Origin of the sequence: Pseudaestuariivita rosea (assembly GCF_017592335.1) — a bacterium.
Classification (GTDB): domain Bacteria; phylum Pseudomonadota; class Alphaproteobacteria; order Rhodobacterales; family Rhodobacteraceae; genus Parasulfitobacter; species Parasulfitobacter rosea.
This window is the reverse complement of the sequence record NZ_JACNMP010000001.1, coordinates 114,340-229,682: the sequence shown is the minus strand read 5'-3', so window position 1 is coordinate 229,682 and position 115,343 is coordinate 114,340. Positions and strand designations below refer to the sequence as shown.

Genomic DNA, 115,343 nt, shown 5'->3' with positions numbered 1-115,343 from the left:
ACCGAACTTGCTGCGAAAAGCCGGATGCGTAGGGCGTTGATCAAGCCATTGTTGACACTGGCGTATCGTCGTGCCGATGCTATCGGATGTGTGGCCCAGGATGTGGCGGACGATCTGATCGATCTGTTTGGGGTGACCCCCGAAAAAGTTGGCGTCACGCTGAACCCCGTTCCGGTGGTCAGGTCCACCGCGCGACCCGACGATATGCCGAATGATGGTGCGCCTGTCCTGTTGGCAATTGGTCGGCTGGTATCGCAAAAAGACTACCCGACTGTCCTACGCGCCGTTGGAAAACTGCAAAATGTTCGAAAAAGCCACCTGGTCGTTCTGGGCGATGGTGAGGATAGACCGATTTTATCCCGTCTGGTCAGCGATCTTGGCCTACAGGATCGTGTGCACTTTCTAGGGTATCGCAATAACCCGACCGATTACATGGCGCATTGTGATGGCTTCCTGCTGCTGTCGAAATTCGAAGGTTTTCCCAACGTCCTGGCCGAGGCATTGGCCGCTGGCGCTAGCATCGTCGCCACCGATGCGCCCGGCGGGGCAGCAGACATATTGGACGATGGAAAATACGGTAAATTGGTCCCGGTCGGTGATGTCGAAGCCGCTGCATATGCAATGCAACAGATGTTGGCTAACCCCTTCGACCGCGACAGACAGATGGCCCGAGCACAGGCGTTTCAGATCGATCGGATTGCGGCCCGCTATGACAGGCTTTTTGATCAGGTCTGTCGGCTATGCGACCTTGACGCGGAAATGGCGGCATGACGGGGCGATTGACGCTGACCCACTGCGCGCCACGGTGGCATCATTACGCTTTTGTATTGCTGGGGATTGCGCTTTATTCACGTGCGCTTGATCGGGTTTTGTCAGGTAACCCATCGCATTACGGTATTGTTCAGTCATCTTTAGCCGTTCAGATTGTGGCAGCGGGGCTATTGGCTATCTCGGGGTTGATCCTGGTATGGCGACCGTCCGTGGGCCGACTGGATATCGGCCGAATTTCCGTTGCTGCCTTGACGATCTGGATCTTTCTGTCGGCGCTATGGAGCGCCGATGCGCCGCACAGCCTGCAAAAAGCGCTTAGCCATCTGGGCGTCGTCCTGTTCGCCTTTGCATCTCTGAAAATTCTTGGGCCGAATGCTGTTTTTCAGCTGCTGGTTCGGGCGACTGCGGCATTTGTCTGCATTCAGTTCGCGATTGCAATTCTGGCACCGGCTTATGCGTTTCACAATGCATGGGACCTGGGTGTGGGTGAACATGCCGGGCGGTTTCGCGGGTCATTTTTCCACAAGAACGAAACCGGGCGCATGTTGGGGCTGGCGCTGCTGATACTTATGGCAGGCCGCACGGTTTTTAATCGCAAAACGGTCTGGTGGGGACTGATTGCGATGGTGTGCGGGCTTTTGATCGCGTCGGCATCGGCCAAGTTGTTTTTGTCACTTCCAGCAGCGCTGATAGTCTTCCTGTTTCTAAAATGGCAGGCGCATCTGGCGATCAAGACGGCGTGTCTTGTCTATCTGATCACACTTGTCGCGATGGCCTATCATCTGATCGACGGGCATGCTGTTCTGGAAAGCCTGATTGGGCTGACGGGCCGCGATTTATCCTTGTCAGGTCGGGACGCGATCTGGTCCGTTGGGTGGCCTCAGATCGTGCAAAACCCCATGATTGGCGCGGGCTATGACATGGGCTGGTCACAGCCGCTGAGAGACGCGCTTTTGATGATCAAAGGGCCAAGCGGCGTCGTTAATCATGCTCACAACGGGTATTTTCAGACGATGTTAGATTTGGGCGCGATCGGTGTGGCTCTGGCCCTTCTGCCCCTGATGCTGCTGATCAGCCGCACCCTGCGCGCCCGGATGAAATCTGGTCCGCAAATCCTGGTCGGGCTGATCGTGCCCTATATCTTGCTGCTGAATATCACGGGCAGTTATCTGACGCTGAACGGCGACATTTTCATGTGCCTGACGATCTGGCTGCTAAGGTTTTCGGAACGGCCCCAGCCAAGACCTGATCATAGCACGCAGCCGTCTGTTCAGCGATTTGATCCCAGTCATAGGGTTGCAGATGTGCCGCCCAATCTGGTTTTTCTGCCGGTTCGCTAAGGGTGTTGTCAATGGCATGTTCCAGCGCGTTCAGATCGCTGGTTTTGAAATAGCAGCGGGCGGGCAGGCCCAGCTCAAGATTGCCGGGTATATCACTTGCGACGATCGGCAGCTGGTATTGCATGGCCTCAAGCAAAGCGATGGGCAGGCCTTCGTGGCTGGAGGGCAGGCAAAACAGCGCAGCATGGCTAAAAAGCTGGCGCAACGGCGCGCCGCGGACAAAACCGGTTAGAATGACATTATCTTCTTGCAGAGCCAGGTCATGCAGCTTTTGCGCATAAGAGCTGTCGTGATCAGCGCCCCCTGCGATCACCAGTTTTTTGCCAGCCGCCCTGATCTGCCGGGTGGCTTGTATCAGATCAATATGCCGCTTTTCCGGAACGAGGCGCCCGACGCTGAGAATATATTCGTTTGGCTCTAGACCCCATTGGTTCAGATGATCTGTTTCGTCCGAAGGCCCGGTGGGTGCGACACCATTGGGAATGAATTGGAACGGCTTGCTGTAAGCTTTGTTCATGTCGTAAGTAAGAGCACGGGAAATGGCGATCCTATGGTTGGCCCATCGCGCGGCCAGGGCCTCACCCGTGCGCAAAACAAACCTTGCGAAACCGCCCCATTTTTCGCGGTCATAGTCCTTGCCATGGTGCGTGACAACAACGCGCAGGCCCAACAGACGGGCCAGTGGCGTGACGATACCGGGACCGATGGCGTGGATATGCAGAATATCCGGACGCTTGATGGCTGCGTAAAACACGCCAAACAGCGAGTGCACGATCGTTTCGAACCGCGCGCTTTTTGGGCACCATATGGCAACCGTCGGTATCTGATCTTGCGCGCGGTGATAGGGTGTTCGGGCGATGATCATCACATCATGGCCCAGCTTTTGCAAGCGTGGGGCCAGGGCAGCGACGTGGGTTTCGATACCACCTTGAACGCCGCCCACATCCCGTAGCCCCAGCATCATGATCCGTGTCATGGGATATCCAGTTCTGGTTTGAAGTCCATATCGACAACGGCCTGAACGCGGTCACGATAATTGCCGGATGAGGGCATGTCTTGGTCCGACACCCAGGTCTGTGCGATCCGGTTTATGAAATCGTCATAAGATCCCAGATAGCGGGCCGGCACACCCGCTACGACACAACCATCGGGGATTGACTTTGTAACCACACTGCCCGCCCCGACAATCACACGATGGCCAATGCGGACGCCGGGCATCAGGATTGATCCGCTGCCAATAAAGACGTCATTGCCGATACTGATAGGCCGATAGGAATACTTGCGCCCCCTGTCATCACGCGCCAGCCATCCGGCGCCGTCGTGGTTAATGAATTTGACATCACCCGACACAGTGACGTTGTCGCCGATGGTGATCAGAAACGGCTCTGACCCGAAATCCTTGGTCAGGATGCGGCAATTCTGGCCGACCGTGACACCGCTTTTGCGCGCCAGAGATTGACCCGAAAACATCAGCCGCATCACCTTCCAAAGGATACGACGAATTGGGGTGTGAAAACGTATCATGGCGCAGCGCCCGACGCGCGGTAAGCGGGCCAGACCATCACGGCGCAGTACAAAAACGACAAGGTCAGGGATGTGATTGCAAAGGCCTGGATGGCGATCACGGTATCTTGGGTCAGGGCGTATGCAGCCGCAATGGCAATCGCCCGCATGACCAACTGCGCCGCATTAATGATCAGCGCTGCACGCCTTTGGCGCAGTGCTGTCGCAGCGGCGTTCAAAGGCGTCGTTGCAATCAGTCCGACCATCATAATCGCAACTGACGTGACAAAAGGCTGGGATGCGGCCCAGGCGGATCCCAATGCGATCTCAATGATGTAATGTGCGCCCAGGGCAAGGCCAAACGCCGACGCAAACCCAACCAGCACGGCCCAAACGGTCGCCCATCGTAGAAAGTCATCCGCCCCGTCAAGTTTGATCTTCTCAACCACCAAACGGGCAAAGATCGGTCTAAAACTGGCGGCGACAACCAGATAAGGCGTTAAAAGCAGGTTGAAGCCCAGCCAATAGTAACCGACTTGGTCCATTTCATCCAAGGCGGTCAGGAAGTAAACTGGCACCTGAAACCCCAAAATTGTCATGATCGCAGACGGGCCGCCCAGTGTCAGCTCTCTCCAAACTGGTTTTACTATGCGCGCCGTCAACTTTGTTTTCATGGCGTATCGGAAGCCCTGAAGGCACTCTTGCCACGCCGACACCCCGCCGATCGTTGGTCCGGCCATGCGCGTCAGGATAAGTGCGTTGGCGGTGGGTGAAACCCAGGCGGCCAGAACCTGAAACAGGGCGGTGGATGCCGCTGATAAACCAATGGGTCGCGACGCATGCTGACGTTGTCCAATCGAAGTCATCTGAGCGGGCAGGATATATTGAATGACCGAGTTGGCTATTACGGCAAATGGCAATGCAAGCCAGATCAGGGCGGCACCCATCGCCACCGCCAGGCCGCTGAATACTATCAACAGACTGAAAACTATCAGGTTCAGCTTGTACGACAGCCCTATGAACCGTTTAGTGCCGTGTTTTGTCTTGCAGGCCAGCGCAATCACATCACAGCGGCCCGCACTCAGCTGAGCCAGAATAGCAACAATTGCCGTAAACAGCCCCAATAGGCCAAAGGCCGACGGATCAAAAAACGCCGCACAGTATAAGGTAGACAAAAACAGAATGCCTTGCCCAAAGGCGCGCCCCGTGATGACGATCGCCAAGTCGGTCCAAAGCGATGATTTCAGGGCTGTGTCCAATGTCGATCCTTATTGCAGCAATGGTTAATGCGCTAAGTTCTTAACGTTTATTTTTGGTTAACCGGGGCCAACTCTGAACTGTCGGTGCAAGCCGCTTCATACCTGCGTACGGTGCTGGAAGACTGCGTTAAGGATTTGTTCTTAGATTTTCCCGTGATTTCGCAACGCAAGGATCAAGGGCCAAACCCATGTCGAACCCATTCAAAAACCGCACGCTTCCGCTGAACGGACCGGCCGCTGACATTGCGCCGGTGACACCGAACGACACACAAGACCTGCCAGACGTCGCCTTAGCGCTTTATGCCGAAACCGGCGGCATCATTCGTTTCGTCAGCATCAAGGGCGCCGAACGCACGGTCGAAGTCGCAGATCGCGCCATTCTGCCCGTCGGCGTCACGCGCGTTTTGCAAACAGGAACAACGGCCACCGGGCTACACGCCTTCGTACTTTAAAAGACAGACAAACGGCCGTCTGAAACCCCGCCATTTTGGCGGGGTTTTTGTTTTCAGAATCTCAAGAACACAAACCTGCATCCGATTTCGCAAAATATTGTGCAATTGCGTGACATTGGCCCCTAAACCTCGTATAAAATCGACAAAATACGAAGGAAAAACTGAATGGCCGATAACGAGCAAAATTCTGAAGAGTATGGCGCCGATTCAATCAAGGTTCTCAAAGGTTTAGAAGCGGTTCGCAAGCGCCCCGGAATGTACATCGGTGACACCGACGACGGCAGCGGTCTGCACCATATGGTATATGAGGTCGTCGATAATGGCATTGACGAGGCTTTGGCCGGTCACGCAGACGCCGTTAACGTTAAAATTCACGCCGATTCCAGTGTGTCCGTCAGCGACAATGGCCGTGGTATTCCTGTTGGGATGCACGAAGAAGAAGGTGTGTCAGCGGCTGAGGTGATCATGACCCAACTGCACGCTGGCGGTAAGTTTGACAGCAATTCGTATAAGGTGTCAGGCGGCCTGCACGGTGTGGGTGTGTCTGTTGTTAACGCCCTGTCCGTCTGGCTGGAATTGCGCATATGGCGCGACGGGAAAGAACACTACGCCAAGTTTGAACACGGCGAAACCACCGAACATCTGCGTGTCGTCGGTGATGCGGATGGGCGCAAGGGCACGGAAGTCCGTTTCTTGGCCTCGACCGGGACGTTTTCAAACCTCGAATACAGCTTCGAAACGCTGGAAAAACGGCTGAGGGAACTGGCCTTCTTGAATTCGGGCGTCCGCATTATTCTGGAAGACGAACGGCCCGCCGAGCCCCTTAAAACCGAGCTTTACTATGAAGGCGGCGTTAAGGAATTTGTCAAATACCTTGACCGTTCCAAAACACCGATGATCCCAGAGCCGATCTTTGTCAAAGGTGAAAAGGACGACATCGGCGTTGAGGTCGCGATGTGGTGGAACGACAGCTATAACGAAATGGTGCTGCCCTTTACCAACAATATCCCTCAGCGCGATGGTGGCACGCATATGGCAGGCTTTCGCGGCGCGCTGACGCGGACCATTAACAACTATGCGCAATCCAGCGGGATCGCGAAGAAGGAAAAGGTCAGCTTTACCGGTGATGACGCCCGCGAAGGGCTGACCTGTGTGCTGTCGGTCAAGGTGCCTGACCCGAAATTTTCCAGCCAGACCAAGGACAAATTGGTCAGTTCCGAGGTGCGCCCGGCTGTTGAAAGCCTGATGAACGAAAAGCTGGCCGAATGGTTTGAGGAAAACCCAAATGAGGCGCGGCTGATCGTCAGCAAGATTATTGAGGCTGCCTTGGCCCGCGAAGCCGCCCGGAAGGCACGTGAGCTTACGCGGCGCAAAACCGCGCTGGACGTGAATTATCTGGCGGGCAAGCTGAAGGATTGTTCTGAAAAAGACCCCTCCAAGACTGAACTGTTTCTGGTTGAGGGCGACAGTGCTGGCGGTTCAGCTCAAACCGGGCGTGACCGGCGCACACAAGCGGTTCTGCCACTGCGGGGTAAAATTCTGAACGTCGAACGGGCGCGGTTTGACAGGATGCTGGGCAGTCAGGAAATCGGCAATCTGGTGATGGCCCTTGGTACCGGCATCGGGCGCGACGAATTTGATATCAGCAAGTTGCGCTACCACAAGATCGTCATCATGACCGATGCGGATGTGGACGGCGCGCATATTCGGACGCTGTTGTTGACCTTCTTCTTCCGCCAGATGCCTGAATTGATCGAAGGCGGGTATCTGTATATCGCGCAACCACCACTGTTCAAAGTCAGTCGCGGCAAATCTGAAGTGTACCTGAAAGATCAGGGCGCCCTTGATGACTATCTGATCGAACAGGGGGCCGAAGGCGCCATCCTGCATCTGGGATCGGGCGAAGAAATCGTCGGTCAGGATCTGCTGCGTGTGCTTGAGGAAGCCCGACAAACCAGACGTGTTCTGGACGCTTTTCCAACCCATTATCCAAGCCATATTCTGGAACAGGCGGCGATTGCCGGGGCATTCATGGAAGGCCAGGTCGACGCTGATTTGCAAGGTGTGGCCGACGCTGTGGCGGAACGGTTGGATCTGATTGCCGCGGAATATGAACGCGGTTGGCAAGGGCGCCCAACGCAGGACAAAGGTCTGCGCTTTACCCGTGTGCTGCGCGGTGTGGAAGAGGTGCGGACGCTGGACGGTGCCGTCCTAAGATCGGGTGAGGCCCGACGCCTTGGCGCGATCACAAAATCCCTGCAAGAGGTCTATCGCCAGCCCGCAAAATTGATCCGTAAGGACCGAATGACCAATATCTATGGTCCACTGGACCTTTTGGCGGCGATTCTGTCCGAAGGCGAAAAGGGACTAAGCCTGCAGCGGTATAAGGGACTTGGCGAAATGAATCCCGATCAGTTGTGGGAAACAACCCTTGATCCCGAGGCACGCACGCTGCTGCAGGTCCAGGTCGATGATGTGGCCGAGGCTGACGATCTGTTCACCAAGCTGATGGGCGATGTCGTTGAACCGCGCCGGGATTTCATCCAGACCAACGCGCTGAATGTCGAAAACCTCGACTTTTAGCGCCTATCGAACCTGGTTGAGGTAGTCCAGCAACTGCCTGGCCGTTTCTCGATTAAGTGTTTCGTTGTGCCCCGCATCGGGCACTTCGATCAGTTGCTTTTCGTCCGTCCCAGCGGCGGCATAAACGGCGCGGCCCATTTCGATCGGGATCAACGTGTCGTCTGTGCCATGCACAACAAGCAACGGAACGTCGATTTGCGGAATGGTTTCAAGTGTTTGCCACTGGTTTACCATGACCGGGGTCAACGGGCTTAGCCACGGGTAAAGCGACGCAGTCACATCGGGGATGGAAGTATAGGGCGCCTCAAGCACCATGGCATCGGGTTGTTTCAACCCAGTGTCCCTTAGGGCATTGGCCAGTTGCACCGAAACGCCGGTGCCCATGCTTTCACCGTATAGAACGATGGGATTATCGTTAGACATATCCACCAATTCCGGCAATGCACGATAGAACGTCATGGCATCTGCTTCGATCATATCCTGACGCGGCCGTCCGCCACTGCCCGATGACCCGCGATAGCCCAATGCGGCCAGACCGAAGCCGTTGTCGATGAAATACCTGAACACGTTAATCCGGTTGGCCAGATTGGCCGCATTGCCATGAAAATAGACGATGACCGGGCGACCCGGCGCGGGATCTGCGGCCCAGACAACCAATCGCGTTCCGCCCGCAGCGGTCAGATCATGTGCGGCCAGTCCCGGCACATCGAACTGTTTTGGATCAACCTCGGTCGGGTCAAGGGGGTAAAGCATCATGCGTTCGATCGGCCGTAATGAAAACGCAAGCGCGCCCAGAAAGATCGACCAGATCGCAAGACGGCGGATCACGATTTCACCTGATAAGGTACCAGATTGCGAATATCGGGATTAACCGTCAATCTGCGTTCAAGTGGCGGGACGGACCGCTGATGGCAATTGCTACGTTCGCAGATGCGGCAGGAAATCCCAATTGGTTCAAAGGCTTGCGGGTTCTTGATATCCAGATCATCGGCATAAACCAACTCGCTGGCATGCTTGACCTCACACCCCAGCCCAATGGCATAGCGGCGGACGGGTGCATGGAAGGCCCCACCTGATTTCGACACATCCCGCGCCAGACAGAAGTATCGCACACCATCGGGCGTCTGGGCCAATTGTCGCAAAAAACGACCCGGTGTTTCAAAAGCGCGATGCACATTCCACAAGGGACACGCCCCGCCAAACCGGGCAAACTGAAGCCGCGTTGCCGAATGGCGTTTCGTGATCGTACCCGCCTGATCGACCCGGACGAAGAAAAACGGAATGCCCTTGGCCCCCTGTCGTTGCAGGGTCGATAACCGGTGCGCCACTTGTTCGATTGATGCACCAAAATGATCGGCCAGCCGTTCCAGATCGTGCCGGTCCGCCTTGGCCTGCCGCAAAAAATGGCCGTATGGCATCAGCGCCGCACCGGCGAAGTAATTTGCCAGCCCGATTTTGGCGATACCGCGGGCCTCGGGGGATTGAAAGCGGGCCAGGTCCAAAGTGGCCTCCAGCAGATCATCCTGGGTGATCAGCGCAAACTGTAACAGCAACTGAAAGGTCTGCGTCGACGGCGCGATACGTGTGGACAACTTTAAAACCCTGGCCGCGCTATCGTAGTACCGCAGCACCTCAAGATCATCGTATCTGACTGTTATCCCAAGGTTTTCCAGCCTGCTGATTGTATGCTGAACGATGCTGCCACCTGCATCAGACGCAAAGCGTTCGGCGGCCCGATCAACCGCATCGATATAATTGTCGCAATAGTGAAAGAAATCACGCACCTCTTCCCATGGGGATTGCTGCGCGCTGTCCTCATTGCGCCCAAGGGCTTCGTTCAGCGACGCAAACCTTTCCTGTGTGACTTTGTAGGCGCGATGCAACTCTAGAAACGCACGGACAAAATTCGGCGCGTTGGCCGCGGTTAGTTGCAGGTCCGCCAGTGGCGGCGCGACATCCCCGAAAACCGGGTCGGCCAGGACCTCTTGCAGGTCCATGACGATCCGGCCCGTGTCGCCCGCCGACAGTTCGCGGACATTAAACCCAAACTCGGCCGCCAGCGCCAGAACGACGCCTGTCGACACCGGCCGATTGTTATTTTCCATCTGGTTGAGGTAGGGAAGAGACACCCGCAGCTTTTCAGCAAAGACCTTTTGCGTCAGACCAAGACGCGCCCTGATCTCGCGCAGTTTGACGCCCGCGTATAGTTTCTGTGTGCTCATGCGACTTTGCAATTTACCTTTTTGCAACCTTAGACTTTGCAAACCCAGTCTGCAAAGGGGTCAGACGGCGCCGACACGTTTTTCGCGCTGGATGGTGTAGACGATTGCCGCGACGGAAAATACCGATGTGATCAGCATGATCCAGACCAACGTCGATGATCCGACGCTTACCGCAGACGCCGCGCTGGCCACAGCCGACAGAATGGCGCCACCGCCGATCATGATCGCGCCGCCCAATCCAGATGCCGTACCCGCCAGATGGGGCCGAACGCTTAGCATCCCGGCGCTGGCATTCGGCAGGACCATTCCGTTGCCCAGACCGACAAAACACATGAAGCCAAAGAAGACCGCTGCCGAGTCAAAGGGTGTGTAGGACAGGATCAAACAGGTCAAAAGCCCCGCGCAGGTGACGACAGTGCCCCACAGGATCATGCGGTTCACCCCCACCCGAACGGAAAACCGGCCCGAGATATAGTTGCCCACCAGATAGCCCACGGCAGGTGCACCCATGTAAAACCCAAGCGCGGTCGATCCCAGCCCATAGATATTCGCGCCAACGCCCGGCGCGCCGCCCAGAAAGGCAAAAAATGACCCCGACGCAAAAGCGGCCGCCATGCAATACCCCCAAAACCGTCGGGCGGTCAGCAGTTCAGGGTATTGGGCAAACTGATTGGCCAGACTGGTCTGATGGCCCTGGTGTGTCTCGCCAAGGTCCCGATAAACAAGCCAGAACAGTGCCAGAGCCAGCACCACAAGCATCCAGAAATTCGACTGCCAGCCCATCAGATCATTCAGATATCCACCAATGGCCGGACCGATCATAGGTACCAAGGCCATACCCATGGTCACATATCCGATCATCGAAGCGGCCTGATCCTGCGGATACATATCGCGCACGATGGCGCGGCTAAGGACCAGACCCAACGCGATAATGGCCTGTGCCATCCGTGCGATCAGGAAAAGTTCAGGCGTCGGCGCAACCGCGCAGGCCAGCGATGCCAGGGTAAAGGCTGCAATGCCCCACAGGATCACGGGCCGTCTGCCAAAATAATCCGAAAGCGGCCCGATGAAGATCTGCAAAATGGCGTTCACACCAAGGTAAAGCGCGACCGACAACTGCATGACCCATTCTTCGGTCTGATAGTGTTCGGTCATATTGGGCAAAGCGGGAAGAAAGACGCTCATCGACAGGGCCGACAGCCCGGCCAGCAGGATCAGCGTTGCGATATGGGGCGGGGTGGCGCGGTCCAAAAAGCGCGCCTTTGGGGTCAACGACATTGGTTTGCCTTAGGCCGATCCGCTCGCCTTGTCCATTGGTTCGTTGTAATCTGACTTTGGGAAGGAAGTTTGCAACTTTGCAATTTGCAAAATTATACTTTGCAAGACTTTGCAAATTTTCCACTTTCCTCTTTTCATTTGCGGTAGCCCCCGTAGGCTGCGCAACAAAATGACCCAGGGAGGTTCTGAAATGAAAGATATCCTTCAAGAGCTGGAAGAGCGTCGCGAAAATGCGCGCCTTGGCGGTGGACAACGACGCATCGATGCCCATCACGGCAAAGGTAAGCTGACGGCCCGCGAAAGGATCGAGCTGCTGCTTGACGAAGGATCTTTCGAAGAATTCGATATGTTCGTGGCCCACCGCTGCAATGATTTCGGGATGGATGCCGAACGTCCTGCGGGCGACGGTGTTGTGACCGGTTGGGGCACGATCAATGGCCGTATCGTTTATGTTTTCAGCCAGGATTTCACCGTTTTTGGTGGATCACTGTCTGAGACGCATTCGCAAAAAATCTGCAAGATTATGGATATGGCGCTGCAGAATGGCGCGCCGGTGATCGGCCTGAACGACTCAGGGGGTGCGCGCATTCAGGAAGGCGTGATGTCGCTGGCCGGTTATGCCGACGTGTTCCAGCGCAACGTGATCGCCAGCGGCGTCGTCCCGCAGATCAGTGTGATCATGGGCCCCTGTGCCGGCGGTGCCGTGTATTCCCCCGCGATGACCGACTTTATCTTTATGGTCAAGGACACCAGTTATATGTTCGTGACCGGCCCGGATGTTGTAAAGACGGTGACGAATGAGGTCGTGACCGCCGAAGAACTTGGCGGGGCCAGCACGCATACCAAAAAATCATCTGTTGCCGATAAGGCCTTTGAAAACGATGTCGAGGCGATGGCCGAAGTGCGCCGTCTTGTCGACTTTCTGCCCTTGAACAATCGCGAAAAGCCACCCGTCCGTCCGTTTTTTGATGATCCGGCTCGAATTGACGACAGCCTTGATACACTGGTGCCAGAAAACCCGAACACGCCCTACGACATGAAAGAGCTGATCATAAAGCTGGCGGATGAAGGCGATTTTTACGAAATTCAGGAAGAGTTTGCGAAAAACATCATCACCGGCTTCATCCGGCTGGAAGGGTCAACAGTTGGGGTTGTCGCGAACCAGCCCGTGGTTCTGGCGGGCTGTCTGGATATCGACAGCAGTCGCAAGGCCGGGCGCTTTGTCCGGTTCTGCGATGCGTTTGAAATTCCGATCCTGACTCTGGTTGATGTCCCCGGCTTCCTGCCCGGCACGTCACAGGAATATAACGGCGTGATCAAACATGGTGCCAAACTGCTGTTCGCCTATAGCGAAGCGACGGTGCCGAAGGTCACCGTGATCACACGCAAGGCCTATGGCGGCGCTTATGTCGTCATGGCCTCAAAACACCTGCGCGGTGATTTCAATTACGCCTGGCCCACGGCCGAGATTGCTGTAATGGGTGCCAAGGGCGCGACTGAGATTCTGTATCGGTCAGAACTGGATGACCCCGAAAAAATCGCAGCCCGCGCAGCCGAATACGAAGAACGCTTTGCCAATCCCTTTGTTGCGGCAGAAAAGGGTTTTGTGGACGAGGTCATCATGCCCCATTCCACCCGCAGACGCGTCTGTCGGGCCTTTGCGTCACTGCGCAACAAAAAGTTGCAGAATCCCTGGAAGAAACACGACAATATTCCGCTATAAAACGGTATGGCGTTGCACAAAAAAATATCCGCGGTGTTGATTGTCGGCCTGTGCGCGGGGTGGCATGGTCAGGCCTTGGCTGAAATCAGCCTGCCATCCGGGCAATTGGTTGTTTTACAGGAAATGCGGCTGGACGACGCTGGGGAATCCCAAGGCACGACAGCACGCTTTCGCTATATCGCCCCCGATATCGACCGTGATGCGGGGCGCCTACGCTACATCGACGTTCAGCCGGATTTTGAGGTGCTTTGCAGCCAACATGCTCTGATTACGTTACAAAATCGGGGAATCACTGCATCACAGATCGTTGTCAGCCTGTCTGATCGCCCCACAGAGTTTGGCGAAGCGGCACCAGAGGCGACTCAGTACTTCGAAGCCTTCCGAATTGAAAATGAAACCTGCATTTTGGAGGCCTTCTGATGGTCGCAATAGCCCATTTTTATAAGGCTTCCGGCAAAATGGTGCCGGTCATTGATGCTTTCGCGCCACATCCCGCCAACATATCTTGTGGAACATATCTTTTTCTGCGCAGTTTTAATAGGTTAGAAGCGGCCCGTCCAAAAACGGACCGTATTGCTAGAACCGGGCGTGGGGGGATTTCCGCTAGCGCCTTACGGACAGACAGTAGGAGAAGTAGATGTCGAAGAGCATCAAAGCATTTGCAATTGTTAGCCTTGTTCTTGTGGTTGCAGCTTGTGGCAACCGTAACAACCAAGAAGAAGAACCAGTTATGGTCGAGCCAGTCACAGAAGAACAGCCAATGGGCAAATTCTAAGTGGTATTTTGCGGCGCGGGCCTTCTGGCCCGCCCGCGGATTTTTGGCACCCCAACGCGGTGTAACTCCCCTTTTACTTGATAATTTATCTTCTGCCACACGCAGGCCGCCGTCATGATAAAACATCGCGGCTTTCCCGGGCGATTGCCCGGTACTGACTATCAATTCACCATACGTCGCCCAAGCAAAAAGGGCGCAACCCCCTTAACAACACGCGAACGCTATGCCGATCGCAGACCTGCTGACCGCCGCGCTGACGAAGGTTTCATGATGGCCCTTTGGCACTGTTTTGGCGAAGAACCGTTTGAGCGCGGAAACCTGGATGCCGGCCGTCTGTCCTGGCTTTTCGGACGCGAGGTTATTGCTGCAGAGGATGATTTTGATCCTGCTTCATATGATGCGATGCTGCGTGTCAACGTACCTGTTGCACGGGCGTCATTCCCTGATGTTTTCGAAGGGAACTAAGCATGATGTCGCCTTACATGCCGGAAACTCAGCAAAAACCGGCCCAAAATCGACTAAATTGGCGCCTTTTCTATGCAAAACACACTGAAAAGAGCAAACTTATCAGCATAGTAGAGTGCCTTTCACGGTGCTTTACTTTGGTTTGGCAAAACCATACCCTTCCCCAAACTATTGGTCTGGCCCACAGTCGGGTCAGATCACTTTTTGTGGAAGACAACAAAAAATCACCGCGCCCAAAGCGTGGAGCAGGAGTTAGAAGAAGATGGGTAAAATTTGTAAATTGGCCGTTTGCATTGCAGCGTTTGGGGTGCTGGCCGCATGCGACAACGACATCGAACGTGGCGCCGTCGGCGCTGCATCGGGTGCCGTTATCGCTGGTGCATTGGACAGCAGCATTCTGGCCGGGGCCGTCATTGGCGGTGCCGCAGGTGTGTTCTGTGACGACGCCGGCGTTCGCGTCTGCCAATAAAACGATAAACTCTGGCGCCACGCGCGCCCGCACAACAAAAACAATCAAAGCCATCGGCCAAGGGCGCGCCGGTGGCTTTTTCTATGTGACAAAGGCCCAAGGGGATACGGCATGTTCAAGAAAATACTGATTGCCAACCGTGGTGAAATCGCCTGTCGCGTGATCAAAACGGCGCGCAAGATGGGCATTCAGACCGTGGCGATTTATTCCGACGCCGACAAAAACGCCCTGCATGTGAAAATGGCGGACGAGGCCGTGCACATCGGCCCACCCCAGGCCAATCAGTCCTATATCGTGATCGACAAGGTGATGGATGCCATTCGCCAGACCAAGGCCGAGGCTGTTCACCCCGGCTATGGGTTTTTATCTGAAAATAAGCTCTTTGCCGAAGCCTTGGCCAAGGAAGGCGTTGCCTTTATCGGACCCCCCGCCGGTGCCATTGAAAGCATGGGCGACAAAATCACCTCAAAGAAAATCGCGCAAGAGGCTGGCGTTAGCATTGTGCCCGGCAATATGGGGCTGATCAAAGATGCCGATGAAGCGGTCAAAATCTCAGGGGAAATCGGCTATCCAGTGATGATCAAGGCCAGCGCTGGTGGCGGCGGCAAGGGCATGCGGATCGCCTGGAACGATGATGAAGCACGCGAAGGCTTTCAGTCGTCAAAAAACGAGGCCGCCAACAGTTTCGGCGATGACCGAATCTTTATCGAAAAATTCGTAACCCAGCCCCGTCACATCGAAATTCAGGTGCTGGCCGACGCCCATGGCAACTGCATCTATCTGGGTGAACGTGAATGTTCGATCCAGCGTCGGAACCAGAAAGTGATTGAAGAGGCCCCGAGCCCTTTCCTGGATGAGGCCACGCGCAAGGCCATGGGCGAACAAAGCTGCGCACTGGCCAAGGCTGTGGGATACACCAGCGCGGGCACCGTTGAGTTCATCGTCGATGGCGACCGCAATTTCTATTTTCTTGAAATGAATACGCGGTTGCAGGTGGAACATCCTGTGACCGAGTTGATCACCGGCGTTGATCTGGTTGAACAGATGATCCGCGTGGCCAATGGTGAAAAGCTGTCGATGACACAGGACGACGTGAAGCTAAACGGTTGGGCGATGGAAAGCCGTCTTTACGCCGAAGACCCCTATCGCAACTTCCTGCCGTCGATCGGGCGCCTGACCCGTTATCGCCCGCCTGCGGAAATCGTCGATGACACCCACGTTGTCCGCAACGATACGGGCGTCTTCGAAGGGGGTGAAATCAGTATGTACTACGACCCGATGATCGCCAAACTGTGCACCTGGGGGCCGGATCGGGCGCAGGCCATTGACCACATGCGCAACGCTTTGGACGCGTTTGAACTAGAGGGGATTGGTCACAACCTGCCATTCCTCAGCGCGGTGATGGACCATCCGAAATTCACATCGGGCAACATCACCACAGCGTTTATCGAAGAAGAATATCCCGATGGGTTTCAGGGCGTGACCTTGCCTGATGCTGATCTGAAACGGCTGGCGGCGGCTGCGGCGGCGATGTACCGGGTTGCTGAAATACGTCGCACGCGCGTTTCGGGCCGCATGGACAATCATGAACGCAAGGTGGGTGATAACTGGGTCGTGCTAATCGATGGTCACGAAATGCCCGTGACCATCGCGGCCGATCATGACGGGGCAACGGTTCATTTTGACGACAGTAGCACCCATCGCGTTGTCAGCGGCTGGACGCCGGGGGACAGCCTGGCGCTGTTGCAGATCGACAAGACACCTATGATCGTGAAGGTTGGCAAGGTCTCGGGCGGGTTCAGGTTGCGGTTCCGCGGCGCCGATCTGGCGATCAAGGTCTATAGCCCGCGTCAGGCGGAACTGGCCCGTCTGATGCCGGAAAAGGTGGCGCCCGATACCTCAAAAATGCTGCTGTGTCCGATGCCGGGTCTGATCGTCAGCCTTGCTGTTGACGTTGGGGATGAAGTGCAGGAAGGCCAGGCGCTTTGTACGATTGAAGCGATGAAAATGGAAAATATCCTGCGGGCTGAACGCAAAACGGTTGTATCGAAAATCAACGCAGCCGCCGGGGATAACCTGGCCGTCGACGACGTGATTATGGAGTTCGAATAACCCGCCATGTGCGCCGCTCAAACCGCGACATATCCGCTTGATACCACCGGTTTGAAACTTGGGGCTGGTCAAGTGTTCCTATTTTGTTCTAAATTGGAGCCATCCAGTCAAAATGAGTCGCGCCATGGTACAGACCGTCAACGTTCTGTTTTTCGATATGAATTCGTATTTCGCATCGGTTTTTCAGGCCGAAGAACGCGATCTGGTGGGCAAACCATTGGGCGTCGTAACCACGATTTCGCCACGTGCGACCTGTATTGCGGCCAGTGTCGAGGCCAAGAAATACGGTGTGCGCATGGGTACCCGCATGGCCGAAGCGCAGAAAATGTGCCCGGGCATTCAGTTTCGCGCGGCCAAACACGATATGTTTGTCGACTATCACCATCGCATCCGCGCTGCGGTCGAAACGGTTATTCCGATCGACAAGGTGCATTCGGTGGACGAATGTTCCTGCAAACTGCTTGGGCGGGAACGCGACCTGAATGCGGCTTTGCAGATTGGTGCGGATGTGCAGCGCGTGATCAAGAAACAAGTCAGCACCGCCTTGCGCTGTTCAGTCGGGGTGGCTCCGAACAAACTGCTGGCCAAGCTAGCGGCCGAGATGAAAAAGCCCGAAGGGCTCAATTGGCTGACACCCGATGTGCTACCGGACAAGATCGCAGGTCTGCAGCTGGACGATATTCCGGGGATTTCCCGCGGTATTCTGGGGCGGCTGACACGGGCGGGTATCCACGATGTGCCCAGCCTTTATGCCATGTCACCCAAGGCCGCGCGGCACCTGTGGCGCAGCGTCGAGGGCGAACGCTTTCTGCGCCAGTTGCACGGCGAAACAGTGATTTATCCCGACACGAAACGCAGTTCGCTTGGGCATGGTCAAATCCTGACGCCGAAAAACAGAACGCCCGAGGGCGCGCGACTGGTCGCGCGTCGTCTGTTGGTCAAGGCAGCGTCCCGCCTGCGACGCGAGGGGTTCTTTGCCCGCACGATGTACGTCAGTTTCAAGAACGCCGACAAACAGCGGGCCGGGGCCGAAGGTTCATTTCCAGCAACACAAGATACATTCGCGCTGCTGCAAACATTCGACCGCTATTGGGGCAAACTGAATGTCACCCGTCCGCTGTCAGTATCGATGATGTTGGGCGGGCTGCATCCGATATCGGGCCACATCGGCGATCTGTTCGAAGACCGCCCGGCGGGCGAACCGACAGACCGCGAAAGGCTATGCAGCGCCATCGATGCGCTGAATATTCGTTTCGGGCAGGACACGATACGATTTGGCGAGTTGCCACCGCACCGTGTCCCCTATACCGGTGCAAAAATCGCGTTCGGGCGCATCCCCGATCCGGTAGAATTCAGCGAATAGGGAAGGAACAGAAATGATCTGGCTGGACCCTTATGTAGATCCGCGCGTACAGCAGGCCTTTGTGGCCGGGGCCTTTGTGGCCATTGGCTGGATCGTAAACGGGCGTCAAAACCGTCGCGCCCGCGTGCGCCAGCGGGAAGAACGGCTGCGCGACGTGCACCGCGCCCTTTATGCTGAAATTGCGTCCTATCTTGAAAATTTGCAAAGCGAAGAGGCCTTGCTGGACTATCGCGATCAGATGCTGGAACATATGCAGGAAAACCCCGATTTCATTCCGCTGATCCCAACCGAGCATAACGATACGATTTTTCGCACGATCCTGCCGGAAATTCATATTTTGCCACGCACAAGCATTGATCCGGTTGTGGCATACTACAACCAGCTGTTCGCGATTGAGTCGTTTATTCAGGATATGCGCGGTGAAGGATTTCAGGATCTTGAGCCGGAACGGCGCGCTGCCATGTATTCAGACTATATCGCCATGAAAACACAGGCCCTGGCCGATGGTCGCTATGCGCTGAAGATGATCGATGCCTTCGCGAAGGGCGGAAGAGAAGCGGCGCGCGTCGAACAACAACGCGTCGCGAATGAAATAAAGGCGCTGAAACTACAAGAAAAAGGGTCTGAAACTAATATCCAGGGCGGGGACCCGTCCGGCCAGTCACAGGAATAGGTGTGTTTCTTGTATTCGGCATTGAAATATCCCTCGTATACGGAAAATTTCCGGAATGATCCGTTAATTTTCATATTAGGCGAAAGCTGCCACTATTTCAAGGCGTCACGCCACTATTCACTTCTGTTTCTATCACGAATCTCTTGCCGACGCAGCGGCATTTTATCGATCGTGCGTGATATTTCACGAACATCCCACGGCGAAGGTTTACGCAGTTTTACCCCACCGTCCTTGCCAATCAAAACCAGCATGAAACCGCGGGGCCGCAATTTCTGGCGTATCGCCGAATTTGCCGCGGGATTGCTATCGACCAAAACGACAACATCGCGCACGGCAAGTTCATCGGCCCGCGCGGCCAAAAGATCGACCTGTTCCTGCAGGCGCGGATCATTGGGGCTGTCAGCAAAAACCACGACCGGGCGCGCAATCCATTTGAAATCATCAAGGTTGATCTCAACCGCATCCAGTTGGAGCGTTGGCTCGGACTGCCATTGTTCGACGGGTGGCAATACCAATGCTGTTTCAACCATCGTGTCACCAAAAGTCGGCATGGCAAGACCTGCCATACAGATCAGGGATAAAATTCTTTTCATCATGCCTCCTGCTTATGCAGATATAGGCGCATTTGTCGGGAATTCGAATAGGGGAAATGCTGGTGATGTCAGACAGTTGATCACATCTGGCAACGTAACCGGCAGTTTCGCGGGACAATCTGGTGATAAAGTGAAAAATCACCGCGCCAGCCAAGGGAAAGGACAGCACCATGACCGATAAAACCGAGGAATGGAAAAAACTGGCTGAACAAGAGCTGCGCGGTCGCCCGCTGGATGATCTGACCTGGGAAACGCTTGAAGGGATCAAGGTCAAACCGCTTTACACCGAAGACGATATCGCGGGCCTTGATCATCTGGGCACCATTCCCGGGGCCGCGCCGTTCACACGCGGGGTCAAGGCCACGATGTACGCCGGTCGCCCCTGGACCATCCGACAGTATGCGGGCTTTTCCACCGCAGAAGAGTCAAATGCCTTTTATCGCAAGGCGTTAGCCGCCGGGCAACAAGGTGTCTCGGTCGCCTTTGATCTGGCCACGCACCGCGGTTATGACAGCGATCATCCAAGGGTTGAGGGCGACGTGGGCAAGGCCGGTGTCGCCATCGACAGTGTCGAGGATATGAAAATTCTCTTCGACGGCATCCCGCTGGACAAGGTCAGCGTGTCGATGACCATGAACGGCGCCGTCATCCCGGTTCTGGCCAATTTCATCGTCACCGGCGAAGAACAGGGCCATGATCGCAGTGTACTGTCGGGCACGATCCAGAACGATATCCTCAAGGAATTCATGGTCCGCAACACCTATGTTTATCCGCCTGAACCGTCGATGCGGATTATTGCGGATATCATCGAATACACCTCGAGCGAGATGCCGAAATTCAATTCGATCAGCATTTCAGGTTATCATATGCAGGAAGCTGGCGCGAACCTGGTGCAGGAACTAGCCTATACCTTGGCCGACGGGCGTGAATATGTCCGCGCTGCGCTGGCACGCGGGATGGACGTGGATAAATTCGCTGGCCGTCTGTCGTTTTTCTTCGCCATCGGCATGAATTTCTTTATGGAGGCCGCCAAACTGCGCGCCGCCCGTCTGTTGTGGCACCGCATCATGAGCGAATTTGAACCCAAGAACCCACGGTCCATGATGCTGCGGACCCACTGCCAGACCTCGGGCGTCAGTCTTCAGGAACAGGACCCCTATAACAACGTCGTCCGCACCGCGTATGAGGCGATGTCGGCCGTGCTGGGCGGCACACAGTCACTGCACACTAATGCACTGGACGAAGCGATCGCGCTGCCCACCGAATTCAGCGCGCGCATTGCCCGCAACACCCAACTGATCCTGCAAGAGGAAACCGGGATTACCAATGTCGTCGATCCGTTGGCGGGGTCTTATTACGTCGAAAGCCTGACTGCGCAATTGGCCGATGAGGCTTGGAAGCTGATCGAAGAGGTCGAGGAAATGGGCGGCATGACCAAGGCTGTGAACTCTGGCATGCCGAAACTGCGGATTGAAGAAACCGCCGCGCGTCGTCAGGCCCTGATCGACCGCGGCGAAGACGTGATTGTCGGCGTGAACAAGTATCGTCTTGAAAAAGAAGATGAAATTGACATCCTTGATATTGATAACGCCGCCGTCCGTGACAGCCAGATTGCGCGGCTTGAAACCATACGCAGCACACGAGATCAGGCGAAATGCGATGCGGCGCTGGTGGAATTGGAACATCGCGCGTCCAAGGGCGGCAATCTGCTGGACGCGGCAGTTGAGGCCGCGCGCGCCCGCGCATCCGTAGGAGAGATTAGCATGGCTATGGAAAAAGCATTCGGTCGTCATCGGGCTGAGGTGAAAACGCTGGCCGGTGTTTATGGTGCAGCATATGAAGGCGACGAAGGTTTCGCCGCCATCCAGAAATCCGTCGAAGATTTCGCCGAGGATGAGGGTCGTCGCCCCCGTATGCTGGTCGTGAAGATGGGCCAGGACGGCCATGATCGCGGGGCGAAAGTGATCGCGACGGCCTTTGCAGATATAGGGTTTGACGTTGATGTGGGGCCGCTTTTCCAGACGCCGGACGAGGCGGCGCAGGATGCTGTTGATAATGATGTTCATGTGATCGGGATCAGTAGTCAGGCGGCGGGGCACAAGACGCTGGCGCCGAAGCTGGTTGAGGCGCTAAAGGCGCAGGGGGCGGGCGATATCATCGTGATCTGCGGCGGAGTCATCCCGCAGCAGGACTATGATTTCCTTTATAATTCAGGGGTTAAGGCCATTTTCGGCCCCGGAACGAACATCCCCGAAGCCGCACAGGATATCCTGCGACTGATCCGCGAAGCCAGACAGGACGCGGCTTAGATTATCGGTTTTCGGGTATTCGAACGGCGCCATAGCGGCAGATTTTGACGCAAGGTCACAAATCTTAATGCTGCGTACGGTGGCAAATTCACGTGTGCAAATTGCACATTTACCGTAAAGCTGCACAATTCAGATGTGCAATTTGCACATTTTTCGTAGGATTTGCCGCGATTTCATGATTCGCAGAGGTTTTGTATGAAATCACCCTGTGGATAAAGTTCATGTCAACGCGCGCGGAGGCGATAGAGTTCGGTAACACTCTGCCCTAGTTAACCATTTCCCGAGGCCATTAACGTCTCATAAATCGCACCGTACGGTACCAAACTTTGCAACTTTACAAAAATCGAATCGAAAACTTTGCAAAGTTTGCAGCGTTAAGGTTTGGGTAAGGAAAGTCTGGACTGGTTTGGCTACTGAACCTATGGTCGTGCTAACTGGTAGGCAGCAAAATGCTGAATGTTGACTGCTCTTCTTATGGATGAAGGAAGCTCGGCTCTTCCCGCTTGAGGCGAGACACGCGCTCGATCGTTGCAGGATCAATCTCACGCATCGTCAGCTGAGCGTTCACTCTACGTGCAGCAGGACCCGCGCGAAACCACTTCGAAGCTGATACTAAATTGAAGCGAGGGCGGCGCTGTCCATTTCTCGGTCTGGAGGCCTCCATCAACACCTCGATCATTTCGTCAATGCGATAAAGGCCACCTGCGACAGGGAGAGGCATCTTTCGCTGCTGAAGCGCCTGACGCTTCACCTCGAGCTTCTCAGCAACATCCGCCAGACTCACTAAGTCAGGACGGACCTCGCGCAAGACAGTGCCCGCTGGCAGCACCTTGATCAGTACACGCGCCGCTTCAAGGATAGCACTCTCTGCATCATCTCCTTCAGCTTCCAACTCTACACCCAGCAAACCGGCGCGACCGGTACCAACGAGTGCATTCTCGAAACCAGCCTCGAAAATAGCGTCGGACAGCGCAAATGCATCATGCTCACCTTCGGGGAGCGCGAAAACTAGTTCGAATTCGAATTCTTCAGCCATCTGCTTTTCCTTCATCTTTATTCTCAAGCTTCACACAGGCTAGAGCCTTCTGTCGAATTTTTTTGGCGAACTGCTGCGGATTTTTAGGTGTCGACCAGACAGACATCTGGCAAAATTCACCGCAGCGGCACTCCTTATCGTTAGCAGGGCAACGTAGAATTCCCCATGCGTGACTCCTGCCTTCGATCAAATCCCATCCAAGTTCTTCGAGCTCTTGGATGACAGCCTCAATTTCCTTGGACGTGTGCTTCTTTCTTGGCACCAAACATACTCCACTTTTTTAAATTGTCAATCGACAATATAAATACTCAGTAAAACACCGCTGCTATTACAGACTGGTACCAACGTATCCTAACGCAATGGCGTCACAGAAAGCGCGAAAACGCTCCGTGGTCTAGGACAGGAATAAAGGATAGATATCCTAGATATCAACGTTAACTTTGATACTGCTCTGCCTCTTCATAGCCTCGTATTACTAGTCGTAGACCTGCCGACAAATGTGGCGCGGCTAACTGCCACTCAGTCCGCAGTCAGACTTCAGAAAAGGCTTATGGCGGTTAGAAACAGCTGTGTTTTTATGAACGCTTTACGTCCTTATCTAAGCATCGCCCTAAAGTTCTGCGATAAACTGCGACGTTGCAGAGGATTGCGCCGCCCTGGGGGGCGGATTGGCGCGGCCCGGTGGTGCACACCGGGCGGAGTGATTGGGCGGACGTTTGTCGCCCGCCCGCAGAGGGTCTCAAAAAGAGCGGCCGACCTTACTCCGCGGCGTCTTCGCCCAGAAAACCACCCGATTGGCGTTGCCAGAGGCTGGCGTAGATGCCGGTTTGGGCCAGCAATTCATCGTGCGTGCCGTCTTCGACAACGCGGCCCTGGTCCAGGACGACGATCCGGTCCATTTGCGCAATCGTGGACAGGCGGTGGGCGATGGCGATGACGGTTTTGCCCTGCATCACGCCATACAGCGCGCTTTGGATGGCGGCTTCGACCTCGCTATCGAGGGCCGATGTCGCCTCGTCCAGTACCAGGATCGGCGCGTCTTTCAGGATCATCCGCGCAATCGCGATCCGCTGGCGTTGGCCGCCCGACAGTTGCACACCCCGTTCGCCCACATAGGCGTTATAGCCCGTCCGGCCCTTGGGATCGCGCAGGCCCAGGATAAACTCATGCGCCTCGGCCTGTTTGGCGGCGTCGATCATTTCAGCCTCAGTCGCGCCTTCACGACCGTAAAGGATGTTGGCGCGGATCGAGCGGTGCAGCAGAGAGCTGTCTTGTGTGACCACTCCGACGTTGCTGCGCAGGCTATCCTGGGTGATGGTCGAGACATCCTGGCCATCGATCAGGATGCGGCCCTGTTCGACATCGCGGTAGCGCAGCATCAGATTGACCAGCGACGATTTACCAGCGCCCGAGCGACCCACCAGACCCACTTTTTGCCCGGCGGGGATGGTCAGGCTGACGTTGTCCAGACCGCCTTTGCCCTTGCCGTAGTGGTGGCTGACGCCATCGAACCGGATTTCGCCGGTTTTGCGGATCAGATCGGGTGCCTGCGGGGCATCGACCACGGAATGGGGCACGGAAATGCTGCGCAGGCCTTCGCGGATCACACCAAAGTGTTCGAACAGGCGGATGGCCACCCACATGATCCAACCGCTCATCCCGTTCAGGCGGATGGTCAGGGCCAGGGCTGCGGTGACTTCGCCCACGTTGATGCGGCCTTCGGACCACAGATAGATGGCCAGGCCGCCCATGCCGACGATCAGGAAACCGTTCAGCAGGTTCAGGACCAGGTGCAGTTCCGTGGCCAGCCGCAGGAACCGGTAAAGCCGCAGCCTGAACCGGCGGAAGGCGGACAGGACATAGCGTTCTTCGGCCGTGCCGCCGGCGAACAGCTTGACAGATTCGATGTTGGTATAGGCATCGACGACGCGGCCGGTGACCAGCGACCGGCCATCGGACCATTTTTCCGACGCGTGGGCGACGCGCACCACCAGAAACCGTGTGTAGGCGATGTAAAGCGTCAGCCAGATGATCAGTACGACGGCCAGCCATGGGTTGATCTGGCTGATCACCAGGGTCGCGGTGATGACGTAGACGAAGGAAAACCATACAGCTTCCAGGAAGATATAAGCCGAATCTTCGGTCGCGGGGCCCATTTGCATGACGCGATTGGCCAGACGTCCGGCGAAATCATTCTGGAAGAAGCCCATGGACTGACCCAGCAGGTGGCGGTGCGACCGCCATTGTGTTTGCACGTGCAGGGTGCCCACCAGTGTTTGTTCCAGAAACAGGTGGTTGAGGAAGATCATCGCGGGCCGCAGCAGCAGAATGATCAGCGCGGCGATCAGCATTTGTCCGCCGTGGGCATCCCAGAAGGCACCGGGGCCGGATTGGGTCATCAGATTGATGATATGGCCCGAGTAAAAGATCAGCAGGCTTTCCCCGATGGCCACGATCAGGCTGGTCAGCGCCATGATCGGCAGCCAACCCTTCAGTGGTTTGAGTTGGGACCAGATATAAGGCAGCACCTTGTTCGGCGGCGTCTGCGCGGCATAGGGCTGAAACGGGTCAACGAGGTTCTCGAAGAAGCGGAACATTGGGGAATATCCTTGGAAGAAGGGTCGTCATTTTGCATTGGATGGGGGGGGCGGGCAAAAGCCAGCCCAGACAGGACCGGCGTTATCGCTGATCTGGGGTCCTGTCGTGCATCATGCAAAATCCTCCTGCTTGGATAATTTGTCCTTACCCGATGATTTCCCCGGCGTCACCCCCCACCGGTCATTTTTTGCCGACGCCGCTAGATAAACCCAGGGTTTAGTTTTCCTGACCGTGTTAACCTATCGTGATGTGTTGGCGTCACACACGCCTTGGTTGTGTGCGTAAATATGTCTTTTTTCACGTTTTTTGCTTTACCATTCCGCAACTCTGCGCAAAAGTCAGGGTGATTGTGGTGATTTGAGAATGGAGCCAGTCATCACCAAGGCCTTGAAACATATCTGGAACGAAGCCGAACCGGCCATGAAGATGTTTCTTTTTGGCCCCTTCACTGTGCTTGATGCGAACGGTGATGATATCACGCCCAAGTCCAAAAAGTCGCGGGCGATTCTGGCGATGTTGGCAGTTGCCCCGCGCGGGTCACGGACACGGGTCTGGCTGCGTCACAAGCTGTGGAGCGATAGCGGCGAAGATCAGGCCTCGGCCAGTTTGCGCCAGGCTTTATTGGATATTCGGCGCGCTTTTGGCGATATCGCCGATGATGTTGTACAGGCCGACAAGAACACCGTTTCGCTGAACATGGATGCCATCGACGTTGATGCGCTGGCACTGCTGGATCCCAACCGTCAGGCGGATGAGGACGGCCAGACCAGCTTTAGTCCGACCGAGCATTTTCTGGAGGGGCTTGAGGTCAAGGACCCCGAATTTGACGACTGGCTGATCAGCGAACGTCAGATCTGGCAGCGCCGGGTCGAGGATGCTGATTTCCAGCACTCACTGGACCCGAAATCGGAACGCACCGGTGCTTTGCCCATTCAACCGGTAGGGCAGAATGAGCCGCGCCCGTCGATGTCGGCCCAACGCGACTGGCTGATCGCGCTTTTGCCGCCGCAGGTTTTCGGCGAAGGGCTGGCGGTGGAACAGGTTCAGGCCGATCTGCACCGGATGCTGTCGAAGTCTTTGATGGAGGTCGGAGATCTGAAAATCGTCGATCTGGCGACGGCCTCGGCCCCGACGACGCGTGCGCCATGGATACAATCTGTGCCGACAACGGCCGGACTAGCGCTGCAGATGCGGTTTTATGCGGGGCCTTCGACGTTCCGCGCGGCGCTGATGTTTCAGGACCCCCATGACGGCAGTTTGATCTGGTCGTCTGAACGCAGCATCTATCGTCAGGATGCCCGGCGCGCGGGGTCGGGCTTTGCACACGATCTGATTTCGCGCGGCGTGGATGAGGTGATCCAGCATTTCCTGCATCGCGATGGCGCGGAAATGGCCGAAGAAGACGCCCGTCTGGCCGCGGCGATTGCCTATATGTTCCGCCTGTCGCGCGAAGATCTGGATCGGTCAGAACGTATCCTGCAGTGGCACCTGAAATTCAACAACTCGGCCCAGGCCCATGCCTGGATGGCATTTCTGATGACCTTCCGTGTGGGTCAGCGGTTCAGCTTCGAAGATGCCGAAGTGATTGAAAAGGCGCAGACACATGCCCGCAACGCGTTGGAACTGGACCGGAACAACGCCCTGGTCAGCACCCTTGTGGCGCATGTGCATTCCTATCTGTTTGGTGAATATGACTTTGCCGCGGGGCTTTTTGAAAGCGCGCTGAAACATAACCCGACGATCGCCCTGGCCTGGGATTTGTATGCGATGCTGCACGCCTATGCGGGCCAGCCGAAACGCGCGTCACTGATGGCGCAATGGGCGTGCCATCTGGGCGGGCAAAGTTCACTGAGCTATTACTACCAGACCACCCGCGCCATCACGGCTAATTTCGCAGGCGAACATCAAACCGCGATTGAGGCGGGCGAAATGGCCCTGTCGGAACGCCCCTATTTCAATTCCTTGCTGCGCGTTCTGGTGTCCAGCAATGCCCATCTGGGTCACATGGATCGCGCGAAGATGTATCTGGACAAGCTGTTGTCGGTCGAACCCACATTTTCGATCCATGCCCTGCGCGAAGCCGGGTATCCCGGACTGGAAACCAACGGCGGGCGGCACTTTGTACAGGGCCTGCTGAAAGCCGGTGTTGCCGAAAGATAACCCAACAATTGCAGACTGAAGGTGGTTTCGACGCGATTTGATCGTGGATCGCGCGACATCTGCGCACAAGTTGGTCGGATTGGGCTGGAATTTAGGCGCGGGATGTTGTTAACAGCAAACGGCCAGCGGCGCAGCAAGCCATACTTCGTCTGCGTTCGGTGCTGTGAACAAGGACGGTATGACGACAATGGCTGAGTTTCTGACCACGAACGCCGGGATTGCCCTGATGATATTCCTGCAATGCCTGCTGGTGATGGGCTTTGTGATGGTATCACTGCTGTTTCTGGTCTACGGCGACCGTAAAATATGGGCCGCTGTGCAGATGCGGCGGGGCCCCAATGTGGTGGGGGCCTTTGGTCTGTTGCAGACTGTGGCCGATGCGCTGAAATACGTGGTCAAGGAAATCGTGGTGCCCGCCGGGGCGGATCGGACGGTGTTCATGCTGGCCCCGATGGTCAGCTTTGTGCTGGCCATGGTCGCCTGGGCGGTGATTCCCTTTAACGATGGATGGGTGCTGGCCGATATCAATGTAGCCATTCTGTATGTCTTCGCGATTTCGTCGCTTGAGGTGTATGGCGTGATCATGGGCGGTTGGGCATCGAATTCGAAATATCCCTTCCTGGGGTCGCTGCGGTCGGCCGCGCAGATGATCAGTTATGAGGTGTCGATCGGTCTGATTATTGTTGGCGTGATCATCTCTACTGGACCCACCGGACTGAACTTTAGCGGCATTGTCGCTGCGCAAGACACCCCATATGGCTTATTAGGCTGGTACTGGCTGCCGCATCTGCCGATGGTGTTTTTGTTCTTTATCTCGGCTTTGGCCGAAACGAACCGTCCGCCTTTTGACCTGCCCGAGGCGGAATCCGAGCTGGTCGCAGGGTATCAGGTTGAATATTCATCAACGCCGTTTTTGCTATTCATGGCAGGCGAATATATCGCCATTTTCCTGATGTGCGCCTTGATGAGCCTGATGTTCTTTGGCGGCTGGCTGTCGCCCGTGCCATTCCTGCCCGATGGGCCGGTCTGGATGATTGCGAAGATGGCGTTTTTCTTCTTCCTGTTTGCGATGGTCAAGGCCATCACGCCCCGCTACCGCTATGACCAGCTGATGCGCCTGGGCTGGAAAGTCTTCCTGCCGTTTTCGCTGGCCTGGGTTGTCTTCGTCGCCTTCGCTGCCCAGTTCGGCTGGTTCTGGGGCGCTTATGTGCGCTCGGGTGTTGGGGGATGACGCCGCTTCGACCATATGCACTTGCAATGGGCTTTGCGTTCCTTTTCGGCTTGCATACTTCTTTTGCAAACGCCGACGACAGACAGATATTGCTTTCAAATTACGTGAGCTGCGCACAAGCTGATGACTGGGGCTGTGCCTTTGATAACCTTGCATCTGCTTTTGATCATGAAGAAACGGATTATCCCGAAGCTTGTCGGGGTGATCATCATCATGGGTGTTCCTATGAGATGATCGCAGCCTACGAAGCTGCCATCCGTGCCGCTACAGAAGAAACAGCTGAAAACCAAAAACAAATCACAGAACGTGGCATAGATATTCTTGGCGCTCTAAGCAACAACTTCAAACATACTGGCGGCGGAGAGCTTGGCTTGTCGGTCATTCGCTTTGAAGCGTGCAGAAGTTTAGATGACACTGCGTGCGCCTATGAAAGCGCAGAAATGATAAGCAAGTTTTTGGATTTTGACAAAAACTTCACCATAGATGAGGCGGAAAACGATTTGAGGGACTTTGGATTTTCATCTGATCTCGCGATGATTACGTCACAAGCGAAGTTTCTTTATTCGGAGAGTGCGAAATGACCCAGATCGACTATACCCGAGCGGCCAAGTACTTCCTTTTGGCCGATTTTTTCAAAGGCTTCAAACTGGGGATGAAGTATTTCTTTGCCCCCAAGGCCACCGTGAACTACCCTCACGAAAAAGGCCCGCTTAGCCCGCGGTTTCGTGGCGAACATGCGCTGCGGCGGTATCCCAATGGCGAAGAACGCTGCATCGCTTGTAAACTATGCGAAGCTGTCTGCCCCGCCCAGGCCATCACCATTGATGCCGAAGCCCGCGAAGACGGCAGCCGCCGCACCACGCGTTATGACATTGACATGACCAAATGCATCTACTGCGGCTTCTGTCAGGAAGCCTGCCCGGTGGACGCGATTGTCGAAGGGCCGAATTTCGAATTTTCGACCGAAACGCGGGAAGAGCTGTATTACGACAAAGCCAAACTGCTGGAAAACGGCGAACGCTGGGAAGCCGAAATTGCCCGCAACCTGGAAATCGACGCACCGTACCGCTGATGGGCACTTGGGGAATACATAGCTTTGACAATTCTGACGCGATCCGTTTTCTGGCGCAGTTGGATGCGATGAAGTACGACCCCCCGATCTTCAATTGTGAACGTGTCGAGAATGCCGTGGGGGCTGTGCTTGATGCAGATCCGTCCGAGCTTGATTTGAAGGATGCAGCAATTGCCGTTGCAGCCGCAGAGGTCATGGCTGCGGCCTTTGGGCATCCGCGCGCGGGCTGTGAAACCGATCCCTATGAGGTGAGCACCTGTCTTAAATTTCGTCATAACTGCATCAGCGAGGCGCTAACGGTGTTGCGACATGTTCGGCAGGAAGCGTCGCAACAGGCCGCCCTTTGGGACGGCACTGATCAGGCGCACGAATGGCAGGAAAATCTTACCGATCTTGAGCGCCGGCTGATCGCAGGTGCAGCTGATTTTCGTCTGGTCATCGAGGTGAAACACGCTGATCACGATCAGGCACCCAAACCGGCTTTCAAAAAAGTTGATATCGATAAGCTTCGCGGCGAAAAGCAAATAACACTGCAAGATATAAAGACAAAAGGATTTGATCGGATGGGCACCTGGGGCATACATAGCTTTGACAATGACGACGCGGCTGATCTGCTGGCGGCGCTGGAAGAGGCTGATCATCCCTCTGACCGGGTGGAAGCTATCCGAGAGGCCTTTAGTGCGACTTTCGAAGTAGAATACATTGATGCGTATATTGGCGCCACAGCCGTTGCTGGGGCCGAAGTGATTGCCGCTGCTTTGGGACAACCGCGCACGGGCGATCAGGCGGATCCTTTTGGACTTGAAGCCTCGGTCAAGTTTTATGACGATAGTCTTGGTATGGCGTTGGCTGTGCTTGGTCAGGTCCGTACGGACGCATCTGAGCTGGTCGAGTTGTGGGATGACAGCGACGAGGCAGACGACTGGCGCGCCAGCCTTGCGGACCTTGAAGCGCGGCTGCGTCAGGCCGCGAAGGCCCATGATCTGAACCCCGATTTTACGCCGCCACGCCCGGGTGATTTGCCGGATCTTGCGGAAAGATTGGAAAACAAGCAGATCAGTGTTGATATTCTGGAGGAATATAAGGCCGAGCTGGAAAAGTTGGCCGACCAGAAAAAGGGCGACCCATCGGTCGAGGTGCTGCGTCAGTTGGGCCGCAAGATCTTTCGGATGCATAACGATATCACCAATCTGCATTATGCGATCACCCAAAGCATCGATGAGCTTGCTATGCGGATCGACAGGCTTGAGGGAAAAGGCAAATGACCAGCGACGCCTATCAGCGCGGCAAGGCCAAGGCCGAAGCGACAAACCCCGGCATCGAAGAGGCCCTGCGCGACCGTTATGATGCTCTGCTGCCCGGCTTTTCCAAGACAATGATGGAAGTGCCGTTTGGCCACTATTACACCCGCGGCGTTCTGGATGACAAAACGCGCTATCTGGCCACAGTGGCGGGATTGGCGGCGCTGGGCGGGCAGACGGTGCCTCAGCTGAAAATCCACGTGCTGAACGCCTTGCGATCCGGTGCCACAAAGTACGAAGTGGCCGAGGTCATCAACCAGATGGCCCTTTACGGCGGCTTTCCCGCGATGATCAACGCCCTGAACGCCGCGATTGAGGTGTTCGAGGCAGAAGAGAGTGCCAATGGTTGATGCAGTCGCAAAATATCCGTTTGATCCCGACCTCAAAGAGCCTTTGCTTGAGGAAATCGACGATATGGGCACGGACTTTGCCATAGGCACGCTGGATGCCGTTTTGATGGAGGCCGCTGGTGGGATCGTTGCCGAAGGTGTCACGAAAGAAATGTACGAAGGGCAGGTCATTTCAGCCATGATAGCCGCCGATATGATAGCCGTCAGTCTGGGTGAAGCCGCCACGGTGCTGGATGAAGATTTTCAGAAGGCGACCGCGCCCCATGCCGAGGATTTGCGCGAAACCGAAGGTGCGGCTGATCTGGCGGATCGTGCCCTGGCTATCGTGTCTGATGAAAACAGCGAAACTTACGCGGACTGTTCTGCCGAACTGTCTTCACGCGATGAATTTCTAAAACTGGTTGGTCAATTGCGCGGCAAACTGACAGACGCCAAGACGCGCTATGCCGGCACCTGGGAAGATGCGCCTGCGGGGGCCCTTTTCGAAATCACGATGTATCCTGAGGATGGCGATACCAAATGACTGACCCGAAAAACCCCTTTGAAGTGATGATGGCGCAAAGTCAGGAATGGGCGCGGGCGCTGAACCCGGCGCTGGAATCCTTTACGCCCAAGGGGTTTGAGGCACTTTGGCCAACCATGCCGAAAGAGCTGATGGAAACCTTCATGGGCAAGACTTTCAACCCCGATGGGCTTGACGCCAAGACCCGTTTGCTGTTGACGCTTGGCGCGCTGACCATTCTGGGGGCACAGGCCGAAGCGCAGGTGCGGCTGACGGTGCGTCACGCGGTTGAGGCCGGCGCGACGAAACAGGAAATCGCCGAGACCATCGCGCAGATGGGTGTATTCGGTGGGGTGCCAGCGATGACCAAGGCCATGGAACTGGCCAATGAGGTTCTGGACGAGAAAGAGGATAAAGACGCATGACCGTAGCCGCGATCGCCTTTTATGCCTTTGCCATCAGCACCATCGCCGGTGGGCTGTTCACCGTCCTTAGCCGGAACCCGGTGCATTCGGTCCTGTGGCTGATTTTGGCGTTTTTGTCCTCGGCCGGGTTGTTCGTGCTGTTGGGCGCGGAATTCGTGGCGATGTTGCTGATCATCGTTTATGTGGGCGCGGTTGCGGTGCTGTTTCTGTTCGTCGTGATGATGCTGGATGTGGATTTCGCCGAGTTGAAGGCCGAGATTGCAAGGTACACGCCGCTGGCTCTGCTGATCGCGGTCGTTCTTCTGATGCAACTGGCGCTGGCCTTTGGCGCGTGGGAGTTTTCCAGCGGGTTCGAAGAACGCCTGGCCGCGAACACACCCGAAGATATCCACAACACCGCCGCTTTGGGCCTGCTGATCTATGATGACTATATCATGCTGTTCCAACTGGCCGGTCTGATCCTGCTGGTCGCCATGATCGGCGCCATCGTTCTGACCCTGCGTCACCGCAGCGACATCAAACGCCAGGACGTTCTGGCCCAGATGTACCGCGACCCGGCAAAGGCGATGGAGTTGAAAGACGTCAAACCGGGGCAGGGGCTGTAACCGGAGTGCGCCGTATCTGCTTCATATCCCTTCTCGCGGTGTTGGCACCGCTGAGCGCGCTGGCATGCTCCCCGGGCTATGTAGAAAATCCGGGCCCGATTGAGCACGGCGATCTGTGCAGCTATGTCGAGCCACAGCATATAGGCGAGAATTTTGGCGAACCTGCGCTGGACCTTGGCGAGGGTCGGGTTGCTCAGATCATCGGGTACGGCAATGGCTGCGATCTCGACAGTTCGATCATCTTGACACAGTGCACATCCAGTCAACAGGTGCAGATCGGTCCCGATTTGACGCAGGCAGTACCCAACGGGGGTGGCTTTTTGTATGATATCAAATCCGCGATTGCGCCCAATGGGGCGTTGGAATTGCGCGACCCGCTCCCCGAGCTTGCGGCGAGCGCTGCCCGCAGAGGGCACGACATCACTTGGCTAGAACCGCTTTCCAACCCTTACAAGGCGCGCAGCACGGGACCAGCCGATCTCAGCTGTGCGTGCAGAACGTTCTATCCCGATACTCCAGGGGCGCAGAAACGATGAAACTGCTTTTGGCTTTTGTATGTGCCGTTTATTTCTTTGCTGCAAACAGCACATTTGCATGTACTTTTCCTGAACAGCCAGAAGACTATGTTTTGCCTCCAATCTCTATCAAAAACGATTGCAGCTTTTACCGTGAAGAATTGTATTGGCCAGCCAATGGCCAGGCAGCTCAAGATCTTGGCGATAGCCGTGTTTCACAGATTATTGAGATCAGTTTTGGAACAGCTGTGATCGTTTCAGATTGCAGTAGAGTCGAGACGATAACGATCTTTGGAAAAGAGATTGGTGAAGAAACTTCATGCGGCCAGCCTTATGAAATTGAATCTCATATAAAACCTGAGGGTCGGTTTGATCTGACAAAAGGCGACGATCTGGTGCGCTTGGCGACCGTAGCAAAACGCCAGCGTTTTCAAGTGACTATCGGGGCAGCTCGTTTGAATATATCAGAACCAGTAAATCGGCAAATAGATGCATTTTGCGGGTGCAAAGTTTTCTATCCAGCCTCAGCAGGAGCGATGGAATGATCGGACTTGAACACTATCTGACCGTCGCGGCGACGTTGTTTGTGATTGGCATCTTTGGCCTGTTTCTGAACCGCAAGAATGTCATCATCCTTTTGATGTCAATCGAACTGATGCTGCTGGCGGTCAATATCAATCTTGTGGCCTTTTCCAGCTTTCTGGGCGATTTGACGGGTCAGGTCTTTACCCTGTTCGTGCTGACCGTGGCCGCGGCCGAGGCGGCGATTGGTTTGGCCATTCTGGTCTGTTTCTTCCGCACCCGCGGTACGATCGCGGTCGAAGATGTCAACGTAATGAAGGGGTAAGCGGCCATGGCAACGATCATCCTTTTTGCCCCGCTGATTGGCGCGCTGATCTGTGGTTTCGGCTGGCGGATCATTGGCGAGACCGCCGCACAATGGACAGCGACGATACTGCTGTTTCTGGCGGCGGTCCTAAGCTGGATCGTCTTTTTCATCTTTGATCCGACGGCCCATGAAAACGGCTATTATACCGTGCAACTGCTGACCTGGATCGAAAGCGGCACGCTGACATCTGACTGGGCCATTCGCATTGATCGGCTGACAGCGATCATGCTGGTCGTGATCAACAGTGTTTCGGCCTTGGTGCATCTTTATTCGCTGGGCTATATGGCCCATGACGACAACTTCCGCGAAGGCGAAAGCTATCGTCCACGGTTCTTTGCCTATCTGTCATTCTTCACCTTCGCCATGCTGATGCTGGTGACCGCTGACAACATGGTCCAGCTGTTTTTCGGATGGGAGGGCGTGGGCGTCGCGTCTTATCTGCTGATCAACTTCTATTTCCGCAAACCCAGTGCCAATGCCGCGGCGATGAAGGCGTTTATCGTCAACCGCGTGGGCGATCTGGCGCTGATCCTGGGGATGGCTGCGATTTATCTGCAGGTGGATTCGATCCGGTTTGACGACATCTTTGCCGCAGCCCCCGGTCTGGCCGAGGCGACGATCACTTTCCTGTGGACGGACTGGAACGCCGCCAACCTGATTGGCATCCTGCTATTTATCGGCGCGATGGGTAAATCGGCGCAGTTGTTCCTGCATACCTGGTTGCCCGACGCGATGGAAGGTCCGACGCCCGTATCCGCCCTGATCCACGCCGCGACGATGGTGACGGCGGGTGTGTTCCTGGTCTGCCGCATGTCCCCGATTATGGAGTTCGCGCCGGCAGCACTGGCCTTCATCACCGCAGTCGGCGCTGTGACGGCGTTTTTTGCAGCGACCGTGGGGCTGGTGCAGACCGACATCAAGCGCGTCATCGCCTATTCGACCTGTTCGCAGTTGGGCTATATGTTCGTGGCCGCGGGTGTGGGGGTTTATTCGGTGGCGATGTTCCACCTGTTCACACATGCGTTCTTCAAGGCGATGCTGTTCCTTGGGGCAGGTTCCGTCATCCATGCCATGCACCATGAGCAGGACATGATGAACTATGGCGGGTTGCGCAAGAAAATCCCTTATACCTTCTGGGCGATGATGATCGGGACGCTGGCGATCACCGGTGTGGGTGTCCCGCTGACCTATTTCGGCTTTGCCGGGTTCCTGTCGAAAGACGCTGTGATCGAAAGCGCTTATGTCGGCGCGCAGGGCGCGTTCTGGCTGCTGGTGATTGCGGCTGCGATGACCAGTTTCTACAGCTGGCGTCTGATGTTCCTGACGTTCTATGGGCGCCCCCGCGGTGACAAACACACCCACGAACATGCCCATGAAAGTCCAATGGTCATGCTGATCCCCCTTGGGGTGCTGGGCCTGGGTGCGGTGTTTTCCGGCATGATCTGGTACAACAGCTTTTTCGGCCACACCGATCAGGTCGCGCGGTTCTTTGGTGTGCCTTATGAAGAGGTGCATGAGGAAAGCCACGGCGACACCCATTCTGAAAGCGCTGAGGCTGGCAAGGACGAACATCACTATGTCTTTGCGGGTCAGCCGGGCCAGGGTGCGATCTATGTCAGCCCTGAAAACACCACGCTAGACGACGCCCACAAGGTGCCGACCTGGGTCAAGGTCGCGCCCTTTATCGCGATGCTGGCGGGGTTCTTTCTGGCGTTCCAGATGTATATCCGCCGCCCCGATCTGCCCGGCAAACTGGCCGAGAACCAATGGCCGCTTTATCAGTTCTTGCTGAACAAGTGGTATTTCGACGAAATCTATGACTTCCTGTTTGTGCGCGGTGCCAAGAACATCGGTCGCTTCCTATGGAAGAAGGGCGATGGTGCGGTCATTGACGGCGGCATCAACGGGCTTGCGATGGGGATTATTCCGATGCTGACCCGGCTGGCCGGTCGCGCGCAGTCCGGGTATCTGTTCCACTATGTCTTTGCCATGGTCATCGGCATTGCCGTTTTGATCACCTGGATGACACTTGCTTCGGGGGCTAATTGATGGGCACGATAATCCTGTTCATCCTGCTGGCCCTTGGGGTGGTCCTTCTATTCATCGCGGGTATCCGTATTGGCATCGCGCCTGCGGGTGAAAAACACGGGCCGGTCGGTCTGGCGCTGATCGGTGCGATACTTTATGGCATTCCCGGTTCACTGTTGTGGCACTGGGCGGTCGGCCTGACCACGTTTTTGATGTTCGCCGTGCTTGCCTTTGCGGTGTTTTCGACGAAAGAGGCACTTAATGGATAACCTTCTTTCCATCGTCACCTTTCTGCCGCTGCTTGGCGCGGTCATTCTGGGTGTTTTCCTGCGTGGCGATGACGAAGCGGCGCAGAAAAACGCGAAATGGGTGGCCTTTTGGGCGACGCTGGCGACGTTCCTGTTTTCGATCTTTATCCTGACCGAGTTTGAGCCCGACAACACCGGCTTCCAACTGGTGGAAGAGCGTGAGTGGATTTTTGGCCTGCAATACAAGATGGGCGTCGATGGCATCAGCGTGTTGTTCGTGATGCTGACGACCTTCCTGATGCCGCTGGTCATTCTGGCGTGTTGGGATGTGACGCACCGCGTCAAGGAATACATGATCGCCTTTCTGGTGCTGGAAACCCTGATGCTGGGCGTCTTCATGGCGCTGGATCTGGTACTGTTCTATCTGTTCTTTGAAGCGGGCCTGATCCCGATGTTCCTGATCATCGGCATCTGGGGCGGCAAGAACCGGATTTACGCCAGCTTCAAGTTCTTCCTTTATACCTTCCTTGGGTCGGTTCTGATGCTGGTCGCAATGGTGGCGATGTATGCCGATGCAGGCACGACCGATATTCCATCGCTGCTGCGTCACCAGTTCGGATCCGAGACATTCAGCCTGCTTGGCATGCAGATCTTTGGCGGGCTGCAGACGCTGCTGTTTATTGCGTTCTTTGCCAGTTTTGCGGTGAAGATGCCGATGTGGCCTGTGCACACCTGGTTGCCGGATGCCCACGTGCAGGCGCCCACGGCGGGGTCGGTCGTGCTGGCCGCGATCCTGCTGAAGATGGGCGGCTATGGCTTTCTGCGGTTCAGCCTGCCCATGTTCCCGGTCGCCTCGGACATCTTTGCGCCGCTGATCCTGTGGCTGAGCGCCATTGCCATCGTCTACACCAGCCTTGTGGCTCTGATGCAGAACGATATGAAAAAGCTGATCGCCTATTCCTCGGTCGCGCATATGGGGTATGTGACCATGGGGATTTTCGCGGTGAACCAACAGGGCATCGATGGCGCGATTTTCCAGATGATCAGCCACGGCTTTATCTCGGGCGCATTGTTTCTGTGTGTGGGCGTTATCTATGACCGGATCCACACGCGCGAAATCGACGCCTATGGCGGTCTGGTCAACCGGATGCCCGCCTATGCGCTGGTCTTTATGCTGTTTACCATGGCGAACGTCGGGCTGCCGGGCACCAGCGGGTTTGTGGGCGAATTTCTGACGCTGGTTGGTGTATTCCAAGCAAATACCTGGGTTGCATTGGTTGCGGCGACGGGCGTGATCCTGTCGGCGGCCTATGCGCTGTGGCTTTACCGCCGGGTGGTGATGGGCGATCTGATCAAGGAAAGTCTGAAATCCATTACCGACATGACCCGCCGCGAACGCGCGATCTTTGCGCCGCTGATCGTGATGACGCTGTTGCTGGGTGTCTATCCGTCGCTGGTCACAGATATCATCGGCCCCTCGGTTCAGGCGCTGATCGGACAATATGAAACAGCCGTTGCGACATTCGAGGCCGCGACGCAGGTCGCATCGAACTAAGGGCAAGAAGACAATGATAGCACAAGACCTGACCATCGTTCTGCCCGAGATCATCCTGGCCGTTTACGCCATGCTGGCGCTTTTGGGGGCGGTCTACACGCTGAAAGACGGTGCTGCGTCACTTGTGCTGTGGATCACATCGGCAATGCTGGTGATTATGGCCGCCTGGATCGGTCTGTCGGGGCAGGGCACTCAGATCGCGTTCAACGGCATGTTCATCGACGATGGGTTTTCCCGCTTTGCCAAGGTCGTGATCCTTCTGTCGTCCGCCGCGATATTGCTGATGGGCCACGAATACATGGCCAAGCATGATTTGTTGCGGTTTGAATACCCCATTCTGGTGGTCTTTGCTGCGATTGGCATGATGGTCATGGTGTCGGCCGGGGACCTGATCGCGCTTTACATGGGACTGGAACTGCAATCGCTGTCGCTTTACGTCGTGGCTGCCCTGCGGCGGGACAGCGCGAAATCGACGGAAGCCGGGTTGAAATACTTTGTTCTGGGCGCGCTATCGTCGGGTCTGCTGCTGTATGGCGCGTCGCTGACCTATGGCTATGCCGGGACGACGCTGTTCAGCGGTATTATCGAAACGGCCACAGCGGGCGAAATGTCACTGGGTCTGATCTTTGGCCTTGTTTTCCTGATGGCGGGCCTGGCGTTCAAGGTGTCGGCCGCACCGTTCCATATGTGGACGCCCGACGTTTACGAAGGCTCGCCCACGCCTGTCACCGCCTTCTTCGCCACGGCACCCAAGGTCGCCGCGATGGCGCTGTTCGCACGCGTAGTCCATGACGCCTTTGGCGGGGCCGTGGGCGACTGGCAACAGATCATTGCCTTCCTGTCGGTGCTATCGATGTTCCTGGGGGCCATAGCTGCGATCGGGCAAAGCAATATCAAACGGCTGATGGCCTATTCGTCGATCGCGCATATGGGCTTTGCGCTGATGGGCCTAGCGGCGGGCACAGCGTTCGGCGTGCAGGCGATGCTGATCTATATGTCAATCTATGTGGCCATGAACATCGGCACCTTTGCGTTCATCCTGTCGATGGAAAAAGACGGCCAGCCGGTCAGTGATATTGCGTCCCTGCAGATGTATTCCCGCCGCGAACCGGCCAAGGCGCTGGCGATGCTGGTTCTGATGTTCAGCCTGGCCGGTGTACCGCCGCTGGTGGGCTTCTTCGGCAAGCTTTATGTGCTGCGCGCGGCGTATGAGGCCGGACTGGGCTGGCTGGCGGTCGCGGGTGTCATCGCATCCGTGATCGGGGCCTTCTATTACCTGCGGATCGTCTACTATATGTACTTCGGCGAAGAGACCGAGGAGCTGGACAAAGGCACATCACCTGTCCTTTGGGGCTTTCTGATGGCCTCGGCCGCGGTGATGGTCTTTGGTGTGATCAACCTGTTCGGCATCGAAAGTGTCGCGCAGGCGGCAGCGGCAACCCTTGTCAACTGATTGGCCGCAAGGCTACAGGCGGCGCGTGCTGGCGACGGTCGACAGCACCATGGCCGAGGCAGCGCGTCTTGCCCCCACCCTTAGCGGACCTGAGTGGATTTTAGGGCTTGAGCAAACCGCAGGTCGCGGGCGGCGCGGCCGCGCCTGGACCGACCCCAAGGGCAATTTTGCAGCCACTCTGGTTCTGCATCCGTCTGAGCCGCCCGAGGTCGTGGCGCTAAGGTCTTTTGGCGCCTCACTTGCGTTGTTCGATGCATTCGTCGCTGTGTCCGGTCGCCCGCGGGCCTTTGCCCTGAAATGGCCCAATGACGTGCTTCTGAACGGCGGCAAGGTCGCAGGCATTCTGCTGGAAAGTCTGGGCGGCACACAGGTGACACACCTGGCCATCGGCATCGGCGTCAATCTGATGCAGGCGCCAGGGCAGGTTGAACCCGGCGCTGTCACACCCGTATCGCTGTTGTCCGAAACAGGCGTTCAAGTCACACCTGAAGAATTTCTGGATATTCTCGCCCCGATCTATGCGGGTTATGAGACGCAGTTTATCACCTATGGCTTCACCCCGATCCGCGAAAAATGGCTGTCCCGCGCCGCGCGCCTGGGTCAGGTCATCACCGCCCGCACCGTCAACGATGAAATCACCGGCACATTCGAGACAGTGGACGACCGCGGCAATCTTGTTCTATCCACCGCAAAAGGCCGCATGGCGATCCCTGCGGCGGATGTATTTTTTTGATTGGGGCGAAATATGCTTCTGGCCATCGACTGCGGTAACACCAACACCGTCTTTTCCATCTGGGACGGCACACGCTTTATCGCCATGTGGCGTGCGTCGACCGAACATCAGCGGACAGCCGATCAATACTATGTCTGGCTGACCACCCTAATGAAATTCCAGCAAATCGACGTAGACATCACCGAGGTCATTATCTCATCCACCGTCCCGCGGGTCGTGTTCAATCTGCGCGTTTTCTCGGACCGTTACTTCAATTGCCGCCCGCTGGTCGTGGGCAAGCCCGAATGCCTGCTGCCCGTCGATGTGCGGGTGGATGAGGGCACGCAGGTCGGCCCGGATCGCCTGGTCAACACCGTCGCGGGCTACGATTTATTCGGCGGTGATCTGGTGATCGTCGATTTCGGCACTGCGACGACCTTTGATGTGGTGGCTGAAGATGGTGCCTATATCGGCGGTGTCATCGCACCCGGCGTGAACCTTAGCCTTGAGGCTCTGCATCAGGCCGCCGCAGCCCTGCCCCATGTCGATATCACCAAACCGCAACGCGTGATCGGCACCAATACCGTTGCCTGTATGCAGTCAGGCGTCTTCTGGGGCTACATCGGTCTGATCCGCGAAATCTGCAACCGCATCAAGGCGGAACGCGACCGCCCGATGAAAGTGATCTCAACCGGCGGCCTGGCTCCGTTGTTCCAACAGTCCGAAGCGCTATTTGATCATTTTGAAGATGACCTGACGATGCACGGCCTGACCGTGATTCATAAATATAATAAGGAAAATAACAGCATATGAGCAGTGATCGCCTGATTTACCTTCCCCTCGGTGGCGCGGGGGAAATTGGGATGAATTGTTATGTCTACGGCTATGGCCCCAAGGATGCGGAACGGCTGATCGTTGTCGATCTGGGCGTGACCTTCCCGAATATGGACACCACGCCGGGCGTCGATCTGATCATGGCGGACGTCAGTTGGCTTGAGGCACGTAAGGACCGGATCGAGGCGGTGTTCATCACCCATGCGCACGAAGACCACGTTGGCGCTGTTGGTCATCTTTACGAACGACTTGGCGCGCCGTTGATTTACGCGCGCGCTTTCACAGCGAATATCGCACGGCGCAAACTGGACGAATACGCCATTGAAGCAGAGGCCGTCAAAACCGCCAGCCCCTGGCCCGAAACTGTGCAGGCGGGACCTTTTACCGTAGGCTTTTTACCCATCTCACACTCGGTGCCTGAAAGTTCCGCCTTGGTGATCGACACACCTGCTGGCCGCGTGGTGCACACGGGCGACTTCAAGCTTGATGAAACCCCGGTGGTGGGCGAACCCTTTGACCGCGCGCTTTGGGAAAGCGTGGCCAAGCCGGGTGTGCGGGCGCTGGTGTGCGATTCGACCAATGTGTTCTCGGGTCATGCGGGCCGGTCGGAAAGCACGGTTGGGCCTGAAATCAAAAAGCTGGTGGCTGGACAAAAAGGCATGGTCATCGCCACGACCTTTGCCAGCAACATCGCACGGGTCAAAACGCTGGCCGAAGCTGGGCGGGCGACAGGGCGATCGATCTGCCTTCTGGGCCGCGCGATGCGGCGGATGATCGAAGCGGCGGTGGAAACCGGCATCCTGACTGATTTCCCCACGGTGGTCAGCCCGGAAGACGCCCGCGAAATCCCGCGCGACAACCTGATGCTGCTGGTCACCGGCAGCCAGGGCGAACGCCGCGCCGCGACCGCACAACTGGCCAACGGCAAGTACATGGGGCTCAGCCTGTCCGAAGGCGATCTGTTCCTCTTTTCCTCAAAAACCATCCCCGGCAACGAACGCGATGTGATCCGCATCATCAACCAGCTCAGCGAACAGGGCGTCGATGTCGTCGACGACAGCAGCGGCCTTTACCACGTCTCGGGCCACGCCAACCGTCCGGATCTAGAACAGATGCATCAGCTGGTGAACCCGCAGATCGTGGTGCCCATGCACGGCGAACACCGCCACCTGCGCGAACACGTCAAGCTGGGGCAGACCAACGGGTTTCAAGGCATCGTCGCCGTGAACGGCATGATGATTGACCTGTCCGGCAACGCCCCCAGTGTGGCGGAATACATCGAAAGCGGCCGCACTTACCTGGATGGTGCGGTCCAGATCGGCGCGTTTGACGGCATCGTCCGCGACCGCATCCGCATGGCGCTGAACGGCCACGTCATTGTCACGGTGATCGTGGACGAAGACGGCGAACCCTTGGGCGAACCCTGGTGCGAACTGCGCGGGCTTGCCGAAACCGGCACATCAAACGCGCCACTGGTTGAGGTGCTGGAACACGACCTGGGCCAGTTCCTGATGCGCGCCTCCGACAAGACGCTGATGGACGACGACGCACTGGAAGACGAACTGAAAAAACTCACACGCCAGGTCACCCAAACCGAGATCGGCAAAAAGGTCGAAGTCACCTGCGTTATCTCACGCCTGTCATAGCTTCTTCTTGGTTTATACACTCCGGGGCGTGGGGCAGCGCCCCACATCGCACGAAGTGCCAGAAGAAACGCGCGCGTCAGCGCGCTCCGCTGGATTATTTTCGCCACAACCACAGCCCGCAACGCCGCGTGCGGCTGGACGCTTTTCATCCATTGCGATAAAGCCATCGCATGAATGATAAAGCTGATAAAAGGTCAAAGGATCAAACGCGCGAAACCCGTTTGAAAGCGGCGTTAAAGGCAAATCTGCAAAAACGAAAACAACAGGCGCGCAAGCGTTCCGAGGCGGACCAGAAAAACAAGGACTAGGGGCATGGACTCAATCGTGGTGACAGGCGGCGCCAAGCTGCACGGGCAAATTCCAATTGCAGGGGCGAAAAACGCCTGCCTGACCTTGATGCCTGCGACTTTGCTCAGCGACGAACCTTTGACACTGACCAACGCACCGCGTCTGTCGGACATCAAAACGATGACGACCCTGCTGCAATCCCTTGGCGCCGAAGTCACGACCATGCAGGATGGTCAGGTCATTGCGATGTCCAGCCATGCATTGAACAACCATACGGCCGATTACGATATCGTCCGCAAAATGCGCGCATCGATCCTTGTTCTGGGCCCCATGCTGGCGCGGGACGGGCACGCGGTGGTGTCTCTGCCCGGCGGCTGCGCCATCGGCGCGCGCCCCGTTGATCTGCACCTGAAAGCGCTTGAGGCCATGGGGGCCGAGCTTGAGCTGAAGGACGGCTACGTGCATGCCACCGCCAAGGGCGGGCTAAAGGGCGGCACGGTCGAATTTCCCTTTGTGTCAGTCGGGGCCACCGAAAACGCACTGATGGCGGCAACCCTGGCCAAAGGCACGACCGTTATCAAAAACGCAGCACGTGAACCGGAAATCGTTGATCTGGCACACTGCCTGCGCAAGATGGGTGCGCAGATCGAAGGTGAAGGCACGTCAACCCTGACCATTCAGGGCGTTGACCGTCTGCACGGCGCGACCCATCCGGTTGTCATCGACCGGATCGAATTGGGCACCTATATGCTGGCCCCGGCCATCACGGGGGGCACGGTTGAATTGCTGGGCGGCCGCATCGACCTGATCGGTGCTTTCTGCGAAAAGCTCGATGCCGCAGGTATCAGCGTCGAAGAAACCGATGCGGGGCTAAAGATCACCCGCAAGAACGGCCGTGTGAATGCGGTTGATGTGGCCACCGAACCCTTCCCCGGCTTCCCGACCGACCTGCAGGCCCAAATGATGGCGCTGCTTTGCACCGCTGATGGCACCAGCGTTCTGGAAGAGAAAATCTTTGAAAACCGCTTCATGCACGCGCCGGAACTGATGCGCATGGGCGCGCAGATCGATGTTCATGGCGGCACGGCAACCGTCACTGGCGTCGAACGGCTAAAGGGTGCGCCGGTTATGGCCACCGATCTGCGGGCCAGCGTGTCTCTGATCCTGGCCGGTCTGGCCGCCGAAGGTGAAACCGTGGTCAATCGGGTCTACCATCTGGATCGCGGCTATGAACGGGTCGAAGAAAAACTGGGCGCCTGTGGTGCGAAAATCGAACGGATTCAGGCAGCGTGACGCAGGACGCATCATTCGAAGACGGTCGTGAGGCCCCGCTAAGGTTGGTCGCCTTTGACACCGATGACCTTCGGGTGATCTCGGCGCTGGTGCAGGACGCGATATTCCCGATAGCCGAAATGACCTGGCAGCCGAAACAGCGCCGCTTTGCCATCCTGCTGAACCGTTTTCGGTGGGAAGATGAAACCGCCGCTGAACGCCGCAAGCGCAGCTATGAACGTGTGCAGTCGGTGCTGACCATTGAAGACGTGCAGAAAGTGTCCAGCCAGGGCATCGATCGGTCTGACAAAGATATCGTACTGTCGTGCCTGTCGATTGATTTTGAACCGGGTAACGATGGCACAGGCCGCGTTCTGATCACTCTTGCAGGCGACGGTGCCATCGCGCTGGATGTCGAAGCGCTTGAGGTCAACCTGCGCGACGTGACACGACCCTATGTGGCGCCGTCGGGCCACAAACCCGAACACCCGGAATGACCCCGCGCGTCCTGACCGCCGACGATCTGGCAGCCTGGCGTGCGTTCAGGATCGAAGCCTTACGCGAACGTCCCGACGCATTTCTGACAACGCTTGAACAGGAACAGGCGCGGTCGGATCAGGATGTACTGGCAAAGCTGAACAGCGACGCACTGCACGGCGCATTTGACGGCGATGTCTTAGCGGGCGCTTTGTCGATCGACCGGATGCAGGGCGACAGCTTCCACCACCGCGCCTGGATACATGCGCTTTACGTCCGACCCGCATATCAAGGTAGCGGGTTGGCCCAGACCTTGATGACCTACGCCGTCGATCACGCCAAGACCCTCGGCATACTGCAGCTTGAGTTATATGTGGCCGCCGATAACGCCCGCGCGGTGCGGTTCTATGAAAAGCAGGGCTTCACCCAACAGGGCCGATTGGCCCGCGCGGTCTATCGCAATAGCATCTTTGAAGATGATCTGCACTATATCCGCCTGCTTGATTAACCTTAGCCCAAGACGCCCGACGACGCGTTATGCTTGAGACCTGACACCGTCACGGCTATGTCCTGTGTCAGGAAGGAAGACCATGCCGCAATTTCTGAATACCAGCGACAGTGATTTTGAAAGCCGTTTCAACGCCTTGCTGAACGCAAAACGCGAAGACAGCCCCGACGTTGATGCGACTGTGGCCAAGATTATCGCCGATGTGCGCGAACGCGGCGATGCGGCGGTGATCGCGCTGACGTCAAAGTTCGACCGGCTGGACCTGACGGCCGAAACGCTGGCCTTTTCGGCAGATGAGATCGCAGCCCAATGTGACAAGGTTAATGATCAGGACCGCGCGGCGCTGGAATTGGCGGCCGAGCGCATTCGGGCCTATCACGTGCGTCAGATGCCCGATGATCAGATGTGGACCGACCCGGATGGGGCCACGCTGGGTTGGCGTTGGACGCCCGTTTCAGCAGCTGGCCTTTATGTGCCGGGTGGGCTGGCCAGCTATCCATCCTCGGTTCTGATGAACGCCATCCCGGCCCAGGTCGCGGGTGTTGAACGGCTGGTTATCTGCGTTCCCACGCCCGACGGCGTCGTTAACCCATTGGTTTTGCTGGCGGCCCAATTGTCGGGTGTAGACACCATCTATCGGATCGGCGGCGCGCAGGCGGTGGCGGCCATGGCCTATGGCACCGAGACGATCAGACCGGTCGACAAAATCACCGGCCCCGGAAACGCCTTTGTTGCGGCAGCCAAACGACGGGTCTTTGGTAAGGTCGGCATCGATATGATCGCCGGACCGTCCGAGATTTTGGTGATCGCCGACCGCCACAATGACCCGGCGTGGATCGCCGTCGATCTGCTTAGCCAGGCCGAACACGATGAAAACGCGCAATCGATCCTGATCACCGATGACGCGGCCTTTGGGCATGCGGTCGCAGAAGCCGTTGAAAAGCAACTAGAAACGCTGGAACGCAGTGCGATTGCTGGACCAAGCTGGCGCGATTACGGCGCAGTGATCACGGTGCGCGATCTGGATCAGGCGGCCCGGTTGTCAAACCGCATCGCGCCCGAGCACCTTGAACTTTGCGTCGATGATCCGGACGCGTTGGCCGCAAAAATCACCCACGCAGGTGCCATTTTTCTAGGCAAATGGACGCCCGAGGCCATCGGCGACTATATCGGCGGGCCAAATCACGTGTTGCCCACCGCGCGTTCTGCCCGTTTTTCCAGCGGTTTAAGCGTTATGGATTTCCTGAAACGGACAACTCTTGCCAAAATGACACCTGAGGCACTTCGCGCCATAGGTCCTGCAGCCGAAACTCTGGCAAAATCAGAAAGTCTTGAGGCGCACGGCCTATCTGTCCGCGCGCGCCTTGATTATCTGAATGAAGGTTAGTGATATGACACATATAGCCCATATCGAACTGGATGATCGCAATCTGCCGCCACCCACCCCTGAAATCGATCAGGAACGCAAAGTCGCGATCTTTGACTTGCTGGAAGAGAATTCTTTTGCTCTGCCCCGACGCGATGACCGGGTCGTTCCCGACGGCCCCTATCATCTGACTCTGTCTATTCAGGATAAGCGATTGGTCTTCAGCGTCAGAACCGAAAATCAGAAGCTGGCCGGTGAATTTCATCTATCGCTTGGACCGTTTCGGCAGGTGGTCAAAGATTATTTCCAGATCTGTGAAAGCTATTTTGAGGCCGTCAGAACATTGCCGCCCAGCCAGATCGAAACAATTGATATGGCGCGCCGGGGCATTCACAACGAAGGCGCCAGGATCTTGCAAGAACGTCTGGACGGCAAGGCCGAGGTCGATACAGACACGGCGCGGCGACTTTTTACGCTGATTTGCGTATTGCATTTCGGGGGCTAGGGCGTGACGGCAGAGCTTCCCCATTCAGTCCTTTTCTGCTGCGATCACAACGCCGTCCGGTCGCCCATGGCCGAAGGTCTGATGAAGAAGTTCTATGGTCAGCGCAGCTATGTGCAATCCGCGGGCGTCAAGGGCGAGATGGAGATCGACGGCTTTTCCATCGCCGTTTGCAAGGAAATGGATGTCGAACTGTCGCGTCACCGCACCCGATCTTTTGACGAGATGGAGGAATGGGGCGATGATCTGGGGTCCTTTGACCTAATCGTGGCTTTGTCACCGGCCAGTCAGCGCAGAGCGTTGGAACTGACACGCTATTCCCATCTGGATGTCGAGTATTGGCCAATACTGGACCCAACGGGCTTGGGCGAAACGCGCGCGGCAAAGCTTGAAAAATATCGCGAAGCACGGGATCAGATCATCGATCACATGACCCGAAAATGGGGCGCACCTATGGAAAGCGGGGCCCTAGCCATGGGCAAGTGATTGCTTTTCCGTTTCGGCACCTCGACTTTTTGGAATAGTTCCCAAAGTAAGATCGCCATTTAATCAGGCACAATTTTAGATACTCAGCGCATTCGCGCCAATACAACCAATGCGGGTTGATATTTACATAACAGTCACGTTTGATCGTAGCGTTGATAGATCACCTGTTACGAAGGGGGTTGCCATGGCAAGCTTATCCCGACGACTGATTGATCCGCTGAAATACGTCATTGGCGGTGTGCTGCAATATGCGCCGGAACGGGTTCAGGTCCACTACAAACGGCTGGTTGAGCTGCTGTTTTGGAAGAAAACACTGCGTGGGGCCGGCGGCGATTTCTATAACAAACACTTGGAAATCGCTTTCACGCGCGTCTTCGATCTAACGACCGAATTCTATGCGGGCAAACGCATTGTCGATATCGGCTGTGGCCCGGTCGGCACCTTGGAATGGGCCGATATAGCCGCTGAACGCGTGGGCGTTGACCCTTTGGCGGAAGAATATCTGAAACTGAACCGCGGTCAGCAGGCGATGACATATGTCGAAGCCACCGCCGAGGATATACCCTTCGACGACGGATATTTTGATGTCGTTTCGCTGTTCAATTCGCTTGATCACGTGGAAAATGTCGATGCCGCGATTGCCGAGGCCGTTCGATTGGCCAAGTCGGGTGGTATCATCCTGCTGATTGTCGAGGTCGATCATAAACCGACCATCACCGAACCCAATATGATCGACGAAAGTATTCTTGAGGCATTCGAAGGCTGTGATGTGCTGTTCAAGGCGATTTATCGCATCCGCGACGATCACGATGTCTATGCAAGTGTTTTTGAGGCAAATTCACGTACCGATGCCACCGAACCGGGTGTGATGTGTGTAAAACTGCAAAAGCAGTAAGATGCCAATCTGAAAACCATTTCAGTGCTGTCAGAAAAATAAAGGACGTATCAACCCAAGATTGATACGTCCCAAATACTGTCAGATACACTGACGTACCAAGGCAGCCAAAACCATACCCACTGCTGCCCCAAAATGTTCATTACAACGCGTACGATTTTGTTCCAGCATCCCCGCAGTACGTTGTTAATGTTCCGTCAAAGTACAAATCACGGAAGTTTTTGTCATACCCCATTTGGGGTAAAATGCGCCAGATTGACCTAAAGGAACCTTTTTTCTAACAGTTTCAGAACGTCGTCCCAATGGCGGAAAAAGACAAGATCCCCGACGTCATCATAAAGTTTGAAGTCAATCCATGGATAATCAACCTGAAATTCCCGAACTGTTTCCTTGGGAAACATCGGGCTTTGCAGGCCATTCATGAATTGAACGGGAATCGTTCCTGCGATTCGTGTCAGCGAATCGCTCCAATCATGTGACGCGCGCACAATCGCTTCGGCGGCAAAGGCGTCATGTGCTGAAATACCTTCGGACGCGGCAAACTTGGTGCCCTCGATCAGGGCCTCGAACACCTCGGGCCGCTCATAGGTATCGATGTCACCTGGGCAATTGCCATAAAGCGCCTTCATCAGACTGCGCTTGCCGATCCGCTTGGCCATATAGAAAATCGCCTTGGCCATGAAAGGCAGCAGATGCGGCGCATATTTTGCGTTACCCATAATAAAACGGTGCCATTTGTGCATCCGCGCGAACTGCTCGGACTTCGTCAGGGGCAACATGCCCCCGGCCGATAGAATACCGGTAATCCGATCTGGGGCGCGGGCTGCAAGTTCAAACGCATAAAGGGAATCGTCCAGCATCGCGATAACCGGGCAGGATTTGACCTTTTCCTGATCCAGCAACGCCAGACAATCATCGACAATGCTGTTGATCAGCGCATTGCGGCCCGTCTGATAGGGGTCAGACTGCCCAAAGCCGCCGCGAATGGGCACGATCACCTTGATCCGGCGGCGGTTCAATTCAGCCTCGGCCTGGCGGGGCCAGCGGGTCAGCGCAACATCAGAGGGCAGATAAAGAACGGGCCGGCCTGTGGGATGGCCCAGAATAAGATACGTCAGCTTGCGCCCGTCTTCGCGCACCATCATGTGAACGGGAACAGGCGGCATGCTGGTCTGGCTTTCCTCGGCCCCGGTGGTCACCGGACCCGCCCCGCCCGAGGCTGTGACGACGTCCATTAACGTTAAAGCCACGCGAACAAGTTCCGCCTGCGAATGGGTTTCCGTCTTGGACAGAATGGATCGCACCTGCGCGCGAATGGTTTCGGTGGATCGCCCGCGTTCCTCGGCAATCTGACGCAGGCTTTTGCATTCCACGATCGCACGCAGCACTTCAGCCTCGGCCGTCGACAGCCCGAATGCGGCTTTCAGCGTGTCGGAAAACCCGTTAGGCCAGCCGACCTCGGACGTAATGATCGCCACGAAGGGCTGATCGGGGTCGGACAGATAGGCCTTTAGCTGAAAGACAATGAACCGGTCCCGAGCCGTTGACCGAAAACGAAACATCCGCGTATCGGTCTGTTCGCTGCGGAAGGTTTTGCGCAGCTCATTTTCCAGCAGCTGGATATCGTCGGCATAAAGCGGCAGCGTCGACAGTGCGCCGCCGGGCATCAGTTCCAGCGAATAGGCCGCGGCATCATTCAGCGCGACGACCTTCAGCGTTGCATCAATGGTAAACGCAGCAACCTTGTCGAACTGCGACAGCACAACATCATGCGGATTGCTGCCCGCGTCCTCTAGCCGGTCCAGAAAAATCTCGGCGCGTTTGAAATGTAGCGCGACGGATGTGTCGTCAAACGGAACCGGTGCCATATCGTCATTACGATACGGCGCGATAAAATCTTCCCAGCTGTCCAGAAGGATTTCAAGCCGTGCAGGATCAACCGCAACATCATAGATCTGATCGATGATCTGGGGTTTGATATCACTGGTCACTGCACGATCTGGCATCATACACTTTGCTTTAATTATATTTCACACAGACTGGCAAAAAAGTAACGAACAACCAAGTCCGTTACTATAGACCGCGATTCTAAAATGAAAACCAAAAGATTTTAATCTTAACGACTTTGCAGCAGGGGGCCCCCGCGCTATAGGGCGCCCATGTCAGTCAATCCACCCGATCTTCGACCCGATATGGCACCGGCCCCGCGTATTTCAGATCAATCGCGCCCGGGCCAACCCACGTTGGGGATGGTGTCGCTTGGCTGTCCGAAAGCGCTGGTCGACAGCGAACGCATTCTGACGCGTCTACGCGCCGAAGGGTATGCGATCAGTCCCGATTACGCGGGCGCAGATGCCGTCATCGTGAACACTTGCGGCTTTCTGGATAGCGCCAAAGCCGAAAGTCTGGATGCGATTGGCGAGGCTTTGGCCGAAAACGGGCGTGTCATCGTCACCGGCTGTCTGGGGGCTGAACCGGACTATATCACCGGTGCGCACCCGCGGGTTCTGGCGGTGACAGGTCCACATCAGTACGAACAGGTGCTGGATGCTGTCCATGCCGCCGTGCCGCCCGCGCCCGACCCCTTTGTCGATCTGCTGCCCGCGACCGGCGTCAGCCTGACACCGCGCCATTACAGCTATCTGAAGATCTCCGAGGGCTGCAATCACAAGTGCAAATTCTGCATCATCCCCAGCATGCGGGGCAAGCTGGCATCGCGCCCCGCCCACGCCATTTTGCGAGAGGCCGAGAAGCTGGTCGAGGCCGGTGTGAAAGAGCTGTTGGTGATCAGCCAGGACACCAGCGCCTATGGTCTGGACCGCAAATATGATCTGAACCCCTGGAAAGATGGCGAAGTCCGCAGCCACATCACCGATCTGTCGTGTGAACTGGGGAAACTGGGCGCCTGGGTTCGGCTGCATTACGTCTATCCCTATCCACATGTGCGCGATCTGATCCCGCTGATGGCCGACGGTCTGATCCTGCCCTACCTCGACATCCCGTTTCAGCACGCCCACCCGGATGTCCTGCGCCGCATGGCCCGCCCCGCTGCCGCCGCCCGCACACTGGACGAAATTGCCGCCTGGCGCGCGATCTGCCCTGACATCACCCTGCGCAGCACCTTCATCGTGGGCTATCCGGGTGAGACTGAGGCCGAGTTCCAGACCCTGCTGGACTGGATGAACGAAGCCCAGCTGGATCGGGTGGGGTGTTTCAAATACGAAAACGTCGATGGTGCGCGATCAAATGACCTGCCCGATCACGTTCCCGGAGACGTCAAGCAGGACCGATGGGATCGTTTTATGGAAAAGGCGCAGTCGATCTCAGCCGCGAAACTGGCCGCCAAGGTTGGTCAGACCATCGACGTTCTGGTGGACGAGGTCGACGAAGACGCCGCCACATGCCGCACCAAGGCCGACGCGCCCGAAATTGATGGCAATCTGTTCATCGACGAAGGTTTTGCCCACCTGAAACCGGGTGACATGGTCACTGTTAACGTCGACGAAGCCTCAGAATACGATCTTTGGGGCCGATTGACCTGACCGTCTACTGGCCTTTAAGCCGCGAAAAAAGATCGACGTTCACACATGTACTTGGCGCGTGATCAACGCCGTCTTCATGTTCCGGCAGCCATTTCTGGCACCCTTCCGTCCATTCGCAACCGCGGCACCGGTTTACTGTTTCGGCCCACTGTTCCTGACTGAACATTCCGGCCTCGGTCGCTGCAACCAGATCAACCCCGACGGTCTGGGCCATTCGTTTGGCCAGCCAATAATGTGTAACCGGATCACCAAGGGGTTTTGTCATGGCACATGCTCCTGCGCTTTTGCAGGTGCAGAAAATCATGAATAAAAAATCCGTTCCTTGATGCAGGTCAAGGAACGGATCGCGCTTAAAGTTGTGCTGCCGTACGGCGAACAGTCCTTATACGTTCCGGGTTGGGTGGGTGAGTGCCCAAAAACCGGTCTCCGGGATCTGGAATGCGGTTGAAAAATTCGGCCCCACGCACCGGATTGTATCCAGCCCTGTGCGCGATGATCGTTCCAAGCGAATCTGCTTCCAGCTCGAACTCTTTCGAATAACTGCGCGCCCCGACTGTGGCGCCAACCCTTTGCGCCGTGTCGATACCAACGTCACCGGCCCCCGTCACAGAAGCGATCCCGCCCAAAATCAGGGCACCCGCCATCGCATTGTTCCGCTGACGGCCCAGATGATTTTGAATGTGATGGGCGGCTTCATGTGCCAGAACAAAGGCCAGTTCGTCTTCGTTCCGGGTGTCCTCAATCAATGTAATCGTAAACACGATCAACGGACGGCCATTACGCTCAAGCGTTTGAAACGCATTTGGCTGTTGGTTGCGACGGTTGTCCACGGCAATCCGGAAATCACAATTCATACCCTGGGTCCGTGCACGGCATTCCCGTTCGGCGACCGGCTCAACCCGGCGCACAACAGCCGTGAAATTGCGTTGTGCCTGTTCAGCACTGATCTTGGGCGGCGGCGGTGTTGTGCTGGTGGGCGGCGGTGGCGAATTCGATGTTTCGACACAGCCTGCAATCAGCAAAGCAAATGGCAATAAAACCCAACGCATAGCAAACCTCGTATCTTCGTCCGGCATACAGTTTAGCAGGATTCGCTCGCCGCTCCAGATTTTTAGGAAAACTACGTGAAAATGCGCGACATCTTCACAACGGACTTCGCTGTTGCATTCGAGAATTGGGCGGCTAGGCTGATAGCTATGTTTACAATCGAACATGATTTTGATGCCACTGTTGTCACACTGGTGGATGATGGCCCAGCGCCTTTGCAGGAAGATGTCACCGTCAATGCCTTCGAAGATTGCGTGACCGTTGAACAATATGATGCCCGCACCGATCAGGTATCGCGCATCACGCTGTCTATGGCACAAATCCGCGATCTGGCGGCTGCGCTTGATCTTCCAGAGGGTGTATATAGTGCTAAGCCATTCGCGCGATAAGGGAATTTCTACCCAAAACTACGCGTTGCCGGGCCTTTACAAAGTCTTTACACGAAGGGGCAGACGTTAGGTAAGGAGCGCTGCCATGCCAGAGTTCAACAAGATCCTCATCGCCAACCGGGGTGAGATCGCCATCCGCGTCATGCGCGCGGCCAATGAACTGGGAAAACGCACCGTTGCCGTCTATGCCGAGGAAGACAAACTGTGCCTGCACCGCTTCAAAGCGGATGAGGCTTACCGGATTGGCGAAGGTCTGGGGCCAGTCGCGGCTTATCTAAGCATCGATGAAATGATCCGCGTGGCCAAGGCCTGCGGCGCCGATGCGATCCATCCGGGCTATGGCCTGCTGTCCGAAAACCCCGATTTCGTTGACGCTTGCGCCGCGAATGGCATCACCTTCATCGGACCCAAAGCCGAAACCATGCGCGCCCTGGGCGACAAGGCCAGCGCACGCAAAGTCGCCATTGAAGCTGGCGTTCCGGTCATTCCTGCGACCGAAGTGCTGGGTGATGACATGAAGGCAATTAAGAAAGAAGCGGCTGAAGTCGGCTATCCCTTAATGCTGAAAGCGTCCTGGGGCGGCGGTGGGCGCGGGATGCGGCCGATCCTGTCCGAAGATGAGCTGGAAGAAAAAGTTCTGGAAGGCCGTCGCGAAGCCGAAGCCGCCTTTGGCAACGGCGAAGGCTATCTGGAAAAGATGATCGAAAAGGCCCGCCATGTCGAGGTTCAGATCCTGGGCGACAAGCAGGGCAACATCTATCACCTTTATGAACGCGATTGTTCCGTCCAGCGTCGCAATCAGAAGGTCGTTGAACGCGCCCCCGCCCCCTATCTGTCCGGCACGCAGCGCGAACAGCTGTGCAGTCTGGGCAAGAAAATCTGCCAGCATGTGAACTACGAATGCGCAGGCACCGTCGAATTCCTGATGGATATGGCCAGTGGCGAGTTTTACTTTATCGAAGTCAATCCGCGCGTTCAGGTCGAACACACGGTCACGGAAGAGGTCACCGGCATCGACATCGTCCGCGCCCAGATCCTGATCGCCGAAGGGCGCAGTCTGGAATACGCGACAGGCACATCCAGCCAGTATGACGTGAAACTCGACGGCCACGCGATCCAGTGCCGGATCACGACCGAGGATCCGCAGAACAACTTCATTCCCGATTACGGCCGCATCACCGCCTATCGGGGTGCAACCGGTATGGGCATCAGGCTGGACGGCGGTACGGCGTACTCGGGCGCCGTGATCACACGCTATTACGACAGCCTTTTAGAAAAGGTCACCGCCTGGGCCCCCACGCCCGAAGCCGCAATCGCCCGTATGGACCGCGCCCTGCGTGAATTCCGCATCCGGGGTGTGTCGACCAACATCGCTTTCGTCGAAAATCTGCTGAAACACCCTACCTTCCTGAACAACGAATACCATACCAAATTCATCGATCAGACGCCCGAGCTGTTTGATTTCAAGAAACGCCGCGACCGGGCGACCAAGATCCTGACCTATCTGGCCGACATCACGGTGAACGGTCACCCCGAAACCGACGGCCGCCCCAAGCCCGCCGCCGATGTCAAAGACCCCAAGCCCCCTGCGCTGCGCGTTGAAACACCGCCCCCCGGCACCCGTACGTTGCTGGACGAAAAAGGCCCTCAGGCTGTGGCCGACTGGATGGCTGCGCAAAAACAGCTGCTGATCACCGACACCACCATGCGCGACGGGCACCAGTCGCTGCTGGCCACCCGCATGCGGTCCATCGACATGATCCGCGTCGCACCGACCTATGCCGCCAATCTGCCGCAACTGTTCAGCGTTGAATGCTGGGGCGGGGCGACGTTCGACGTGGCCTATCGTTTCTTGCAGGAATGCCCCTGGCAGCGCCTGCGTGACCTGCGCGCGGCCATGCCGAATGTGATGACCCAGATGCTGCTGCGCGCGTCCAATGGCGTCGGCTATACCAACTACCCTGACAACGTCGTGCAAGCTTTCGTCAAACAGGCCGCCGCAACCGGCGTCGATGTCTTCCGCGTGTTCGACAGCCTGAACTGGGTCGAAAACATGCGCGTCGCCATGGATGCGGTGATCGCAGCCGATAAGGTCTGCGAAGGCACCATCTGCTATACCGGCGACATCCTGAACCCTGACCGCGCGAAATACGACCTGAAATACTACGTCGCCATGGGCAAGGATCTGAAGGCCGCCGGGGCCCATATCCTGGGCCTGAAAGACATGGCGGGTCTTTTGAAACCCGCCGCCGCGAGGGTTCTGATCAAAGCTCTGAAGGATGAGATCGGCCTGCCCATCCACTTCCACACCCATGACACCTCAGGTATCGCGGGCGCCACCATTCTGGCCGCGGCTGAAGCTGGCGTGGATGCTGCTGATGCGGCGATGGACGCGCTGTCGGGTAATACCTCTCAGCCCACGCTCGGGTCGATCGTCGAAGCCCTGGCCCGCACCGACCGCGACACCGGTCTGGACATCGCCGCCATTCGTGAAATCAGCAATTATTGGGAAACTGTCCGCGGCCATTATGCGGCGTTCGAAACCGGCCAGCAAGCCCCCGCATCCGAGGTCTATCTGCACGAAATGCCCGGCGGCCAGTTCACCAACCTCAAAGCCCAAGCGCGCAGTCTGGGGCTGGAGGAACGCTGGCACGAGGTCGCCCAGACCTATGCCGACGTCAACCAGATGTTCGGCGATATCGTCAAGGTCACGCCGTCGTCCAAGGTGGTCGGTGACATGGCCCTGATGATGGTCAGCCAAAACCTGACCCGCGCCCAGGTCGAAGACCCCAAAACCGATGTGGCCTTCCCTGACAGCGTCATCGACATGCTGCGCGGCAACCTCGGTCAACCCCCCGGTGGCTGGCCCGACGGCATTCTGAAAAAAGTGCTAAAAAGCGAAAAACCCAACACAGACCGCCCCGGCAAGTCCCTGCCCCCCGTCGATCTGGAAAAGGTCCGCGCCGAGGTCAGCGCCGAACTGGACGGCAAAGACATCGACGACGAAGACCTGAACGGCTATCTGATGTATCCCAAGGTCTTTATGGATTACATGGGCCGCCACCGCACCTATGGTCCCGTGCGCACCCTGCCGACCAAAAACTTCTTCTACGGGATGCACCCGGGCGATGAAATCTCGGTCGAAATCGACCCCGGCAAAACGCTTGAAATCCGCCTGCAGGCCATTGGCGAAACGAACGAGGAAGGCGACGTAAAAGTCTTTTTCGAACTCAACGGCCAGCCCCGCAACATCCGTGTGCCCAACCGGATGGTCAAATCCCAAACTGCCACCCGCCCCAAGGCCGATATCGACAACCCCGATCACATAGGTGCCCCCATGCCCGGCGTCGTGGCCAGTGTTGCCGTCCAAGCGGGTGTCAAGGTGAAAAAGGGCGACCTGCTGCTGACCATCGAAGCCATGAAAATGGAAACCGGTATCCACGCCGACCGCGCAGCCACCGTCAAAGCTGTTCATGTTACCCCAGGTGGCCAAATCGACGCAAAAGATCTGTTGGTCGAGCTGGAGGAATAGGCGGAGTAGAAATTAAATCTTAGACTAGACCTTAACGTCGCCAAAAGTGCTTGTAAGTACTGTTTTGCGGATATTTGGTCATGCAAAAAGGGCCTATCAATTGGGAAATCGGCCACGCTTCTACCATCGCGGACGCATCGAAAATCTTGCCGCAAAGCAAGAATACTCCAAACTTGACCGCTATCTTGATAGGTTATCCAGAAAAGGCTTCGATATCGCGGGTGTACCGTTTCAATTATTGGACAGGCTGCTGGAGAAACAATCTAAACACCAGATTGAAAGCGCCCTTCCGCTCGCACGTCACACTTTGGGCGGCCAACCCAGACTTTTGACCGCTATTCTGAATGACTTGATAAACTCTAGTTCTTGCAAAGAGCTGCGCAAGATAGTTCGCGACTCAACTGCCCATCCAATGACGCGTTTCGAGGCCATGGGCTGGACGGTTTTCCTGCGGCACCGCAGCGCATTTCCTGAACAAGGTGAAAAGCTGCAGGATTTGTTCCAGTTTTGGGATAAAGATCCGCCGTTAGAAATACAGCAAGCCCAGAAATTATGGACGAGCAAGGCCCAAAACTACGTCGACTACGATGATGCCTCTGCCCATGATTTCATTCTAGAAAAGTTTGGACAGGATGTAGCTGATATGTATTCTGCTCTTTGGCATCCAGCGCTTAAATCTGATGTTTTTCGGCTTTGTCGTCTCGCCAAATGCGGCGGTCTTTACTGCGACGCCGATAGTCGGCCCGGCTCTCTGTTAAGCAAATTTCTACAGCACGCCGGAAACAAGGTTTGGGCCTCCTCAATGAGCAATGTTCCAAACTGCGTCGTGACAAACGGATTTATCGCAGCACCAGCTGGCGCTCGAATGATCGAAGATTTTCTTGATGAAGTTTTACGCAATATCCGCGACCAAGCCGAAAGCGGAATATTTTGGCTTTCTGGTCCAGGGGCTTTAACTACATTCATGTACCGCAATGGCAGCAAATATGATGTCGGATTGCTTTCCGCTTCTTGCCTAAAATCAGATTTGTTTAGACAGTTCGATGCAGACTACAAAAAAAGCGAAATGAACTGGCGTGTTTTCGAATACAAACGCGGACTTAACAACAATGCCGGTCTGGCTAACGCACTAAGCCCGACTTAAGACTCAACCACATTGCGGATTTGATTGGAAGAAGCTTCATATCAAATCCTTATGGGTCGAACGGTGATTTATAAGCAGCCATTACGAGTGTACAGCTAACCCAGCTCGGCCAACCGTTCCAGCGCGGCTTTGACCTTGGTCGCCTCGCCCTCACGTGCAGCCAGGTTTTCGCGGGCCTCGGCCACCACATCCTCGGGCGCGCTGGCGACGAATTTGGGGTTGTTCACCCGGCCTTTCAGCCCGCCGATTTCCTTTTCCAGCTTAGCCAGGCTTTTTTCCAGCCGCGCTTTTTCCTCGCCCACATCGATGATATCGGCCAGCGGCAGGGCAAAGGTGCCGCCCTCAACCGCCAGGGTAACGCAGCCTTTGGGCAGGTTGTCCACCTCACTCAGGCTTTCAATCCGCGCCAGCCGTTTGATCAGCGCCTCGTTGCGGTCCCAGGCGGCGCGGCCGGTCGCGTTAAGCTCGGTCATCAGCATCGGGATACGCAGGCCCACCGGCACATGCATTTCGCCGCGGGCAGACCGGATCGCCTCGATCAGGCTGATCACCCAGTTCATCTCGTGATCGGCTTTTTCATCAACAAGATCAGTGGCTTGATAGGCAGGCCAATCCGCATGAACCAGCATCTTGTCGCGCTTGCCCCACAGCTCTTCGGTGATAAACGGCATGATCGGGTGCAGCAGGATCAGGCACTGGTCCAGCACCCAGCCCATGACCTTTTGCGTTTCTTCCCGCTTGGCCGCGTCATCACCCGACAGCAGGGGTTTTGAGAACTCAACATACCAGTCGCAGACCTTGCCCCAGACAAAGGCATAAAGCGTGTTAGCCGCGTCATTAAAGCGGAAAGCGGTCAGCGCCGCGTCGACCTCTTCCCGCACGCGGGCGGTTTCGCCGATGATCCAGCGGTTCAGCGTTTCCTGCGCGTCGGGCAGGCCGTCGTGTTTGCCAAGCGCCTCGTTCATCTCGGCAAAGCGAAAGGCGTTCCACAGCTTGGTGCCAAAGTTGCGATACCCCGCGATGCGCTGCGTCGACAGCTTCAGATCGCGGCCCATGGCGGCCATCGCCGTCAGGGTAAAGCGCACGGCGTCGGCGCCATATTCGTCAATCAATTCAAGGGGATCAAGCACGTTGCCCAGAGATTTCGACATCTTCTTGCCCTTCTCATCACGGACAAGGGCGTGGACATAAACGGTGTCGAAGGGCTTTTGACCGACCACCGCATATTGCATCATCATCATCCGGGCGACCCAGAAAAAGATGATGTCGAACCCGGTGATCAGGACCGAGGTCGGGAAGTATTTTTGCAGCTCGGGCGTGTCCTCGGGCCAGCCCAGCGTGCCGATGGGCCAGAGGCCGGAGGAGAACCATGTGTCGAGGACGTCGGGGTCGCGGTCCAGTTTGACGACAGGGATTCTGACGCCATCTGACGTCTCAAAAATTCTGTACGTGTTTCCGAAAGCATTGTTTTCGCCGGTAAGTGAAAGCTTCCAATTGTCTAAGTACTCGTCAAAAACGCTCTCGTCAGTAGTTACGCAATCGATTTCGTCGATATCTTTCTTGTCTGTCTCAGTCTGATAATACTCCATCGCAATTCGGGACGCTTCCTGCTCATTCGGAGCACAGAAGATGCGAGTTGACCCATCGAAGCGACCGTCATTGGATCTGCCCGGCCCATACCAAACCGGTATCTGATGCCCCCACCAGAGCTGGCGCGAGATGCACCAGGGCTCGATGTTTTCCAGCCAGTTGAAATAGACCTTCTTGTGCTGCTCGGGCAGAATCTGGGTGCGGCCGTCGCGGACGGCCTCCAGCGCGGGCTCGACAATCTTCGCCGTATCCACGAACCACTGGTCGGTCAGCATCGGCTCGATGACGACCTTCGAGCGGTCACCGAAGGGCTGCATGATCGGCTTGGCCTCGACAAGGGGGACGGAGATATGGGGCAGATCCGTTCCGTCTGCCTCGAAGTCTCCTTCTCCGGCTGAGACGGTGTCTACAACCTCCACCATGACGGCCAGGCCCTCGGCCGTGATCTGTTCAATCACCTTCTTGCGGGCCTCAAACCGGTCGAGCCCACGCAGATCGTCGGGCACCAGGTTGACGGCATCCGCCTCGGCCTCGGTCAGCGTGCGCGCGCCCTTGGCGACGGCCATCGCAACGTCCGCGGCCTCGGCATAGGGCGCTCCGACGTCCCGCATCGCACCCTTGGTGTCCATCAGCCGGTACATCGGGATGCCGCCGCGCTTGGCGACCTCGTAATCGTTGAAATCATGCGCCCCGGTGATCTTCACCGCGCCCGAGCCGAAGGCGGGGTCGGGGTATTCATCGGTGATGATCGGGATCAGGCGGCGATGCTCTTTGGGTCCGACCGGAATCTCGCAAAGTTTCCCGACGATTGGCGCGTAGCGTTCATCCGACGGGTGAACGGCCACAGCCCCATCGCCCAGCATCGTCTCGGGCCGCGTCGTGGCGATACTGATATAATCGCGCTGTTCTTCCAGCGTGATATTCCCATCCTCGTCCCGCTCGACATAGGTATAGGTTTCGCCGCCCGCCAGCGGGTACTTGAAGTGCCACATATGGCCGTCGACTTCGATATTTTCGACCTCAAGATCACTGATCGCCGTTTCGAACTTGGGATCCCAGTTGACCAGCCGCTTGCCGCGATAGATCAGGCCTTTGTTGTACATATCGACAAAGACCTTGATGACGGCGTCGTGGAAGTTACCCTCTTCCCCCGCGGGCGCGCCTTCGGCCCCTGACATGGTGAAAGCGTTACGCGACCAGTCGCAGCTGGCGCCAAGGCGCTTGAGCTGATCAATGATCGTGCCACCGGATTTCTGCTTTTGCTGCCAGACAAGGTCGGTGAATTCCTCACGGCTCATGTCCGTGCGGCGGCGGTTGGTTTTGGCCAGTTCGCGTTCGACGACCATTTGCGTGGCTATACCTGCGTGATCCTGGCCCGGCTGCCACAGGGTGTCGAACCCGCGCATCCGGTGCCAGCGAACCAGGATATCCTGCAGCGTATTGTTGAAGGCGTGGCCCATGTGCAGGCTGCCCGTGACATTCGGCGGCGGGATCATGATACAGAAGGTTTCATCTCGGCTGGCATTGGCCCCAGCTTTGAAACACCCGGCCTCTTCCCAGGCTTTGTAAAGGCGCGCCTCGGCTTCGGTTGCGTTGAATGTCTTTTCCATCGGCATATGGGCGGTTCCCGTCATCTGGTTTGACGGACCATCTAGCGAATGCAGGGGCAAAGGGAAAGGGGCTGCGTCGCCTCTGGACAGTCCAGTGGATCAGGCTAAGGTGCGGATAGGGACAGGCAAAGGTGAGTCATGGAAAAGTTTGGCAAAAGTCAGGCTGTGCGCCGTGTCGAAGACGTGCGTTTTCTGACCGGTGAGGGGCGCTATGTCGATGATATCGCGCCCGACGGTGCGCTGCATGCTTATGTGTTTCGGTCACCCGTTGCACATGCGGTGATCACCGGGCTGAATACGGATGACGCCAAGGCCGCAGATGGCGTGCATCTGGTTCTGACCGCCGCTGATCTGCAGGATGCCGGTCTGACGATGGATATCAAGGCCAGCCTGATCCGAAACCGTGACGGATCAAAGGGCGCCGGGCCCAAGCGCCCCTTGTTGGCCACCGACCGGGTGCGCTTTGTGGGCGAACCGGTTGCCGTTGTGGTCGCTGATACGGTGGAACAGGCCAAGGATGCCGCCGAGTTGATCGAGTTCGATTTTGATGAACTTGACGCCCATGTCACCGTTGCCCCCGGTGGCCCCGATCTGCACCCCGAGGCCCTGGAAAACGTGGCCTTTGACTATGGCAAGGGTGATCTGAACGCGGTCGAAGAGGCCTTTGCCAATGCCGCCCATGTGGTTGAAGCGCAGATCGACGACAATCGCGTCATCGTCAGTTCGATGGAACCCCGCGGCTGTTGGGCCGAGTGGACCAATGGGCGCCTGCATCTGTGCGTCAACGGCCAGGGTGTCTGGGATCAGAAGGACGGTCTGGTGAACGTGTTCGGCCTTCAGCCTGACGATATCCGCGTGACCAATCCCGATGTCGGCGGCGGTTTCGGCATGAAGGCGATGACATATCCCGAATACTACATCATCCCCCAGGCCGCGCGGATGCTGGGCCGCCCAGTCCGGTGGATGAGCGAACGGACCGAGGCGATGCTGAGCGATAATGCGGGGCGCGATCTGACGTCGACCGTCGCGCTGGCCTTTGACGCCGACCACAAGATCACCGCCTACCGCGTTGATACGCTGTGCAACCTTGGGGCCTATAACTCAGAACTGGGCCAGTTCATTCAGACAGATCTGTTCGCCAAGGTCCTGATGGGCACCTATGATGTGCAGACCACGTGGCTGGGCGTGAAAGGTATTTTTACCAACACCACCCAGGTCGATGCCTATCGCGGCGCGGGCCGGCCCGAGGCGATCTATGCCCTTGAACGCGCCATCGACTATGCGGCGCGTCAGTTGGGTGTCGACCCGTGGGAGTTGCGGCGCAAGAATTTCATTCGGCCCGATCAGTTTCCGTATAAAACCGCGACAGGTGAGCTCTACGATGTCGGCGATTTTGCCCGCGTTCTGACCCGGGTTGAGGCCGAGGCAGACAAGGCAGGTTTCCCCGCCCGCAAGGCGCAATCGAAAGCGCAGGGGAAGCTGCGGGGGTTGGGGCTTTGTTATTACATCGAAAGCATCCTTGGCAGCCCGACCGAGGACGCGAAAGTCACGTTTAATGACGATGGAACCGCCTCAATCTATGTTGGCACGCAGTCGAATGGTCAGGGGCACGAAACGGTCTTTGCGCAGTTCCTATCCGATCAGACGGGTATCCCCGCCGATAAGATCAGCGTTATTCAGGGCGACAGTGATCTGATTGCGACGGGCGGTGGCACGGGCGGATCGCGATCTGTCACGGTGCAAAGCATGGCGACGCTGGCCACGGTCGACAAGATGATCACAGGCTTCACCGATTTTCTGGCCGAAGATCAGGATGTTGACCCAAACGCCATCAGCTTTGACGACGAACGTTTCCGCATCGATGGGTCGAACCTGACACCCACAATGCTTGAGGTCGCCGATATGGCCCGCGCCGCCGGGCACGCAGACCTGCTGAGCTTTGCCGCCCAGACCACCCTGCCAGGCCGCAGCTATCCCAATGGCGCCCATGTGGCCGAGATTGAGATCGACCCCGACACCGGCGTTGTCGAGGTCGTCAAATACACGGTTACCGACGATTTCGGCAATCTGATCAACCCGATGCTGGCCGAGGGGCAAGTGCATGGCGGCGTGGCCCAGGGCATCGGGCAAGCCATCACCGAACACGTGGTCTATGACCCCGACGGCCAGCTTCTGACGGCCAGCTTTATGGACTACGGCCTGCCGCGTGCCAATGATATGCCGATGGTGACGTTTTATTCTGAACCCGTGCCATCGACCCAGAACCCGATGGGGATGAAAGGCTGTGGCGAAGCAGGCACTGTCGGTGCCCTTGCCGCCGTGGCAAATGCCGTTCTGGATGCGGTTTGGGACGAAGGTATTTATAAGGTCGATATGCCTTTTACACCCAACCGGGTCTGGACCATTTTGCAAGAGGCCAAAGGTGCCGCTGCGTGAACAGATTTTACAACTGATACGGCAAAGACCGTGGATTGAAAGACATAGCACTGGCGGACACCCGGATGGATCAGTCACCCATGTGATCATACTGGACGGCACGCTTTCCAGTCTGTCTGAGGGGCATGAAACCAATGTGGGTCTGGCATATAAGCTGCTGAAGCGGCAACTGCCGAACCGGTTTCTGTCGATTTACTATGAAGCGGGCCTGCAATGGTATGATGTCAAAAGCGGCTTTGAAGCGCTGACGGGTAAGGGTATCGATACTCAGATCAAACGCGCTTACGGCGTTCTTGCGTCAAACTATCGGCCGGGCGACAGGATTTTTCTGATCGGCTATTCGCGGGGCGCTTTTGCCGTCAGATCTTTGGCGGGTATGATCGAACGGGTCGGACTGGTCCGGCCCGAATTTGCCACGGTGCGCCATATCCGCCAAGCTTATCGCCATTATCGCAGGTCCACGATCACACCGGCCAGCGCAAGTTTTACCCGGGCACACTGCTATCCGAACACGCCGATTGCCGCGATAGGGGCCTGGGACACGGTCAAGGCGCTTGGCCTGAATTTTCCGATCCTGCGCAATCTGGGGCAGCAGAAACATCAGTTCCATAATCACCGGCTTGGTAACAATGTGGAATGCGGGTTTCAGGCATTGGCGATGAATGAAACACGTCAGGTGTTTGAGCCGGTGATGTGGGAACGCTGCGGGCGATTTGGTCCGAAAATCACCCAGATGTGGTTCGATGGCGTACATGGTGACATCGGCGGGCAGGTCGGCCATTTTCAGGCGGCGCGCCCACGATCCAATATCTCATTCGTGTGGGTGATGGAGCAACTGCAGAACAGCGGCCTTCCCCTGCCGCTAAACTGGCAGGATGAGTTTCCACAAGACATCACCGCCCCGTCGGTCGGCACATTCCGCCGCGGCGGAATGATCATGATCCGCCGCCGCGATCGTATAGTCGGGCGCTATCCGACGGAACAACTGCACCCGACAGTACAACACATATCGGACGTTGAACCGCTGAATCACGCAGCCGAGTAATCCTATTTCAGCGGCATCCCAAAATGGGCAGGTCGTCCGCGACGCAATTCAAAACCACAAGCTATGTAGGCTGCCTTGGCGCGGTCATTTTCGTCGCGTGTACTGACCAAAAGATAATCGCTGCCGCATTCAATCGCATGGGATTTGCAGGTCTCGATCAAACGACGCCCCAGACCCATATGGCGATAGCCTTCAGCAACAAACAGATGGTGAATATCCATACCGCGCCGCCCAAAATGAAGCGCAACCCTTTCGCAAACCGCCGCATATCCGACAAGACCTGTGTCTGCCTCAGCGACAAAAACTGTCAGAATTGGATTTTCAGCCCAAATATCGCGTTCAAGGGTTTCGGCGGTGGCTTGCGAAATGTCGTCATTGAAGGCCGCCAGTGCCTTGATCATATGCAGCAGTTTTGGCGTATCTTGTTTTTCCGCAAGTCTTATTTTGACCGCTTCAGACTGTTTGAATTCTTTCATTGTTCAATAAATACTCCCGCCGGAGGCATAAAATCCGGCCCGTCAGGGCCGACATGAAGCGCCGATAACGACTGAAGCAGCCTCAACCGCGCCCAACCCGTGTGGCAAATCAAGCGCCTTCAGTCCTGCATCTATCGCCCCCAAAACCCCAAGCACCATATGTGCATTGACATGGCCCATGTGCCCGATGCGAAAGTACCCATCGCTATTGGGGTCCTGTGGCGTTTCCATGCCCAGACCGATGCCAAGTGTCACGCCTGCATTCTGAACCAGCCAATTCCTAAGGTCGGTGCCATGGGGGGGGTCGATTGTGGCGGACGTGACGGCGTGGCTACGCTTTGCCGGATCATTGATGTTCAAAGCCAAAGACCCCTTGGTGCCCCAGGCATCGAAAGCCGCCCAAATGGCCTTGGCCAGAGTCGCGTGCCGTGCCCAGACATTTTCCAGACCTTCTTCAAAAATCATGTCCAAAGCGGTGCGCAGGCCATAAAGATGATGGGTCGGTGCGGTCCCATCAAAATACTGATAAAACCCATTCGGATCGACACGCGGTCGCCAATCCCAATAATGCGTCACCAGATCGGCGTTTTCACGATACCCGTCCGCCTTATCATTGAAGTAAACAAACGCCATCCCTGGGGGTGTCATCAGACCCTTTTGACAGCCTGTCACCATCACATCGACGCCCCAGGCATCCATTTCAAAGGCATCGCAGCCCAGACAAGCAATGCAATCGACCATCAGCAAGGCGGGGTGACTTACGCGGTCCATCGTTTGCCGCAAACCCGCAATATCGTTTTTGACACTGCTTGACGTATCGACCTGAACCGCCAGAACAGCCTTGATTTCGCCCCCAGTATCGGCGCGCAAGGCCTCTTCTACGCGGGCCATATCAATGTCACTACGACGACCAAAATCGATCACCTGACAATGAACACCCATTTTCGTGGCCATTTCACCCCAGCCATGCCCAAACCGCCCCGTTGCCAGCACCAACACCTGGTCACCACGCGAAAGGGTGTTGGTCAAGGCGGCCTCCCAAGCGCCGTGGCCGTTGGCGATGTACATCGCGACCTGATGATCCGTGCGCGCCAGTTTCTTCAGATCAGGTACGATGCTATGGGTCATATCCACCAACTCACCGGTATAGATATTCGGCGCAGCCCGGTGCATGGCCGCCAAAACGCGATCAGGAATGACCGAAGGCCCTGGTATCGCAAGATAATGACGGCCGTTGGCAAGGCTCATGACGGATAACTCCTATATCTGACATCTCTGCGTAATCCGGCCACACCGCAGGGTCAATTCACCCTGTGACTTGTCAGGAATACCGTTTATGAATAGATCGGCGCGACAGTATAAGACATCGGGAAGACCTGATGGCTTGATGGATTGATCTGGTGGGAACGTAACATGCACCGCTTCTTCGGCAACGACATCACAATATCATGGGACCGAATTGCCGATCTTGCGCATTATTACATCATTGATCATGCAATCCTGCGCATTCTTTGGACGAATTTCGACAAAGTCGACAACGGGGTCTTTCGGTCAAATCAACCCACCCGGTGGCGATGGATGCTGTATCAAAAACTGGGGATCAGGGCCGTTTTGAACCTGCGCGGCCAGGCGGATACGCCTGCGTATCATTTCGAAAAGGAAACGCTGGACGACTTGGGCATTCCGATGACCAATGCGCGCATCTTCGCGCGAAAGACCCCCCACAAGGAAGAGCTGCTTAACCTGATCAACTGCCTGAAATCCATGCCTACGCCTTTTCTGATGCACTGCAAATCCGGGGCGGATCGCGCTGGTCTGGCCAGCGTTCTTTATCTGCATATCGTCAAAGGCGAACCGCTTGAGATCGCCCGTCAACACCTATCTTGGCGGTATCTGCATTTCAGCTTCACCAAAACGGGCATCGTGGATCATCTGCTTGACGTTTATGAACAGGATACACAGGATAACCCAATGTCTTTCGAAGATTGGGTCAAGACACACTACGATCGTGACGCCCTGCAGGCGGGCTTTGCTGAACAGAACCGGTGGCCGTTTTGACCGGGGGCATCGAATTATTCAAATGGCTTTGGCATAGCTACCTTAAAAAGTATAAATGGTGGCTGGGTGTCGCAATTATTCTGATGTCAATCGAAGGCGCCATGATGGGCGTTTTTGTATTACTTATACAGTCTATGATTGATCAGGGATTACAGGGAGATGAACCTACTCTGCTTTGGATCATCGCAGCGGCTATTCTGGCTACGTTTAGTATTCGCGCAATAACCGGCATACTTAACAAGCTGCTAATGACCTACATCGTCGAACGGACAACACTAAAGGTGCAGCGAAATTTGACACGGCACCTGATGACTTTGGATACACTTTTCCATCAAAGCCATTCCCCCGGTTATCTGATCGAACGGGTTCAGGGCGATGTGCGCAGCGTCAACACAGTTTGGCGTCAGCTTGTCTATATTGTTGGACGCGACATAACGACCTTGGTGTCGCTTTTTGCGGTCGCGATATTTCTAGATCCAATCTGGACTCTAGTTGCCCTGGTCGCTGTGCCACTGGCTGCAATACCAACAGTTATACTGCAAAGGTTTATCAAAAGCGCCACGCGCGACTCACGTGAAATCGCCGGGCAGATGTCAACGCGCCTTGATGAAGTCTTTCACGGTATCAATCCGATCAAGCTGAATGCACTTGAGGATTATCAATACGATCGCTACTTCGGCCTGTTGCGTAACCGTATGCGCGCCGAACGAAAATCAGTTCTGGGCAAGGCTTTGCTGCCCGCGATGATCGATATCATCACGGCCATTGGTCTGATTGTGGTCCTCTTTTACGGCGCGAACGAAATCCGCACTGGCCAAAAGACAATCGGCAGCTTTATAGCATTTTTCTTTGCCATGTCGCAGGCCTTTGACCCGATCCGCCGCCTGGCCAATCTGTCAGGCATTTGGGCTGCGGCGTCCGTCAATCTTGAGCGTCTGAAAGAGCTTTTCGATCTTGAACCGACCTTGGTTTCCCCAGCGCAGCCTAAAGCACTACCAACAAAAGATACCAGTATCGACCTGCAGGGCGTTCACTTTGCCTACGGCGATTTGCCGGTCCTGAACGGACTTAGCTTTCGGGCCGAAGCGGGTAAAACAACCGCGTTGGTTGGCGCGTCGGGCGCTGGTAAAAGTACCGTCTTCAATCTTTTGACACGACTGATCGACCCCGTGTCCGGCACCATCAGCATCGGCGGAACAAATGTAGCTGATATCAAACTGGAAGAGCTGCGTGGCCAGTTTTCCGTTGTCACGCAGGATGCGTTGCTTTTTGATGACTCCATTCGCGAAAACATTCTGCTGGGGCGCAAGGATGTCAGCGATGGACAGCTGCAAAACATTCTGGATGCAGCGCATGTCAGCGAGTTTGTGAAAACCCTGCCGGATGGTCTTGATACGCCCGCTGGAACACGCGGATCGGGTTTGTCGGGCGGTCAACGCCAGCGCGTTGCGATTGCACGGGCATTGCTGCGCGACACGCCGATATTGCTGCTGGATGAAGCCACGTCGGCGCTTGACACACAGTCCGAGGCACTGGTGCAGGAAGCGCTTGAACGGCTAAGCCAGGGTAGGACCACGCTGGTCATTGCCCACCGTCTGTCAACCGTTCGCGATGCAGACAAGATCGTTGTGATGAGACAAGGGCAAGCGGTCGAAGAAGGTCAGCATGACGATCTGCTGGCCCAAAACGGTCTTTATGCCGACCTTTACAACATGCAGTTCCGTGAAGAAGACTGACCAGCTTTTACCGCGCTGAACGATACTCATCCGCCAGTTTTTCGGGGTCTGCACCGGCCAGGTAACGAAGCAACAACCAAAGATTTCGCGCGCCGCGCCGCAGCCAGCCTTGCCGTTGATATCGCGCAGCACTGGTCGAAATCGCATGATCAAGCATGACCAGCTTCCCCTTCAACGCCCGTGCCATGGCCACGTCCTCCATCAATGGAATATTGGCATAGCCACCACTGTCGTCATAAAGCGCGCGCGGCAGCAAAAGACTCTGATCACCATAGGGCAAGCCCAACACCCGCGCGCGCAAATTGGCCCAGCCAGCAACCAATCGCGGCGCCAAACCTTTGGCCCGAAAAACTAACCGGAAATACGCCGCATCTGATCCCGCCAAGTGCTGCCGAACGACCGCCCGCCAACCCGGCGCCAGATGACTGTCCGCATGCAGTATCAACAACCAATCCCCTTTGGCCGCCTGACAGCCCCGCGCCAGCTGTCCGCCCCGGCCCGCTGTATCTGTGATAACAGTCGCGCCCCAAGCTTCTGCAATATCAACGGTTTCATCCTGCGATCCGCCATCACTGACGATCAGCTCGCGCAGCAACCCGGCCTCAATCCCCTCGACCAGACAGGCCAGGGTATCTGACAATTCATTGGCGGCATTCAATGTCGGAATGACAACGGATATCGGTGCTGGCATCAAACCCTCTGTTTCGGACCAGATGTTTTCCTATATGACGATAGGACAGATAAGGAAGACCAAAATGAACGACAGGCATATCTATCAGATCACAGGCGCAGATCGTTTTGATTTTCTGCAAGGGCTGGTCACGAATGATATCCGCCCGGACAGTGGTCTGACCTATGCCGCCCTGTTGACACCGCAGGGAAAATATCTGGCCGATTTCTTTCTTCTGCCAATGGATGACTACATTCTTCTGGATGTTCATGCCGATCTGGCCCCATCGCTGTTGCAACGCCTGACGATGTATAAACTGCGGGCGGATGTTCAGATCACAGACGCGGCGCTGAAGCTTGAACGCGGTATTGATAACCCGCCTGCTGATGCCTACGCCGACCCGCGCCACCCCGCGCTTGGATGGCGCCGCTATACAGATGCGCCTGGCTCTGAGCCATCGGTTAACTGGGACGCCATCCGTGTTGAACACTGCATCCCGGAAACCGGCATCGAACTGACACCGGACACTTATATTCTTGAGGCTGGGTTCGAACGCCTAAACGGTGTCGATTTCAAAAAGGGCTGCTTTGTCGGGCAGGAAATCGTCGCCCGCATGCATCACAAGACAACGCTGCAAAAGGGCCTTCGCAAAGTGCGTGTCAGAGGTGACGCAGCCGTTGGCGACCAGATCACATCCAACGAAAAGCCCGCCGGTCAATTGTTTACACAATCGGACGGGCAGGGCATCGCCTTTTTAAGGTTCAACAGGACCGAGAATATGAAAGCCGGTGAAGCAACGCTTGAACTGATTTAGACGACAGGGCTTTTAACCCACGTGTCAGCAGTCTTTGGCTGTGCAGAATAGAAGTGTGGATTCACTGCAACCAAGCCCAAAACATCCAAAACTCTTCTTTATTGTTCCTTAAATACTCCGGGGTTTGGGGCAGAGCCCCAAGAAAACCAGATCATGACACCGTCCGCGGCGAAACCGGTTGATCTGCGATCAATCCATCCAACATCTGTTGTGCAGCAACCGAAGCAGATATCTGACCACTTGCAACATCTGCCCGCAATCGCACCATCTGATCATGCGTTTTCCCGGGCGCAAACAATTGCATCAGCAAACCCTGTCGCACCTCTTCCTCAAACCAATGAACGGCTTGCGCCTGCCGTCGGGCATCCCAGTGTCCTTCGGCCTGGTGCCACTTTGCCAGCGTCTGCATTTCCGCCCAGACATCTGCCAAGCCCTGGTCATGCAAAGCTGAAACCATCATGGCCTTTGGAAAATCCTCGGGATCCTCGGGCCTTTTTCGTAGCAATCGCAAAGCGCCAGTGTAATCGGCACAGGTGCGCGTGGCGACGGACCTCAGATCACCGTCGGCCTTGTTGACGATGATCATATCCGCAATTTCCATGATCCCGCGCTTGACCCCCTGCAATTCATCCCCGCCTGCAGGCGCCATCAGAAGGGCGAAGATATCCGACATTTCGGCCACCATCGTTTCCGACTGACCAACACCCACAGTTTCGATCAAAACAATGTCAAACCCGGCCGCTTCGCACAGTTGCACCACTTCGCGGGTGCGGCGTGCCACGCCGCCCAGATGCGATTGCGATGGTGATGGTCGGATAAAGGCATTCGGATCGCGGCTTAAACGCTCCATCCGGGTCTTGTCACCCAAAATCGATCCACCGGACCTGGCTGAGGATGGATCAACGGCCAACACAGCCACACGCAACCCTTGGGCCGTCAGCATTAAGCCAAATGCCTCGATGAACGTAGATTTGCCGACCCCCGGCGTGCCTGATAACCCGATCCGCAGCGCTTGGCGGTTCGTGGGCAGGGCATCAAACAACAACGCCGCCTGGCCCCGGTGATCACTGCGCGCGCTTTCAATCAGCGTGATGGCCCGCGCCAACGCCCGGCGATTGCCATCCGCAATATCCTTTGCAAGCTGATCATGGGTCATGTTGGCATCCCTTTGTCAGGGCACAGTCTTTGCAGAATTGCCCGGTGGCTGTCCAGCGTGAACCAGCCTGCTGTGCCATGCAGGCAAACGTCAGCGCTATTGGATAACACCGACGGAAGACCCACTTTGACACGTAACATCAATGTTAGCTTGGCGTTTGGTCGAAAGACCTTATGATATTGCGCAGTAGAAAAGGTATCTCCAGCCATGCGGTTTTTGACGCGTAGCCTGATCGGTGTGTTTTTGTTGGCCCTGACCCTTGGCCTGGTCAGTTGGGCTGCGCTTTCGATTTTCAGCGCGTTTCAGGCGCGGATGGCCGAAGAAAACGGCGAACGCCCATCGCGCGAACGCGTTTTCGCGGTTGATACGATCACAATTGCCCCAGCAACGCTGACACCGGTGATGACCGTTTTCGGCGAAATCGACAGCCGCCGCACACTTGAGCTTCGGACCGCAGTCGCGGGTGTGGTGATCGAAGTTGCTGAAAATTTCGAAGAGGGTGGGCAAGTGAATGCCGGTCAGCTTGTGGTGCGTATCGATCCGGCAGACGCGCAAGCCACGTTTGAACGCGCGCAGGCCGATCTGCAAGAATCGCAGGCCGAGGTCCGCGATGCCGCGCGCAATCTGGATTTATCGCAACAGGAACTGGCCGCAGCCGAGGAACAAAACCTGCTGCGGCAGCGCGCCTTTGAACGTCAGCGGGACCTTCGCGATCGCGGTGTTGGTACTGATGCCAGCGTTGAAGATGCTGAACTATCTGCCTCGACCGCGCGTCAGGCTGTGGTTTCGCGTAGACAGGCGCTGGCGCAGGCCGAGGCCCGCGTTGATCTTGCCCAGACCCGTTTGCTGCGCGAAGAAATCGATCTGGCCGAAGCGCAACGTCGCCTGGATGATACTGAAATCTATGCAGCCTTCGACGGAACACTGACAAATGTCGATATTGTCCAAGGCGCGCGCATCAATGCCAGCGAACAAATCGCCCGTCTGATCGATCCCGATCAGCTTGAAGTACGCTTTCGCCTGTCGACAGCCCAGTATGTGCGGCTTTTGGACCCAAACGGCGGGCTGAAACCCGCACCTCTAATCGTTTCCCTTGAGGTTTTCGGTGTCGATCACACGTCCCAGGGTATTATCAGCCGCGAAAGCGCAGAGGTGGGCGATGGTCAAACCGGTCGTTTGCTTTTTGCCACACTGGATCGGCCCCAAGGCTTTCGGCCGGGCGATTTCGTGACCGTCCGGATCGAAGAGCCGCCCCTGGACAACGTCGTCATGCTGCCCGCCGCAGCGGTTGCGGCCGATCAATCCGTTCTGGTCATCGGGCCGAACGACAGGCTGCAATTGGCTCAGGTTGAGGTGCTGCGGCGACAGGATAACGATGTTATCGTCCGCGCACCCGGTCTGGACGGGCAGGATGTTGTGTCGGAACGCTCCCCCTTGTTGGGCGAAGGCATCCGCGTGCGTCGCATTGGCCCGTCTGCGGAAACACTGTCAGACACGCCCGATATGCTGCAGCTGACACCCGAACGCCGCGCGAAACTTGTGGCGTTTGTTGAACAAAACCAACAAATGCCAGCCGAGGCAAAGGCCCGCATCCTAAGCCAGCTTCAGGGTGACATGGTCCCCGCCCAAGTGGTGGCACGCCTTGAAAATCGTATGGGCAGTTAACCTGTGGCACGTCTGATCCCCGAAGCGACCAGCGGTATTCTATCCTATTTCACCCGGCATCGCACCGCGGCGAACCTGCTGCTGGTCGTGCTGATAGCCCTGGGCGTCGCCACAATGCCGCGCATCCGGGCGCAGTTTTTTCCAGATGTCATCATCGACAATGTCACCGTTTCCGTGGCCTGGCAGGGGGCCGGGGCCGAAGACGTTGATCGCGCCATCGTGCAGGTTCTGGAACCGGCCCTGATCGCGGTCGAAGGTGTCGATGCGGCCTATTCTGAGTCGCGTGAAGGCCGCGCATCGATCTCGCTTGAGTTTGAGCCGGGCTGGGACATGGGGCGCGCCGCCGAAGACGTGCAGGTCACCGTCGATGGCATCAATGACCTGCCCGAAGATGCCGAAGAACCCGTCGTGCGCCGGTCCGCCTGGCGCGACCGGGTGACGGACGTGGTCATCACCGGACCTGTCGGTGCGGATCAACTGGGGCGATTTGCAGATGAACTGGTGACCCGGTTGTTCAATCGCGGCGTCACCCGTACCTCGATCCGCGGGGTGGCCGCGCCCGAGACAGTGGTTGAGGTCACATCGGCAGCCCTGATCCAGCATGATCTGACAATGGCTGAAATTGCCAGCGCCATCAGTGAAGAGGTCGACGCAGACCCGGCAGGCGATGTCGCCGGGATCGACAGCCGCGTGCGCACCGGTGTCGCCAAGCGCAGCGCGGATGATATCGCTGATATCGTTCTGCGATCTGATCAGGATGGTCGCCCCCTGACGATCGGTGACGTTGCCGATGTCAGGATCGAAGGCATCACCCGCAACCGCGCCTATTTCGTGGGCGAACACCCCGCCATTTCCATCCGCGTCGATCGATCCGCCCAAGGCGACGCAATCAACATTCAGGCGGTTGTTGAAGAGGTCGCCGCCGAACTGGAAGAAACCCTGCCCGAAGCGGTCGAGGTTCAGCTGATCCGCACCCGCGCGGCCGAAATCAGCAGCCGACTGAACATCCTGCTTGATAACGGTCTGGTTGGCCTTGGGCTGGTTCTGGCGCTGCTGTTTTTGTTCCTGAATGCGCGCACGGCCTTCTGGGTGGCAGCAGGTATTCCGGTCGCCATGTTCGCCACGATCTTTTTCATGTATATGGCGGGCCTGACCATAAACATGGTGTCACTTTTTGCGCTGATTATTACCCTTGGCATCGTGGTAGATGACGCAATTGTTGTTGGTGAACACGCCGATTTCAGGGCTCGACGATTGGGCGAACCCCCCGTTCTGGCGGCTGAAAACGCGGCCAAGCGCATGGCGGCCCCGGTTTTTTCCGCAACACTGACCACCGTTATCGCCTTTTCCGCCCTGATGGCGATTGGCGACAGCTTTGGGGATTTGATCGCCGATATCCCGTTTACAGTCGTTGTCGTTCTGATCGCATCGCTGATCGAATGCTTTCTGATCCTGCCCAATCATATGAGCCACGCCTTGGCCCATTCGGTGAAAGAACACTGGTACGATTGGCCCTCACGCCAGGTCAATCGCGGGTTTGGCTGGGTGCGGGATACGCTGTTCCGCCCCTTGATGGCGCTGGTAGTGCAGGCGCGTTATCCGGTTCTGGCGCTGGTGATCCTGCTGATGGCAAGCCAGATTGCGCTTTTCATCCGAGGCGATGTGCAATGGCGGTTCTGGGACGCCCCCGAACGCGGGTCGGTCACGGGCAACTTTGCCATGGCACCGGGCGCAACGCGCGAAGATTCAATGGAACAAATGCGGGAATTGCAACGCGCGACCGAAGAACTGGCGGCCGAATACGAAGAACGCTATGGCCGCAATCCATTGCAATTCGTCATGGCTGAAATCGGCGGTAATGCGGGCCGGGGGCTTGCGGGCGCATCCACCAAAGAACCCGACCAGCTTGGCGGGATCTCGATCGAACTGATCGATCCCGACTTGCGCCCCTATTCGTCCTTTGCCTTTGTGGGCGAATTGCAGGAACGTGTGCGCCAGCATCCCCTGGCCGAAACCGTCAGTTTCCGTGGATGGCGATCAGGTCCGGGCGGCGATGCGCTGGCCGTTCAGTTCTATGGCGCTGATGCGCAAACGTTAAAATCGGTATCCGAGGCCCTGCAGGAACAGCTTTTGCAATTCCCCGAGGTTTCGGCCGTTGAGGACAATCTGGCCTACGATAAGGAAGAGCTGATCCTGGACCTGACACCCCAGGGACAGGCGCTTGGGTTTACAATCGATGGACTTGGTGCGGTTTTGCGCAACCGTTTGAACGGGATCGAGGCCGCAAGTTACCCTGTCGGTCCCCGGTCGGCTGAAATTCGCGTCGAACTGGCAGCCGACGAACTGACAGCCGATTTTCTGGACCGGATGCAGTTGCGCACACCGAATGGAAACTATGTGCCGCTTGCTGATATTGTCACCGTCGAAAGACGGTCCGGCTTTTCGACCGTCAGGCGCGAAAACGGCATTCAGCTGATTTCTGTCACCGGCGATATCTCAGAAGATGACCCGGCGCGGGCCGCCGAAATCTCGCAACAAATCGAAACCGAAATCCTGCCACGCCTGACCGAAGAATTCGGGGTCGAATTCACATTATCGGGTCTAAGCGAGGAAGAGAATGAATTTCTGGCCGACGCCCGCTTTGGTTTCATGCTTAGCCTTTTGGGGATCTATCTGACATTGGCGTGGATTTTCTCCAGCTGGACCCGGCCCGTTGTCGTGATGGCCATCATCCCCTTTGGTCTGGTTGGTACGATCTGGGGACATTACATCTGGGATGTGCCGCTAAGCATGTTCACCGTAGTCGGGCTGATGGGGATGACAGGCATCATCATCAACGACTCGATCGTGCTGATCACGACAATTGATGAATATGCCAAGGAACGCGGTATCGTTCCGGCGATCATAGATGGTACCTGCGACAGGCTGAGGGCGGTTTTGCTGACCACCTTGACCACCGTATTGGGGCTTAGTCCGCTGCTTTATGAACAGTCGGTTCAGGCTCAGTTCCTGAAACCTACTGTGATTACATTAGTTTACGGCTTGGGCTTCGGCATGATCCTGGTGCTGCTTGTTGTCCCCGCCCTGATGGCCGTTCAGATGGACGTCGCCCGCCAAGTTGCCGCGATGCGCCGTGCGCTGCGCGCCCCAAAAGACGCGGGTCAGGTTGGAACTGCCACCCTGATATCTGTCGCATCTGTTGGTCTGCTTTTTGTCCTTACCTTTGGACCTGTCATCCTGACGGGCAATTTGCTTCCTATTCTGCCTGCATTATCAGATAGTCCGGGATTGTCGGCGTTGGTCTTTTTCGTCCCAATGTGCGCGATTGCGATTTCAGCTATTTATGTGACAACCGCGCTTCGTCTGCAGGGAAAACACGGTCATTGATTCAGTAGGACGTCCCGTAAAAGCCACAGGACACACCTGATGTCTGCCGACCTGCGTGCGTTTTTCTGGACGCGGGCCTTGGCTTTGGCTAACTTGGGGCGAAACGGGGCGTTTAATGACCCCGATACTTGAGGCAGTTATGAAATTTCCTGAGCGGTTTCAAAACCTTCCGGAATATGCGTTCCCGCGTCTGCGCGCTTTGCTTGACGTGCATGAGCCTGCGCGCGATCCCATAGCCATGACCATCGGCGAACCGCGACACTCCTTTCCCGATTGGGTTGGGCAGGTACTGGCTGAAAACATCGATGGCTTTGCGAAATACCCACCGAACGATGGATCGCCCGAGTTGCGTCAGGCCATAACCGACTGGATCAAACGCAGATACAGCGTTGATCTGGACCATGATACACAGGTCATGGCACTGAACGGCACGCGAGAGGGGCTTTATAACGCCGCGATGGCGCTTTGCCCCGAAATGAAATCGGGTCAGAAACCTGTCATTCTGATGCCAAACCCGTTCTATCAGGTCTACGCCGTCGCAACCCTGGCGGTGGCGGCCGACCCGGTCTATGTGCCGGCAACTGCCGAAACCGGTCATTTGCCTGATTTCACCACTGTCCCGAACGGCATCCTGAACCGAACTGCCTTGGTCTATATCTGTTCACCTGCAAATCCACAGGGGGCCGTCGCAGACTGTGACTATTGGAAGTCGCTGATTACGCTTGCTGAAAAATACGATTTCAAAATTTTGGCCGATGAATGCTATTCCGAGATCTACCGCGACACGCCGCCCGTCGGCGCGCTGCAGGTCGCCGCGGAAATGGGGGCCGATCCCGAACGGGTTGTGATCTTTCATTCCCTGTCAAAACGGTCAAACCTGCCGGGCCTGCGGTCTGGCTTTGTTGCAAGTGGCGCTGAAAATATCAGACATATCAAACAATTGCGTAATTATGCAGGGGCGCCCTTGCCCCTGCCGTTGCAGCAGGTTGCAGCCAATGTCTGGGCAGACGAGGCGCATGTGGATCAGAACCGCGCGCTTTACAGGGACAAATATCAAGCCGCAGACGAAATCTTTGCTGAAACAACTGGCTATGCACCCCCGCAGGCTGGATTTTTCTTGTGGCTGCCGGTTGAAGATGGCGAAGCCACTGCATTAAAGCTTTGGCGCGAAACAGGCGTTCGGGTTCTGCCCGGCGCGTATCTAAGCCGCGATGTCGGGGGGCAGAACCCCGGCGCGGGATATATCCGGGTGGCCATGGTCGCCCCAATGAACGAAATGCAGGACGGGCTGATCAGGCTGCGTGACTGCATTTACAGATAAAAAAGACGAGGCACTGGCATGGCATATCAGGCACGCGGGCGGCGCGATCCGCTTTTGGACAGCACGACACAAGCGGCCCTGCAAAAACGCGGGAAAGAGCTGTTAGGCATGGCCCTTATGGCCTTGGGTGTGCTGACCGGAATGATGCTGTGGTCCTATTCGCCCGACGATCCCAGCTTTATGATGGCGACGGACCAGCCGGTGCAAAACTGGCTTGGCCGCCTGGGCGCCAATATATCTGCCCCTTTGATGATGATCATCGGTCACGGTGTCTGGGCCATCGCCGCAACTGCATTCGCCTGGGGCATCCGTTTGGCGCTGCACCGCATGCCAGAGATGGCGATCTTGCGCCTGGTATTTATTCCGGTTCTGATTGGTCTGACTGCGCTTTATGCCTCAACCCTGGTTCCACCGGCCAGTTGGACCCACAGTTTTGATCTGGGCGGTCTGGGAGGCGAGACGCTGTTGGGCGTGATGGCAAATTTCCTGCCATTCTCGATTGGCCTGAATGTGAAACTGGCGTCACTCCTGTCAGCTGTTGGTATTGTCGTTCTTGGACTTTTTGTTCTGGGCTTCACCCGCCCCGAGCTTCGCCTGATCATTCGGTTCCTGATCATCGGCTTGATCGTCGTTTACGCCCAGATCTTGCGTATCGTTGGGTTTATCGCGGGCATCGCGTTGCACGTCATACGTCTGATGGGCAAGGCAAGGGCGCAGCGGCAGCACAAAACAGAGGCCGTTGCGGATATTGCTGCATCAGAGCCACGTGCGCGTGTCAGACGCGCTGAACCCACGATGCAGGCCGAACCAACTGTCCAAAAACCGCAGACAAAGACTGGTTTACTGTCCCGCATACCCGGCTTTACGCCCAAGCCCGCCCCCATGCCCGAACCTGAGTTGATCGAACCCGTGGCCCTTGAAAGTGCAATCGACGGGCCAAGCGATGCACGCATTCAGGCGCGCATATCCGATGCTGTCAAATCGCGCATGCGCCAGTCCCCCGGCCAGATGACACCGCGCGTTGAACCATCGCTGACACGCGGCAAGGGGCCCCAACCGCTGGTGTTGGATGACGAACCTCCACTCGCCGCGCCGCGTCTGGATGTACCACCCGCCCCACCAATGGATGCAGCCACTCCCCTGCACCCCTTGACCGCAGAACCAACCTGGGATGCGGCCACGGCCCGCAGTACAACAGACGAAGAAAACAGTCTGGTGCAACACACACCGCGCAAACGGGTCAAACCATCGCGTCGCGCGCAGGCCGAGGCACAGCCAGCGCTGCAATTTGACGACGCCTATGCAAACTACGAACATCCGCCACTTAGTCTGCTGACCAACCCTGTGCAGATCGAACGCCATCATCTAAGCGATGAGGCGTTGGAAGAAAACGCCCGGATGCTGGAAAGCGTGCTGGATGACTATGGCGTCAAGGGCGAGATTGTCAGCGTGCGCCCCGGCCCCGTCGTGACCATGTATGAACTGGAACCGGCCCCAGGTCTGAAAGCCAGCCGCGTCATTGGCCTGGCCGATGATATTGCGCGGTCCATGTCAGCGCTGTCCGCCCGTGTCAGTACGGTGCCGGGCCGGTCTGTGATCGGCATCGAACTGCCGAACGCAAGCCGCGAAAAGGTTGTGCTGCGCGAAATCCTGTCCGCCCGAGATTTCGGTGATACGAACATGCGCCTGCCCCTGGCTTTGGGTAAGGACATCGGCGGCGATCCGGTCGTCGCGAACCTGGCCAAGATGCCCCACCTGCTGATCGCAGGGACCACGGGGTCGGGTAAATCGGTGGCGATCAACACCATGATCCTGTCACTGCTTTATAAACTGACGCCCGAAGAATGCCGCCTGATTATGATCGACCCCAAAATGCTGGAACTGTCGGTCTATGACGGCATCCCGCATCTGTTGTCGCCCGTTGTCACTGACCCGAAAAAGGCCGTCGTCGCCCTGAAATGGGTCGTGGGCGAAATGGAAGAACGCTATCGCAAGATGTCGAAAATGGGCGTGCGCAACATCGAAGGCTATAACGGCCGCGTCCGCGATGCGCTGTCAAAGAACGAAATGTTCAGCCGCACGGTGCAAACCGGCTTTGATGACGAAACCGGCGAACCCGTGTTCGAGACCGAAGAAATCAAGCCCGAAACAATCCCCTATATCGTCGTGATCGTGGATGAGATGGCCGACCTGATGATGGTCGCAGGGAAAGAGATCGAGGCCTGCATTCAGCGTCTGGCGCAGATGGCGCGGGCTTCGGGCATTCACTTGATCATGGCCACCCAGCGCCCCTCGGTGGATGTGATTACCGGCACGATCAAGGCGAACTTCCCCACCCGGATTTCATTCCAGGTGACCAGCAAAATCGACAGCCGCACGATTCTGGGTGAAATGGGCGCCGAACAGCTGCTTGGTATGGGCGACATGCTGTACATGGCGGGTGGTTCAAAAATCACACGGATTCACGGACCCTTCTGTTCTGATGAAGAAGTTGAAGAAATCGTGAACTTCCTCAAAGCCTACGGACCACCTGAATATGTGGGCAGTGTTCTTGATGGCCCCGAAGACGGCAAGGAAAGCGATATCGATCTTGTGCTGGGTCTGGGCGGAAACACTGATGGTGAAGATGCGCTTTATGATCAGGCCGTGCAGATTGTGATCAAGGATCGTAAATGTTCAACCAGCTATATCCAGCGTAAACTGGCGATCGGCTACAACAAAGCCGCCCGTCTGGTCGAACAGATGGAGGACGAGGGCCTGGTCAGTGCGGCCAACCATGTCGGCAAACGTGAAATTCTGGTGCCGGAACAGCAATAGGTATCTGATTACACTGAAGGTGTTATTGAATATCTGCAAACAGGTGCCTTTGTTATTCAATACCGCAGCCGCTTGACGCTGGCGGGATATCGCGCCCTTGTGACTGAAATGCGGGGTGCAGGATCGGAGAAACAGATATATGTTACGGCCCATGAAACGCTTTATCCTGATACCCATTCTTTGGGCTGCACTGGCCCTGCCATCGGCTGCGGAAAAACTGTCACTTGATGCCATTTCGGCCTATTTGAACAGCTTTGAAACGGCCTCGGGCAAGTTTACCCAGGTGAACGCGGATCAGACCATCGCCACAGGTGATATCCTGATGAAACGCCCAGGCCGCGTGCGGTTTGAATACAACCCCCCGGACGAAGCACTGGTGATCGCCGGTGGCGGGCAGGTGGCGATTTTTGACGGCAAGTCGAATTCGAACCCCACCCAATATCCCCTGCGTCGCACACCCCTTAGCATCATCCTGGACCGCAACGTCGACTTCGCCCGCGCCCGCATGGTGGTCGCCCATGACTATGACGGCACCTCAACCATCGTCACCGCGCAAGATCCCGAAAACCCTCAGTACGGCAACATCCAGCTTTTCTTCACACCCAACCCTGTCGAGCTGCGCAAGTGGATTATCACAGATGAAAACGGAACCCGAACCGAGGTCATCCTGCAGGACATGCAAACAGGCGTTCAAATAGGATCACGCCCCTTCAACATCGTGTTTGAGGCCGAAAACTGGAATTAACCCGAATGCAGAGAATTTCTGGTTAGAGTCCAACTTGACAGATGCTGCGGTCTGCTCGAATGACCCCTTTAAATGCCCTGCTTCAGACTATGCAGTTCCCTGTCGAACAAGATCTGCAAGCATCTCCATGCGATCTGCTCCGAAATAGACCCGATCCCCGACAATGAAGCTTGGCACTCCGAAGACGCCGTTTTCGTATGCGTCTTTGGTGTTTCGTTCGAGTATCTTCAAACCTTCCGATTCCAGATTGTGATCAAAATGACTAATGTTAGTGATCGTCAGCATTCGGTCAAAGATATTGGGTTCAGTCAAATCATGCCCATCACGCCATAACGCTGAACTGCCAAATTCAAGAAGCTGATGAAGCTCCTTGGCTCCGACATCTTCTAAGGAAGCAAGGCACATGGCTCGGCGAGAATCCGGTCGAAAACTTGGAGGCCATGATAACGGGATATTCCAAAAATCAGCCATCCTTGGAATGTCTTGCATCAGATGCGCGCGCTTTGGCGGCGGTAATGGGTCAACATAGTTGGCCCATACTTCTCTTCCGGCTTGTAGATTTAGCAGCCCGTCAATGGACACCGGGCGCAGTCGTACTTTGGCCCCAGCATCATGAAGGATTGTGAGGCGTTGCGTCGCGAAATATGTGAAAGGGCTTCGAAGGTCGAAGCACATTATTAGCTCTGTCATTCGTGGAAGCTACAGGTGGCGAAACAGGCCCACAAGACAAGCCGACATTTGTTGACAGACATCGAACTAGCGCGTTGTACTGCACGCCGACATAAACCACAGTTCAGTACTCACACGCCAAAAGCGGTCTTTTTTTGTTGTAGTGGCCATCCTACACCAAAGCATCAAAACCCAAAGCGGGCCAAAATGATCTTGTAATTGCAAGAAACCGCGTTTTGGCGTATGCTATCGGCATTTAAAGCTATTTTTTGATTGGATATTTTGATGTCGAACATGGCCGGGAAGGCGTATGCGATGAATGTCGTGACGCCAAGCAATCCTAAAATCACGTGGATCAATCGACTGCTGTTTATGGCGTCGCGCGGGTTGCCTGCCAATCTGATGGGCTTTCTGGGTCTGTCCCTGATCCATTTCGCGCGTTGGGTGATTATCAAGCCCAAGGACTGGCCCGATCTGGGGCAAGGCATGAACATATTCACAACGTCGTTCCGCGTTCTGTTGGTCTGGGGACAAGGATTGCTTTCCCTGATCAGGCTGATCGGCCTTGGCATCGGCGCCGCGACCAAGGGCGGGGCCATCGGCAAAAACATTGCGGCTGCCTTTGGACAAACCGTCAATCAACGCCACGCCGCATCCGTGCTTCGGGCATTCTGGCCGAACCTTGTGCTGAAACGGTCTTTTGTCAAAGCCTATGAAAACAACGGCACGGCGATCATCACACGCCACAACGACTGCCTTGATGTGCTGAACCGCGATGCTGATTTCGAGGTCGTCTATGGCAGTCGCATGCGCAAGCTGACCGGGGGCAACAACTTCTTTCTGGGGATGCAACCGGGGTGGGACTACACCCGCGATACCTCGGCCATGCATCTGGCCATGCGGCGCAGCGATGTTGCTAAGATTATTTTGCCGCGCGCGCAAAGCCTGGCCAAAGATCTGGTGGCGAATACCAATGGTCAAATTGATCTGCCCGCTGACCTGACCCTGCGTGTGCTCTGGGATATGACCGACACCTACTTTGGCACCGGCGGCCCCGATGCAGCGACGATGCAGGATTGGGCGACCATCCTGTTCTGGTACCTGTTCGAGGATCTGGCCGCCGATCCCAATTTCGAAACCAAAGCGCTAGACTACGCCGAACAGATGCGCCGCTATCTGGATGACGCCATCGCAGACCGCAAGGCCAACCCGATCCGGGCGGAAGATGTCCTGAACCGCTGCCTGGCACTGCAAAGCGTGGATACCCCCGGCATGGATGATCTGGGTATTCGCAACAATCTGCTAGGCCTGCTGATCGGTGCGATCCCCACGATCTCAAAAGCGTGCTGCTACGCGATGGACGAACTGCTGAACCGACCCGACGCCCTGCGCAGTGCTCATCAGGCAGCGATTGCTGGTAACGATGACCTGATGGCGCAATACATTTGGGAAGCACTGCGGTTCAAGCCGCACAATCCGGTGATCTATCGCCGCGCCACGCGTGACACCGTCGTGGCCCGTTCCACGCTGCGGCGTGCCAAGATCAAGAAGGGCACGATGGTTTTCACCACCACGCTGTCTGCCATGTTCGACCTACACGCGATCCACGCCCCCAACGACTTTCGCACCGAGCGCAGTTGGGGCGATTACATCATCTGGGGCTACGGCATGCACACCTGCTTTGGCGCTGCCATCAACCGCGCGATCATCCCTGCTATCCTAAAGCCCGTTCTGGCGCAAAAAAACCTGCGCCGCGCTATGGGATCTGCTGGCCAGATCGACACCCAAGGCACCCACACCCGCAACACTCCCATCTGGAATTCGATGTCCATACGACATAAGCGGCCCTGGGGTCATACAGTGATACGACCACAGGACCCCCGCCACTTTGCACGCTTTCCATGTTTTGATTGAACGGGGTGCGTCAGTTCGGCCAATGCGCGGATCGCGGGACGAACTTGCCGGAAACGTTCAGCATTTGGAAGCATTCTCAAGGGTTGTTGGTGGTCCCAGAAACGGTACAGTTTCCTTTATGAAGGCGTTCGAAGTTCTGAAAATTGAAGACAAGTTCGTTCTCAGTGATGGTCGCTGCTTGATAATGCCTGATTTTACACTGTCAGACGGCCTTTCAAAACCAGTTTCATTATCGGCCATGATCTTACATATTAACGGAAAATCAAACAGTTGCACCTTTCACCTAGAAGTCGCTCACTTTAACATCAGAGGTTCGACTGACTTAAACAATCGTTGGCGATTGGTACCCAGATTGAGTGAGATCAGCCCAGATGACATATCAGTTGGCGACGCTTTGTTCATCTTTGATGCGGGTATTGCCGGCAAATTGCTCAACAATTTTGCCCCCGAGAGTATCGTCCTCAAAATCAGCAATGTCTTTGATGATGGCCGAGGGCAGCGCCCGGCCCGTGGGTGGACGAGAAGCGCCCGCCCTGGGGGCGGGTCGGGCGTTGCCGTGGTGCCGTGCGCAGCCTTAACCTTGCCCCTGACGCAACGTTTGTGCAATTGACAAAATCCGGACGAAGGTTGTACGAAACCCTGAAATTGGTCATAAAGACTTACCAAAATGGGTAAAAGAGGACGGTTCGATGCCGACAATCACATGCATTGACGATTTGAAACGCATCTACGAACGGCGCGTGCCCCGCATGTTTTACGACTACGCTGAAACCGGCAGCTGGACGGAACAGACCTTTCGCGAAAATACCAGTGACTTCGAAAAAATCCGGCTTCGTCAAAGGGTTGCGGTGGATATGGAGGGTCGTTCGACCGCCACCAAAATGATCGGTCAGGACGTATCCATGCCCGTGGCCCTGGCCCCCGTTGGCCTGACCGGTATGCAACATGCCGATGGCGAAATCAAAGCGGCCCGCGCCGCAGAAGAGTTCGGCGTGCCCTTTACCCTGTCGACAATGTCCATCTGTTCCATCGAAGACGTTGCAAACAATACAAAAAAACCGTTCTGGTTCCAACTTTACGTCATGCGCGACGAGGAATACGTCAGCAACTTGATCCAGCGTGCCAAGGACGCGAAATGCTCGGCTCTTGTCCTGACGCTAGACTTGCAGATCCTTGGCCAGCGTCACAAAGATCTGAAAAACGGTCTGTCCGCCCCACCAAAATTAACAGCAAAAACAATCGCTAACCTGATGACCAAGTGGTCATGGGGCATCGAGATGATGTCGACCAAGCGCCGTTTTTTCGGCAACATCATCGGTCATGCCAAGGGTGTCACCAATGCCGCATCACTTAGCGATTGGACAGCCGAACAATTCGATCCGCGGCTGGATTGGGACAAGGTCAAGAAGCTAAAGGAAGAATGGGGTGGGTCCTTGATTTTAAAGGGTATTCTGGACGCCGAAGATGCCCGCCGCGCACTGGACGTCGGTGCCGATGCCATCATTGTGTCAAACCACGGTGGGCGTCAGCTGGACGGTGCATTAAGTTCAATTCGCGCCTTGCCCTCAATCGTCGATGCTGTCGGGGATCATGTTGAGATCCACCTGGATTCCGGTATTCGCAGCGGTCAGGACGTTCTGAAAGCATTGGCCATGGGGGCCAAAGGCACCTACATCGGTCGTGCCTTTACCTATGGTCTGGGTGCGATGGGCCAAAAGGGCGTCAAAACCGCGCTTGAAGTCATTCACAAGGAACTCGACACGACGATGGCCTTATGCGGCAGAAAACACGTCGAAGACCTTGATCGCGACGTGCTTCTGATCCCGCAGGATTTTGAGGGGCGCTGGCAGTAGGTTACGCCGCCAGTGCCTGAACCTGCGCTTCGGCCTCTTTGATGGTTTCTTCGGGACTGATCGCCAGTTGGTCGGCCTGAACAAAAGTAACATCTGTGATACCCAGAAAGCCAAGGACATGGCGCAGATAGCCTGTGGCGAAGTCAATATCGGACCCGACCTTGGTTCCGCCGGATGTTACGGCGACAATAGCGCGTTTTCCCTTAAGCAGACCTTTTGGACCCTGTTCACTGTATTGAAATGTCACGCCAACCCGCGCCACCAGATCGATCCAGGCCTTCATCGAGGCCGGAACGCCGAAATTATAGATCGGCAACCCAATTACGATTGTGTCGGCGGCTTGCAGTTCTGAAACCAACTGATCGGATTGGGCAAGAAGCTGCTTTTGCGCCCCGGTGCGGTTATCGGCGGGGGTAAAGTTCGCCTCGACCCATTGTTCATCCACATGAGGCAGGGGAGTCTCAGCCAAGTCGCGGACGGTAATCTGATCCGCCGAAAAACGTCCGATAATGTCATCCGTCAGTTTGCGGGAAACAGACGATTTGGTTCGGGCGGATGCGTCAATGCGCAGGATATTCTGTGTCATGATCTGTGCTCCTATGACGGTGATGAGTTCAATTTGTACATTGCACGGATGAACACAATCTGAGATTATGAACAAAATATGTTGATAGGCGCACATAAAGATGCTGGACAACTGGGACGAGATCAAAACGGCCTATCAAGTGGCACGTCTGGGCACCGTGAGTGGTGCCGCTGATGCATTAGGCGTACACCACGCCACGGTTATCCGACACATCGACGCGCTGGAAGGGCGGCTTGGGGTCAAACTTTTTCAAAGACATGCAAGGGGTTACACCGCGACCGAGGCTGGTCAGGACCTGTTGCAAGTGGCCCAGGCGACAGACGATCAATTCACCCAATTGGCGGGTCGCCTAAAGGGCCGCGGCGAAGACGTGACAGGCGAATTAGTTGTCACATCGCTGGCTTCGGCATCCAAGCTGCTGTCACCCGTTCTGGCGGATTTTCAGCGGGAATACCCCGATGTGACCGTCCGATATCTGACCGATGAACGTGTTTTTCGTCTTGAATACGGCGAAGCACATGTGGCGATCCGGGCAGGGTCGGCGCCGGATCAGCCCGATAATGTGGTTCAGCAGTTCGTCAAAGTGCGCATGCTGCTAGTCGCCAGCGATACCTATATCGATCGATATGGCCTGCCCGAAAGCCCGGACGACTTCGTCAATCATCGGTTTATCGCCCACGACAGCCCGACATCACGCGCGCCCTTTATCAAGTGGCTGCGCGAGATGGTGCCAGCCCAAAACATCACATTTCGCACGACAGATAACCGATCGATGGAGGATGCCGTGATCGCGGGTGCGGGCATCGGCTTTATCGCGAAATGGGAATTCAAGGTGCGCGATAACCTGACAGAGGTGATGGAAAGCAAGGATGAATGGTCGGTTCCGATGTGGCTGGTCACGCATGTCGACCTGCACCGCACAAGCAAGGTTCAAGCGTTGCTGAAACACCTTAAGGAAAATGCCAAGATTTGGGATATTGAATGACCCGCACAGGCGGTGGTCATGCGGCGATGCTGTTGTTTTCAGCTTTAGTCGCGGGATCGTTTTCACTGGGGTCACTCGCCGCAAATGAAATTGCGCCTGCCGCTCTGAACGCAGTGCGGTTTCTGATCGCAGCGGTGATTATTGGTGCAGCAGCTTTGGCAACGACAGGTATCCCCCGATCAGCGTTCCACGCACCCTGGCGATATCTGATCTTGGGCACCTTGTTCGCGACCTATTTTGTTCTGATGTTCGAGGGTCTGAAAACCGCGTCCCCCGTCAGCAGCGCTGCCGTTTTCACGCTGACGCCTGTTATGGCCGCCGGATTTGGGTACATTCTTTTGGGTCAGGTCATGACCAAACGGATTGCATTGGCGCTTTCGATCGGCGCCTGCGGTGCATTATGGGTCATTTTTCGCGCGGATCTGGGCGCGCTGTTGCAATTCAACCTTGGGCGGGGCGAGGTTATCTATTTCTTCGGCTGCCTGGCACACGCGGCCTATACCCCGATGGTGCGCAAACTGAATCGGGGTGAACCGGCGGTCGTTTTCACATTTGGCATGCTGGTCGCAGGTTTTCTTGTGCTGGTAGCCTACGGGTGGCGCGATATCGCGACGACCGATTGGGCATCACTGCCGCCGATTGTGTGGATCACAATCCTGTACGTCGCAATATTCGCAAGCGCTGCAACATTTGTACTGCTGCAATATGCGACACTGCGCCTGCCGTCCTCAAAGGTGATGGCATACACCTATCTAACGCCCAGTTGGGTTATCTTATGGGAGGTCGCCTTAGGCCAAGGGCTGCCGCCGATGATCGTTCTTGGCGGAATTGGAATGACCGTTGTGGCCCTGACGCTGTTGTTGAAAAACGAAGACGCAGCTAACCGAGATCAAAGAAGTTCGATCAGCGGCTAAATATATTCAGTGCTGACAGAAAAAGACGCCTTGGTAACGATTATTCGACGGACTTCAGTTCGGTTTCCAGAAAACGTTCGAAGGCATCGAGATTGACGGCTTCGAACTGGCCAAAGCTTTGCATCCATATGCTGGCCTCACGCAGGGCATCAGGTTCCAGCTTGCACCACTTTACCCGCCCACGCTTTTCCTGGCTGATCAGACCGGCACGGGTCAGAATGGTCAGGTGCTTTGAAATCGCAGCCAGTGACATCTCAAAAGGGTCGGCTACATCGGTAACAGCCATGTCGTCTTCCAACAACATGATCAGAATGGCGCGTCTGGTTGGATCTGCAAGCGCGGCAAAAGTAAGGTCAAGGCGGTTTTCCACCCGGTTTGCTAATCAGAGCATGCATAAATCGTCAACCATTTGGTTGAATATCGTGATCGTCCCGATTTCAGCTGTTTAGCCCCTTAGGTACCCAATAGATAAAAATAATTACAATACTTTCAATAACTTATAAAGCCTGGACCCGCCTTGACTCGGACCGCGGCTACGACTAGCACTACGATAAATGTCCGAAAGGTTGGGCGATGGCAAATGATCCCGAAAAGGCGCGGATAGAAGCGCTGGAACAACGGATCAAAGCGATGAAAAAGTCGCAAGAGCCGCCGCCACGAGTGGACGAACACTATTCTCAGGCGCAACTGGCCTGGCGGATGGTAATAGAGTTGGTTGCCGGTCTTCTGATCGGTTTTGGCATAGGATACGGGTTGGACCGTCTTTTTGGGACAACTCCTATATTTCTGGTGCTGTTCATACTGCTGGGTTTCTTTGCGGGCGTAAAAACCATGATGCGCTCGGCCAAAGAAATTCAAGACAAACATCTGGCCAAAGAGGCTGGCGAAGACAAAGGGGATTAACGTGGCGACGGAAGAAAGCGGTAGCGTTTTCAGTTTTCACCCTATGGATCAGTTTATCGTCAAACCACTGTTTGGCGGAACAGAAATTCATTGGTACACGCCGACGAATGTCACCTTCTGGATGGCACTGACTGTTCTATGCGTCGTTCTTCTTTTGGTTGTGACAACCCGCAAACGCGCAACGATACCGTCACGGTCACAATCGATCGCCGAACTGACATATGGCTTTATCTACAAAATGGTCGAAGACGTGACCGGTAAAGATGGCGTCAAATATTTCCCATATATCATGACACTGTTTTTATTTGTGCTTTTCGCCAATTTCCTTGGCCTTGTGCCAATGGCATTCACGACAACATCCCATATCGCGGTGACAGCAACGCTGGCTTTCGCAGTATTCTTTGCCGTGACCATTCTTGGCTTTGTCAAAAATGGTGCGTCATTCCTGTCGTTGTTCTGGGTATCTTCCGCACCACTGGCAATCCGTCCGGTTCTGGCAATTATCGAGATAATCTCTTATTTCGTACGCCCCGTCAGCCATTCGATCCGGCTTGCCGGTAACATGACCGCCGGCCACGCGGTGATTAAGGTCTTCGCGACCTTTGCCGCTGCTGTCGCGCTGTCGCCCCTGGCAATCCTGGGGGTCACAGCGATGTACGGGCTTGAGGTTCTGGTGTCGTTTATCCAGGCCTATGTCTTCACAATTCTGACCTGTGTTTACCTAAAGGATGCTCTTCATCCGCATCACTGACACACAGGTTTTCCCGCAAATACTAGCTATTCCAACTCAAGGAGAATGATCATGGAAGGCGATATCGCAGAAATGGGTAAATTCATCGGCGCAGGCCTGTCGGCATTCGGCATGGGTCTGGCTGCTATGGGGGTGGGCAATGTTGCCGGTAACTTCCTGGCCGGTGCACTTCGCAACCCATCTGCCGCTGCTGGTCAAACAGCAACACTGTTTATCGGCATCGCATTTGCAGAAGCTCTGGGCATCTTCTCGTTCCTGGTTGCACTTCTGCTGATGTTTGCTGTCTAATCCTGGTAAACCAGTTTCTTGCTTGCGGGGCGGCATAGCCCCGCAGTGACAAAGGTTTCAGGAGGCCAAGATGGCAACAGAAAGCGGAGCAGCCGAAGCTGTGGGTATGCCACAGCTCGATTTCTCAACATTTCCGAACCAGATCTTTTGGCTGGTTGTCACAATTGTTGTGATTTATTTTATTCTGTCCCGCGTGGCCTTGCCGCGGATCGGGGCGGTTCTGGCTGAACGCCAGGGAAGTATCACGAACGATATTGCTGCAGCCGAAGAATACAAGTTGAAGGCGAAAGAGGCCGAAGAAGCTTATAACAAAGCTTTGGCAGACGCCCGTACCGAGGCACAGCGCATTGTTGCCGAGGCCAAAGCCGAAATTCAGGCCGATCTGGATCAGGCGATCGCGAAAGCCGATGCCGAAATTTCGGCCCAGGCGGCTGAGTCCGAAAAGCGCATTGGCGAAATTCGCGAAAGTGCGATGGACAGCGTGACCGAGGTTGCAAAGGAAACAACGAAAGCAATTGTTGCGTCCTTTGGCGGTAAAGCTGACGCAAGAAGCGTCAATGCGGCAGTTAATGCGCGTCTGAAGGATATGTCATGAAAAAGCTTAGCTTAGCCTTGATCATACTGGCAACACCCGCAGCAGCTGCAGATAAGCCTTTCTTTTCGCTGGCTAATACAGACTTTGTTGTTCTGATTTCATTCCTTGTTTTCATCGGCATCCTGATTTACTTCAAGGTGCCGAAGATCATTGGTGATTTGCTGGACAAACGCGCGGCCTCAATCCAGTCAGAACTGGATGAAGCCAAAGCATTGCGCGAGGAAGCTGCGAAGATTTTTGCAGATTACGAACGCAAGCAAAAAGAAGTACAGGAACAGTCAGAACGCATCGTCACCAAAGCCCGGCAAGAGGCCGAGGAAGCCGCTGAGCAGGCGAAAAAGGACCTTGAACAAACAGTTGCACGACGCTTGCAAGCGGCGGAAGAACAAATCGCCAGTGCGGAAGCCTCTGCGGTGAAAGAGGTTCGTGATCAGGCAATTATTGTATCGGTCGCGGCGGCTAAGGACGTGATCGCGAAACAGATGACGGCCGATACGGCGAACACTCTGATTAATGATGCGATAGACAACGTACAGTCAAAACTGCACTAACTCGAAAAACGTTCAAAAGCCCCGTAAATTGGGGCTTTTTCTACCGCCTTTGTTCATGTTCGAAACGCTGACGCGCTATTTTTTCATTGTGCTCGGCTTTTTGCTGACCTCGTAAAGCCTCTTCCACATAATCAAGATGCGCCTCAACCGCTTGTCTTGCTTTTACCGGATCACGTGCCTGAATGGCATCATTTATCTCGCGATGCTGATGCAGCAGCATAGTGCGCGTGGTTCTTTGCCGAAACATGATCTGACGGTTATAAAACACGCCCTCGCGCAGCAGTTCAAACATCGATCGCATCATGTGAAGCATGACGACGTTATGGCTGGCCTCGATAATCGACAGATGAAATTCCGCGTCCAGGCGCGCCTCATCCGTCGGATTCCGTTTGCTGTGCGCCTGTTCCATCTTGTCGAAAATCGTGGCGATGACTTTCAAATCTGTATCCGAGGCATATTCGGCCGCACGCTGCGCCGCCAACCCCTCCATATCGCGACGGAATGAGATGTAATCAAAAACCGCTTCATCATGGGTGGCGAAAAGTTTGATCAGGGCGTCAGAAAATGCTGACCCAAGCACATCGGCGACATAGACACCGGCGTTAGCGCGGCTTGTCAGCAAACCTTTATCCTGCAGTTCGGAAATCGCCTCACGAACCGATGGTCTGGAAACGCCCAGTTGTTCGGACAGTTCACGTTCAGACGGTAGACGTTCGCCCGGATGCAAAACGCCACGCAAAATAAGAAGCTCAATCTGCCGAACAACAGACTGAGACAGCTTTTCAGGATTTATCTTTTCGAATGGCATGTGACCCCTAGAATTGGTCAAAATATATGACCAATTCTAGGTATCAGCAAGTGGATCAGGTAATCTTGACGACCGTCAGAGAGATATTGTCCTGATCCGGGTCTTTCAGCTTATGAACAGCCCCCAACAACGCCTCGGCGATCTGAGAGCTGGATTTGCGTTTGTTGCGATTGATCGTTGTTTGAATCTGACGATCTGTCAGAAACTGCACACCATCACTGGCCACAACAAGAATATCACCAGCCTGCAGTTTTGTTGGATCGACACGACAGTCGATTTTGGGAATACGATCCCCCATCAAAACCGACGTCAGACAATTCCGATCAGGATGATTACGCGCGGTTTCTTCATCGATCTGCCCGGTCTTGACCATGACATCAATCTGAGGCGCCATTGAATGATCTTCATTCAACTGCGTCAGAACCCCTTTACGGAACAGATAAAGGGGCGAGTCGCCGATGGATATCCAGTACAAACGCCTGTCGAACAGGACGGGCGCCACCAGCGTTGCCCCCATACCTTCATGTCCGGGATTTTTTTCCACATGCGCATTGATGCAATCATTCGCTGAGCGTGCGACATCCTGTAGAACCGTCGCGATATCTTTTTCAAGCGCTTCAGGCTCACCAAACTGAAACTTCAGTTCGCTGAAAACCTCTGTCACAACAATCTTGCTGGCGACATCGCCGGCCGCGTGGCCGCCCATACCGTCTGCAAGAACTGCAAATCCAAATGGATTCCCTAGATTGAAGTCGGCTACAACCGAATCTTCCTGATAGTCCCGTTGGCCTCTACTGATGGCCGTCGTAACGTCGTACACAGCTTCTTACTCGTCTGTAGTTTCTGGGGCTTCTTCTTCTGACCATGAGAAATTCTCGCCACACAAGGCAAGAAACAACAGTGTTGTTTCACCAATACGGATTAAATCACCATGATACAAATCTTCTGTACTCAGCACCGGCTTTTCATTCAGGCGGACAAGGTTTGATTTGCCGCCATGGCCGATGAAGAATTTGCGCTGCTCGTCATCATAAGCAATTGACGCGTGGTTTTCGCGCGAAATACTCATATCGCCGAAATCCAACTGAACGGCCTGATCTTCGCCACGACCCATTTGCGACACACCGGCTTGCAAAGACATCGAGTGTCCGCGGCCCGGACCTTTCAGAACGATAATCCAACCAACCGGATAGCGATCCGCCTTTGCAGCGGGTGCGCGGGTTGGCTCTGGTGTGACCGGATTACCAGAGATATCCTCAAGCTGCCCGCTGGACCGTTCAAAGCCTAACAATCTGGTTTTCGTGCGGCCACCGCGGCGCATGGAACGACTGCCGTCAGCCTCGGGCATATCTGAGCTCGGCAGAGATGCCGCCGAAGGCGTTAAGCTGCTAGGTGCTGGTGCTTGTTCAGCTGCAACTTGCGGTTCTTGCTTTTCTGCCAGATCCCACATATTAGATTTGGCCGAATCTTGAACAGACGGCTGCTCGAGTGGCATCCCTTTATCTGCCCCATTAACCTGCTCTGGCCGAGCAGATTGCGACGGATCAGGTTGTGCAACAGCTATCGGTTGTGGCGCAGCAGATTGATCCGCCGGTTTTTGAATCGCAGGTTCCTGTTTGGCGGCGGCCTGATCACTTTTCTTTGTGACCAGCTCTTGAATAAACCTCAGTTTCCCGTCGTCACTGCGAGGCTTGATACGTCTGATCATTTCGTCACCTCATTCTCGGTTGGATGAGCCGGCTGTTTTCAACACAACTACACCCGAATTCCTTTCGTTTCGGTAATGCACAACAGAAGAACTAGATACAATAGGCTCGGAAACAGATGATTTTCCCGATTGCTGACTATTTAGTACGTTCTTACGTATTGGCACAACTGACATATACAGGGCCACCAATGGCGTACGCGCTACAAGAAACATTTTAGCTGCCCTCGGCCAGAAGCATTTTGGCGTCGGACTGCAGACCATTCCGGTTGATTGTGAACTCCGCCTGGGCGATCTGATCACGTGCAAAACGTCTTAGCAGGAATTCAAGACTTTGCGATGTGGTCAGTTCACGACCAGTGCTGGCTTCAGCAACCAAAACATCGCCAGCACGCAGATCGGTCATTGTCTCATCATTAACACTTGTGACGGTTGTGCGCCATTGACCATCAATGAAATCGACGTTCATGTTGACACCGTTTTTCAATTCAAGCGTACGAGACACCGGCACCGCCAGAGTGTTGTGTTCAAACTGGCTTTCTGCAGTCATTTTCATTCGGACGTCTGCGTAAACAAACTGATCCTGACCCAGATCGGGTGATTGCATAAGGATATCTGAAATGGTTACACCGTCGCTGACCCATTCGCCATTTACAGCGTAGATAATGATATCTTCGGCCAACCATTCACCTTGTGGAATTGCTTGCGCTGCGGGTGAAACAGATGAAATGACCGGGAATTCACCACCGTCCGTCTGACTCTGTCTGGTCTGGAAGGGGATCGCGATATTCCAGCTTGTCGTCGCGAACTGATCTTCTGCGACTGAAACACCTGTTTCGCGCTGCTGAAGGTTCGATGGCTCCTGAACAACCGGTTGGCTGAAAACGATTTCCGGTGCTGTCTCAGGTGCAACCTGTGCAATTTCTTCGGTTGATATAACCTCTTCAACAGGTGCCTCTTCTACAACCGGTGTCTCTTCTACAACAGCTGCTACTGTTTCTTCCGGTTCGATGTTTTCGGCCACCTGACCGGCAACAACTTCGGCAATTTCATCTGCGGGCTGTCCTTCGACTGCGACGGAGTCGTCAACAGAGGCAACGCGCTGGACAACTACAGGTTCTTCTGCAGCAGGTGTTTCTTCGGCAATCGCCTCAACAGGTGTTTCAGTCGCAGCCTGATTAACAGGTCCTACAATAATAACCGACTCTTCAGCTGATGTTGACTGAGATGTCGGCGTCTCAACAACCGGTGTCGCGTTGGCAGTTGTTTCGGTTGTGTCGCCCGGCATAAACTGGAACGTAGCAATACTGGCCACAACCGCAACAACAGCAACCGATCCCAACAAGAGACCCATTTTGCTTTTCTTCTTCGCGGGCGCCAGTACAGCTTTGACCTGAGGGGAAGCACTTACTGCTGGCTTAGCAGGTGCAGTTGCTTTGGCTGGTGCTTTGCCAGTTTTTTCGTCGGCCAGAAGACGTGCGATTGAAGCTTCAACCGGCTTATCATTGTCCAAAACCTTGCCATCAATAATATCCTGCCAGTCTTTGGCGGATTTGATACGGTCTTTTGGCAACACGCTAAGGGCTTTATCCAGCGCCTTCAAGAAGTTGGGCGGATACCCATCGATGCGACCATTCAATGGATCGTAAAGATCCTTGCTATCTTCAGCAATCGCTGCCAAGCGGGCCTGACTGTTAGGCGGCGCCTCGCCAGTGATCACATGATAGAACGTCGCAGCCAAGGCATAAAGGTCACTTGAGTCATTCTGGTTACTGCCCGCGATATAAAATTCTTGTGGCGAGTAGCCGTCCTTAACAACGCGCAAAGCCGACAAAGCACGGCTTTTGTTCGATGCTTGTTCGCGAGCGGCGCCAAAGTCGATCAGAATGGGTTCGCCGGTTTGACTGACCAAGATGTTATCGGGCGATATATCACGGTGCAAAACACCACGTTCATGAATGAATGAAACAGCGCCCAGAAGTTTGCGCAGCATCGATACGACCGAGTCAGGCGTCAACGTGACTTTTTCATCGTCGATGATCTCAAGCAGATCACGACCGTTGATGAAATCCAGCGCCATATAGGCCGTATCGTTATCTTCGAAAACCTGGTGAACGCCAACAATGTTAGGATGGATCAGTTTCGACTGACTTTTCGCTTCCTGAACGAAAAGCTTAACAATTGACTTGAATTCACTTTGATGTGCACGCGAACGCGCCCCAACAATCGTATTGCTGCGGCGGCAGAATGCGCTTGGAAAACACTCTTTGATAACGACGTCACGATCAAGGCTGTCTTTGGCCAGATAAGTGATGCCAAATCCACCGCTATTGATAAATTTTGTGATGGTGTACTGACCCTGAAGCAACTTCGTGCCCGGCGTTAACTCATCTACAAACTCGTCGTCGTCCGGCTTTTCAGCCTCTTGGTTTACTGCCATAGGATGCCCATCCCCAGTTTGGTCTTCACTAGTATCAACAATTTACTAACGATACTTAAGGTGATTTTTTTGTGAAAAGGACGCCCACAATTTGGTATTATAGCGGCTTAATTAAGGCGAACACACACACGTAAAGTAAAAGTATTGATCGTACTATCCGCCTTTCAACGGCCACTAACAGTCCTTGTCCCAGTCGTGTCCTAAAGACGGACACCCCTGTATTTTAAGGAAATTACAGTGGTTTTCACCTGATCTATGACACAGAAGGACATGGTTTCCAATAGGGAAACAAATTATCGTTTAAATGTGGCAACTTATGAATAATGGCCACAATTCAAGTCGCTTGTCGCATGCATGACAGCCCAAAATGCCTGAGAATCGTTCAGAGAATAATAACCAATTTTAAAGCTCCGACTCACTTCTGTGGTCCGGTCGCATTGAAAAATGCAATTCATTCACACAAGCTATCAGGTGAACTGCATCCCTTCATACTAATGTCATACAACATCTTAGGATGAAGGCTTAAAAACCAAGACTGACACCGCGATGAATTTCAAGCGTTATGCTGTTTACTATACACCTGAACAGGGTGACCTGGCCGATTTTGGAGCCGCTTGGTTGGGGTGGGACATCGCCCAAGGTCAAAGGGTGACGCAGCCGCCATTGGCTTCTGTCGATCTGTCCGCGATCACCGAACGTCCAAGACCTTACGGATTTCACGGAACGCTGAAACCGCCATTTAGACTGGCGCTAGACAAAAGCTTTGACGAACTTCACCAAGCACTTTTATCCATCGCGCCGTCATTGCCGACGGTCAGACTAAACAGTCTAAACCTTTCATTCTTGGGCTATTTTCTGGCTTTGACACCATCTCGACCTTCTGCAGAACTTACAATTTTAGCTGACCGCCTGGTGCAGGAACTGGACGATTTTCGCGCAATGCCGTCACAGGCCGAATTGGATAAACGCCGAAAGGCGGGGCTTAGCGAAAAACAGGAAAAGCTTTTGATGGCCTGGGGATATCCCTATGTACTGGACGAATTCAGATTCCATCTAACACTGACCGGACCTTTGGGCACCGATGCGATTGGCCAAATAAAGGCGAAACTCGAGCCACTTTTAAAACCTGTTTTGCCAAGTCCGTTTGAGATCAAAGATGTAACACTTGTCGGGGAAGACAGCGCTGGATTCTTTCATGAAATCCATCGTTATACACTAGGTGGCTAAACAGGAAGACCCAGGAATGCACGCATCGCATACTGTCGTGTACGATTAAGTATAAGATATCCATGTCTTTTCTTGGTTTACAGTGCGGACGGAACGACTAGGTTCTAGTAAACCTAAGCTGGCGCAGTATGGATTTATGAAAGATCATCCGCTTCGATACAGTCTAACCAATGAATTACACGCTCGGCCGTTTCCGTCGTTGAATGCGCCATGCATGGCGGCTTACCTGGCCATCAAACAGCCATCAAATGCTGCCGCACGTGATCGTGCAGAAGATCGCGCGCATTTGCTGGCATTGTTGGACCGTCATGGCGTGCCGCACCCACCGCCGGATGCCACACACTATTACGGAAAACTGGGGCGTCATACCCTGAAATGGGAACAACATACCGAATTCGTAACCTACACTCTGTTCGAAGACGGCGTAAGCACTCGGCCATTTGATCCTGCTATTTTTGAAGCGTTCCCCGACGATTGGCTGGCAGAAGCCCCCGGCGCGTGTATCACATCGGCACTGATACGGATCGAGGAAAAACCCAAAAGCGATCGGCAGATCTCGGATCTGTTATCGGAGTGGTATGTCGCCGAAAGTCTGGCTGTCAGTAGTGTTCTGGATGACTGTGCGATCATCGCTGGTGATTTCCGGATTGATCCCGCCGGTCACATTCGGTTTTCCATTTTCGTCAATGAAGGCACCGGCGCGCGGCGGATCGGTCGGATTGTTCAACGTGTGTGTGAGATTGAGACATATAAGGCCATGTCCATGCTGGGCCTGGCCCGCGTCCGAAACATGTCGGCCCGGATTGGCGCGATTGATAACGAACTGTCACAGCTGGTCGCGAACATGACCCATCCGGTCAGCGATGCAGACAAGACCCTGAAAACACTGTTGGCAATTTCAGCCGAACTGGAAAACATGATTGCACAAAGCGCATTCCGATTTGGGGCAACGGGCGCCTATGAGGCCATTGTGCATCAGCGCATCAATGTTCTGCGCGAAGAGCGCTTTGGCGGGCGACAAACCTTTCAGGAATTCATGATGCGCCGCTTTGATCCGGCAATGCGAACGGTCAAGGCCTCGGAACGGCGTCTGTCCGCCATGGCAGAAGGTGCCATTCGCGCTGCGAACCTGCTGCGGACGCGCGTTGACGTCGAACGATCCGCCCAGAACCAGTCATTGCTGGAAAGCATGGACCGCCGCGCCGATCTGCAATTGCGGCTGCAGCGCACAGTCGAAGGGCTGTCGGTTGTTGCAATCAGTTACTATGCAGTGAACCTTGTGATCTATATGCTGGGGCCAGTTGGCGATCTGACGGATCTGTCTAAACTGGCCCAGACCGCAATTGTCACACCATTGGTCATTCTGGTCGTCTGGCTTTTGGTACGTCGTATCAGAAAATCAATGGACTAACCTGAAAGGGATTCTAATGCCCATCAAGAACCGTTTTGCTGAAATGCATGACGAAATCACAGGCTGGCGTCGTCATCTGCACGAAAATCCCGAGCTGATGTTTGACACCCACCAAACCTCGGCCTTTGTCGAAGAAAAGCTGCGCAGCTTTGGGTGTGATGAGGTCGCGACCGGCATGGGGCGAACGGGTGTGGTCGGTGTCATCAAGGGTAGGTCTGACACATCGGGGCGCGTGATCGGACTGCGTGCCGATATGGATGCGCTGCCGATCCATGAGGCGACAGATTTGCCCTATGCCTCCAAAACCGATGGTAAGATGCACGCCTGTGGGCATGACGGCCATACCTCAATGCTGCTTGGCGCTGCGAAATACCTGGCCGAGACGCGCAATTTCGACGGCACCGCCATCGTGATCTTCCAGCCCGCTGAGGAAGGCGGTGGGGGTGGTCGTGAAATGGTCGAAGATGGGCTGATGGACCGTTTCGGCATTCAGGAAGTTTACGGCATGCACAATTGGCCCGGTCTTGCGCAGGGTGAATTTTCAATTCGTCCGGGGCCGTTCTTTGCAGCCGCGGATCAATTCACGATCACAGTGACGGGCAAGGGTGGCCATGCGGCCAAACCGCATGAGACAATCGACACAACGGTTGTTGCCAGCCACATTGTTCTGGCGCTACAGACAATTGCCAGCCGCAATGTTGATCCGGTCAAACAGGTCGTAGTGTCTGTGACATCTTTTGAAACCAGCAGTAATGCCCATAATGTCATACCGGAAACCGTTATGCTGAAGGGCACGGTTCGGACATTGGACAACGACGTACAGGACCTGGCGGAAGCGCGTCTGATTCACATCGCTGAACAAACCGCCCAGACTTTTGGGGCAACAGCAGATGTAAACTACATTCGCGCTTATCCGGTGATGGTGAATAATCCGGCGGAAACGGATTTTGCGGCCGATGTGGCACGAAAGGTCAGTGGCCAGTGCAATGATGCGCCGCTGATTATGGGGGGTGAGGACTTTGCCTTTATGCTGAACGCGCGGCCAGGTGCGTATATTCTGGTCGGAAATGGCGATTCAGCCCCGGTTCATCATCCGAAATATAACTTCGACGATGCCGCCATTCCTGCAGGATGCAGTTGGTGGGCGGAAATCATCGAAAGCCGTATGCCGGTCGCATAAGCATTCTTGCCGCTTATCCTCGGACGCGGTAAGGGGCGATGATGGAAACCGCGAACATCATTTGCATCAAATGGGGTACCCTTTTCGGGCCAGAGTATGTGAACCGGCTTTATTCGGGCGTCCGGCGTAACCTTGCGCGCGATGTTCGCTTTTTCTGCATGACGGAACATGCAGACGGTATCCACCCGGATGTTGAAATCCTGACACTGCCGCAAGAACCATTCCATGACGAAATGAACGCAGCACTCGCCGTGGCTAACCGTCAAGGCGCCATGCGCAAGATCAGTTTGTTTCGACAGGGGCTGATCCCCGACCTGGATGGTTCTTTGCTGGGGTTTGATCTGGACGTGGTTATCACTGGCGATCTGGAACCATTGCTGACCATAGATCCCGGCAAGGTCGCGATGCGGGCAGACTGGGTCGAGGCGCGGCGCGGCCGAACAACCGGACATGGATCCGTTTTTCGGTTCGATCCGTCGCGGCACGGGTATCTGTACAACGATCTGGCCCAAAACCCGACCCGTGAAGTCGAAAAAGCACGCGGATCAGAACAACGATATACCTCAACCAAGGCGCAAGAGCGGGATGATTTCACATATCTACCGGCGGATATGGTCGTCAGCTTCAAACACGATTGCCTTGGTCTGCCGCCCGTGAATTATCTGCGCGATCCGATTTTGCCGCTGAACGCCCGAGTCGTCTGCTTTCATGGCAGGCCAAAAATGCCCGAGGCTGTGAACGGCTACAAAGGATCCTGGCTGCGGTATTCACGACCCTGCGAATGGTTGAACCACCATTGGATTGACCTGACCACGAAAGATCTGGGACCAGAGTATGGCTAGGCGCTAATCCAAGCTGCCAAAATCAGCCTGGACCTACAACTTTACAATCAATGCTACGCGCCTCAAGCCGACGGCAGGCCTGTGATGCAGTGCCTTTGGTCATTCCAAGGAAGTTGGCGTCGAAGCCACTTCTTTGTTTGACCACCTTGCGCAAAGCACCATCCAATGTGTTCGTTTCCGCAAGTGCCGTGCGCAACAAGACGCGTTCGGCTTCATGTCGTGATCCATAGCGGCCGATATTGATGCCCCAATGCCGATCACCGGACGTCGATACACGGGTCACGATCTGGGATGTAATGGCGCGCGTGGCTTCGGGTCGCACGGCGGCCATGGCAACCTGTTGCGGTCGCGGCTGCGGTCGAACGGTTTCGGTCGCGGCAAAACTATTTGCGGTGATCGCCTGTTCAACGGCCTGCTGAATACCATCTTGCAACGCAAGCTCAATAGCATCGTCATACCGTGGCACATCGGGACGCGATTGTGGGCGCAAGCTGCGACTGACAGCCGTAGCCACCTGACGACGTCCATCAGAGTAAACCGGCGGCGTAGGTTTACGGACTGCGACACGGGTAGGCGCCCGGTTAAAACCCATGTCCAGCAATTCGGCAACGCGTTTGTTTCGCGATGCTGTTGAATTGCCGCCAAAGACCGTTGCGATGATGCGTTCATTGCCCTTTTCAGCCGATGCAACCAGGTTGAAACCGGCCGCTCGGGTATAGCCGGTCTTGATACCATCCGCCCCTTCATAGGCATCCAGCAGGCGCGTATTGGTGTTACTAACTTTGCGAATGCCCGCATCAGTGCTGCGACGGCTGAAAATGTTGTAGTATTGAGGATAATCATAGAACAACCGACGCCCCAGATTAGTCATGTCACGTGCGGTCGACAGATGTCCGGCTTCGGTCAGGCCATGCGCATTCTTGAACGTGGTCCGGGTCATGCCCAGCGCCTTGGCCGTGCGGTTCATCCGGCGGGCAAAGGCGGCCTCAGACCCGGAAATAGCTTCACCAATCGCAGTGGCAGCGTCATTTGCGGATTTGATTGCTGCTGCGCGCACCAGATACCTAAGCTCGATCCGTTGCCCTGGTTTCAGGCCGATCTTTGACGGGGGTTCAGCCGCAGCCTTTCGCGAAATCAGAACTTTGGTGTCCATCGTAATTTCACCGCGTTGCACAGCTTCGAACGCGATATAAAGTGTCATCATTTTTGTCAGTGATGCCGGATGAAGACGCGTATCGGCGTTACGTGAATGTAAAACCTCGCCCGACCGCGCGTCCATCACCATCGCCGCATAGGGTGCAGCTGATGCAGGCGAAGACACTACCGCAAAACAGAGTAGCGAAATAATAAATACAAATTGACGGACACACCGCCATAGACGTGTGATCACGGGACTGCCCTTTTTCTGCCTCTGGCCGCCGATTTTTTGTGGCTGACCTTATTGATTTGTTTTGCAGACCATAACACAGCTTCTGAATTCAGAAAACCTGTTAATTTCAATAACTTTCAGGTCGAAGCTAATATCAAAAATCAAGATATAGCGTCGATTTGGAAATTTCACACAATATGGATGAGGGCGCTTTTTGCGCCCTCATAAACGCCAATCAGAACTGGCCGACAGAAAAGAACAACGTTTCGCCCGAATGATCGTCAACACCATCGTTGTCTGTCGAAACAAAAGCGGTTCCGTCGGGCAAAATCGCCAGACCTTCGACCTTGTCCTGAACATAGCCGTTCAGCTGCCGCAGATCATTCATCAGATCGCGCACCTCTTCCTTTTCAACGACCGGCAGATCGCCCCCCAAGGGCGCGGGCTGCATCTGATCCAGCGCGACGCGATAGATTTTCTTGGTCACTGCGGCCGAGCCGATCTGGTTGTCACGTTCAACGATGTAAACGTGATCGCCATGGGCGGTGATTTCAGACAGGCCGACCCAACCACGATCTGGCTGAGCTTTGACATAGTGAACGGCACCCCATTCTTCGGTCTTGATATTGTAAGACACCAGTTTCACGTGGTTTTCAGGATCATCGCGCCATTCGCGCTGAACGGCCATCCATAGGGTGTCGCCAACTTTCGTGATGCCTTCGAAACCAAAGCGGCGCTCAACCGCCATCAATTCGGCGGGCAAGCCGATCTCGGCTTCAATCTCACCTTCGGCATTCACATGATACAGTGCGTGGGGGATGACCCGATCTGTCCGACCTTCGGACGCGACCCAAAATCCGCCTTCGCCGTCCAGTGTGATGCCTTCAAGATCCAGTTTTTGGGCTGGAAAGCCACCACGCGTAATACGGATCGCCTGAACAATGCGGGCGGGGGTAGAAGACGGATTGATCTGAAAAATCGTCGGCTGCTGTGCATAAAAGCTGTCGTTGACCGCATAGATCATGCCATCATCATCGGCGACCATGCCAGAAATCGCGCCCCATCCGACCGGTGCACCGTTTGGTTGGGAAATACCGGCCGAGGTCAGCATGGGATAGGCGGCGTCACCTTCGGCATATTCAAAAATCATCACATGGCTGCGCACACCGCCGTCGGGGCCCAGGTCGACCTCATTCGCGGAAATCAGCAGGTTGCGGTCGGGGATGGCGACATACCCTTCCGGCCCGATGCCCGATGGCAGAAGTTGCCTTAGAACCGGTGCGGACAGATCGCTTACATCGTAAACACCAACGACCGAGGCCCGTTCGGCGCCCACAAAGACGATCGGGGTGTTTGCGAAGGTCGCTGTTTCAATGGATTCAGGTTCGACGCCTTTGTTGCCCGACCGATCTTCGGGGTAGTGGCCGATCTGGATCACAGCGTTTTCAAAAGTCATGCCGCTTTCGTAAACGACCTGGCCGTCTTTATTAAAGATAGTCCAGCCGCGGCTGCCGCCGTCCATGTCACCTTCGTTCGCGGTGGCAAAGTGATCGTCATCGATCCATTTGACGGCGTCCGGTTCGCGCACGACACCGACTAGATTGCTGTCAAAGGTCAGCGCGCCCTCTTCCCGCGTATCAACATTTTGCAGATCGACTGCGCCGGCTGAGAAATGACTTACGACAGCACCATCGCGCGCAACGACGACCATGTGGTTGTTTTCCTGAAGGCTGATGACCGTTTCGCCCAGGTCGTTGATATCGATAAACTCCGGCTCGGGGTCTTCGGGCGACACCTGTGCCAGACCGGTCAGATCTGAGCGACGCAGACTATCGCAGTTTAATGTGCCATCCGCGATATCGATCATGACCAGTGTGCCGGCAGGCAATTGGCCGGTGCGGCCATCCCCCAGATCTTCGTCCCGTTCATTTTCGATAGCGACCGAAACAAACGACCCATCTGGTGCCATGGCAACCGAGTCAGGCTGACCACCCAAATCACAGCGGGCAGCCTGATCGCGCGATGACAAATCGATTGCAGCCAGATGGCCCGACGGGTCGGTATAGCTTTCCGATGTGTTCACCCCGACAATCGCCTGATTGCCAAGAATGACAACTGACGTCGGTTCACCGCCCAGCGCAATGTTTCCCAGCGCCTGAGGCTCAGCAGGGTCAGTAATATCGATAACCCCAAGAACGCCCAACGGGCTATCGGTATAGACCAAAGTCATGCCGTTCTCGGTGGCAGCAATAATCTCGGCCGAGCTTTCCTGTGATCGATCCGCCCCATCAGTCATGTTATTGACCGTCTCAAATGACGCGATGCGATTGAAATTCATATCGGCGACCGCTGTACCAGCCAGCAGTGCGATTGTGGAAGTCAGACAGATCAGACGTGTGGGCACTTTTATCTCCGTTTCTTTTGATAGATCGGAGGTGTCCCAGATAGCTGACAATCCGGTAACGGTATTATGTCATTTTTGTAAAAGTTGCAGGTGCCAATTTGACGAATAATTCCGCAAAACTGTCAAACGGCGCTGTCTAATCAGAATCGCAGGTCACAAAGCCCAGACGTTCCAAGGCCATCAGGGCCGTCTTTTTGACCGATTCATTATCGGACAAAGCATCGTTGTTCAGTGATTTTACGATGGGGCTTAAACTATGTGAAGCTATGCGTTGTCGAATAAATTCTGTAATCTCAGTGTCGGGCATTTCCAGTATATCTGCCGCACTTAGACCATAGCTATTCAACATCGCACACATCCCAATTCTAAGCGATCCCCAACACTGTGTTTAATGCTTCTTTTACGTCGATGCGAGTCTTTATGAGGCCTGTGCGATCTTCTGTTACAAAAACTTCATAGAATCGACAGATAAGTTTTAAATTTGCCAAATAATTGCTGTTTCAAAGATACATTTTGTTCCAGACCACCCCATACAGCGACCCGCGCATTTCATTCACCAGACCTATTTCAATTTATCGGGCAGTCAGAGCAATCTGACTGCCTGTATTTACTTGAGAATTTAGGTTTTTATGACCGATTTAGCGCGGTGAACGTTTTGCCAGAATGCGCTGCAAAGTGCGTCTGTGCATATTCAGACGGCGGGCTGTTTCAGAAACATTGCGATCACACAGTTCATAAACCCGTTGAATATGTTCCCACCGAACACGGTCAGCCGACATGGGATTTTCAGGGGGTGGCGGCAGTTCGTCTGCGGATGACAGAAGTGCATTTGTGATATCGTTGGCATCGGCGGGCTTTGACAGATAATCTGTCGCCCCGATCTTGACCGCTGCAACGGCCGTCGCGATTGCACCATATCCCGTCAGAACCACGATTTTACAGTCGGGTCGCTTTTCGCGCAAAACCTCGACAACATCCAACCCATTGCCATCTTCCAGCCGCAGGTCGACAACGGCGTAGGCAGGCGGGCGACCCGTTGCAATGGCCTTGCCGGCGGTCACGGTCTGCGCCATTTCGGGTTGAAACCCGCGCTTTTCCATTGCTTTTGCAAGGCGCCGCAAAAACGGTTCGTCATCATCCAGCAGAAGAAGCGTCTTGTCTTCGCCTATTTCACGCAGCTTATGCTCGGCCATTACCCATAATCCCAAAGTTTTTCTTTTACCTAGGGCAGTATAGGGACCAGACCAGCCCTGGCAGTGACCTTTACGCAGCGTCGATAAAGCAAGCCAGCTGATCAGCCATTTGTTCGGGCCGCAACGTTCGATCGAAATGCTGAACAAAGCCGTCTTCAGGGAAAACAAGGTAGCTGAGGGTCGAGTGATTCACCAGATAGTATTGCGGATCACCGTCCTGCTTGGCAAAATGTGTACGGTAGGTTTTTGAGGCCGCCGCAACCTGTTCCAGACTACCCGTCAGACCGACCATGCGTTCGTGATGATTGGCAGCAAAATCACCGACGACTTCAGGTGTATCCCGTTCCGGGTCGATCGAAATAAAGATCGGCGTGATGATTTTGTTTTGCTCTTCTTCCAAAATGCTGATCGCCTCGACATTTCGGGCAACATCCAGCGGGCAGACGTCGGGGCAAAAGGTATATCCGAAGTAAATCAAGGATGGCTCGGTTATCACATCAGCATCGGTTACGGTTTCGCCCTGCTGATTGACCAAAGTGAACGGACCACCAACCGAGGCAGTTCCACCCATAATCGTAGCGGTGCGACAGTGCTGGAACCGGTCAGCCGGTACAGAAATGGATGTGATAAGAACAGTTCCGGCCACCAAAGCCGTCACGCCCGCCGCTGCAGCAATTGCAAATCCACGTGCCATATCTTGCCCTTTGCTTGTTTGATACCATGATTGATGGGTATTCGGTTGACGAATAACAATGAAACAACATGACGCAGCGCAGCTATAGGCGAATGAATGTCAGACGCAAGTATAGGATTATTCGAACAGGAGCGCGGCAGCGACTGGATCAGGTTAAGAACCCTGATCCTGCTAAGATGGTCGGCGATCCTGGGCCAGATCATCGCGATCAATGTCGCCCAACGTCTTTACAATCTGCAGCTTGAACTAAGCCTGTGCTATCTGGTGGTGGGCGCGTCGATTCTGGCCAATCTGATTTCGATATTCGTCTTTCCCGAAAACAAACGCCTGTCCGAAACCGAGGCGATGTCGATGATCCTGTTCGATATCTGCCAGCTATCAGCATTGCTTTATCTGACGGGCGGTCTGCACAACCCGTTTGCAGTTTTGATCCTGGCGCCGGTCACAATCTCGGCCGCTGTTTTGAATCTGCGATCCACGTTCTTTTTAGGGGCTGTTGCACTGGCTGCAGTCACGGTGCTGGCGATATTTCATATACCGCTTCGAACCGAAGATGGGTCGATCCTGCGTATCCCGGATATCTTTTTGTTCGGGTTTTGGGTCGCACTTGTCATCGGGCTGATCTTCCTGGCCGTTTATGCGCGGCGTGTCACAAATGAAATGCAAACCATGTCTAAAGCGCTTTTGGCGACGCAAATGGCCTTGGCCCGCGAACAAAAACTGACGGATCTGGGCGGAGTCGTCGCTGCCACAGCGCATGAACTGGGAACACCGTTGGCCACCATAAAACTGGTCAGTGCCGAACTGATGGATGAACTGGGCGACAGCGAACATCTGCGTGAAGACGCCAAACTGATCCGCGATCAGGCCGACCGGTGCCGCGATATCCTAAGATCGATGGGCCGGGCCGGCAAAGATGATCTACATCTGCGATCAGCTCCGCTGTCTACAGTAATCCGGGAAGCCGCAGAGCCCCATCTTGAACGCGGCAAGAACATCAATTTCGAAATATCCCCAGTGGGTGGGGGAGAAACGAAACAACCAATTATTATCAGGCGGCCCGAAATTATCCATGGAATCCGTAACCTGGTTCAGAACGCGGTCGATTTTTCAAAAGACAAAGTCTGGATCGAGGCACACTGGTCCGACGATCGTGTCAGTCTTATTATCGCTGACGACGGACCCGGCTATCCCTTTCACGTTATCGGACGGTTGGGCGATCCGTTTATGCGGCGGCGCAAAAACCCGCCTGATCTTGCTGAACGTCCGGGCTATGAAGGTATGGGGCTGGGTCTGTTCATTGCAAAAACGCTGCTGGAACGATCAGGCGCTGCGCTTGAATTTACAAATGGCACCGACCCCTTTCTGATTGGCCGCGAAGCACCCGAAAAGAAGGGGGCTATCGTCGAAGTTCACTGGAAAAGGGACCAAATCGAAGCCAAAGAAGCGTTGAAAAAGCCTTTGGGCCTGAACAAACAGATTGAAATCTGATTATTCGTTCCGGTTAAGAATAGATTAACCTTTATTAGCGAAAGTTTAGCACTATAAGCCGCCACTAAAGGAACCCTGTGTGTTTACGGTTTTGACACCTGCTGAAATTGCCGCCCTGGCGGGGTTTTCGATTGTGACGGCATTTTGTGTTTTGTGGGCAATTTCAGCATTATCACCCGAAAAGACGGTTTCGGCGCGGGCTATTATCAAAGACGCCGCCACCGATCTTGTTTTTGTTTTCGACGACTCGAAACTGCTGGATGCGACCAAACCTGCGCGTCGGCTATTGGCAACCGCCACGCCATCTTCGGACGATCAAAGCGATCTGGATCAGCTGATAGCGATCCTGTCCCCTAGATTTCCGACCATTGGTCAGGACCTGAGTGAACTGTTCGAAAAAGGTCACCTGACCGTTCACGCCGCGATGCCCGACGATACCGGGCGTGTCGAAGTCGAATGGTGGGACAATCTGGCCCGTATCGCGGTCGTCACATCATCGGACGAAAAAGAGCGTTCTTTGATCGATGGACCCAGCTTTAGCGCGCTAACAGATGAGCTTAACATTCTACGCGAAACGGTCGATCACGCGCCACATCTGGTCTGGATACAAGACCGCGACAGAACAGTAACATGGGCTAACAAAGCCTACACCGATCTGGCGATACATCATTCGGATATTGAAAGCGAAAAAACCTGGCCGCTGAAAGCACTATTCGAAACATTGCCATCCTTGCTGGAAGAAGATGCGCGACGTGTCTGGCGCGCCTGCCTTAAACCCGGTGAAGACGCAGCACCCAATTGGTATGAAATCAGCAGCATCCAACAGGGTGATCATACACTCTTTTTTGCCACAGACATCAATACGACCATCAAGGCCGAAGAGGCCTTGCGCGATTTTGTCCAAACACTCAGCAAGACATTTGCGCAGTTACCGACCGGTCTTGCAATATTCGACAAAAAACGACAGCTGGTTCTGTTTAACCCCGCCCTTCTGAATATGGTGGGTCTTTCGCCCGAGTTTCTAAGCATTCGGCCAACGCTTTTCGCATTTCTGGACAAGTTGCGCGAACGGCAGATGGTGCCTGAACCCAAAGACTATCGCAGCTGGCAGCAACAAATGTCTGATCTTGAGGCCGCCGCAGTCGACGGTACATATTCCGAGGTCTGGAATCTGCCGTCGGGACTGACGTATCGCGTAACGGGCAGGCCACATCCAGGTGGCGGTGTTGCATTTCTGTTTGACGATATCAGCGCCGAAATTTCACTGACACGTCGTTTCCGGTCACAGCTTGAACAAGGGCAGGCCGTTATCGATAATCTGGACGAAGCGATCATCGTATTTGCCTCTAATGGCTCGGTGACTTTATCCAATAACAAATATAAAACCCTTTGGGCCGAGGATATCGTTCAGGAAGTTGTCGAAACAAATATCAACGATGCCTTAACGCGCTGGCAGCTTCTGTCAGATCACTCCGATATCTGGGAACAGCTTAGACTATTTTCCACCAGCACGAATGAACGATCATCCTGGTCCGGCAATGTGACCTTGCAAAACGGGCAAGTCCTGCAATGTCGCGCCGAAGCACTGCCAAGGGGTGCGACGCTGATTGCTTTCAAAAAGCTTGTATCCGAACCACCGCAGCTGGAAATCGCGGTCAGCTGAAACCATCTTGCGACGGCTTGCCCAGCCGCTAGGATCACGGGATGGCAGAACAGCTCTTGTACATCCCGCTACCAAACGAAGATGCAACGCGAAAACTGGCGCATATCATCTCATCCAGTATTGCCGTCGGTGACACCATACTGTTGCAAGGCGATATCGGTGCGGGTAAAACCTTCTTTGCCCGCGCCTTGATCAAAGCACTGATCGGCCCGGACGAAGATGTGCCTTCGCCAACTTTTACGTTGGTTCAAATCTATCAAACCGAAACGTTTGAGATCTGGCACTGTGATCTTTATCGTCTGACAAGCCCTGACGAAGCATTGGAGCTTGGACTTGAAGAGGTGTTCGCTGAAGCGGTCTGCCTGATCGAATGGCCAGATCGTTTGGGGGACGCGGTTCCAAAAGAGTGCTTGACCTTGCGCTTTCAGGCATTGGACAACGGACAGCACGAGGTAAACGTCACCGCATCAACCCCCCGATGGCAGCGTCTTCTGGAGCAATTAAGTGAAAGCCAGACAACAACAAATTCGTGACTTTTTAAGTCAAACAAGCTGGAAAACCGCAAAGATCAGTCCGCTTGCCGGCGACGCCTCAAATCGCAGGTATGACAGACTGAAGGCAGACAACGGGCAGACAACTGTTTTGATGGACGCAGATCCGGAAAAAGGCGAAACCGTCGAGCCATTTGTCAAAATTGCACGCTATTTGCAGTCAATCGGTCTAAGCGCGCCTGAGATTTTCGAAATCGATGTTCAAAACGGATTTCTACTTATTGAGGATTTGGGTGATGATTTATTCGCCCGTATCTCAGAAACCACGCCTGCACTTGAAGTAGAACTTTACGAAAACGCCGTGGACGTTTTGATCGAACTGCACAAGCATCAGCCCCCAGCCGATCTGAACTTTTATGATGCCGATATCATGGCAGATATGGGGTGTCTGGCGCTGACCTGGTACGCCGTGGGCGCTGGTCTTACGATTGATCAGGAAAATCAGGATCATTTTCGAAACGCCGTGCGGGAATTGATTGTTGGCCTTGAGCCTTATCCAAAGGTGCTTATTCAGCGGGACTTCCATGCCGAAAACCTGATCTGGCTGCCGGATCGTCAGGGTACGGCGCGAGTCGGCCTTCTTGATTTTCAAGATGCGATGTTGGGCCACCCTGCCTATGATCTGATGTCCCTGCTGAAGGATGCGCGACGGGATGTGAAACCACAAATTATCACTATGATGATAGATCGCTACATCAATGCGACGCAACAGGATGCGGAATGTTTCAAAGAAAACTGCGCCATCGTCAGTGCCCAAAGAAATCTGCGGATACTGGGCGTATTTGCCAGATTATCGCTGCATTCTGGAAAACCTGGATATGTCGACCTGATCCCACGTGTTTGGCAAAATCTGGTAAGTGATCTATCACATCCGTCAGTCGTGATGTTGCGGGAACAGGTTGATCGTCTCTTACCCCGGCCGACAGCAGACATTTTGGAGATATTAAAAGATAAATGCGGAACAGTCCCTCATCTATAATGATCTTCGCGGCAGGTCTGGGGACACGTATGGGTGATCTGACCGCTGACCGGCCGAAACCGATGATCAATATCGCCGGAAAGCCATTGATCGATCATGCTCTGAGCCTAGTGAATGACGCGGATATCGGAAAAGCAGTAGTTAACCTGCATTACCTACCCGATGCGTTGACCCGGCATCTTCAGGGTCAGAATATTCTGTTTTCGGACGAGACAGACAGGCTTTTGGAAACGGGTGGTGGCTTCAAGAAGGCCGCAGATATGCTAGGGTCTGATGCCGTTTTTACGATGAATTCGGACGCCATTTGGAAGGGCCAAAATCCGCTGAAAATAGTTGCAGAGACCTGGAATGCGGAAAGGATGGATGCGCTTTTGCTTTTGGTGCCGCAGGATCGTGCGCATGGACACGAAGCACAGCATGATTTCGACCTGACAGACCATGGCCACGTCAAACGCCCCGGTCCATTCAGATACACCGGCGTGCAGATCATAAAACCGCAGCGCGTCACTGAAGTACAAGACGACGTCTTTTCACTGAACCTCGTCTGGAACAGGCTGATTGCCAAAGGAAAACTATACGGCTGCATCTATGAAGGTCATTGGTGCGACGTTGGCAATCCGTCAGGCATTCATATTGCAGAAAGCCTTTTGGCATCTGATGTTTGAACCATCGGATCATCCGCGCGTTTTCGGTTTGGCGCCAGGCGTTGATTTTGCCAATGCCTTGATCGACGGACTATTGGACCGCACGGCAGATCAGCCGCCTGAGACGATCGCGCGTGTTGATATATACGTCAACACCAGACGCATGCAGCGACGCTTAAGGCAGTTGTTTACCACCGGGCCATCACGACTTTTGCCAAAAATCCGCCTGGTGACCGAGATTGGTCAAAACTACGTTCAGCCAGATCTGCCTATGCCCGCGTCCAAATTGCGCAGGCGGCTGGAACTGACACAGCTGGTCAGACAATTGCTAGACGCTCAGCCAGATCTTGCGCCGAAGTCGGCTTTGTTTGATCTGACGGACAGCTTGGCTGATCTGATGGATGAAATGCACGGCGAAGGTGTTGCACCAGACGTCATCCAGGGCCTGGATATCAGCGATCAATCAGGCCACTGGCAACGCGCACTTGAGTTTATAAAAATCACGCAAGGCTATTTTCGTACGGACAGTCAGCCTGATGTCGAAACAAGGCAACGGATGATAGTCGAACATCTGGTACACCTCTGGGCCAAGACGCCGCCCAGACATCCGGTTCTGATCGCTGGTTCAACCGGATCACGCGGCGCAACGGCCATGTTGATGAAGTCGGTGGCGGGACTGCCCCAAGGTGGCGTCATCCTTCCAGGTTTCGACTTTGATCAGCCAGATGAAATATGGGCGCGGATTGGCGGTGAAAACGGGATTGAAGACCATCCGCAATACCGATTTCAGGCCCTGTTGGAAGATTTGAAGATCCATGCTTGCGACGTTCAGCAATGGGCGGATGCAGCTGCGCCTTCTCCGGCGCGGAACAGGCTGATTTCCTTGGCATTACGGCCCGCCCCTGTGACCGATCAGTGGTTGACCGAAGGCCCGATGTTGTCGGACCTGACGACAGCCGCCCAGAAGATCACTTTGGTCGAGGCGCCTTCGCCACGAATTGAGGCAACCGTGATCGCGATGCGGCTGCGGCAGGCTGCGGAAACAGCGCAGGTCGCGGCACTGATTACACCTGATCGGCAGATTGCCAGGCTTGTAACCGCCGCTTTGGACAGGTGGGGCATCATACCTGATGACAGCGCTGGTGTTCCGCTGCCCCAAACGCCACCGGGGCGTTTCCTGTTGCAAATCGCCACGCTGTTTCAAACCAGGTTGACCGCGAAATCGCTTTTATCATTGTTGAAAGACCCTATGACGAACACAGGGCAGGACGATCGTGGACCCCATCTGCGATGGATCAGAGAGTTTGAGCTTTGGCTGCGCAGGGATGGGCCACCTTTCCCGGATGCCAAGGCGATCCACACTTGGTTAACACAGGTCAAGCCAGAAGATGGTTTGAAAGAATGGGTTCATTGGATTTCTGACCTTGTCCTGGCGCTTGAACCGGTCGACGATAGTGCTTTGCAGGATATCGTCATCAAACATATTGAAATTGCTGAAAAACTGTCGGGGGGGCCCGCGTTGGATGGCGAAGGTGTTGTCTGGTCCAGTGATGCCGGGCAACAGGTTCGCAAGGTAATGCAGTTGCTGCTGAAAGAAGCCCACCACGCCGGTACCGTTGCGGGTTTCGAATACCTCAGCTTGCTGAATGGTGTTCTGACACTAGAAGAAGTTCGCCGTGCTGAACTGCCCCATTCCGGGATAATGATCTGGGGCACGCTTGAAGCACGGGTGCAGGGCGCCGATCTGGTGATTATCGCGGGAATGAACGAAGGCACCTGGCCGCCGCCACCAACGCCCGATCCTTGGCTGAACCGTGCCATGCGAAAAAAGGCAGGGTTGCTGATGCCCGATCGCAAAATCGGTCTTTTGGCGCATGACTTCCAGCAGGCTGTCTGCGCAAACGAAGTCTGGATCACACGACCGATCCGCAATGACGAAGCCGAAACCGTGCCATCCCGCTGGTTGAACCGTATGACTAATCTGTTGGGCGGTCTTCATGAAACGCTTGGCACGCAAGCATTGGACGACATGCGTGCACGTGGTCGGACATGGATCACTATGGCACAACAGCTTGAGGCACCAGATCAGACTGTTCCGCCCGCATCACGTCCATGCCCAAGACCACCGCGATCAGCCCGTCCGACCCAGTTATCGGTCACTCGTTTCAAGACATTGGTCCGCGATCCTTATGCGATTTATGCGCAGTATGTCTTGCGCTTGAAACAGCTTGATCCTTTGCATCAGATGCCGGATGCCCCGCTTCGGGGTACAATCCTGCATGATGTTTTCGAGAAATTCGTGGATTCCGGCGTTCCCGACGACCATACTGCGGCAAAAGAAAAGCTGATATCGGTCGCTGATCAGGTTCTGATACAACAGGCGCCATGGCCTGCCGTACGACGGATCTGGCGGGCCAAACTTATCAAGATCGCAGACGCCTTTTTGCTGGGTGAACAAGACCGGCAAGCCCGCGCCACGCCTGTCGGTCTTGAACAAACCGGAAAAATTGATCTGACCGGGCTGGGCTTTACGGTTACAGCGAAGGCCGACCGTATCGATGTGGCCGCCGATGGATCAGTTTTTCTTTACGATTACAAAACCGGCAATCCACCCGGCATCCCTGAACAGATCGCATTTGACAGACAGCTTTTGATCGAAGCGGCAATGATCGAAAAGGGCGCATTTCAGAAAATCGGACCAAGGTCACT

Annotated in this window: 102 protein-coding genes and 1 pseudogene (2 of these 103 only partly in view); 72 read left to right on the top strand and 31 right to left on the bottom strand. The window is 55.3% G+C overall.

Annotated features, from left to right (window positions below):
* On the top strand, positions 1-771 hold the 3' portion of the coding sequence (locus H7848_RS01090) for a glycosyltransferase (RefSeq protein WP_208347309.1). 348 nt of this gene lie to the left of the window's left edge; 771 of the gene's 1,119 nt are visible here — the last part of the coding sequence; the start codon falls outside the window, past its left edge; the stop codon is at positions 769-771.
* Positions 768-1,808 (top strand): annotated as a pseudogene (locus H7848_RS19690) (O-antigen ligase family protein); the annotation flags it as partial. The gene H7848_RS01090 and the pseudogene H7848_RS19690, both read left to right, overlap by 4 nt.
* Before the next feature lie 154 nt (positions 1,809-1,962).
* Here H7848_RS19690 and H7848_RS01085 read toward each other — a convergent pair.
* The 3 genes from H7848_RS01085 to H7848_RS01075 are packed head-to-tail and all read right to left on the bottom strand — an operon-like array spanning position 1,963 to position 4,873.
* Complete coding sequence (locus tag H7848_RS01085) at positions 1,963-3,087, bottom strand: glycosyltransferase family 4 protein (protein WP_208347308.1); 1,125 nt, start codon at positions 3,085-3,087, stop codon at positions 1,963-1,965.
* Positions 3,084-3,635 (bottom strand): acyltransferase, encoded by a 552-nt coding sequence (locus tag H7848_RS01080; RefSeq protein ID WP_208347307.1) that lies wholly within the window; start codon positions 3,633-3,635, stop codon positions 3,084-3,086. Before H7848_RS01080 ends, H7848_RS01085 begins: the two co-directional genes overlap by 4 nt.
* Complete coding sequence (locus H7848_RS01075; protein WP_208347306.1) at positions 3,632-4,873, bottom strand: lipopolysaccharide biosynthesis protein; 1,242 nt, start codon at positions 4,871-4,873, stop codon at positions 3,632-3,634. The genes H7848_RS01080 and H7848_RS01075 overlap by 4 nt, the downstream gene beginning before the upstream one ends.
* A 188-nt stretch (positions 4,874-5,061) precedes the next feature.
* Between H7848_RS01075 and H7848_RS01070 the strand changes: the two genes are divergently transcribed.
* Positions 5,062-5,325 (top strand): spike base protein, RCAP_Rcc01079 family, encoded by a 264-nt coding sequence (locus H7848_RS01070; RefSeq protein ID WP_208347305.1) that lies wholly within the window; start codon positions 5,062-5,064, stop codon positions 5,323-5,325.
* A gap of 165 nt (positions 5,326-5,490) precedes the next feature.
* Positions 5,491-7,908 carry a DNA topoisomerase (ATP-hydrolyzing) subunit B gene (gene gyrB, locus H7848_RS01065; RefSeq protein WP_208347303.1) on the top strand — a complete coding sequence of 806 codons (2,418 nt, stop codon included), beginning with the start codon at positions 5,491-5,493 and terminating at the stop codon, positions 7,906-7,908.
* Between the two features lie 3 nt (positions 7,909-7,911).
* Here the strand turns inward: gyrB and H7848_RS01060 are convergent, their stop codons facing one another.
* The 3 genes from H7848_RS01060 to H7848_RS01050 are packed head-to-tail and all read right to left on the bottom strand — an operon-like array spanning position 7,912 to position 11,408.
* Positions 7,912-8,736, bottom strand: coding sequence for an alpha/beta hydrolase (locus tag H7848_RS01060; RefSeq protein ID WP_208347302.1), 825 nt, complete (start codon positions 8,734-8,736; stop codon positions 7,912-7,914).
* A complete protein-coding gene (locus H7848_RS01055; RefSeq protein WP_208347301.1) occupies positions 8,733-10,130 on the bottom strand; it encodes a helix-turn-helix domain-containing protein in 1,398 nt (465 codons plus the stop codon). The genes H7848_RS01060 and H7848_RS01055 overlap by 4 nt, the downstream gene beginning before the upstream one ends.
* A gap of 60 nt (positions 10,131-10,190) precedes the next feature.
* Positions 10,191-11,408, bottom strand: a complete 1,218-nt coding sequence (locus H7848_RS01050; RefSeq protein WP_208347300.1) for a multidrug effflux MFS transporter — start codon at positions 11,406-11,408, stop codon at positions 10,191-10,193.
* Between the two features lie 190 nt (positions 11,409-11,598).
* On the opposite strand from H7848_RS01050, the gene H7848_RS01045 reads away from it, so the two are divergent.
* Together H7848_RS01045 and H7848_RS01040 are read left to right on the top strand one after the other, a co-directional pair.
* Positions 11,599-13,131, top strand: a complete 1,533-nt coding sequence (locus tag H7848_RS01045; RefSeq protein WP_208347299.1) for an acyl-CoA carboxylase subunit beta — start codon at positions 11,599-11,601, stop codon at positions 13,129-13,131.
* A 12-nt stretch (positions 13,132-13,143) separates the two neighbouring features.
* On the top strand, positions 13,144-13,551 hold the full coding sequence (locus tag H7848_RS01040) for a DUF6497 family protein (protein ID WP_208347298.1): 408 nt from the start codon (positions 13,144-13,146) through the stop codon (positions 13,549-13,551).
* Between the two features lie 19 nt (positions 13,552-13,570).
* On the opposite strand, the gene H7848_RS01035 is transcribed toward H7848_RS01040, so the two are convergent.
* A complete protein-coding gene (locus tag H7848_RS01035) occupies positions 13,571-14,032 on the bottom strand; it encodes a hypothetical protein (protein WP_208347297.1) in 462 nt (153 codons plus the stop codon).
* Between H7848_RS01035 and H7848_RS01030 the strand changes: the two genes are divergently transcribed.
* The 5 genes from H7848_RS01030 to H7848_RS01010 all read left to right on the top strand — a co-directional run bounded on the left by H7848_RS01030 (position 14,021) and on the right by H7848_RS01010 (position 18,988).
* Positions 14,021-14,371 (top strand): hypothetical protein, encoded by a 351-nt coding sequence (locus tag H7848_RS01030; RefSeq protein ID WP_208347295.1) that lies wholly within the window; start codon positions 14,021-14,023, stop codon positions 14,369-14,371. The two genes, H7848_RS01035 and H7848_RS01030, sit on opposite strands and share 12 nt — an antisense overlap.
* Positions 14,372-14,633: 262 nt before the next feature.
* Positions 14,634-14,840, top strand: a complete 207-nt coding sequence (locus tag H7848_RS01025; protein ID WP_208347293.1) for a hypothetical protein — start codon at positions 14,634-14,636, stop codon at positions 14,838-14,840.
* Positions 14,841-14,951: 111 nt separating this feature from the next.
* A complete protein-coding gene (locus H7848_RS01020; RefSeq protein ID WP_208347291.1) occupies positions 14,952-16,952 on the top strand; it encodes an acetyl-CoA carboxylase biotin carboxylase subunit in 2,001 nt (666 codons plus the stop codon).
* 124 nt (positions 16,953-17,076) lie between these two features.
* A complete protein-coding gene (locus tag H7848_RS01015) occupies positions 17,077-18,315 on the top strand; it encodes a Y-family DNA polymerase (protein WP_208347289.1) in 1,239 nt (412 codons plus the stop codon).
* Positions 18,316-18,328: 13 nt separating this feature from the next.
* On the top strand, positions 18,329-18,988 hold the full coding sequence (locus H7848_RS01010; protein ID WP_208347288.1) for a hypothetical protein: 660 nt from the start codon (positions 18,329-18,331) through the stop codon (positions 18,986-18,988).
* A gap of 113 nt (positions 18,989-19,101) precedes the next feature.
* On the opposite strand, the gene H7848_RS01005 is transcribed toward H7848_RS01010, so the two are convergent.
* Entirely contained in the window at positions 19,102-19,581 is a 480-nt protein-coding gene (locus H7848_RS01005) for a DUF4174 domain-containing protein (protein WP_419555482.1), read from the bottom strand.
* A gap of 170 nt (positions 19,582-19,751) precedes the next feature.
* Between H7848_RS01005 and scpA the strand changes: the two genes are divergently transcribed.
* A complete protein-coding gene (scpA, locus tag H7848_RS01000) occupies positions 19,752-21,890 on the top strand; it encodes a methylmalonyl-CoA mutase (protein ID WP_208347285.1) in 2,139 nt (712 codons plus the stop codon).
* Between the two features lie 472 nt (positions 21,891-22,362).
* On the opposite strand, the gene H7848_RS00995 is transcribed toward scpA, so the two are convergent.
* The 3 genes from H7848_RS00995 to H7848_RS00985 form a co-directional block, all read right to left on the bottom strand.
* Complete coding sequence (locus H7848_RS00995; protein WP_208347284.1) at positions 22,363-22,926, bottom strand: hypothetical protein; 564 nt, start codon at positions 22,924-22,926, stop codon at positions 22,363-22,365.
* Positions 22,919-23,188, bottom strand: a complete 270-nt coding sequence (locus H7848_RS00990) for a hypothetical protein (protein WP_208347283.1) — start codon at positions 23,186-23,188, stop codon at positions 22,919-22,921. Before H7848_RS00990 ends, H7848_RS00995 begins: the two co-directional genes overlap by 8 nt.
* Positions 23,189-23,684: 496 nt before the next feature.
* Positions 23,685-25,523, bottom strand: a complete 1,839-nt coding sequence (locus H7848_RS00985) for an ABC transporter ATP-binding protein (protein WP_208347282.1) — start codon at positions 25,521-25,523, stop codon at positions 23,685-23,687.
* Between the two features lie 364 nt (positions 25,524-25,887).
* On the opposite strand from H7848_RS00985, the gene H7848_RS00980 reads away from it, so the two are divergent.
* From H7848_RS00980 to H7848_RS00855, 26 genes are all read left to right on the top strand, one after another.
* Positions 25,888-27,684 carry an SARP family transcriptional regulator gene (locus tag H7848_RS00980; RefSeq protein WP_237072484.1) on the top strand — a complete coding sequence of 599 codons (1,797 nt, stop codon included), beginning with the start codon at positions 25,888-25,890 and terminating at the stop codon, positions 27,682-27,684.
* Between the two features lie 187 nt (positions 27,685-27,871).
* The gene (gene nuoH, locus H7848_RS00975; RefSeq protein WP_208347453.1) at positions 27,872-28,915 is read left to right on the top strand and encodes an NADH-quinone oxidoreductase subunit NuoH; all 1,044 of its coding nucleotides are present in this window, start codon (positions 27,872-27,874) and stop codon (positions 28,913-28,915) included.
* Complete coding sequence (locus H7848_RS00970; protein ID WP_208347280.1) at positions 28,912-29,496, top strand: hypothetical protein; 585 nt, start codon at positions 28,912-28,914, stop codon at positions 29,494-29,496. The genes nuoH and H7848_RS00970 overlap by 4 nt, the downstream gene beginning before the upstream one ends.
* Positions 29,493-29,987 carry an NADH-quinone oxidoreductase subunit NuoI gene (gene nuoI, locus H7848_RS00965; protein ID WP_208347278.1) on the top strand — a complete coding sequence of 165 codons (495 nt, stop codon included), beginning with the start codon at positions 29,493-29,495 and terminating at the stop codon, positions 29,985-29,987. Before H7848_RS00970 ends, nuoI begins: the two co-directional genes overlap by 4 nt.
* Complete coding sequence (locus H7848_RS00960; protein ID WP_208347276.1) at positions 29,987-31,252, top strand: DUF4259 domain-containing protein; 1,266 nt, start codon at positions 29,987-29,989, stop codon at positions 31,250-31,252. The genes nuoI and H7848_RS00960 overlap by 1 nt, the downstream gene beginning before the upstream one ends.
* On the top strand, positions 31,249-31,638 hold the full coding sequence (locus H7848_RS00955) for a carboxymuconolactone decarboxylase family protein (protein WP_208347274.1): 390 nt from the start codon (positions 31,249-31,251) through the stop codon (positions 31,636-31,638). The genes H7848_RS00960 and H7848_RS00955 overlap by 4 nt, the downstream gene beginning before the upstream one ends.
* Entirely contained in the window at positions 31,631-32,161 is a 531-nt protein-coding gene (locus H7848_RS00950) for a hypothetical protein (protein ID WP_208347272.1), read from the top strand. Before H7848_RS00955 ends, H7848_RS00950 begins: the two co-directional genes overlap by 8 nt.
* Positions 32,158-32,565 carry a carboxymuconolactone decarboxylase family protein gene (locus tag H7848_RS00945; RefSeq protein WP_208347270.1) on the top strand — a complete coding sequence of 136 codons (408 nt, stop codon included), beginning with the start codon at positions 32,158-32,160 and terminating at the stop codon, positions 32,563-32,565. The genes H7848_RS00950 and H7848_RS00945 overlap by 4 nt, the downstream gene beginning before the upstream one ends.
* Entirely contained in the window at positions 32,562-33,170 is a 609-nt protein-coding gene (locus H7848_RS00940) for an NADH-quinone oxidoreductase subunit J (protein ID WP_208347268.1), read from the top strand. Before H7848_RS00945 ends, H7848_RS00940 begins: the two co-directional genes overlap by 4 nt.
* Positions 33,171-33,175: 5 nt before the next feature.
* Positions 33,176-33,706 (top strand): hypothetical protein, encoded by a 531-nt coding sequence (locus tag H7848_RS00935; RefSeq protein ID WP_208347266.1) that lies wholly within the window; start codon positions 33,176-33,178, stop codon positions 33,704-33,706.
* Positions 33,703-34,230 (top strand): hypothetical protein, encoded by a 528-nt coding sequence (locus tag H7848_RS00930; RefSeq protein WP_208347264.1) that lies wholly within the window; start codon positions 33,703-33,705, stop codon positions 34,228-34,230. Before H7848_RS00935 ends, H7848_RS00930 begins: the two co-directional genes overlap by 4 nt.
* Positions 34,227-34,532: an NADH-quinone oxidoreductase subunit NuoK gene (gene nuoK / locus H7848_RS00925; protein ID WP_208347262.1), complete on the top strand. Its 306-nt coding sequence runs from the start codon at positions 34,227-34,229 to the stop codon at positions 34,530-34,532. The genes H7848_RS00930 and nuoK overlap by 4 nt, the downstream gene beginning before the upstream one ends.
* 6 nt (positions 34,533-34,538) lie before the next feature.
* Complete coding sequence (gene nuoL / locus H7848_RS00920; protein WP_208347260.1) at positions 34,539-36,623, top strand: NADH-quinone oxidoreductase subunit L; 2,085 nt, start codon at positions 34,539-34,541, stop codon at positions 36,621-36,623.
* Positions 36,623-36,871 carry a hypothetical protein gene (locus H7848_RS00915; protein ID WP_208347259.1) on the top strand — a complete coding sequence of 83 codons (249 nt, stop codon included), beginning with the start codon at positions 36,623-36,625 and terminating at the stop codon, positions 36,869-36,871. The genes nuoL and H7848_RS00915 overlap by 1 nt, the downstream gene beginning before the upstream one ends.
* Positions 36,864-38,405: an NADH-quinone oxidoreductase subunit M gene (locus H7848_RS00910; RefSeq protein ID WP_208347257.1), complete on the top strand. Its 1,542-nt coding sequence runs from the start codon at positions 36,864-36,866 to the stop codon at positions 38,403-38,405. The genes H7848_RS00915 and H7848_RS00910 overlap by 8 nt, the downstream gene beginning before the upstream one ends.
* A gap of 13 nt (positions 38,406-38,418) precedes the next feature.
* Positions 38,419-39,858, top strand: coding sequence for an NADH-quinone oxidoreductase subunit NuoN (gene nuoN / locus H7848_RS00905; protein WP_208347255.1), 1,440 nt, complete (start codon positions 38,419-38,421; stop codon positions 39,856-39,858).
* Positions 39,848-40,591 carry a biotin--[acetyl-CoA-carboxylase] ligase gene (locus tag H7848_RS00900; RefSeq protein ID WP_272874369.1) on the top strand — a complete coding sequence of 248 codons (744 nt, stop codon included), beginning with the start codon at positions 39,848-39,850 and terminating at the stop codon, positions 40,589-40,591. Before nuoN ends, H7848_RS00900 begins: the two co-directional genes overlap by 11 nt.
* A gap of 12 nt (positions 40,592-40,603) precedes the next feature.
* Entirely contained in the window at positions 40,604-41,383 is a 780-nt protein-coding gene (locus H7848_RS00895) for a type III pantothenate kinase (RefSeq protein WP_208347253.1), read from the top strand.
* On the top strand, positions 41,380-43,050 hold the full coding sequence (locus H7848_RS00890) for a ribonuclease J (RefSeq protein WP_208347251.1): 1,671 nt from the start codon (positions 41,380-41,382) through the stop codon (positions 43,048-43,050). Before H7848_RS00895 ends, H7848_RS00890 begins: the two co-directional genes overlap by 4 nt.
* A gap of 312 nt (positions 43,051-43,362) precedes the next feature.
* Positions 43,363-44,631: a UDP-N-acetylglucosamine 1-carboxyvinyltransferase gene (gene murA / locus H7848_RS00885; protein ID WP_208347249.1), complete on the top strand. Its 1,269-nt coding sequence runs from the start codon at positions 43,363-43,365 to the stop codon at positions 44,629-44,631.
* Positions 44,628-45,107, top strand: coding sequence for a DUF2948 family protein (locus tag H7848_RS00880; protein ID WP_208347247.1), 480 nt, complete (start codon positions 44,628-44,630; stop codon positions 45,105-45,107). The genes murA and H7848_RS00880 overlap by 4 nt, the downstream gene beginning before the upstream one ends.
* Positions 45,104-45,595: a GNAT family N-acetyltransferase gene (locus tag H7848_RS00875; RefSeq protein ID WP_208347245.1), complete on the top strand. Its 492-nt coding sequence runs from the start codon at positions 45,104-45,106 to the stop codon at positions 45,593-45,595. The genes H7848_RS00880 and H7848_RS00875 overlap by 4 nt, the downstream gene beginning before the upstream one ends.
* 82 nt (positions 45,596-45,677) lie before the next feature.
* Complete coding sequence (gene hisD / locus H7848_RS00870) at positions 45,678-46,982, top strand: histidinol dehydrogenase (protein ID WP_208347243.1); 1,305 nt, start codon at positions 45,678-45,680, stop codon at positions 46,980-46,982.
* 4 nt (positions 46,983-46,986) lie between these two features.
* A complete protein-coding gene (locus tag H7848_RS00865) occupies positions 46,987-47,466 on the top strand; it encodes a UPF0262 family protein (RefSeq protein ID WP_208347242.1) in 480 nt (159 codons plus the stop codon).
* A gap of 3 nt (positions 47,467-47,469) precedes the next feature.
* A complete protein-coding gene (locus tag H7848_RS00860; RefSeq protein WP_208347239.1) occupies positions 47,470-47,949 on the top strand; it encodes an arsenate-mycothiol transferase ArsC in 480 nt (159 codons plus the stop codon).
* Between the two features lie 184 nt (positions 47,950-48,133).
* Positions 48,134-48,844 carry a class I SAM-dependent methyltransferase gene (locus H7848_RS00855; RefSeq protein WP_208347237.1) on the top strand — a complete coding sequence of 237 codons (711 nt, stop codon included), beginning with the start codon at positions 48,134-48,136 and terminating at the stop codon, positions 48,842-48,844.
* A 260-nt stretch (positions 48,845-49,104) separates the two neighbouring features.
* Here H7848_RS00855 and H7848_RS00850 read toward each other — a convergent pair whose 3' ends face one another.
* Entirely contained in the window at positions 49,105-50,850 is a 1,746-nt protein-coding gene (locus tag H7848_RS00850; RefSeq protein WP_208347234.1) for a bifunctional helix-turn-helix transcriptional regulator/alpha/beta hydrolase, read from the bottom strand.
* A 153-nt stretch (positions 50,851-51,003) separates the two neighbouring features.
* Here H7848_RS00850 and rimO point away from each other — a divergent pair, with 153 nt between their 5' ends.
* Positions 51,004-52,386, top strand: a complete 1,383-nt coding sequence (gene rimO, locus H7848_RS00845) for a 30S ribosomal protein S12 methylthiotransferase RimO (RefSeq protein WP_208347232.1) — start codon at positions 51,004-51,006, stop codon at positions 52,384-52,386.
* A 4-nt stretch (positions 52,387-52,390) separates the two neighbouring features.
* Here the strand turns inward: rimO and H7848_RS00840 are convergent, their stop codons facing one another.
* Positions 52,391-52,651: a DUF6455 family protein gene (locus H7848_RS00840; protein WP_208347230.1), complete on the bottom strand. Its 261-nt coding sequence runs from the start codon at positions 52,649-52,651 to the stop codon at positions 52,391-52,393.
* Positions 52,652-52,736: 85 nt separating this feature from the next.
* A complete protein-coding gene (locus tag H7848_RS00835; protein ID WP_208347228.1) occupies positions 52,737-53,435 on the bottom strand; it encodes a M48 family metallopeptidase in 699 nt (232 codons plus the stop codon).
* Between the two features lie 147 nt (positions 53,436-53,582).
* On the opposite strand from H7848_RS00835, the gene H7848_RS00830 reads away from it, so the two are divergent.
* From H7848_RS00830 to H7848_RS00820, 3 genes are all read left to right on the top strand, one after another.
* Positions 53,583-53,822 (top strand): hypothetical protein, encoded by a 240-nt coding sequence (locus H7848_RS00830; protein WP_208347227.1) that lies wholly within the window; start codon positions 53,583-53,585, stop codon positions 53,820-53,822.
* An 85-nt stretch (positions 53,823-53,907) separates the two neighbouring features.
* Entirely contained in the window at positions 53,908-57,354 is a 3,447-nt protein-coding gene (locus H7848_RS00825) for a pyruvate carboxylase (RefSeq protein WP_208347226.1), read from the top strand.
* 100 nt (positions 57,355-57,454) lie between these two features.
* Complete coding sequence (locus H7848_RS00820) at positions 57,455-58,498, top strand: glycosyltransferase (protein ID WP_208347225.1); 1,044 nt, start codon at positions 57,455-57,457, stop codon at positions 58,496-58,498.
* Between the two features lie 95 nt (positions 58,499-58,593).
* Here H7848_RS00820 and H7848_RS00815 read toward each other — a convergent pair whose 3' ends face one another.
* Positions 58,594-61,704: a valine--tRNA ligase gene (locus tag H7848_RS00815; RefSeq protein WP_208347450.1), complete on the bottom strand. Its 3,111-nt coding sequence runs from the start codon at positions 61,702-61,704 to the stop codon at positions 58,594-58,596.
* A gap of 132 nt (positions 61,705-61,836) precedes the next feature.
* Here H7848_RS00815 and H7848_RS00810 point away from each other — a divergent pair, with 132 nt between their 5' ends.
* Together H7848_RS00810 and H7848_RS00805 are read left to right on the top strand one after the other, a co-directional pair.
* Positions 61,837-64,134 carry a xanthine dehydrogenase family protein molybdopterin-binding subunit gene (locus H7848_RS00810; RefSeq protein ID WP_208347224.1) on the top strand — a complete coding sequence of 766 codons (2,298 nt, stop codon included), beginning with the start codon at positions 61,837-61,839 and terminating at the stop codon, positions 64,132-64,134.
* The gene (locus H7848_RS00805) at positions 64,121-65,179 is read left to right on the top strand and encodes a DUF2235 domain-containing protein (protein WP_336512048.1); all 1,059 of its coding nucleotides are present in this window, start codon (positions 64,121-64,123) and stop codon (positions 65,177-65,179) included. The genes H7848_RS00810 and H7848_RS00805 overlap by 14 nt, the downstream gene beginning before the upstream one ends.
* A gap of 2 nt (positions 65,180-65,181) precedes the next feature.
* Here the strand turns inward: H7848_RS00805 and H7848_RS00800 are convergent, their stop codons facing one another.
* Entirely contained in the window at positions 65,182-65,655 is a 474-nt protein-coding gene (locus tag H7848_RS00800; RefSeq protein ID WP_208347222.1) for a GNAT family N-acetyltransferase, read from the bottom strand.
* A gap of 42 nt (positions 65,656-65,697) precedes the next feature.
* Entirely contained in the window at positions 65,698-66,903 is a 1,206-nt protein-coding gene (locus H7848_RS00795; protein ID WP_208347221.1) for a pyridoxal-phosphate-dependent aminotransferase family protein, read from the bottom strand.
* A 165-nt stretch (positions 66,904-67,068) separates the two neighbouring features.
* On the opposite strand from H7848_RS00795, the gene H7848_RS00790 reads away from it, so the two are divergent.
* On the top strand, positions 67,069-67,713 hold the full coding sequence (locus tag H7848_RS00790) for a tyrosine-protein phosphatase (RefSeq protein WP_208347219.1): 645 nt from the start codon (positions 67,069-67,071) through the stop codon (positions 67,711-67,713).
* On the top strand, positions 67,701-69,449 hold the full coding sequence (locus H7848_RS00785; protein ID WP_336512047.1) for an ABC transporter ATP-binding protein: 1,749 nt from the start codon (positions 67,701-67,703) through the stop codon (positions 69,447-69,449). Before H7848_RS00790 ends, H7848_RS00785 begins: the two co-directional genes overlap by 13 nt.
* A gap of 7 nt (positions 69,450-69,456) precedes the next feature.
* Here the strand turns inward: H7848_RS00785 and H7848_RS00780 are convergent, their stop codons facing one another.
* On the bottom strand, positions 69,457-70,140 hold the full coding sequence (locus tag H7848_RS00780; protein WP_208347217.1) for a TIGR04283 family arsenosugar biosynthesis glycosyltransferase: 684 nt from the start codon (positions 70,138-70,140) through the stop codon (positions 69,457-69,459).
* Positions 70,141-70,204: 64 nt separating this feature from the next.
* Here H7848_RS00780 and ygfZ point away from each other — a divergent pair, with 64 nt between their 5' ends.
* Positions 70,205-70,933, top strand: coding sequence for a CAF17-like 4Fe-4S cluster assembly/insertion protein YgfZ (gene ygfZ, locus H7848_RS00775; RefSeq protein WP_208347215.1), 729 nt, complete (start codon positions 70,205-70,207; stop codon positions 70,931-70,933).
* A 151-nt stretch (positions 70,934-71,084) separates the two neighbouring features.
* On the opposite strand, the gene meaB is transcribed toward ygfZ, so the two are convergent.
* Entirely contained in the window at positions 71,085-72,089 is a 1,005-nt protein-coding gene (meaB, locus tag H7848_RS00770) for a methylmalonyl Co-A mutase-associated GTPase MeaB (protein WP_208347213.1), read from the bottom strand.
* Between the two features lie 207 nt (positions 72,090-72,296).
* Between meaB and H7848_RS00765 the strand changes: the two genes are divergently transcribed.
* The 5 genes from H7848_RS00765 to H7848_RS00745 all read left to right on the top strand — a co-directional run bounded on the left by H7848_RS00765 (position 72,297) and on the right by H7848_RS00745 (position 82,024).
* Positions 72,297-73,754, top strand: coding sequence for an efflux RND transporter periplasmic adaptor subunit (locus H7848_RS00765; RefSeq protein ID WP_208347211.1), 1,458 nt, complete (start codon positions 72,297-72,299; stop codon positions 73,752-73,754).
* 3 nt (positions 73,755-73,757) lie between these two features.
* A complete protein-coding gene (locus tag H7848_RS00760) occupies positions 73,758-77,141 on the top strand; it encodes an efflux RND transporter permease subunit (RefSeq protein WP_208347209.1) in 3,384 nt (1,127 codons plus the stop codon).
* A 139-nt stretch (positions 77,142-77,280) separates the two neighbouring features.
* Positions 77,281-78,462: an aminotransferase class I/II-fold pyridoxal phosphate-dependent enzyme gene (locus H7848_RS00755; protein ID WP_208347208.1), complete on the top strand. Its 1,182-nt coding sequence runs from the start codon at positions 77,281-77,283 to the stop codon at positions 78,460-78,462.
* 18 nt (positions 78,463-78,480) lie between these two features.
* The gene (locus tag H7848_RS00750) at positions 78,481-81,279 is read left to right on the top strand and encodes a DNA translocase FtsK (RefSeq protein ID WP_208347207.1); all 2,799 of its coding nucleotides are present in this window, start codon (positions 78,481-78,483) and stop codon (positions 81,277-81,279) included.
* A gap of 151 nt (positions 81,280-81,430) precedes the next feature.
* Positions 81,431-82,024, top strand: coding sequence for a LolA family protein (locus H7848_RS00745; RefSeq protein ID WP_208347206.1), 594 nt, complete (start codon positions 81,431-81,433; stop codon positions 82,022-82,024).
* Positions 82,025-82,111: 87 nt separating this feature from the next.
* Here H7848_RS00745 and H7848_RS00740 read toward each other — a convergent pair whose 3' ends face one another.
* Complete coding sequence (locus H7848_RS00740; RefSeq protein ID WP_237072504.1) at positions 82,112-82,699, bottom strand: DsbA family protein; 588 nt, start codon at positions 82,697-82,699, stop codon at positions 82,112-82,114.
* A 279-nt stretch (positions 82,700-82,978) separates the two neighbouring features.
* On the opposite strand from H7848_RS00740, the gene H7848_RS00730 reads away from it, so the two are divergent.
* The 3 genes from H7848_RS00730 to H7848_RS00720 all read left to right on the top strand — a co-directional run bounded on the left by H7848_RS00730 (position 82,979) and on the right by H7848_RS00720 (position 86,460).
* The gene (locus H7848_RS00730) at positions 82,979-84,607 is read left to right on the top strand and encodes a cytochrome P450 (RefSeq protein ID WP_237072483.1); all 1,629 of its coding nucleotides are present in this window, start codon (positions 82,979-82,981) and stop codon (positions 84,605-84,607) included.
* Between the two features lie 64 nt (positions 84,608-84,671).
* Entirely contained in the window at positions 84,672-85,217 is a 546-nt protein-coding gene (locus H7848_RS00725; protein WP_208347204.1) for a hypothetical protein, read from the top strand.
* 79 nt (positions 85,218-85,296) lie between these two features.
* Complete coding sequence (locus H7848_RS00720; RefSeq protein WP_208347203.1) at positions 85,297-86,460, top strand: alpha-hydroxy acid oxidase; 1,164 nt, start codon at positions 85,297-85,299, stop codon at positions 86,458-86,460.
* 1 nt (position 86,461) lies between these two features.
* Here H7848_RS00720 and H7848_RS00715 read toward each other — a convergent pair whose 3' ends face one another.
* Positions 86,462-87,046 (bottom strand): FMN-dependent NADH-azoreductase, encoded by a 585-nt coding sequence (locus H7848_RS00715; protein ID WP_208347202.1) that lies wholly within the window; start codon positions 87,044-87,046, stop codon positions 86,462-86,464.
* A 103-nt stretch (positions 87,047-87,149) separates the two neighbouring features.
* On the opposite strand from H7848_RS00715, the gene H7848_RS00710 reads away from it, so the two are divergent.
* Positions 87,150-88,031 carry a LysR family transcriptional regulator gene (locus H7848_RS00710; RefSeq protein WP_208347446.1) on the top strand — a complete coding sequence of 294 codons (882 nt, stop codon included), beginning with the start codon at positions 87,150-87,152 and terminating at the stop codon, positions 88,029-88,031.
* Positions 88,028-88,945, top strand: coding sequence for a DMT family transporter (locus tag H7848_RS00705; RefSeq protein ID WP_208347201.1), 918 nt, complete (start codon positions 88,028-88,030; stop codon positions 88,943-88,945). Before H7848_RS00710 ends, H7848_RS00705 begins: the two co-directional genes overlap by 4 nt.
* A 40-nt stretch (positions 88,946-88,985) precedes the next feature.
* Here the strand turns inward: H7848_RS00705 and H7848_RS00700 are convergent, their stop codons facing one another.
* A complete protein-coding gene (locus tag H7848_RS00700) occupies positions 88,986-89,315 on the bottom strand; it encodes an ArsR/SmtB family transcription factor (RefSeq protein WP_208347199.1) in 330 nt (109 codons plus the stop codon).
* Between the two features lie 203 nt (positions 89,316-89,518).
* Here H7848_RS00700 and H7848_RS00695 point away from each other — a divergent pair, with 203 nt between their 5' ends.
* The 5 genes from H7848_RS00695 to H7848_RS00675 all read left to right on the top strand — a co-directional run bounded on the left by H7848_RS00695 (position 89,519) and on the right by H7848_RS00675 (position 92,033).
* Positions 89,519-89,848, top strand: a complete 330-nt coding sequence (locus H7848_RS00695) for an AtpZ/AtpI family protein (protein WP_208347198.1) — start codon at positions 89,519-89,521, stop codon at positions 89,846-89,848.
* A 1-nt stretch (position 89,849) separates the two neighbouring features.
* Positions 89,850-90,599 (top strand): F0F1 ATP synthase subunit A, encoded by a 750-nt coding sequence (locus H7848_RS00690; RefSeq protein WP_419555481.1) that lies wholly within the window; start codon positions 89,850-89,852, stop codon positions 90,597-90,599.
* 51 nt (positions 90,600-90,650) lie between these two features.
* Positions 90,651-90,887: a F0F1 ATP synthase subunit C gene (locus H7848_RS00685; RefSeq protein ID WP_174134593.1), complete on the top strand. Its 237-nt coding sequence runs from the start codon at positions 90,651-90,653 to the stop codon at positions 90,885-90,887.
* A 70-nt stretch (positions 90,888-90,957) separates the two neighbouring features.
* Positions 90,958-91,482 (top strand): F0F1 ATP synthase subunit B', encoded by a 525-nt coding sequence (locus H7848_RS00680; protein WP_208347197.1) that lies wholly within the window; start codon positions 90,958-90,960, stop codon positions 91,480-91,482.
* A complete protein-coding gene (locus H7848_RS00675) occupies positions 91,479-92,033 on the top strand; it encodes a F0F1 ATP synthase subunit B (RefSeq protein ID WP_208347196.1) in 555 nt (184 codons plus the stop codon). The genes H7848_RS00680 and H7848_RS00675 overlap by 4 nt, the downstream gene beginning before the upstream one ends.
* 40 nt (positions 92,034-92,073) lie before the next feature.
* Here H7848_RS00675 and H7848_RS00670 read toward each other — a convergent pair whose 3' ends face one another.
* The 4 genes from H7848_RS00670 to H7848_RS00655 all read right to left on the bottom strand — a co-directional run bounded on the left by H7848_RS00670 (position 92,074) and on the right by H7848_RS00655 (position 96,986).
* Positions 92,074-92,841: a FadR/GntR family transcriptional regulator gene (locus H7848_RS00670; RefSeq protein WP_208347195.1), complete on the bottom strand. Its 768-nt coding sequence runs from the start codon at positions 92,839-92,841 to the stop codon at positions 92,074-92,076.
* Between the two features lie 55 nt (positions 92,842-92,896).
* A complete protein-coding gene (locus H7848_RS00665; RefSeq protein WP_336512046.1) occupies positions 92,897-93,661 on the bottom strand; it encodes a PP2C family protein-serine/threonine phosphatase in 765 nt (254 codons plus the stop codon).
* A gap of 6 nt (positions 93,662-93,667) precedes the next feature.
* Positions 93,668-94,549 carry an FHA domain-containing protein gene (locus H7848_RS00660; protein WP_237072482.1) on the bottom strand — a complete coding sequence of 294 codons (882 nt, stop codon included), beginning with the start codon at positions 94,547-94,549 and terminating at the stop codon, positions 93,668-93,670.
* 214 nt (positions 94,550-94,763) lie between these two features.
* Entirely contained in the window at positions 94,764-96,986 is a 2,223-nt protein-coding gene (locus H7848_RS00655) for a serine/threonine protein kinase (RefSeq protein WP_208347193.1), read from the bottom strand.
* A gap of 546 nt (positions 96,987-97,532) precedes the next feature.
* On the opposite strand from H7848_RS00655, the gene H7848_RS00650 reads away from it, so the two are divergent.
* The 4 genes from H7848_RS00650 to H7848_RS00635 all read left to right on the top strand — a co-directional run bounded on the left by H7848_RS00650 (position 97,533) and on the right by H7848_RS00635 (position 101,646).
* Positions 97,533-98,213 (top strand): DUF1045 domain-containing protein, encoded by a 681-nt coding sequence (locus H7848_RS00650; RefSeq protein ID WP_208347192.1) that lies wholly within the window; start codon positions 97,533-97,535, stop codon positions 98,211-98,213.
* Positions 98,214-98,349: 136 nt separating this feature from the next.
* Positions 98,350-99,624 carry a DUF3422 family protein gene (locus H7848_RS00645; RefSeq protein ID WP_208347191.1) on the top strand — a complete coding sequence of 425 codons (1,275 nt, stop codon included), beginning with the start codon at positions 98,350-98,352 and terminating at the stop codon, positions 99,622-99,624.
* A 16-nt stretch (positions 99,625-99,640) separates the two neighbouring features.
* Positions 99,641-100,804 carry a M20 aminoacylase family protein gene (locus H7848_RS00640; RefSeq protein ID WP_208347189.1) on the top strand — a complete coding sequence of 388 codons (1,164 nt, stop codon included), beginning with the start codon at positions 99,641-99,643 and terminating at the stop codon, positions 100,802-100,804.
* Positions 100,805-100,842: 38 nt separating this feature from the next.
* Positions 100,843-101,646, top strand: coding sequence for a glycosyl transferase (locus H7848_RS00635; RefSeq protein ID WP_208347188.1), 804 nt, complete (start codon positions 100,843-100,845; stop codon positions 101,644-101,646).
* Positions 101,647-101,668: 22 nt separating this feature from the next.
* On the opposite strand, the gene H7848_RS00630 is transcribed toward H7848_RS00635, so the two are convergent.
* The 5 genes from H7848_RS00630 to H7848_RS00610 form a co-directional block, all read right to left on the bottom strand.
* Positions 101,669-102,931, bottom strand: a complete 1,263-nt coding sequence (locus H7848_RS00630; RefSeq protein ID WP_208347441.1) for a D-alanyl-D-alanine carboxypeptidase family protein — start codon at positions 102,929-102,931, stop codon at positions 101,669-101,671.
* A 319-nt stretch (positions 102,932-103,250) separates the two neighbouring features.
* Positions 103,251-105,419 carry an esterase-like activity of phytase family protein gene (locus tag H7848_RS00625; protein ID WP_208347187.1) on the bottom strand — a complete coding sequence of 723 codons (2,169 nt, stop codon included), beginning with the start codon at positions 105,417-105,419 and terminating at the stop codon, positions 103,251-103,253.
* Positions 105,420-105,555: 136 nt separating this feature from the next.
* Complete coding sequence (locus tag H7848_RS00620; protein WP_208347186.1) at positions 105,556-105,768, bottom strand: hypothetical protein; 213 nt, start codon at positions 105,766-105,768, stop codon at positions 105,556-105,558.
* Between the two features lie 289 nt (positions 105,769-106,057).
* Positions 106,058-106,612, bottom strand: coding sequence for an ActR/PrrA/RegA family redox response regulator transcription factor (locus tag H7848_RS00615; protein WP_208347185.1), 555 nt, complete (start codon positions 106,610-106,612; stop codon positions 106,058-106,060).
* Positions 106,613-106,682: 70 nt separating this feature from the next.
* Positions 106,683-107,306, bottom strand: a complete 624-nt coding sequence (locus H7848_RS00610) for an SCO family protein (protein WP_208347184.1) — start codon at positions 107,304-107,306, stop codon at positions 106,683-106,685.
* 96 nt (positions 107,307-107,402) lie between these two features.
* Here H7848_RS00610 and regB point away from each other — a divergent pair, with 96 nt between their 5' ends.
* The 6 genes from regB to addB all read left to right on the top strand — a co-directional run.
* Complete coding sequence (gene regB / locus H7848_RS00605; protein ID WP_208347182.1) at positions 107,403-108,797, top strand: sensor histidine kinase RegB; 1,395 nt, start codon at positions 107,403-107,405, stop codon at positions 108,795-108,797.
* A gap of 79 nt (positions 108,798-108,876) precedes the next feature.
* Positions 108,877-110,460 carry a PAS-domain containing protein gene (locus tag H7848_RS00600; protein WP_208347180.1) on the top strand — a complete coding sequence of 528 codons (1,584 nt, stop codon included), beginning with the start codon at positions 108,877-108,879 and terminating at the stop codon, positions 110,458-110,460.
* A 41-nt stretch (positions 110,461-110,501) separates the two neighbouring features.
* Positions 110,502-110,993, top strand: coding sequence for a tRNA (adenosine(37)-N6)-threonylcarbamoyltransferase complex ATPase subunit type 1 TsaE (gene tsaE, locus H7848_RS00595; protein ID WP_208347178.1), 492 nt, complete (start codon positions 110,502-110,504; stop codon positions 110,991-110,993).
* Positions 110,965-111,990: an aminoglycoside phosphotransferase family protein gene (locus H7848_RS00590; RefSeq protein ID WP_208347173.1), complete on the top strand. Its 1,026-nt coding sequence runs from the start codon at positions 110,965-110,967 to the stop codon at positions 111,988-111,990. The genes tsaE and H7848_RS00590 overlap by 29 nt, the downstream gene beginning before the upstream one ends.
* Positions 111,966-112,655, top strand: coding sequence for a nucleotidyltransferase family protein (locus tag H7848_RS00585; RefSeq protein ID WP_208347171.1), 690 nt, complete (start codon positions 111,966-111,968; stop codon positions 112,653-112,655). The genes H7848_RS00590 and H7848_RS00585 overlap by 25 nt, the downstream gene beginning before the upstream one ends.
* Positions 112,648-115,343: the 5' portion of a double-strand break repair protein AddB gene (gene addB, locus H7848_RS00580; protein ID WP_208347169.1), read on the top strand. It continues 247 nt past the right edge of the window; the window shows 2,696 of its 2,943 coding nt (coding positions 1-2,696); its start codon is at positions 112,648-112,650; its stop codon lies beyond the right edge, outside the window. The genes H7848_RS00585 and addB overlap by 8 nt, the downstream gene beginning before the upstream one ends.

Bases quoted from the DNA above. Each gene is read 5' to 3' on its own strand.
- H7848_RS00980 (WP_237072484.1), top strand. From the start codon at position 25,888: ATGGAGCCAGTCATCACCAAGGCCTTGAAACATATCTGGAACGAAGCC.
- H7848_RS00670 (WP_208347195.1), bottom strand. From the start codon at position 92,841: ATGCCATTCGAAAAGATAAATCCTGAAAAGCTGTCTCAGTCTGTTGTT.
- H7848_RS00620 (WP_208347186.1), bottom strand. From the start codon at position 105,768: ATGTTGAATAGCTATGGTCTAAGTGCGGCAGATATACTGGAAATGCCC.
- H7848_RS00695 (WP_208347198.1), top strand. From the start codon at position 89,519: ATGGCAAATGATCCCGAAAAGGCGCGGATAGAAGCGCTGGAACAACGG.
- H7848_RS00875 (WP_208347245.1), top strand. From the start codon at position 45,104: ATGACCCCGCGCGTCCTGACCGCCGACGATCTGGCAGCCTGGCGTGCG.
- nuoL (WP_208347260.1), top strand. From the start codon at position 34,539: ATGGCAACGATCATCCTTTTTGCCCCGCTGATTGGCGCGCTGATCTGT.
- H7848_RS00840 (WP_208347230.1), bottom strand. From the start codon at position 52,651: ATGACAAAACCCCTTGGTGATCCGGTTACACATTATTGGCTGGCCAAA.
- H7848_RS00910 (WP_208347257.1), top strand. From the start codon at position 36,864: ATGGATAACCTTCTTTCCATCGTCACCTTTCTGCCGCTGCTTGGCGCG.
- H7848_RS00795 (WP_208347221.1), bottom strand. From the start codon at position 66,903: ATGAGCCTTGCCAACGGCCGTCATTATCTTGCGATACCAGGGCCTTCG.
- H7848_RS00780 (WP_208347217.1), bottom strand. From the start codon at position 70,140: ATGCCAGCACCGATATCCGTTGTCATTCCGACATTGAATGCCGCCAAT.
- nuoI (WP_208347278.1), top strand. From the start codon at position 29,493: ATGACCCAGATCGACTATACCCGAGCGGCCAAGTACTTCCTTTTGGCC.
- H7848_RS00765 (WP_208347211.1), top strand. From the start codon at position 72,297: ATGCGGTTTTTGACGCGTAGCCTGATCGGTGTGTTTTTGTTGGCCCTG.
- H7848_RS01015 (WP_208347289.1), top strand. From the start codon at position 17,077: ATGGTACAGACCGTCAACGTTCTGTTTTTCGATATGAATTCGTATTTC.
- regB (WP_208347182.1), top strand. From the start codon at position 107,403: ATGTCAGACGCAAGTATAGGATTATTCGAACAGGAGCGCGGCAGCGAC.
- H7848_RS00825 (WP_208347226.1), top strand. From the start codon at position 53,908: ATGCCAGAGTTCAACAAGATCCTCATCGCCAACCGGGGTGAGATCGCC.
- H7848_RS01070 (WP_208347305.1), top strand. From the start codon at position 5,062: ATGTCGAACCCATTCAAAAACCGCACGCTTCCGCTGAACGGACCGGCC.
- H7848_RS00915 (WP_208347259.1), top strand. From the start codon at position 36,623: ATGGGCACGATAATCCTGTTCATCCTGCTGGCCCTTGGGGTGGTCCTT.
- H7848_RS00985 (WP_208347282.1), bottom strand. From the start codon at position 25,523: ATGTTCCGCTTCTTCGAGAACCTCGTTGACCCGTTTCAGCCCTATGCC.
- H7848_RS00650 (WP_208347192.1), top strand. From the start codon at position 97,533: ATGAATTTCAAGCGTTATGCTGTTTACTATACACCTGAACAGGGTGAC.
- H7848_RS00800 (WP_208347222.1), bottom strand. From the start codon at position 65,655: ATGAAAGAATTCAAACAGTCTGAAGCGGTCAAAATAAGACTTGCGGAA.
- H7848_RS01025 (WP_208347293.1), top strand. From the start codon at position 14,634: ATGGGTAAAATTTGTAAATTGGCCGTTTGCATTGCAGCGTTTGGGGTG.
- nuoN (WP_208347255.1), top strand. From the start codon at position 38,419: ATGATAGCACAAGACCTGACCATCGTTCTGCCCGAGATCATCCTGGCC.
- H7848_RS00730 (WP_237072483.1), top strand. From the start codon at position 82,979: ATGTCGAACATGGCCGGGAAGGCGTATGCGATGAATGTCGTGACGCCA.
- H7848_RS00865 (WP_208347242.1), top strand. From the start codon at position 46,987: ATGACACATATAGCCCATATCGAACTGGATGATCGCAATCTGCCGCCA.
- H7848_RS00930 (WP_208347264.1), top strand. From the start codon at position 33,703: ATGAAACTGCTTTTGGCTTTTGTATGTGCCGTTTATTTCTTTGCTGCA.
- H7848_RS00835 (WP_208347228.1), bottom strand. From the start codon at position 53,435: ATGCGTTGGGTTTTATTGCCATTTGCTTTGCTGATTGCAGGCTGTGTC.
- H7848_RS01010 (WP_208347288.1), top strand. From the start codon at position 18,329: ATGATCTGGCTGGACCCTTATGTAGATCCGCGCGTACAGCAGGCCTTT.
- H7848_RS00895 (WP_208347253.1), top strand. From the start codon at position 40,604: ATGCTTCTGGCCATCGACTGCGGTAACACCAACACCGTCTTTTCCATC.
- H7848_RS00655 (WP_208347193.1), bottom strand. From the start codon at position 96,986: ATGGCAGTAAACCAAGAGGCTGAAAAGCCGGACGACGACGAGTTTGTA.
- murA (WP_208347249.1), top strand. From the start codon at position 43,363: ATGGACTCAATCGTGGTGACAGGCGGCGCCAAGCTGCACGGGCAAATT.
- H7848_RS00615 (WP_208347185.1), bottom strand. From the start codon at position 106,612: ATGGCCGAGCATAAGCTGCGTGAAATAGGCGAAGACAAGACGCTTCTT.
- H7848_RS00715 (WP_208347202.1), bottom strand. From the start codon at position 87,046: ATGACACAGAATATCCTGCGCATTGACGCATCCGCCCGAACCAAATCG.
- H7848_RS00815 (WP_208347450.1), bottom strand. From the start codon at position 61,704: ATGCCGATGGAAAAGACATTCAACGCAACCGAAGCCGAGGCGCGCCTT.
- H7848_RS00705 (WP_208347201.1), top strand. From the start codon at position 88,028: ATGACCCGCACAGGCGGTGGTCATGCGGCGATGCTGTTGTTTTCAGCT.
- H7848_RS00645 (WP_208347191.1), top strand. From the start codon at position 98,350: ATGAAAGATCATCCGCTTCGATACAGTCTAACCAATGAATTACACGCT.
- H7848_RS00850 (WP_208347234.1), bottom strand. From the start codon at position 50,850: ATGCCAGATCGTGCAGTGACCAGTGATATCAAACCCCAGATCATCGAT.
- H7848_RS00740 (WP_237072504.1), bottom strand. From the start codon at position 82,699: ATGTGCTTCGACCTTCGAAGCCCTTTCACATATTTCGCGACGCAACGC.
- H7848_RS00720 (WP_208347203.1), top strand. From the start codon at position 85,297: ATGCCGACAATCACATGCATTGACGATTTGAAACGCATCTACGAACGG.
- H7848_RS00640 (WP_208347189.1), top strand. From the start codon at position 99,641: ATGCCCATCAAGAACCGTTTTGCTGAAATGCATGACGAAATCACAGGC.
- H7848_RS00745 (WP_208347206.1), top strand. From the start codon at position 81,431: ATGAAACGCTTTATCCTGATACCCATTCTTTGGGCTGCACTGGCCCTG.
- H7848_RS00790 (WP_208347219.1), top strand. From the start codon at position 67,069: ATGCACCGCTTCTTCGGCAACGACATCACAATATCATGGGACCGAATT.
- H7848_RS00675 (WP_208347196.1), top strand. From the start codon at position 91,479: ATGAAAAAGCTTAGCTTAGCCTTGATCATACTGGCAACACCCGCAGCA.
- hisD (WP_208347243.1), top strand. From the start codon at position 45,678: ATGCCGCAATTTCTGAATACCAGCGACAGTGATTTTGAAAGCCGTTTC.
- H7848_RS00995 (WP_208347284.1), bottom strand. From the start codon at position 22,926: ATGGCTGAAGAATTCGAATTCGAACTAGTTTTCGCGCTCCCCGAAGGT.
- H7848_RS00680 (WP_208347197.1), top strand. From the start codon at position 90,958: ATGGCAACAGAAAGCGGAGCAGCCGAAGCTGTGGGTATGCCACAGCTC.
- H7848_RS00630 (WP_208347441.1), bottom strand. From the start codon at position 102,931: ATGGTGATGGACGCGCGGTCGGGCGAGGTTTTACATTCACGTAACGCC.
- H7848_RS00660 (WP_237072482.1), bottom strand. From the start codon at position 94,549: ATGATCAGACGTATCAAGCCTCGCAGTGACGACGGGAAACTGAGGTTT.
- H7848_RS01030 (WP_208347295.1), top strand. From the start codon at position 14,021: ATGATAAAACATCGCGGCTTTCCCGGGCGATTGCCCGGTACTGACTAT.
- H7848_RS01085 (WP_208347308.1), bottom strand. From the start codon at position 3,087: ATGACACGGATCATGATGCTGGGGCTACGGGATGTGGGCGGCGTTCAA.
- gyrB (WP_208347303.1), top strand. From the start codon at position 5,491: ATGGCCGATAACGAGCAAAATTCTGAAGAGTATGGCGCCGATTCAATC.
- meaB (WP_208347213.1), bottom strand. From the start codon at position 72,089: ATGACCCATGATCAGCTTGCAAAGGATATTGCGGATGGCAATCGCCGG.
- H7848_RS00955 (WP_208347274.1), top strand. From the start codon at position 31,249: ATGACCAGCGACGCCTATCAGCGCGGCAAGGCCAAGGCCGAAGCGACA.
- nuoK (WP_208347262.1), top strand. From the start codon at position 34,227: ATGATCGGACTTGAACACTATCTGACCGTCGCGGCGACGTTGTTTGTG.
- rimO (WP_208347232.1), top strand. From the start codon at position 51,004: ATGTCAGTCAATCCACCCGATCTTCGACCCGATATGGCACCGGCCCCG.
- H7848_RS01035 (WP_208347297.1), bottom strand. From the start codon at position 14,032: ATGTTTTATCATGACGGCGGCCTGCGTGTGGCAGAAGATAAATTATCA.
- ygfZ (WP_208347215.1), top strand. From the start codon at position 70,205: ATGAACGACAGGCATATCTATCAGATCACAGGCGCAGATCGTTTTGAT.
- H7848_RS01055 (WP_208347301.1), bottom strand. From the start codon at position 10,130: ATGAGCACACAGAAACTATACGCGGGCGTCAAACTGCGCGAGATCAGG.
- nuoH (WP_208347453.1), top strand. From the start codon at position 27,872: ATGGCTGAGTTTCTGACCACGAACGCCGGGATTGCCCTGATGATATTC.
- H7848_RS00950 (WP_208347272.1), top strand. From the start codon at position 31,631: ATGGTTGATGCAGTCGCAAAATATCCGTTTGATCCCGACCTCAAAGAG.
- scpA (WP_208347285.1), top strand. From the start codon at position 19,752: ATGACCGATAAAACCGAGGAATGGAAAAAACTGGCTGAACAAGAGCTG.
- H7848_RS01050 (WP_208347300.1), bottom strand. From the start codon at position 11,408: ATGTCGTTGACCCCAAAGGCGCGCTTTTTGGACCGCGCCACCCCGCCC.
- H7848_RS00585 (WP_208347171.1), top strand. From the start codon at position 111,966: ATGCGGAACAGTCCCTCATCTATAATGATCTTCGCGGCAGGTCTGGGG.
- H7848_RS00635 (WP_208347188.1), top strand. From the start codon at position 100,843: ATGATGGAAACCGCGAACATCATTTGCATCAAATGGGGTACCCTTTTC.
- H7848_RS01020 (WP_208347291.1), top strand. From the start codon at position 14,952: ATGTTCAAGAAAATACTGATTGCCAACCGTGGTGAAATCGCCTGTCGC.
- tsaE (WP_208347178.1), top strand. From the start codon at position 110,502: ATGGCAGAACAGCTCTTGTACATCCCGCTACCAAACGAAGATGCAACG.
- H7848_RS00830 (WP_208347227.1), top strand. From the start codon at position 53,583: ATGTTTACAATCGAACATGATTTTGATGCCACTGTTGTCACACTGGTG.
- H7848_RS00610 (WP_208347184.1), bottom strand. From the start codon at position 107,306: ATGGCACGTGGATTTGCAATTGCTGCAGCGGCGGGCGTGACGGCTTTG.
- H7848_RS00945 (WP_208347270.1), top strand. From the start codon at position 32,158: ATGACTGACCCGAAAAACCCCTTTGAAGTGATGATGGCGCAAAGTCAG.
- H7848_RS01045 (WP_208347299.1), top strand. From the start codon at position 11,599: ATGAAAGATATCCTTCAAGAGCTGGAAGAGCGTCGCGAAAATGCGCGC.
- H7848_RS00750 (WP_208347207.1), top strand. From the start codon at position 78,481: ATGGCATATCAGGCACGCGGGCGGCGCGATCCGCTTTTGGACAGCACG.
- H7848_RS00940 (WP_208347268.1), top strand. From the start codon at position 32,562: ATGACCGTAGCCGCGATCGCCTTTTATGCCTTTGCCATCAGCACCATC.
- H7848_RS00855 (WP_208347237.1), top strand. From the start codon at position 48,134: ATGGCAAGCTTATCCCGACGACTGATTGATCCGCTGAAATACGTCATT.
- H7848_RS00685 (WP_174134593.1), top strand. From the start codon at position 90,651: ATGGAAGGCGATATCGCAGAAATGGGTAAATTCATCGGCGCAGGCCTG.
- H7848_RS01005 (WP_419555482.1), bottom strand. From the start codon at position 19,581: ATGAAAAGAATTTTATCCCTGATCTGTATGGCAGGTCTTGCCATGCCG.
- H7848_RS00970 (WP_208347280.1), top strand. From the start codon at position 28,912: ATGACGCCGCTTCGACCATATGCACTTGCAATGGGCTTTGCGTTCCTT.
- H7848_RS00960 (WP_208347276.1), top strand. From the start codon at position 29,987: ATGGGCACTTGGGGAATACATAGCTTTGACAATTCTGACGCGATCCGT.
- H7848_RS01080 (WP_208347307.1), bottom strand. From the start codon at position 3,635: ATGATACGTTTTCACACCCCAATTCGTCGTATCCTTTGGAAGGTGATG.
- H7848_RS00755 (WP_208347208.1), top strand. From the start codon at position 77,281: ATGAAATTTCCTGAGCGGTTTCAAAACCTTCCGGAATATGCGTTCCCG.
- H7848_RS00890 (WP_208347251.1), top strand. From the start codon at position 41,380: ATGAGCAGTGATCGCCTGATTTACCTTCCCCTCGGTGGCGCGGGGGAA.
- H7848_RS00810 (WP_208347224.1), top strand. From the start codon at position 61,837: ATGGAAAAGTTTGGCAAAAGTCAGGCTGTGCGCCGTGTCGAAGACGTG.